Source organism: Bacillus sp. FSL K6-0042 (genome assembly GCF_038006685.1).
Lineage (GTDB): Bacteria > Bacillota > Bacilli > Bacillales > Bacillaceae_G > Bacillus_A > Bacillus_A pseudomycoides.
The window spans coordinates 1,614,801-1,730,143 of sequence record NZ_JBBOVS010000001.1; the positions used below are offsets into that span (position 1 = coordinate 1,614,801).

The following is a 115,343-nucleotide window of genomic DNA, read 5'->3' on the forward strand; positions in this document are numbered from 1 at the left end:
ACAAAATTTTATACTATTTTCTCATTTTTATTCGGATTAGGTTTTTACATTTTTATGCAGCGTGCTGAGAAAAAAACAACTCATCCCAAAACATTATTTATTCGTCGTCTCCTCATTTTATTATTATTCGGATTTATACATTACGTCCTTTTATGGGATGGAGATATTTTACATAGCTATGCAATCGCAGGATTTTTCTTATTGTTATTTTACAAAAGAGAGCCTAAGACTATCCTTATATGGGCTTTTATTTTACTAGGTATATTTCAATTCATGATGTTGTTAACTAGTATAGCAATTGCTTTTTTACCAATCGGAGAATTAAGAACTTCTCTACCTATTATTCCTTTAGAGAATTGGAGTTTTCAAGTACAAGAGCGCTTTACTGCTTTTTATTCTGAAGCAGTTGCATTAAACATTTCATTCCTTCCCGAAACAATTGGGTTATTCTTACTTGGCCTATACGCTGGTAAAAAAGATATTTTTCGTCGAACAAAAGAATTAGATCCAAAACTAAAAAAGTGGCAAATCATTATGTTCGTTTTAACATTACCTATTTGGTTCTTCATGATTCGCTACTTTGTGGCAAAACAACCATATGAACCAATCTACATGAGAGGTCTTACAATGTTTAGCGGGAAAACATTATTTATCTTTTACATTTTCACACTTATGCGCTTATTACAGAAGGAGCGTTGGCAGAAGCTATTACGTCCATTCCAATATGTAGGACGAATGGCACTAACAAATTACATTTCAAGCACAATCATTACATTGCTTGTGTTTGGTCTGTTTTTCAAAAATTATTTACCAGTACCATTATGGATCGGCCCAATATTTTGCATCGGCTTTTATACATTACAAATCTGTATTAGTCGCTGGTGGCTCTCTCATTATCAGTACGGTCCACTTGAATATATTTGGCGCCTTGGCACATATGGAAAAATGATGCCTCTAAAAAAGAAAGGCAAGGTCTCTTAATGAGAACCTTGCTTTTTGTTTATGCTTCTGTTACAGCACTTTGCATTGGAGCTTGCTCTTCTTTTGGTCTCGCTTTTCGCTGCGGAGCCATATTAAATACAATATTTAAAAGTACAGCTGACGCACTTCCAAGTACAATTCCGTTATCTGTTAAAATACGAATACTTTCTGGAAGCTGAGAGAATAACGTTGGAACGACTGTTACGCCAAGGCCAATTCCAACAGAGCATGCTACGATTAATAAATTTTCTTGTTTTGCAAAGTCTACACTACTTAACATTTTAATACCGTATGCCATAACCATCCCAAACATTGCTAGCATGGCACCACCAAGTACTGGCTTTGGAATAATCGTTGTGATAGCTGCAATTTTTGGAATAAAACCAAGAACGATTAACATACCACCGCACGTATAAATAATGACGCGATTTCGTACACCTGTTAATTGAACAAGACCTACGTTTTGCGAATAAGTCGTATATGGAAATGCATTAAAAATACCACCTAAGATCATCGCTAATCCTTCGGCACGATAACCCTTTGTTAGCTCTTTTTCACCAATCTTTTTGTTACATATATCGGATAAAGCGAAATACACGCCAGTTGCTTCCACAATCCCAACACAAGCAACGAGAATCATCGTAATAACCGGCGTTAACTCAAATGTTGGTGTGCCAAAGTAAAACGGTTGAATACCGTGAAACCACTCAGCTTCTCCAACAGCCTGCAAGCTCACCTTTCCCATAAATGCTGCAATAATCGTACCAAATAAAAGACCAAGTAATATAGAAATAGAACGGATAAAACCATCAAAGAAGCGGTACATAATTATAATAAATAGTAAAACACCAAATGCTAACGCTAAGTTTTCTAGACTTCCAAAATCCTTACTTCCAACTCCTCCAGCCATGTCATTAATAGCCGCTGGAACTAATGTAACTCCAATAACTGTAACAACAGAACCCGTTACTACAGGCGGGAACAGTTTCACAAGCTTTCCAAATAATTTTGCAAAAATAACAACGAACAATCCTGCTGCAATAATTGCTCCATATATCGAAGAAACACCGTACTGTTTACCGATGGCGATCATCGGTCCAACTGCTGTAAACGTACAACCAAGTACAACAGGAAGGCCAATTCCAAAAAATCGGTTCGATAAAGCTTGTAAAATTGTTGCGACACCACACATTAATAAATCGATGGATACTAAGTATGTTAATTCTCGTTGATTTAAGCCAAGTCCTCCGCCAACAATAAGTGGAACAATTATTGCTCCTGCATACATCGCAAGCATATGTTGCACGCCAAGGGATGCGATTTTAAATGGGTGTTGCTTCATGACTATTTCACCTCCGCAGTCTCATGCTGAACAAATGTAACAGTACCGTTATCAAGTGATGCAATTTCTGCAAGTGATTCTACACGAACACCGTTCTCACGTAGTTTCTTTCCTCCGTCTTGAAATGCTTTTTCAATAACAATTCCAATCCCAGCAATACTTGCACCGGCTTGCTCTACTAAACTCATTAAGCCTAAAGCAGCCTGACCGTTTGCTAAAAAGTCATCAATGATTAATACACGATCATTTTCATGGATATGATTTCTAGATAATGAAATCTCATTCGTTTCTTGTTTTGTAAATGAGTATACTTTTGCAACATACATATTATCTTGTAACGTTAACGATTTCCGCTTTCTTGCAAAAACCACTTTTACTCCAAGCTCTAAACCTGCCATAACCGCTGGTGCAATACCCGAAGACTCAATCGTCACGATTTTTGTAATATTATCTTCCTTAAAACGCTGTGCAAACTCTTTTCCTATTTTTTGCATAAGTACTGGATCAATTTGATGATTTAAAAAGGCATCTACCTTTAACACATCACCAGATAAAACCTTTCCTTCGTTTAAAATCTTTTCTTGTAATACTTTCATGTTTCTTCCCCCTCTTATGCAAATAAAAAACTCCAAAAGCAGCCACCACTCGTTACAAGTGAGAGACGTGCTTTTGGAGTTTCGCAAAAAAGAATGCTAAACCAGCAATATGTTCGTCCTCACTCATAGTCAAAGTATTTACGGTACTTCGGTAGAAACTTGCAGGCCATATCCCCGCGATTATATGAGTGTAGCTAACCTATTTATTTTATAGAAGGATTATAACGCACTTTTTTTACTTTGAAAAGCGTTCCTAGAAAAAAACACGTACAAATTTTTCAAAAACATCTTTTTCGTTCGAGTTTTGAAACCTCTTACATTTTGTATTCTTCTACTAGAGGCTCGTTAAAATAACTGGTCCATCCTTTGTAATTGCTATCGTGTGCTCGTATTGCGCTGCCAATTTTCCATCCATCGTCCGTGCAGTCCATCCATTTAAATCTACTTTTGAATATCGCATACCTACATTTACAATCGGTTCAATCGTTATTACCATTCCTTCTTGTAGTTCTGATCCTTGACCTGGCTTTCCAAAATGAAAAATTGCTGGTTCTTCATGGATTTCTTTACCAATTCCATGCCCTGTAAAATCCCTTGCGACAGAAAACCCTTCCGAAGCTACATAACTTTCAATCGCATATCCAATATCACCTACATGATTTCCGATTATCGCTTGCTCAATTCCTTTATATAAAGCATTTTCCGTTACTAGTAATAACTTTTCTGCTTCATTAGAAATATCCCCTATTTTATGAGTCCATGCAGAATCAGCAAGAGCACCATTTAAGTTCACTACCATGTCAATCGTAACAATATCACCTTCCTTTAATGGGTGAGTAGTCGGAAAACCATGACACATTTCATCATTCACAGATGCACATATTGCATATGGATAATCGTTATATCCTTTTTGTTCAGGTGTCGCACCATTCTTTTCTAAATACGTTTCAACAAATGTATTAATTTCCAATGTCGTGATACCTGGTTTTATTATTTTCGCAATTTCTTGATGACACGAAGCTAGTAAATTTCCCGATTCGCGCATCAAATTTATTTCTTTTTTCGTTTTTATTGTACTCATGAAATCTCCCCTCGATAAAAGCTTTCCAAATTCAATCATACACATCCTCCTCAACAATTTCAAAAGAGCATTCATTTCACATTTTTTTCACAAATTAACATTCCAAAACTTGTAAGAATCCGCGACTTTATAAGTTCTCATCATTGACATAGTTTTTATTGTATCAATGAACACTTTTTGAAAGCACATTCGGACGTGATAAAATTATCTAAATTTTTTGTATTATAAAAATGTAAGATTTCATTTATCCAAGGAGGGGTATCATGGGGGAACATAATTTACATCAGACAGAAACTGAAAACACTCAAAAAAGTTCGTTAAAAGGAACTTTAATCTCTGTTTTTTTTATTGGTTTTTTCATTATTTTCACGTGGTTTAGCGTCTATCAAATTTTTGTTAACCGGCTCTAATATATAGTTTTGAAAAGGGAGATGGAGATATGCACTTACATAAATACGAAAAAATTTGGCTCATTTTCGGCGTCGGCTCATTGTTCGTATTTTTGGCTGTTTTAGGGATTAGTGCTTTTTATATGGGTAACAAACCACCGAGTTGTTTAACAACAATTGACCCAGAAAAGGTTCAAGCAACCGCACCATTTGATCAACCCGGCGTTAAACAAGTTGGAAAAAATCATTATCAAGTGACGATTGTCTCACAAGCTTTTTCTTTCACACCAAATACAATTAAAGTACCAAAAGGGGCAAAAGTAGATTTTGTCGCTGCGACAAAAGATGTTGTACATGGTTTTGAAATCGCAGGGACAAATGTCAACATGATGATTGAACCTGGATATGTAAGTACCGCTTCACAAGTTTTCCAAAAATCTGGAGAATATTTAATTGTCTGTAATGAATATTGTGGTACTGGCCATCATATGATGAGCGCGAAAGTAGAGGTGACCGACAAATGATTGCACTGCAGGATAAAATAAGCAAACGAGATGCAAAATTAGCAATGGCTCATATTCACATCGCATTTATCGCCCTGTTTTTAGGTGGGTTATGCGGATTACTACAAGTTCTTGTCCGTTCAGGAAAATTCAATTTACCTGCTGGTATTGGTTATTATCAAGTGTTAACAACACACGGTGTTTTACTCGGGCTCGTCTTAACAACGTTCTTTATTATCGGTTTCTTATTTGCTTGTATGAGTAAAACAACTGGTGTCCTCTCAAAAGGTGCCCGACAAACAGGCTGGATTGGTTTTTGGTTTATGACAATTGGAACAACAATTACTGCAATTTTTATCCTACTCAATAAAGCTACTGTACTCTATACGTTCTATGCTCCATTAAAAGCACATCCTGGATTTTACATTGGCCTTACCCTTGTTATTGTTGGAAGTTGGTTCAGCGGATTTGCAATGTTTGCTCAGTATCGTACATGGAAAAAACATAACAAAGGAAAAATAGGTCCTCTGTTAAGCTTTATGGCTGTTGTGACAATGGCACTATGGCTTGTTGCAACACTTGGTGTAGCGGCAGCAGCACTTATTCAATTTATTCCATGGAGCCTAGGCTTTATTGATAAAATTGACGTCCTGGTCAGCCGAACACTATTTTGGTACTTCGGTCATCCGCTCGTTTATTTTTGGCTTCTTCCTGCCTATATGGCTTGGTATGTCATTATACCGAAAATTATTGGCGGTAAAATTTTCAGTGACTCGCTAGCTCGTTTGTCATTCATCTTATTTTTACTATTTTCTATGCCTGTAGGATTCCACCACCAATTAACAGAACCAGGTATTGACCCTGGGTGGAAATACTTACAAGTTGTCTTAACATTTATGGTTGTCATTCCATCTTTAATGACCGCCTTCTCTTTATTTGCAACCTTTGAACAGTTCGGGCGTTCAAAAGGAGCTACTGGACTATTCGGATGGCTTCGAATGCTCCCATGGGGAGATGCTAGATTTTTCGCTCCATTCGTCGGTATGTTAATGTTTATTCCAGCTGGTGCTGGTGGACTTGTCAATGCAAGTAACCAACTAAACCAGGTCGTTCATAATACTGTATGGATAACTGGGCATTTCCACTTAACATTAGCAACATCTGTTGTATTAACATTTTTCGGAATCGCCTATTGGTTAATTCCACATCTAACAGGACGCGTCATGACAAAGGAAATGAACCGGCTTGCCATGATTCAAACTTGCGTGTGGGCTATCGGTATGTTCTTTATGTCTGCTGGTATGCACTTTGCCGGGTTACTCGGAGCACCTCGGCGTTCTGCTTTTTCTACATATGGAAATTCACAGCAAGCACTTGAATGGATTCCATATCAAATTGCTCAAGCAGTCGGAGGAGCCATTTTATTTGTAGGAATTGTAATTGCTATCATTATTTACTTAGATCTTGTCTTCTTTGCCCCAAAAGGACAAACAGAGTTTCCAATCGGTGAAGTAGCCGATGCATCTGAACGTACACCGATGATTTTTGATAATTGGAAGCTTTGGATTGGTATTACAGCTCTACTCATTCTATTTGCTTATACTATTCCGTTTATCGATATGATTCAAAATGCTCCGCCCGGTTCAAAAGGGTTTAAATTATGGTAAGTGAAAAGCAGAGGGGATATCCCCTCTGCTTTATTTCGAGAATAGCTATTTAATCCTGCACCTGCAGGCTTAATAAGTATATTCCTTTATCTGTTTTAAAAATGTATTCTTCTCAGCTACAAGCATAATAACCATTTGGTTCTACTTGAACTAAATAAACTTCATCTGGCTCTTGTTTAAATTCATCTAATAAAAGTTCTAGTGAATATTGTTTTGGTGTAAGGCCATTTAATTCGTACCCTTCTGGAAACTTCCCAAACCAATATATTTCACTACTAGGGTATTGCCCCATGCCCATCAATCTAAAGTTTTAAATTATCCCCAAAACAAAAAAAATTGTACATTTTTACCTAGAGATGTCAATTCTCTCATTTTGGAGTATTTGTCTTTCTTAGCTTGATAGCAATGGGGTGTTTTTCTTTTTTAGCTTGATGGGCATGGGGTTCAGCCAAGATACGTGAAAAAACGAGTCATAAGCTGTATTATATTTCCATTATTAGTTTTTTAGCTAAAAATATCTACCTCACGATTAACAAAAAACCGATTACCTATACGCTAAGGAATCGACTCTTTTATGTTCTTGCTTTGCTATATAATTATTTACAATATAACCATTTAAAAATAGGTGCAATTAACACCTATTTTGTATTTATTTTAGCAATTAAATTAGCACCCCATTTGGTGAGCTTTTGATAATATCAGTTTATCACTAATTTGTCCTAACGGTTTCTTGGAGTTTTTCCATTACCCTTGATAAAGCTAAAATAGAAATTACTGTTTTAAATGACTTGAATCCTAACATAGAGCGAACTCTCCTTTTAATAAACCGGTGATCTTGTTCTACTATATTATTGAGATACATCACTACTATTTTCTTTTATTAATCATCATCTCTAGCATGATCTTATCCATATTCGATGAACCTTCATTTCCTAATCGGCAAAAGTTCTCAATTGTTTTATCAACATCTGCTTCGATAAATCCATCTGTAGCAGAGATACACATTCCTTGTGAGGCTAACAGTGCAGATTGTACAGCTGCACTTGAACAAGTTGCTACCTTCATCGCACATCCTGCTTTTGCTCCGTCACAAATCATCCCTGTCACATTTCCAAGTGTATTTTGGATTGCATACTTTATCTTTTCAATATCTCCACCTAATAAATACGTAATAGCAGCCGATGCACTTGCACCAGCAACTGTTACACCACAAAGTGCAGACAAACGTCCAAACTGATTTTTAATGTAAATCGCTAATAAATGACTTAACGTAACAGCACGAATTAGATCTTCTTCCGAAGCATTTAATTTCTCACCTGCGGCTACTACAGGCATCGTTACGGCAATCCCTTGATTACCACTTCCTGAGTTAGCCATTACTGGCATTGTCGAACCGGCCATACGTGCATCTGAACCAGCAGCTGCTAATGCCATCGCATGAGTTGTTAAATCATCTGATAAAATTCCTTTCAATACATTTTCCTTTAATGTTTTTCCAACTTGTAAGCCATATTCATTCGACAAACCATCTAATGCCACATTACGATTCAGTTCAATACTCTTTTTTACAAGTACCAATTCCTTTACATCTACAGTCGTAACAAATTCATATATTTCTGGAATTGTTAGTTCATCACGTTCTTCTTCAGAAGTGGCAAAGTGTGTATTTCCACATCCATTCTTATAAACAAGCTCCCCATTCGCTTCTACTAATGCGATAAATGTGTGATTATCCTGAATAATAGCCCTTGCATATCCCTCGTCTGTCGTAAACTTCACTTCAATGTATAGCTTTTTAGACGTATCTGCTAATTCTACAGACACTTTCCCCGCTTCTACTAAAGAGATTGCTTGTTCTTCATCTTCCTCTGAGATTCCAGCTAACACTTCTAAATCTTTTTTGCTATCTCCTGCTAACACCCCTAAAGCAGCAACAAAGTCAATTCCAGTAGCCTTCATTCCTGGTATACCAACCGCCATTGCATTTTTAATGACATTTATACTTGCAAGTACTTCAATTGACTGTACGTCGCCCTTCATATAATCTCTTGCAGTAGCTGCGGCTAACGCAATCGACACTGGCTCTGTACACCCTAAAGCAACGACTAATTCTTTCTCTAACACACGTAATATACTATTCTTGTTCACAAATTTCCCCCTATCTTTCAACTACCCATCATGTGAAATGATGAATAAGTTTTCGCAAAAATTAATTGTTTTCATCTTTAATCTTCTGTAAATAACGGTATATAGTTGGCTCAGATGTTTTTAAAATTTTCGCCACCTCACATACTCCACCTTTTAATAGAAATGTTCCTTGGTCATGTAAATCACGTACAACATTCATCTTTTCTTTCGCTGACAGCCTCTCCGGAGGCACGTCAAATGTTTCCATCGTTTGAATAATAATTGTAGATAGAACATCTTCCACTTTTCCATGCAATTGCTCAAATGCAAGTGTCTCTTCTTCCGCTTGTTTAGCTTCAAGATTAACCATCTCATCAGAAAATGATAAAAACTGATCCATCATCTCTTTTATCTTTGCATAATGTGCCACATCAGCATTTACACATAGAATCCCCACTAACTCTTTCTTATCATTCTTAATGAAAAAGCTAGAGGAGCGAAAGACCTTTCCATCCTTATTTACTGCTTTGTAATTAGCGATAAAATCACGCGTTAAATATGTTTTTTCTTGAAGTACCTTTAACATTAAGTTTGTAGGTGCGTCCCCGATCTTACGACCAGTTATATGCCCGTTCTCAATAGCAATGACAGAACTTTCCGGCCTTGATAAATCGTGCAATACGACTTCACAATTTCTTCCCATTACCTTCGAAAGAAATGTAACGAACGGATAGTATTGCTGTAATAATGTTTCGTTCTTCATCCTTCATTACTCCTATACTTCCTGTATTAAATTGTAATAATAAATTATCATGATAATTTATTATTACAATTTAATAGTATCACAATATGTAAGCGGTAACAAAAAATCTGAACCCTTTTAACATTTTTTTCTATCCCTAGATATTCGCATTGCAAGCAAGCCTTTAAGGGGTACGGAAACGATTCAAGGAATGAGGGGCATTCTGGAAAATAAATATAAAACAAAGGGGTTAATTTTAAAATTCAACGTTTATATCCAAATTTTATTTATAAAGGGGGCTCGCCACATCGCTATCAAGTTAAGAAACACATTCTTCCCCAAGAATCACATCATGCTCATATTTTTTAGGTCTTCTATGATTTACCTGTACAAATTTTGTATACTCCCTACGAAGCCAATTAGAAATGCGTTCTTTTTGTTGTTGTCTAAGATGTGACCATTTTTTATTTGTTTGACGAATCTGTCCATTCACTTTTATATGATTTTTCATAGACACGCCTCCTATTATTGGTTTGGAATAAAGTTTAATCAGAAATGTTTTATAAATCCTTATTTGATAAGAGACAAAAGTAATCCATTTTGAAAAAAGATTGATCAAAACGGATTACTACTTTGTGAAGCATTATACAATTTTTATAAAAAAGTTTGATTAAAACTCATTTAGAATTCTTTAATCGAAAAGGAATAAAACAATGTAACTTTTTTGCAAACGGTATTACTTTATTTAAAACAGTACAACTTTATTTAAAAGCTACAGTAGTTTCCTACTTCTAATCTGTCATTCCTACATAAACTAAGAATACCATCATAAGTATCATACCGATTACTAAGAGTGGTATATCATCTGTAGTACCTGACCTACGGTGTTTTACTACCCCTAAACAACACGCACCTATCAACCCTAAACATATCATGAATATCTTCATAGGTTTATACTCCTATTAATAGTTTCTTTTGTCGTCTGTAAAACTTTCTAATATCCATGTTCTTCTTCATATATTTGCACCAGAACCTTACTATCAATCTAAGATGAATTTATACCTAAAATTCATACAAAAAGAATCATATAAGTGTTTTTGCAAAATCAAAAGGAGCTATCTCCTCTGAGAATAACTCCTTTTGAAAGTCATCAAATTATTTTTTGGGATTTTGTTAGTTCTTTATTCCCGCGTGTTCAATAATGCGCTTCATCGCTTGAATTTGCCCCAAATGATTTGCTTCATGCATTAATGTAAGGCCGGCTAATTCTCCAAAAGTTTCAAAACCCATAAATGGTTTTTCCAGCGTTTCATTTAACTGTTCAGCAGGAATTTGTTGAAGACGAACTAATTGATCTTTCAACTCTATAATGAGTTTATCTACAGTAGGTACATCTCCCTTCCAATCAGCCGGCTTTGTACCGTTTCCAAATAATTCGATATAATTTGTAGAAAGATACGTCGTTTTATGTGGAAAGCCGAGCATAAACTGTTCAGTAACCGTTAATACATGGCCAATATGCCATTGGATCGTATTGTTAAAACCGTCTGGCTGTACATTTGTTATTTCCTTCGAAAATGATTCTACGTTTTTAATAAAATAACTTCTTGTCATCGCAAATTGTTTAAATATTAGTTTATTCATACTTTACGCCCCTTTCAAATCCCTCTCATACATTAGCGTATTAAAAATCTGGATAAATTAGAAGTAACATGAATTGAACTACCCCCACTTAGCTACGCTTGAAGTGTGGGATTCCTACGAACACCAGCGTAACCGCTAGTTATTTAGAAGGCTACCCCCGTAGTCCCTACGGTTGATATGAAATTCGTATGGTCTTTCAGTCTTTTTTTCAGTTTGACACTTGGTTTTCATGCCATAATTTTGATGTTTTTTCTTTTGGCGACTCTTGAATGTTATAAGCGAACGACAGCTAACAGACGAGTTCTATTTCAGGATATCCCCATTCTTCAATCCAAAATTCACTACCAAATTCTCCACCTAATGAAGAATTTTTTTTATATCCAATACCATAAATACCAGTTATAGCAACATGATTCTCTGCCCAACTTGTAGGAATATCTGTAGGAAAACAATCGTTTATTGGAATTCCCCCATTATGCTTCTTCATTAACCAAATATAAGATTCAGGTAGCTTATACCCTAATTCATTTTCTAGTTTAGAAATCATTTCATCTGTAGGATATTCAGAAATATATTCATCTCTTGCATATTCGCTGTCATCCCAAAAGTTATTAAAATCAAAATTATCAAAACAAACCACATCCATATCCCTCCCTAAATTCCAAAAAAAATGTACTTTTATATACGATAGAATCCATAAAAAATATAAATCACTACTAAGCAAATCGTTTCAAAACTATTTTATCTTGATGGACATAAAGTCACATACATCATTTTTAAAAATTCAAAGCGACTTCCATTTGTCTCTTGAATAAAAGTTCCAACTGCTTCAAAATCTGCTTTCTTATAAACATTAATTGCTCTTTGATTAAATGTTGCACTGATAACGTTATATACTTAGGTTGATCTTTTTTTTCACAAAAAACCAGACTTGCCTTTATAAATACCAAACCTAATCCATTTCCAGTCAGGTTTGGTTTCATTCCAAGTCCAATATCCACTGTATGTATATCTACTTTGTTAAAACTAAAAAATCCAACAAGCCTATTATTCTCACTAACAGCAAAAGTCATTTCTCCGCGTATTTTAGGATCTAAAAACTCCACTAAATCTTCTTGATCGGCTTCCATATCATAAAAAGAATACTTATCCTCATAGTGCCATTTAAACGCAATTTCTTCTGCTTGCTCTTGTGTCATCACTTCAAAAGTATAATTCACTTCTCTTCCTCCTTAAGCAACGCACATATACAGTAAAATGTTAATTTATAAAAAGGAGCTGCATTAAAGCAACTCCTTTTTATAACTCATAAATCTCTTTATATTTCGCTTCTAAATAATCCGCTAAATAATTTGCATTTAACCCTTCACCTGTTACATCCTCTAATATTTGTAATGGTTTTTTCGTTTTACCATATTGGTGAATATTTCTTGTTAACCATTCACGAATTGGTGTCACATTTCCTTCTTCTAGCAATGCATCGAAGTTTGGAATTTCCTCTAACATCTTATGTTTAAATTGCGCTGCATACATATAACCAAGTGCATAAGATGGAAAATATCCAAAAGATCCATCTGACCAATGTACATCTTGTAGCACACCCTGTGCATCCGTTTCTGGACGGATACCTAAATAACTCTCCATCTTGTCATTCCATGCTGCCGGCAAGTCTTTTACTTCTAATGTTCCATCAAATAATTCTTTCTCCAGTTCATAACGAACCATAACGTGAAGCGGATATGTAAGTTCATCTGCCTCAATACGTATAAAGGAAGGCTTTGATTCATTAATCGCATCATAGAATTCATTTACAGATACGTTTTCAAATTGCCCATCACTAAATTGTTTCAATGTATCATAATTTTTCTTCCAGAACGATTTATTACGTCCAATAAAGTTTTCAAAGAATAGCGATTGCGATTCATGAATTCCCATCGATGTACCACTGCACAGCGGTGTTCCTTCTAATTCTTCTGAAATATTTTGTTCATATACAGCATGTCCACATTCATGAATTGTTCCGAAAACTGCCATGCGGAAGTCATTCTCATCATAACGAGTTGTAATGCGAACATCCCCTCTATTTAATGTAATTTCAAAAGGATGTATCGTTTCATCAAGACGGCCAGCCTCGAAATTATAATTTAATTGCTTTAGTAACTCTAAAGTAAAATTCTTTTGTTGTTCTTTTGAAAAATGTTCAAATAAGACATTTGTTTTTAATTCTTTATTTGATTCACCAATATCTTTTACAAGTGGAACAATACGCTCACGTAGTTGTCCAAATACATGATCTAACACTTCTACTGTCATACCTGGCTCATACATATCTAAAAGCGTATTATACTTATAAGTTTCATAACCCCAATATGTAATAAATTTTTTCTTATATTCAACAATTTTTTCTAAGTATGGTCGGAACATTTCAAAATCAGATTTTTCACGTGCTTCTCCCCAAACACTTTCTGATTTTGCTTGCAATTTAACAAACTCTTCATACTCGGCCTGTGGAATTTTTTTATTTCGATCATACGCTTTGCGGCACTCTTCTACAATTTTCTTTGTTGTTTCGGAAATTTTATTATCTACTATTAGCTGTTCTAATTCTTTTAAATATCTTTCCATCTCATCAGAAGTTGATAATGAAAATACCTCTGATGAAAGCATTCCTATTACCTCAGAGCGTTGATCCACACCTTGTTTCGGTGCTCCTGTACGTAAATCCCAAAATATTAGGCTTAATGCTTCCCCATAATTATTTATCTTTTTCACGTGTGCTAAAAACTCTTTTTCTACTTCATATGTAGCGATTGTCATATTTTATTGCCTCCTTTTTCTACCTCACCTATATTTCGACATAAAGATATAAAGTCCTTTCCATATAGAAAGAAAAAGCTTAGCAAACGCTAAGCTTTTACAACACCTTACCTTCTACTGGAAGTACTTTCTTTACAGCCTCAATAACCTTTTCATTTTCATTCTCTGATAAGAATAACGAAATAGCACCTTTATCTTCGCTCGTACGAATTAAACGTCCAATTCCTTGACGAAGACGTAAAATCATATATGGTACATCTACATCCCAAAACGGATCATTAACATGCTTACGTTTCGCTTCAAACACAGGATCGTTTGGAGGGAATGGTAGCGACCAAATAATGACATGTGATAGTGAAGAACCCGGAATATCTAAACCTTCCCATAAATGGACAGCGCAAAGCACAGTCTCTTGTTCATTTTGGAAGCGGGAAACAAGCTGACTAATCTCTTGATCTCCTTCATATAAGAACGGAACAGACATTTGTTCTTTATTCACATATTCTTTGAACGCCGCAAGTTCTTGTGTTGTGCGGAATAATACAAGCGTACGCCCATTTGTTTTTTGAATGTTCTCAAGCGTATACTGACATTTTCGTTCCCATTCATTTTCCTGGTTATACGATGGTAAGTATACTTTCATTTGCTCTTCATAATCAAATGGAGAAGCTACTGAGAATGATAAATAATCTTTTACCCCTAAACTATTTGCTGTAAATGCGAATGAATCATTTTCAGATAATGTAGCAGAAGAGAAGATATACGGAATCTTTTTCGAGAATACTTTCTCCTGTAGTACTTCTTCTACCGCACGTGGCATAATAACTAACGTAAAGGCACCATCACCTTCTTCTCCCCATGTAATTACATTTTTCTCATGCATAAAGAGACGAAGTGAATGTTCCAGTACATCTAAATGCTCATCAACGATATTTAAATCATAAGTGTTTACTGTATGCATTTCACTTTCAAATACAAGAGCATCACCAACTTCAGCAATTTTTGCATAAAGTCGTTTCGCTTCTGTAATCACTTTTTCTGTTACTGTAATTTTTAAACGATCTGATCCAGCAATTTCTTTTTTACTTTCTCTTAATACATCAAAGAAACGCTCTGTTTGCCAAATTGTCTCTTCTACTAAATGAGCAAACTCTTCTCGAATATCATTTTGTAATAATCTTGTTAAGAGTTGCTCCATCATCGTTTGCTTTAATCGATACGTCAGTGCTTTTTGCGCTGCGTATTCCACAAGGTGTCCTTCATCAAAAACAACGCAACTGCTTTCTGGTAAAAGCGGCATTTGCCCTTCGCGTTTACGAGCATCATATGTCCAAATATGATCCATATAGAAATCTTGAGAGCAAATAATTAAATCTGCTGCTTTACGGTAATGTTCACGAGAGAGCGTTTGACCACAACGGTGACGAGAATCACATGTGAAGCAGTCTTGGAAATAATCCCAAGATACCTTTGACCATTCTTCGTCATTTAATAATGGAAACTCTTTTCGATCACCGTAATGCGTAAAGTTTTGCATTGTTCCATGATCAAACACAAACTGAGGTAATTCATAATATAGATCTTCAATTACTTCTGGAGCTCGTCCACTCATTACATCTTCAAGTTTACGTAAACATAAATAATTATCCATTGATTTCGCTAGACGTACATCAACAGATAACCCTAATGCTTCTGATAATTTCGCAATGTCCCCTTCTTCTTTCACAAGCTGCTCGATTAGCGTTTCGTCTGCACAAGCAATAATAGCTGGCTTTCCTGTATAACGCGCATAACAAATTGCATATAAAAGATACACAATCGTTTTTCCCGTTCCTACACCCGCCTCTGCGAACATAACTTTCTTCTCTTGAAACGCTCGTTCTAATTGGAATGCCATAAAAATTTGTTCATCGCGTTCTTCAAAACCTTTTTCTGGGAGGATATCGTAAAACACATCTCCAATCCACTCATTCAACTTATCATAAAAATTATCTTGTTTCCCTACTTCAAATGGTAATCTCTTCTCAGTAAACATCCTTAGCCTCCAACCAAAAAGTTTTTCTATAAAAAGATATAGCAACTGCTATATCTAAATAGCAGTTGCTTTCCCCTGTTGCAATACATAGAAATGAGCGAAAAAAATTTTCCTTTATATAAAGGAAAATTTTTCACTCTATTAATGACTTTAAGTAACGCTTATCAATCAATGTCTCGTATGATAATGCAGATAAATATTCTTCCTGTGCTTTCTGTATTTCATCTGCAACTACACCCTGAAGATTAATTTCTTTTCCAAGCTCATCATACGTACGATGAATGGCCTTTTGAATCATTGACAATTGGAAACCATCCATATTTATTCCTCCTTTTGCACATTACATAATAGCCAGTATATGCGCGTCAAAGAGGTTTTATACTATGAATTACGAGGTGGGCGTTTACCAAAGTACTGGTAATAGTCTGTACGAATAAAACCGTTAAATAGTTTACGCTTTTTCGATGCATCTTTTCCATAACATTTTTCAAACGCTTCATAGCTCGTTAATAAATACAGTGACCACGTATCTAATGGGCGGAATACTTCTCCCATTTCTTTATATAATTTTTCAACAAGCGCTTTTTCACTTAAACGTTCTCCGTATGGAGGATTCGTTACAACATAGCCATATTCCTCTTTTGTTGTAAAATCTTTTACTTGCATTTGTTTAAATGAAATTAAGTCACCCAGTCCAACTTCATCGGCATTCTCCTGTGCAACTCTTATCATACGGTGGTCGATATCTGATCCAATAATTTGCAATGGTTGATCATAATTCGCTAAATCTTCTACTTCTTGACGAGCCTCACGCCAATTTTCTTTCCCAATCCAACCCCATGCATCTGATGCAAACCCACGGTTAAAACCAGGAGCAATATTTTGACCAATTAAAGCTGCCTCAATCGGAATTGTTCCAGATCCACAAAACGGATCAACAAACGGACGATCTGGCTTCCAATTTGTAAGTTTAATTAGAGATGCCGCTAATGTTTCTTTCAAAGGCGCTTCCCCCTGGTCAACGCGGTATCCACGTTTATGAAGACCAACGCCACTCGCGTCAATTGTCAATGTTGCAATATCTTTTAGCATCGCAATCTCGATACGGAATAAAGGACCATCTTCTTCAAACCAAGTTGTACGTCTATATGTTGTCTTTAATTTCTCAACAACAGCCTTTTTCACAATACGTTGACAATCTGAAACACTAAATAATGTTGATTTTAGAGACTTCCCAATTACAGGGAACTCTCCATTTTCTGGAATGTAATCTCCCCAGTTCAATGCTTTTGTTTTTTCAAACAATTCATCGAATGTTGTTGCTTTAAATTCACCAACTTTAATTTTCACACGATCTGCAGTGCGTAACCATAAATTAGTGCGACAAATCGCTTTTGCATCCGCTTCAAACGTTACTTTTCCGTTTTCTACTTGGCATTCATAACCAAGATCGCGAACTTCTCTTGCAACTAAAGCTTCAATTCCCATTGCTGCTGTTGCAATTAAAGTAACTTTTCCCATTTGCATTCACCTCTTATGTATAATCAAACAATAATTAATAGCTTTTCCTTCTATTAATTATTAAATATTACGAAGTATTTTCTTATTTACCATTTTAACTCACAAGTTATAACTTCATACAAATAAAAAGCCCTCCTCTTACAAAGGAGAGCTGAGTCATTCCATAATTGGTTCATAACGTTCTGTAAGCCATGTTCTGTTCCTTTGTACTGCAAACGGCCCACGCCTCGTACTCCGGTGGTAATCATCTATCTACAGGTTACTCGAACCTGTCCTTTTCCATCGTTCATTTCCTTGGAAAAGATTCCCCTACCATTATTTGGGTTTCTCGCTCGTGGGGTTTACCTCGTTCCACTCCTATCATTTCTTCAAGGACTTCGTCACTGTGGCACTTTAAAGGTAGTCAAACCATATCCAAAAGGACTTAGGTTTTTTCCCTGCCGTTAAACCAGCCTCTCGGCCAGAATACCCTAGCTTATGAATTGGCTAGGCACGAACACTACAACCATCTCAGGTCGTGCGAGCATGGACTTTCCTCTACAACGTTGGCGTTGCAGCGATTACCCAAACGTTATGACAAACATTAGTATAGTGGAAACAAAAAGATTTTGCAATGCTTTTTTATATGTAAAATGCTTTAATCTTTTTCTATCCCTAGATTACTCGTATAACTTACTTCCAAATACAGCTTTTTCCAGATTAGATAAACGCTTTAAAATATCCGTGTTCGTATTGTTGTATACAGGTTGTGCAACCGGTGTTGGAGCTGGTTGTTGCGGTACTTGCACTGCCGCTACTTTTTGCTCTTCTAATTCACGTTTCAAACGAACATTTTGTTGCTGTAATTGCTCAAGTTCCTTATGAAATGCCTCATAATCCTTAATAATCATATCAAGAAACTTATCTACTTCTTCTTGTTGGTAACCTCTCATACCTGTTTTAAATTCTTTTTCCAAAATATCTTTCGCTGTTAATTTAATTTTATCCGAAATCATTTTCTTCACCTCAAATTTTTACCAAAACTTTCATTAACTAAATTTTTTCAGAAACAATGTCTTTTGTCAATCCTATATACATGAGCTATATTACATATTACTCTGCATTATTCCACTGTTCCTCTTCTATTATATCTTGTAAATCAGAAAAAAGAATGAAATAACTGTGATAATTTTCTATTTCACCTTTTTTCTTTGCTGCTTCCACAATATATTTGGGGCTTCCCGGCTTCTCTTCATCGTATACAGCCAACAAAGCTTCACTTTTTTCAATGAAAAATTGATTTTTCAACCGAAATTGCTCAGGACTTTCATATTTTCTTTTCGTAATACTATCAACATGGTCTGCTTGTGCGAGAATAGATTCATAATATTCTCGATTCCCTTCCTTCCAACTTTCTTCTTGTTCTAAAAAAGGGGTAAACACGGCAAGTTTTAAATCAGGATATTCTAACTGCATTTCAAAAACCACTTCAGCAGCCCATAGTTCTACACCTAATTGTCCACTTATAATGACCCACTCTAACCCCTCCTCTACAAAAGCAAGTAATTTACGACGTACTGCTTTTTTTATACAAGAAACACCCGGATGATCATTTTTAAAAATCCCAAGTTCAAATGGTTTATATCCTGTTACAGCTACAACTTTCATATCAACACTCCATTTTTTTCAAAAGAAAAGAACTAGCAATTTGCTAGTTCTAACATAACATTTACTTTTTAAACATTCCACCGACGTTTGGTCCTATATTTGGTCCTGGTCCGAATGGAGATACTTGCGGGCCATGGCCACAAGCTCCACCGAATCCGCCAACTCCAGGTCCACCGAATCCGCCAACTCCAGGTCCACCGAATCCGCCAACTCCAGGCCCGCCGAATCCGCCAACTCCAGGCCCGCCGAATCCGCCAACTCCAGGCCCGCCGAATCCGCCAACTCCAGGTCCGCCGAATCCGCCAACTCCAGGTCCGCCGAATCCGCCAACTCCAGGTCCGCCGAATCCGCCAACTCCAGGTCCGCCGAATCCTGGAGCAACAGGTTCTACAACATTCACATTTGAAACTGTTTGCGGGAAGAAATGTTGACTTTTAACTTGCTGATGATGAACATGTGTTGTATGAGTTGGGTGAATATGTGGGACCACCGTTGTGGAAAAAGTGTTCGTTACACATTGTTTTGTTGGATGAACGACAGGAGGTGTTGTGCAAATAGGTCCTACAGGTTTATGCCCTCCAAAACAAGGATGACAATGATACATAGTTTTTTCTCTCCTCTCTCATAAAAAAATCTGACTACACTTTACAATATGAGAAAGGAGTAAAAGCCGCTTGTTATATATACCCATTTGTTTAATGGAAATTTGTCTATATGACAGCTGTTTACATACCATGACTTGGACACACAACTATCATCCTTTAGCAAAAAAGCCTCCAACTTGTTTTACAATCCCAGTGACTTGATTCATCGCATTCATCATTTGGCCTGCTGTATTCATCATTTTATTCACATCATAGTTACCATCTGACGTCTTAAATTGAGATACGAAACTAGAAAATTGACTTGGCTGCTGTTGTTGCTTTTGTTTATTCATCGTTGGATATGGTTGAAAAGGCTGTTTCGGTGGGTAAAACATTGATGGCTGATTCATAAAGGATTGTGGTTGCTGCGGTACATAGGATTGTTGATTCATATGAGCCTGTGGTTGCTGCGGTACATAAGGTTGTTGATTCATATGAGCCTGTGGTTGCTGATTCATAAAAGATACCTCAAATGGCTGATAATAATCCATTTGATTTCCGTAATAAGGAGCGAATGGATACATATTATAACGTAAATATGTATCCTCATTATATTGATAAGCATTGGGTTGTATATATGCATTTGGCTGTGTATATGCATTTGGCTGCGAATAGGCATTCTGCTGTTGAAACATGTATTTCCCCCCTCTAACTAAGTTTCTACATATAGAATATGTACCTATAAAATAAAATGTGTAACCTTATAAATGTCTGTTTTTGTCGGAAGTTTAAATTTTTAAAAAAATAAGAAAGTAAGCCTTTTCATGTTATGATAATGAAGAAGAAGATTCTCATTGGGGAGGAATCAACATGATATTAGGGGATTTAAAACAAGCTTTCGCTCAAAAAAAGGGGTACTCTACAGAGGATATGAATGAGTTACTTGATTTTGCTAGACATCACTATTTAGAAGGAAAAATCTGCATCTCAGAATACCGAGTATTAATACGTGAATTAGAAATAAATGGGGCGAAACCCACACATACAACTGTAGAATCATAAAAACAAGAGGGTTTCCCCTCTTGTCACTTATATTGTTCTACTATATTCTGCAACGTATATAAAATCGCCTGATGTGTTTCATAAAACCGCTTACCTTTTCCCTTATTTACAAAACATTGCAGTGCATTATTTTGTAAATTCTCATACACTTGGTCAATTTGTTGCACATGTATATACTTAGGCTTTTCATGTTTTATCCATTGATAAGCTAATTCTTTCCACACTTCTAACTCCTGATCAACCATATCCACAAAAGGCTTCATATCTTGATAAAAATCAAACTCTTTCTCTTCTCTTTTTTTTATAATCGTTTCATCATTGTACTGTATTAATTTTATTGAAGACTGCATTAATTTTCCATAATCCAATTTATTTCCACCCTCTTATGCACTTACTATGACGTTTTGAAACGTTTGAAGCCAACTTCCTTTTTCTTCGTGATGTAATAATTTATCCTCCATATGTTGAATGTGCATTTCTGTTATTTCTCCTCGATTACATATATCTTCACGCTTATCTTTTAAAGAATGATTAACTCTAAGTGAAACATTCATTTCCAGCAAATCAAGAGCACTTAACATTTGATCCATTTTTTTCATTACATTTTCCTTCTGAACCATCGCCATTTATAAAACGCCTCCTTCTTTGCTTTTCCTTTGTCATGTTATTTCGACGGTTCACTTACCACTCCTGCACGACTGACAAAACTAGTTGATATTCGGCAAAGAAATCGGTTTGTATGAGTTTTATAGAAGTGGTAACAATACAAAAGGGAGGTGTTTACCATGGCTAAAAATAAAAATGAGAAGAAGAAAAAACAAAACACACAGCAAAATAAACCTGAAACTGGAAATCCGAAGCTAGATGGTCCGAACTTTCCTGCTACATAAAGTAAAACTTTAATCGGCGGGTCTATTTCTCTTACCTAGCTTCCTCAATTTTCCCTACATTTCAATTGGAATTATAATGCCCTATTGAAACTGTATAAAAACTTGAATCGATTTATGTAATCCATTCGTCCCGACTCCCTGTCAGAGAGCGGGACTTTTCTTATTATATCATGAAGTCATTGTTCCTTTTAAAAAAGCTATTCAATGAAGAAAAAAGATGTATTTGTTGTTGTTTTTGTAAAAACCATTCTGTAATATTAACTTCTTCTTTCAGTTCCTGAAAGAAAAACAATGCCTCAATATCCATTTTTTTATGGAACCAATCTTTCGTTACGTTATGGTGATGTAAAACAATTGAGAAAGCATCTCTTAACTGCGGTGTATCTTTTTCTTTTGGAATTATAAAGTACCGCTCGTAATCCATTCTTGATCCTGTAGGAAACGTTCGCAAGGAAAAATCGTAAAATAACGTTTCATATTTAGGATGAAATAATAACCAAGCTAATTTCTTTCCGAGTTCTATGCGTTTTTGTACTGTTTCAAATTGATAAACCGAAAAACCATATAGTTGCCCTTTTGTAGTCGGAAAAATTACAGCACTAAAATGAAAGAGCTCTTGAAATTTAAACAGTAAAGTTTGGAATACGTGCTTTTGAAAATATGGGTGTTCAATAATCGGTTTTTGAATCCTATTTTGTTCATTAATAATAAGTGCTGTAATAAGACGCGTGAGGTCTCTTTTATTCCAAAAATCATTCCATTCCTTCTCCATAAAAATAGATACGTTAAAAAACTGTAATAAGTGAAAAATTGGTTTATTCATTTTCTTACTGTACTCGTATAACAACAATTGTGGGTATGCATCTGAAAAAATAAGCCAATTTGCACTTTCATAAGTAAGGAACAGTTGCTTCCTCATTCTTTCAGATAAAATATTCGGATAATATTCCCCTGCTAAATCTGTCATATTCCACCCAGAATTTCTCGAAACCATACTCGCCAAAAATGACCACCGGATTTCTTTATTTCTCAAGTAATATTCTTGATAAGCCTGTGTGCGTGAAATATTATCTATATTTGCTAGAGCCGTCTGTTGTTTCATATACGCTATTAATTGCTTCTCTTCTATTGTACAAGAAAGTCCACTGCGCTCTCTATTTATTTTCTCATACTCATTCTGCATATGCATACAGGAATCACCACATCTCTCTTGAAAAAAATCGCATCTTTTTTGTTTTTTTTGATATAATCACCTTTGTAAGTAATTCTAGGTAAGTTGGAGTGGACAAACTATGACCATTCGTTATCCAAACGGAAAAAGGTATAATCAAGCGTTACAACCCCAAAAAACACAATCTAAAAAACATACTTATAGCAATAGAGGTATGTCTCTGGAAGAGGAACTAAATGAAACAAATCAATATTATTTAACCCATAATATTGCATGCGTACATAAAAAACCCACTCCTCTTCAAATTGTAAAAGTGGATTACCCCGCTCGAAGTGCTGCGGTTGTGAAAGAAGCTTATTTTAAACAGCCTTCTACAACAGACTACAACGGTGTATACAAGGGGAAATACATTGACTTCGAAGCGAAAGAAACAAAAAATAAAACAAGTTTTCCGCTGCAAAATTTCCATCTTCATCAAATTAAGCATATGGAACAAGTAATAGCTCATAACGGAATTGCATTTGTTATTATTAAATTTACACTTTATGACGAGTTTTATTTACTTGATGCAAAACATGTCGTTTCATTTTGGAATCGCCAAGATGCTGGTGGACGCAAATCGATTACGAAACAGGAAATCGAAGAGCACGGATACTTGTTATCATGCGGTTATCATCCTCGAATTGATTATATTCGTGTACTAGACATGGCTTATTTTTCGTGATAGAGTCAACAATAAGGCTCTTTTTTCGACTTTTGGGGAGAAAATGAAAGGTAGGAGAAAGTATAATGTCAGAAAATTATCGTTCTCGTACAGAACGAAAACATGCACAACATCAAAAACAAGAAACAAACAAACCGGAGAAACCAAAGAAAAAAGGTTCCTTTTTCAAGAAATTTTTAATTGGTTGCCTACTTCTTGGCATTGTTGGTCTTATAGCTGGAGTTTCCGCCTTTTTTGTAATGGTACAAGATGCTCCAAAGCTAAATAAAGCAAAACTTGTCAATCCGCTATCAACTAAATTTTATGATAAAGACAAGAATTTCTTTTATGAATATGGTGCCGAAAAGCGAACGAATATTACTTACGATCAAGTTCCGAAAGTAGTAGAAAGCGCATTCCTAGCGACAGAAGATGCTCGCTTCTATCAACATAACGGAATCGACGTTAAGCGTACTGGAAAGGCAATCCTTGAAAATGTCACAGGCGGTTTTGGTTCTCAAGGTGGTAGTACAATTACCCAACAGGTAATTAAAAACTATTTTCTAACGATGGAAAAAACATCAAAACGTAAAGTACAGGAATGGTATTTAGCTTATAAATTGGAGCAACAATATTCCAAACATGAAATTTTAGAAATGTACTTAAACAAAATCAACCTTGGTAATCGCTCCTACGGGGTTGCAACAGCAGCGAAAAACTATTATGGGAAAGACTTAAAAGATTTAAAATTACACGAAGCAGCGATGCTTGCTGGATTACCTCAAGGTCCAAACATTTATGATCCAACAAAGAAAGAAAATATCGATCGAGCAACAAAACGTCGTAACGTTGTATTAACGTTAATGAATCGACATGGCTTTATTTCAAAGCAAGAAATGGATGAAGCGATAAAAATCCCTGTAACAGAAGGACTTCTTCCATCTAAAGATGTAACCGAAATGCCTTATCAAGCCTTTTTAGACGCAGTCGTAAAAGAAATCGAAAAAGAAATGCCCGATGTAAATATTGGATCTGACGGATTACAGATTTATACGACAATTGATACAAAGGCACAAGAATACGCTGAACAATTACTAGATGGAGATATTATTAACTATCCAAACGATCGTTTCCAAGGTTCTTTCGTATTCATGGATACACAGTCTGGTGAAGTTCGTGCAATTGGTGCGGGCCGTAAAGAAAATAAAACGGCATTTAAAGGACATAATATGGCCGTTGATATGCAGCGCCAAGTAGGTTCGACTATGAAACCACTTTTTGACTATGGTCCTGCTATTGAATATATGCAATGGTCTACATACCATCAATTAAATGACTCAGAATATACGTATTCTAACGGAAAGAAAATCCGAAATGCTACAAACAGCTATAAAGGTGATGTATCTTTACGTGAGGCATTGAAAAAATCATTAAACATCCCTGCTTTAAAAACAGCACAAGCAGTTGGATTAGACAAATCACAAGCATTTGCTGAAGGACTTGGAATGACTTTCTCTAGAAAAGCAGTCGAAGCCGATGCGATTGGTAGTAATGAGGCTTCTCCATTACAAGTAGCTGGTGCATATGCCGCTTTTGGTAACGAAGGAAATTATAACAAGCCACATTTCGTAACAAAAGTTGTCTTTCCTGATGGAAAAGAAAAAAACTTGAAACCAAAAGAAATACGAGCAATGAAAGACTACACAGCATATATGATTACGGATGTTCTTCGTGATGTTGTAAAACCAGGTTCTGGTGGTACAGGTCCAACTGCTTATGTATCAGGAATTGATGTTGCTGGTAAAACAGGAACACAGAACTATGATGCAGATGCATTAAAAAAATATAACATTCCAGAAAGTGCCAACAGAGATAGCTGGTTTGCAGGTTATTCACCGCAATATACGATGTCAGTATGGACAGGATATGAAAAAGATTCTGAAGAAAACTATATTGCAGATAAATCACCTTCAGTCCGAATTGCACAGCAAATATTCAAAGAAATGATGAGTAAGTTTGCTACAGATACATCTCGCTTTGAACAACCTTCTTCTGTAGAACGTCTAAATGAAGAACTTTATGTAAAAGGTGCGAAAAAAGATACTGTTAAGCAAATCAAAGTAGATCCACCAACTGGTGTAACGCCATCTTATGATGCAGCATCTAATACGATTACATTAAGCTGGGCTGGTCCTTCAGACGCTGAAGCTTACTCTGCAAGCTATAAAGCAAACGACGGTTCTAGTGGTAGCCTATCCGTGAGCGGTACAAATGCTTCCCTTGGCGGTGTGAAGCCAGGTGTCACTTACAGCTTCTCAGTAGTAGCGAAAAAAGGAACGGGAACAAGTGATGCCGCTGGCGTATCCTTTACTGTTCCTGGCGAGAACGCAGAAGCTAAGAAGAAAACCGAAGAAGATGCTAAGAAAAAGGCTGAAGACGAAGCTAAAAAACAACAAGATGCACAGAAAAAAGCCGATGAGGAAGCTAAAAAACAACAAGATGCACAGAAAAAAGCCGATGAGGAAGCTAAAAAACAACAAGATGCACAGAAAAAAGCTGATGAGGAAGCCAAGAAAAAAGCTGATGAGGAAGCCAAGAAAAAAGCTGATGAGGAAGCCAAGAAAAAGGCTGATGAGGATGCTAAGAAAAAGGCTGATGAGGATGCTAAAAAACCAAAACCAGATCCAGATCCAAAACCAAAACCAGATCCAACACCAGAGGTTAATCCAGTACAATAATACAAAAAAGAAGTCACCTTTCTCTAACGAGATGGTGACTTCTTTTTTTGTATTATTTTTTTTGCATACAGCTTTTCTATTTCTACATACAACTGTGCCAATTGAATATAGGAATGATAGTGATGTGGTTGCTTTGTAATAAATGAATAACGTTCCATAAAGTTAATCGGTTTTATTTGTAGCTCATCAATCATGTTTTTAATATCCTTTAACCCTGACACTGGTTTTCCGTTTAACCAATATAAACTCGATAATAAATGAGCTGCAAAGTGAATCATTGGCCTTTTTGCTTCATTTCGCTTTCGATCCCGAAAAAATATCGAGATATCCTCTTTTTTGTCTTTCCATATATCTAATACAGCTGGAATTCCCATTTCTATTTCATTCCATGGCTCATATTGTTTTTCTATATCAAATAAGAAATAATGACTTTCTAGCAATTGCACAAACGATTCATCTGTATGATATATAATCTTGTCTATATCCCCTTCAAAAAAGGGATTACATCGAAACTCATCCGGTACTTGTACAACTTGTTCCATCTTTTTATTTCCCCTTTATTCGCTTCTTACCTTCACGACACACTTCTAGTAGCCGGCATTCTTCACATTGCGGCCGCTGTGCTTTGCAATGGTAACGTCCAAAGAAAATCATTCGGTGATGCGTAACTCCCCACTCTTCCATTGGCACTTTCTTCATTAATGTTTTCTCTACCTCTAGAACGGAATCTTTCCAACGGCAAATAGCCAAACGTTTACTTACACGTTCCACATGTGTATCAACAGCGATAGCTGGGATACCAAATGCTACAGAAACAACTACATTTGCAGTTTTTCTACCAACCCCTGGTAGTTTTGTTAGTTCATCCCGATCCTGTGGTACCTCTCCATTATAGTCTTCAAGCAACATTCGGCATAACTTTTGAATATTTTTCGCTTTGTTCCGGTACAATCCAATTGAACGAATATCTTGTTGCAACTCTTCTAAGGACACATTTAAATAATCTTCAGGTGTCTTATACTTTTGAAATAAACTTTTCGTTACTTTATTTACAAGGACATCTGTGCATTGTGCAGATAATGCAACTGCAATTACAAGTTCAAATGGATTGTCATGATTTAATTCACAATGTGCTTCTGGATACATTTCTGTCATTGTATCTAAACAATAACGAATTTGTGTCTTGTTTAACATACCTTTCCTCCTATATCACTGCTCTAACCAATTATAAAAGGGCACTTTCCCTGTATATTTTGTCTCTTGTTTTGTTACTTGCTGCGAGCGCTGTTGATTCGCTCTAAATTTCCGCCCTTGATCTTGCGCTTGATCAACTGTCTTAATTCCATTCTTTTTCCACTCAAAGAGAATACGATCAATATACCGAAAGTTAAGTTTCCCACTCATTACAGATTCTCGAAGAGCTGCTTGAATTAAATTTGGATGATGTTGATCCTGATCTTGCCACATCGCTAATGTTTCACATTCAAAAGGCGATAATGGTCTCCCAAATTCCTGTTCAAAAATTGTATATAAATTTACTTGAAGTTTCTTTTGTTCTTCTTTTTCTTCTTCTATTGTTTCATTCATTAAAAAATGCAAGATTTTTTCCCAAAGCGGTTGTAATGAATAACTTTCACACATCATCGCTTCAGATTTTTGACTACCTTCTAATGCTAAAAAGCCTTTTTGAATTAACGCTTGAATGATTTCCATACATTTCATTTCTGTTATTGTCATTCGTTCTGCAATCTCTGAAGGAGTTGGAAAAGAATTACCCGATTCTAGAAAAGTATGCACATGGAGTACAACCATAAATTCCATCTCATTTAAGCCTAATTTTTTATAATGCATCATAAGTAATTTTGGAATTGCGACGCTGCCTTGTTCAAACCATTGTAACATCATTTTTTTCTTCATGACCATACACCTCGCTTTCTAGTATAACACACCTATTATAATTTTCTTTTACCACAATTCGTCAAAAAACCTCCCTATAGATAGGGAGGTCATCTTCATTTGTTCAAAGTAACTTATGTGGTAAAAATGAAAGTAATTAGCTTTTTAAGCCTGTACTTTACTTCTCATAAACGTATTAATTCGCTCTAACGCTTTCTCTAATTGTTCAAGAGATGTCGCATAGGATAAACGAACATTGTTTGGTGCACCAAACCCTGTTCCTGGAACAAGAGCTACTTTCTCTTCTTCTAACAATGCTTTTGCCCACTCATCAACTGTTTCATATCCAGCTAACGCCACAGCCTCTTTTACGTTCGGGAATAAATAAAATGCACCTTGTGGTTTAATACAAGTGAAACCAGGAATTTGTATTAATTTATCATAAATAATGTTTAATCGTTCTTCGAATGCTTGACGCATCATTTCCACAGGCTCTTGCGACCCAGCATACGCAGCAATTGCGCCGTATTGAGCGATTGAAGTAGGGTTTGACGTACTATGACTTGCTAAATTCGTCATCGCTTTAATAAGCTGCTTATTTCCTGCTGCATAGCCAATACGCCATCCTGTCATGGAATGCGATTTAGATACACCATTAATAATAAGTGTTTGTTCTTTTAATGCATTAGAAAGCTGGGCAATTGAAGTATATTCCACGCCGCCATAAACCAATTTCTCATAAATCTCATCAGAAACAATTAAAATGTCGTGCTCTAAACATACTTCTCCAAGCTGCTGTAATTCTTCTTTGCTGTAAATCATCCCTGTCGGATTGCTCGGTGAATTTATAATAACAGCTTTCGTCTTCTCTGTAATTGCCTCACGTAGCTGCTCTGGCTTAATTTTGTACTGATTGTCTTCTAGTCCTTCCACATAAACTGGCTTACCACCAGCAAGCTTTACTTGTTCTGGATAACTTACCCAATAAGGAGTCGGAATGATAACTTCGTCCCCTTCGTCAAGTAGCACTTGAAATAGTGTATAAAGTGCATGTTTTGCTCCATTACATACAATAATCTCAGTTGGATCATACGCTAATCCTTGATCGCGAGTAAATTTCTTCGCAATTTCTTGTTTTAATGTTGCTAATCCACCAGTTGGTGTATATTTCGTATGTCCTTCTAACATTGCTTTATGTGCAGCATCCATAATATGCTCTGGCGTATTAAAATCAGGTTCTCCTGCTCCTAATCCAATTACATCATGGCCTTCAGCTTTCAATGCTTGTGCCTTTGCTGTAATTTCTAAAGTTGAAGACGGTGTTAAAGCAGCTACTCGCTTTGCTAATTTCATTTGTGGTTTCCCCCTGCATCTATTTTTCAATGCTGTAATATCCAGCATATTTCCCATCTTGAAATTCTAGATAATAATACGTATAACGACCTTCTTGATCAATATATGTAATTTCCCACAACGGAACATCGTTTTCAGCACCTAATTTTGCCTTTACCAATTCTTTGGGCTTGCGTTCCCCAGCCACAATTTGTAAAGCTTTCTTTTCAGAAATGCCCTCGTTCTTTTTACGTACTAGAACATTCCCTTTTTTCTCAGGTACCCAAACAATGATTTGTTCTCCTTTTTCATCTACACCTTGTACGACTGCATATGAAGATTTTCCGTTATAATAATCAACCGTTTTTACCTTCGTAAGCTTTGCTTTTTCTTTTGCAATTTCTACAACTTTTGACTCTTTCGGAATTTTCTTTTCCATTGTCGCATTATATACATGCACCCCATATAACCCGATGGCAACGATAACAATAATGATGGTAAAAATCCATTTTTTCATTGTATCACTACGTTCTGTATATCGTAAATACTGCTGTTTCTTTTTCGTTTTCGTCTAATGCCAATCCGAACATGAGGTCCTGCTCTTTTAAAGTGCGATTCAAACTATCAACAATTTTATATAAGTCAGACGAATATTTAATACGCGTCGTTGATAGCACTTCGATTTTCTTCTCCATGAAAACTCCTCCGTTACACAAAAATTTCTAATTATAGAAGAACGCAATACGGTTACAATAAGAGTACATTCTTTACAACCCCTGCTTCATCACCCATCTATTATAGCAGGACATGTTCAGCAAAAAAAGGTTTCAAATTGAAAACCGAAACATTTGTATACAAGAAGTAAGAAAAAATAAATTTCCTCCTACCCACATTTCATGCCTGAAGTACGTCGTACTTCAGGCATATTTTTTCACTTACTGTTATTCCTTTAGCTATTTACCGATAGTAATTCCACCTACCTCAAAGTTATCTAAAAAATAACAAAAGTGAGGTAGGATATACTACCCGTCAAAAAACGATTGGCGAAGACGAAGAATCAGTGAGAAATGAAGGAACCCTCAGTGATTACAGTTTCACTTTATCCGCTTTATTCTTCTAAGTGATCTAACAGTTCTTCTAACGACCCTTCATAAAGAGGAACATTTGGAATAGATTGCATAAATCTTTTTCCGTAGAAAGAGTTGGTTAAACGACGATCTAAAACAAACACCGTTCCAGTATCCGACATCGCACGAATTAATCGTCCAAACCCTTGCTTAAAACGAAGAATTGCTTGCGGAAGTGCCAGTTTCGTAAATACATCTTCTCCTTTATTTTTCAACCATTCACTTTTGGCTTCCATCATTGGCTGATGAGGCGGTGTAAATGGTAACCGAACAATAACAAGATAGCTTAATGCATCTCCAGGAATATCAATCCCTTCCCAAAAACTACTTGTTCCTAACAAAATTGCTTTGTCGAACTCTTGAAATTTCCGAACTAAACGACTTCGGCTACGATTATGAACACTTTGTGTTAGTAATACAAAGCCTTCTAATTCATCCGCTTGTTTTAAATTTGTATATGTTTCCTTTAGCATTTCATAGGATGTAAACAAAACGAGCATTCTCCCATTTGTAGCTTTAGCAATCTTCATAATATGATGTGATACTTCTCTTATATACACATCCTCGCTTACTTGCTTAATGAGAGGAACATCAGTAGAAACCATTAGCTTTACTTGTTCCTCATAATGAAACGGCGATGGAACTGTTAATGTGTCTGGTGCAAAGTCATATAATCCAAGTTGTTCCTGTATATAATCGAATGTATTATTAACAGTTAAAGTCGCAGAAGTAAAAATAACGCTTCGCTTTTTTGTTAAGAACTCATCCGCAAACCTCTCTCCTATATGGACAGGTTGTGCATATAACACAGTGGAATGAATGGTACCTTTCGTTTCCGTTTCCATCCATGTCACATACTCTGTTTTTTCTAATATAAGCAGCTGCAATGAGTCGACCATTTTACGCAATAATTCAATTAAATGCATAAACTCGCCTGTAACAACATGCATCTCCCATTCGATTTTACTTTGTAATAAGTCCGCTTGTTGCTCTAGCGCAGTAAGTATTTTTCTCAATTCGTATACGAAGCGATTTGTTAACTCAGCTATACTTCTCCATAGCTTTCCATCCTCTTGGTCCGCGTTATATCGATAAATAAGCGGCATATTATTTGCCCCTTGTTCTTGCTTTGTTTGCTGAAATATAAATGTACGTAACATTTGAAATAATTCATCAGCATCAAATTTAATTTCCTTCAACCTATGACTCACCATTCGAAAAGCTGAACGTGACGAATGATGAGATTTTTTCATCAATTCATATACCTTTGATAGCACATCGTCCGTTTCTAACGTACCAAAGCGTGATAAGATTAATTGAAAGTACATGCATGAAAACTGCTCTCCAAGTGTCCTAGTCGCTGTTTCTTCGATGTGATGAGCTTCATCAAAAATAATATGTTCACAAGATGCCAAAAGTGGATCTTCACTAACAAAATCTTGAAATAGTAAAGCGTGATTTGTAATAACAATATCTGCAAATAACGCTTTATTTTTTGCTCGTTGATAAAAGCAGCGACTAAACCAGTTGCTTTGCATGCCGCCCGGACTGTACGTATCACTACAAATGCGATCCCACAGTAACTTCCCGCCTTCTGGAATATTAAGCTCGTCACGATCACCAGTCTCCGTTTGCAATAACCATACTAATACTTTTGCTTTCGTAAGCGCAGCATCATAGTTCTTCTCTTCTTCTTGCAATGCATATTCAAATTTATGTAAGCAAAGATAATGTTTTCTTCCTTTTAAAAGAGCCACTTCGAATGGAAATGGTAATATACTTTGCAATAAAGGAATTTCATTTTCAATCATTTGTTGTTGCAGTTGTACCGTTTGCGTACTAATAACAACTGGCTCTTCTCTTCTCTTTGCAAAATAAATACTTGGAAGTAAATAAGCAAGTGTCTTCCCTGTACCTGTTCCTGCTTCGATTAATGAAAAGCGAGAATCTCTTAATGCTGTATATATTTCCTTCATCATTCGCTGCTGACTTTCTCTTTGTTCAAAATTTGGCATCTTTAGCTCAAGTTGTTCCATTGACTTATGTAAAAAAGCATCAAATTTAGATAAACAATCATCACCGATTTCTAATGAATAATTTCGTTTTCGAAGCGCAATATTTCGATATACTTCATATTCCTTTGCATCTTCTGTACCAAGCATCACTTTATTTAAAATATTTTCTGAAATGATATTCGCTATATTACTTTGGAATACATCGCTTAGCTCATATAAAGATTGTAATGTGACAAGCGGTAGTTTTTCTAATTGATTTAGAAATTGTAAAAATAATTCTGCTGTCACGAGAGCATCGCTATCTGCACGATGCGGTTGATCATGTTCCAATTCATGTTTTTTTGCTAAATCACGCAATTTATAGCTATCAGCTGTCGGCAATAAAATTTGTGCCAATTCAACCGTATCAATTTTTAGACAGTTTACTTCTCCATATCCAGCTTGTTTTAATTCTTCCTTCAAAAAATTCCAATCAAAGTGAACGTTATGTGCAACAAAATAAGCACCATGTAATAGTTCGGCTACCATCGGCGCTACATCGCAAAATAGCGGGGCTTGTTTCACGAGATTTTCATCAATCCCTGTTAATTCTGTAATAAATGGAGGAATCTCTCTCTTCGGGTTAACAAAAGACGAAAAGATTTCCAATATCTCTCCATCTTCTACTACAACAGCTGCAATTTGTGTAATTCTGTCCTTCCCATCTTTCCAGGAGTTCCCTGTCGTCTCTAAATCGACAACGACATAACGCTTACTCATATGTAACACCTCAATTTCTTACCCTTTCAAACAACAAAAATTCATATATTGTTACTATACCACGTTTTATATCATCTTAATGAAAAGATGGACAAAAAATAGAAGAGCCTGGTGTTGAAAAAAGGACTCTTTCTATTCATTCAAGTATATAGTTTCAAAAAAATCTTTAATCTTCTTTATTAATGAATAATTTTTCCGAACTGCTTTTTTACGTATATTTACATAAAGTAAGCTTCCATCTGCGGGATTTTTCATGCTATTATCCCCACTCACCTATTTGCCGCGCCTCTCTGAATCTTGAGGTAGATCTCTTACTGCCGTGATAGCAAGATAAAATGAAAAGCTATCCCATATGAGATAGCTTTTCATTTTATAAAATCGTACCTGCTTTTTCAGCACCTAACATTTCAACAATTTGATTGTTATCATCTAACACCGCAATTTTTGGTACTTGTTTATCTACATCTTCTGTCGCTACGAGACCGTAACAAATAATAATAACTTTATCTTCAGGTTGTACAAGCCTTGCAGCTGCACCATTTAAACAAACAACACCGCTGCCACGTTCCCCTTTAATTACATACGTCTCTAAGCGAGCTCCATTGTTATTATTTACAATTTGTACTTTTTCATTTTCTACAATCTCCACTGCATCCATTAAATCTTCATCAATTGTAATACTACCTACATAATTTAAATTTGCTTCTGTTACAGTCGCGCGATGTAACTTTGCTCTCATCATTGTGCGAAACATAGATGACTCCCCCTTATTCAACCGTTAATGTAATATTGTCAATTAAACGTGCATTATCAAACTTCACTGCAATTGCAAGAATAATACGCTCACCAATTGTTTCAACTTCCGTCAAAGTTGGGTACGCATATAGATCTGCATAATCGACGATACCTTGTGTATTTTCCTCAATATATTCTTTCACAAGACGTGTAATGATTTGCGGATTACGCTCTCCAGCTTCAATTCGTTTTTTCGCTATACATAAGCTTTGATATAAATGTGGTGCTTCCTCACGTTCTTTTTCTGATAAATATACATTACGAGAACTTCTTGCTAATCCGTCTTCTTCCCTAACGATATCAACAGGTACAATTGTGATTGGAATATTGAAATCACGTACAAATCCTTGGATAACAGCGACTTGCTGTGCATCTTTCATACCGAAGTAGGCACGCTTTGGCATTGTAATATTAAATAGTTTCATCAATACAGTCGCAACACCTGCAAAATGAATCGGTCTTTGCTTACCACATAATACGTCTGTACGCTTTATAACTTCAACCTTTGTTGTCTGTTCTGCAGGATACATTTCTTCTACGCTCGGATAAAATAAATAATCCACCCCGGCTTCTTTTGCTACTTTCTCATCTCTCTCGATATCCCGAGGATAGCGATCTAAATCTTCATTTGGTCCAAATTGTAATGGGTTTACAAATACGCTTAAAATAACAACTTCATTTTCTTCCCTTGCTTGACGTAATAAAGTTGCATGCCCTTCGTGTAAATATCCCATCGTTGGAACAAAACCGCTATCTTTACCACTTGCACGAATTTCACTAGCAATTTGCTGCATCTCTTGCACTGTTGTTACAATTTTCATCACTGTTTCCCTCCGTATAATGCTACACATTCTTCCTCTTTCATTGTGAATGAATGTTGTTCTTCCGGAAATTGTCCTGCTTTTACTTCAGCAACATATTGCGCGATTCCGCGTACAATTTCTTCTTGAACTGATGTATATTGTTTCACAAATTTTGGAACACGTTCCACTCCATACGAAATGAGATCATGATAAACAAGTACTTGACCATCTACTTTACTACCTGCACCAATACCTATTGTAGGAATCGTCAGCTGCTGTGATACAAGCTCTGCTAATTGCATTGGTACGCATTCTAAAACGATTGCCATTGCACCAGCCTCTTCACATTTCTTAGCATCTTCTAACAATTTCTTTGCACTTTCAGCATCTTTCCCTTGCACTTTATAGCCACCTAATACACCTACAGATTGAGGTGTTAAACCAAGATGGGATACAACAGGAATTCCTGCATTCGTTAAGAAGCGAATGATTGATACTACCTCATCCGCTCCTTCTACTTTCACTGCATGTGCTCCGCTCTCTTGCACGATGCGGCGCGCATTATGCATCGTTTCTTGCAAAGATACATGGTAAGACATAAACGGCATATCCGTTACAATAAAAGTTTCCTTTGCTCCGCGGCGCACTGCTTTCGTATGATGAATCATATCATCTACCGTTACTGGAATGGTTGAATCGTATCCAAGTACAACCATTCCAAGGGAATCCCCTACTAAAATCATATCGACTTCAGCTTCTTCTGAGAGCTTTGCAGATGGATAATCATACGCAGTAAGCATCGTAATCGGCTCACCTTTCTCTTTCATTTTTAAAAAATCTGTTGTCGTTTTCAAAAACTACTCCTCCTTTATTCAGGAGAGAGGAGATGGCCGAAATCATATAAAAAAACCATCTGACCAAAAAAGGGCAGATGGGTTGTGTTAGTCGGCAAAATTCATCCCTCTGTCCCAGTCCGTTGTTGGATCAAGGCAGAATCCAAATTATTTTTCTTCATTGCTTGAAATAATGGTGCAGTTCACTCAGATACTGCCCATATTCGAACTAATTATAGCAAACTAAGAAATAAAATTGCTACATTTTTTCGAAAAAATAATTTTCTATTTCTATTACGGTATGTGAAATTTCAATAATAACAACGAATATAACAGTAAACAATTCTTACTGTCATCCAATATACAAATAAAAAGAAGCTCCCAAGCAGGAACTTCTCTTTACTTAATTTCTATATCAGCAGAATGAATATGATGAAGTTGACCTTTATCATCTTCTAACATAAGTACACCATCCGCTGTAATTCCTTTTGCTACACCTGTAATCGTATCTTTCATCGTTCGGGCCGTAATTTCTTTTCCAATACTTATTGCATAACTTTCCCAAAGAAGTTTAATAACCGAAAAACCATTCTTTACATATTCTTGATATAACTTTTCCATTTGTAAAAAGATCTGTTGCATAAGCTCTGCTCGCACAATTGGTTTTTTTGATTCAATTGCTAAAGATGTTGCAATTTCTTTAATCTCATCTGCAAAATGTTCTTGCCCTTGGTTTGCATTAATTCCAATTCCCATAATAACAGCATTAATCTTATCTGGGTCAGCCTGCATCTCTGTTAAAATACCGACAGCTTTTTTTCCTTCAATTAAAATATCATTGGGCCATTTAATCCCCACATTCACACCTGTACATTTCTCAATTGCTTGCGCTACACTAACAGCTGCTAATAAAGTAAGCTGAGGGGCATGATGAACGGGAATAGCTGGACGTAAAATAATACTCATCCAAATCCCTGTCCCTTTTGGTGAGTGCCATTTTCTACTCAAACGGCCGCGTCCTGCTGTTTGCTCTTCCGCAACGACAATTGTTCCCTCCGCTGCCCCTTCATAAGCAAGTTTTGCTGCAATATGCTGCGTAGACTCTACAGATTCTTCAAAATAAACAGTTCTCCCTATAAATTCTGTCTGTAAGCCTAATTGAATTTCATTCGCTGTTACTTTATCTGGCTTACTAGCAATCCGATATCCTAGACGACGCACAGCTTCTAGTTCATATCCTTCGCTCCGAAGATCCTCCATATGTTTCCAAACAGCGGTTCTTGAGCAGCCAAGCTTGTCACTAATTGTTTGACCAGATACAAACTCGCCATCTGCTGCAGAAAAAATCTGCAGCAATTGTTTTCTTATAGTAGATTGCATCCTTGTAGCCACTCCCTTATTTTCTCTTTCTCATTTTCTAATCGTTCTTGTAAAATTTCTTCTTCGATTCTTTGCAACACTTCTGCCACCCATGGTCCTCGCGCTTTTTCTGTCCAACCTAACAAATCATTGCCGCTTACTTTCATTTCCTGACGATTATGAATGGATAATGAACCAAATAATGACTGTACCTGATTTACAGAAGATATATCATATTTTTGTATAATAGCTTGATATACTCTTTCCGCCATTAAAGCAGTATGTAAACCTGTCTTGTATAGAAAAACTGCATCCCAAGACTTTGTTTTTCTAGAGCGGATTGCTAATATAACAGCTACAATATCTTTTATTTTTTTGTTTGAAAATTTCCATTGACGTAAGAAAACTGCTGGATGTTCTTCACCAATACAATATAAGAAAAATGCCCACGCCTCGATATCGGTTTCAAAAGAATCCCAGTTATATTGCATAGCTTTTAAAATTCTTTCTTCTGACATTTGTAAATATGGTAAGTGCGTAACTAGTTTCGTCTCTACTAGTTGTTGAAGCCCATTTACACAATATTTACCCGTCAACAGCTTTTCAAACTCAACTGTAATTCTTTCAATCGCTATATGTTCCAGTAAATGCCCATACTCTTCAATCGCACGTTTCGTTTGTTCCTCTAAAAAGAATCCTAAAGTACTAACAAAGCGAATACCCCGCATCATACGTAGTGCATCTTCTTGAAAGCGATCCGCAGCATTCCCTACTGTTGCAATTTCTTGTTTACGAATTGCCTCTTGCCCTGCAAACAAATCAATGATGTTTCCTTCTTCATTCATCGCAATCGCATTCATAGTAAAATCTCGTCGTTTTAAATCTTCTTCTAATGAACGAACAAACTGAACACTACTTGGTCTGCGAAAATCTTCATAACCACTCTCCGTTCGAAATGTTGTCACTTCATACGGAACACCTTCTTGAACAACAATAACCGTACCGTGTTCAAGACCAACAGGGACATGTCTTGGGAATAAATGCATCACTTCTTCTGGAAGAGCTGATGTTGCGATATCAATATCACCAATTGGTCTATTGATAATAAAATCACGCACACTTCCTCCAACAAAATATGCTTCATGCCCATGTTGTTTCAATGTCTCAATAATTGCTCCAGCTTGTTTAAATCGTTTCATTTTTGTCATCCCTTAGTATGTCATAATAAATTGCCTCATATTGTGAAACAATATTTTCCGAACGAAATTGCTCATATACAGCTTCCATGGCGCGCTGTGCCATATTTTGATGGAAATCGTCGTTTTTAAGCAATTGTATCGCTTGCTTAGCTATACCTTTGATATCTCCAACTTCACATATATATCCCGTTTCACCATGTTGAATAACTTCTGGAATACCTCCAACACGCGTACCAATACATGGTACACCACACGCCATTGCTTCTAGTAAAACGAGGCCAAAGCTTTCTTTTTCTGATAAAAGCAACATTAAATCGCTCATTGCAAGAAGCTCAGCAACATTATCCTGTTTTCCTAAAAACAAAACATGTTCTTCAATATGTAAGCTTTTCACCAACTGTAAAATTGTACAAAATTCTGGTCCATCACCAACAAGTAATAATTTCGCTGCCACTTCTTTTACAATTTTAGCAAATGACTGGACAACATCTTGTACACGCTTGACCTTGCGAAAATTCGAAATATGAATTAATACCTTTTCATCTTCACGTATGCCATACTCTTTTTTTAGTTGGGACATATCTCTCTTAAAATAGACACGCTCATCAATAAAATTATATACAGTCTGAATTTCTTTATTTGGCTTTACAAGCTCATGTGTTTCTTGAATTAACGAGTGAGATACAGCTGTAACAACATCAGATTGCTCAATACCAAACCGTATTAAATTATTTAGAGAAGGATCTGAACCAAGTACAGTAATATCAGTTCCATGTAACGTCGTAACGATTTTAATATCGTCTCCAATCATTTGCTTCGCTAAGTATGCACAAATTGCATGTGGTATTGCATAGTGTACATGTAAAATATCCAAGTTTTCTCTCTGTGCAACCTCTGCCATTTTACTTGCTAATGCTAAATCGTAAGGTGGATATTGAAAGACAGAATATTGATTTACCGTTACTTCATGAAAATAAATGTTTGGATATACTTTATTTAATCGGAATGGAACTCCAGAGGTAATGAAGTGAATTTCATGACCTCGTTCAGCTAATTGTTTTCCTAATTCAGTTCCTACAACCCCAGAACCACCAATAGAAGGATAACATGTTATACCTATTTTCAATTTCATTTACATCCCCCTATTAAATCAGCATGTAATAAAACTGGCTTTTTACTCATAAATCCTTCAGCATACATAACTCCAACTTCTTTTCCAAACATTTTCTCACGAGCGATTACTGTTTCGACATACCCTTCTGTTAAAGGTGTCTTCACACCATCACTTCCTGCTGTAAATTGGCTTTCATAGGCTTCTAACGCGGCTATCTTTTCAGAAAGATGTTCGCTAATATCAATGCAGAAATTCGGTTTATGAAAACCATTAATCATATAATAATAAAAAGATTGTACGCGATGTGGTGACATTTCTGGCATATATTTACGAACACCTGCTGAAAACACAGCTTCTTCCACGAGTTTCGCACAATTCGCATGGTCTGGGTGGCGATCTTCATAGTATGGTGCAAAAATAAGCGTTGGCTTATATGTCCGAATAATTTTTACGATTTCTCTTATATATTCTTCTTTCATATACAGACCGCGGTCTGGCATTGCTAAATTGATTCGCTCTGTCACTCCCATGATACGAGCGGCTACTTGCGCTTCTTCTTTTCTTAGTTCAACCGTCCCATTTGAGGATAAATCGGCTTCTGTCAAATCACAAATGCCAACTTCATATCCTTGTTTTGTATATTTGGCAATAGTGCCAGCCATGCCGATTTCAACATCATCGGCATGAGCACCAAACGCTAATATATGTAATCCCCTCATAATTTGTTCCCTCATTTTCGTAACTTTCGGTAGTCTAAATCTCCTCGTTCTAATGCATGCATTAACATCTCAGCACTTGCCATATTCGTTGCAAGCGGAATCGCATACACATCACATAAACGAAGCAATGCATTTACATCTGGCTCATGTGGTTGTGCTGTTAGTGGGTCCCGAAAGAAAATCACCATGTCTAAATCGTTTTTTGCAATCATTGCACCAATTTCTTGATCGCCGCCAAGAGGACCAGATTGATATCTTGTGACTGTAAGTCCTGTCGCTTCCATAATGCGAAGGCCTGTTGTTCCCGTAGCAAAAAGTTCATGTTGTTCAAAAATTGGTTTATATGCGTATGCAAACGAAACTATATCATCTTTCTTTTTGTCATGTGCAATTAAGGCAATCTTCATCCGTCTTCCCCCCTTTAATCGATGATCTTCTCTAATCCATATACAAGATGGTCAAGATTCATTACTGTTTCAATAGATAATTTTACTCCAGACATAAATGATGCTCTGTTGAATGAATCATGACGAACTGTTAACATCTGTCCGTCTCCGCCAAACAATACTTCTTGATGCGCAATAAGCCCTGGTAAACGCACGCTATGAATATGAATACCATCTACATTTGCACCACGTGCTCCTTTTAATTGTTCTGTTTCATTTGGATGACCTTGTTGTTTTGGTTCACGATTTTGACGAATTAAATCTACCGTTTTTACAGCTGTACCTGATGGTGCATCTAATTTTTGATCATGATGTAGTTCAATCACTTCAACATCTTGGAAATATTTCGCTGCCATTTGAGAAAACTTCATCATAAGTATTGCACCAATTGCAAAGTTTGGAGCAATAATAGTACCTACCTGTTTTTCTTTCGCAGTGTCTGTTAAATGCTGAAGTTCTTCTTCTGTAAACCCTGTCGTACCAATAACAGAACGAAGACCATGTTCAACAGCGAGTGTAACGTGTTCTTTGCCGACTTCTGGTGTCGTTAAATCTAGCAATACATCCGCTTCTACTTCATTTAAACAAGTATGTAAATCCGCATAGATTGGTGCATGTAATGTAGGCATTCCAGGAAGATTTGAAATCATTTCACCACCATGCTTATAATCAACTGCTGCTACTAATTGAAAATGTGGTGTTCTTTCCATTAGAAGTACTGCTTCGTGTCCCATACGTCCTCTTGGTCCAGCAATAATCACTTTAATATCTTTCATTATTCTTTCTCTCCCTCTTCAATACGTGTCCAGCGATCTTTATCACGTGTATTAAATTTACCCATTACAATGTTATGTGCTGTTTCTAAATCAATATGTAAGCTATTTGCCATGCAGATCATAACAAATAATACATCTCCAAGTTCTTCTTCAATTGTTCGTTCTTTTTCAGTCGTTTTCTTCGGTTTCTCACCGTAATAGTGGTTCACTTCCCTTGCAAGTTCACCCATTTCTTCTGTCAAACGAGCCATCATTGCAAGCGGACTGAAATAACCTTCTTTAAATTGACTAATATATGCATCTACTTCTTTCTGCATATCTTTCATCGTTTTTTGTTCCATGTTGTTCACCTCTAATCCTTCCTCTTTCATGTTAGCCAATTCATGGCGATTTGACAAATATTATTCCTCTTTCGTCCCTATTTGCCACGTATTTTGGGATAGACTATAATAAAGTGAAACTTTCTTTTGCAAATGTTCTTCTTGCAAAAGATTAGTTGAACCAATCGGGCTCTTACGGTTGGTTAGTCTTTTCTTTTCTTCTCGCCTTCGCTTCCTACCAACCGTTGGAGCGGGGTAAAGTGAAACTTTCTTTTGCAAATGTTCTTCCTGTAAAAGGTTACCTCTTACCAATTACAATCATACAAGTGACTTACTATTCTTATCGTGTTTCTTCGTCATTAGCTATTTCAACGGAGCGAAGTAACAATTACATATTAGGGGGCTTGCTACATGAAAACCAACTTAAAGATTCGAAACATTATATTTATTTTGATTGGTTCCGCTATCTTTTCTTTTGGCATCGTAAATATTAATATTGAAAATCACTTAGCAGAAGGTGGCTTTACAGGAATTACGTTATTGCTTTATTTTCTCTTTTCGCTTGATCCATCTTATACAAACTTAATCTTAAACATCCCTCTCTTTTTTGTCGGTTGGAAATTACTCGGCCGAACAACTTTCTTATACACATTAATCGGAACGTTTAGCGTCTCCTTATTTCTATGGATTTTTCAGCGCTACGAATCATTAAATTTACATTTAAATTTGCAAAATGATATGACATTAGCAGCCCTGTTCGCTGGAGCATTTATTGGGATTGGTCTCGGAATTATATTCAAATACGGTGGAACAACTGGTGGCGTCGATATTATTGCTCGATTAGCTCATAAATATGTTGGCTGGAGCATGGGAAAAACAATGTTTATGTTTGACGCTATTGTCATTGTCATCTCCATTCTTACATATCTATCTTATCGCGAGGGCATGTATACGTTAGTTGCGGTCTTTATCGGAGCAAAGGTCATTGACTTTATGCAAGAAGGAGCATATGCAGCAAAAGGGGCAACCATTATTTCAGATAAAAACGACGAAATTGCTGCCAAGATTTTATCCGAGATGGAGCGCGGGGCAACCTTTTTAAAAGCAGTTGGCTCTTATACAAAGATTGAGCGAAACGTACTTTATTGTGTTGTGGCAAAAAATGAAATCGTAAAACTAAAGAATATTATTACTTCAGTAGATCCTCATGCATTTGTTGCAGTAAGTGATGTACATGATGTAGTTGGTGAAGGCTTTACATTAGACGAAAATAAAAATCCATTACATAATTAAACATGCTAGATTTCTAACATTACTACACTTTCCAAATACACAACTTAAAAAGCTATCGAACCCGATAGCTCTTTAAGTTGTAAACCACTATAAAGAAAACTTCTACTATATATACTTCCTTAATTTTTCTAAATCCTCATAAATCAAATCCAACAAGCCTCTATTATAAAAAATTGATGCTGGATGAAATGTCGGAAAAATATTATATATCTTCTCGGTCCATATAAAATCTGTACTTTGATTATTTTTTAGTCTTCGTACTGGCTGCTGCAATAATTGCCCATGAACATCAGTAATCTTTTTATCTGGTCCCACTAAACGCTTTAATGCAATATTTCCAAGTGTGACAATAACCGGTGCTTGCACATGTTCCATCTCATAATCTAACAAAGGAGCATGTACAAGTATTTCTCTCTGATTTGGGGTTCGATTATATTTCTTCTGAGCAACTTGCCCGCTCCGCTCTCTTTTCTCTCTCCATATATAAGGCCGGCTACGTACAGTGCTCGTAATATATACGTCTTCCCTTGTAAGGCCGATACGTTCTAAAAATCCCATTAACTCCTTACCTGCTCTTCCACTAAACGGAATGCCATTATGAATTTCTGTTTCTCCTGGCGCTTCTCCAACAAGCATTAGTTTCGGATTTTCAGGACCTTGTCCACATAAAAAACCTTCTAATGGATAGGGAGCACTAAGTTTTTTCACATGCAGTACTAATGAATCTGGATATTGCATTTCCATCACCTTCACTCATAATCACTTTACCTATGCTTCTTATTATTATAACTTGCTCTTTAAATTTCATTATGCTACTTTTTATCAATTTACAATAATAAACAAATTATAAAACAAAATTCATCGCTTCTCTCTGAAACTTAAGGCTTAAGTCTTACTGTCCACAAATAGCGGGATAAAGAAAAAGACTATCGAAATCGATAGTCTTTAATCATCGCTACGCTGCATCCCTGTATAAACTAATACTAGACGAAGCAATTCAAATACCGCTACTGCCGCCGCTGCAACATATGTTAAAGCTGCTGCATTTAATACTTTACGTGCTTGCCCATATTCGTCTGTTGATACAATTCCAAGTGCTTCAATTTGCTGCATTGCACGTTTGGAAGCATCAAACTCAACCGGCAATGTAACGAGCTGGAAAACTACACCTGCTGCCATTAAAATAATCCCTAGTAACAATAGCTTTGTCATCGATGCAAATATACCAATCATAATGAACACCCATGACATGTTCGATCCGAAGCTTGCAACTGGAACTAAAGAATGACGAAAACGCATAAACTTATAATCTTTCGCATCTTGAATCGCATGCCCTACTTCATGAGCTGCTACAGCTGTTCCAGCAACTGAATGACCATAATAGTTATCAGTTGACAAGCGAACCGTTTTGGCTGTTGGGTCATAGTGGTCTGACAAATGCCCTGGTGTTTCTTCCACAGCTATGTTATACAAACCATTTTCATCTAAAATTTTCCGAGCTACTTCCGCTCCTGTCATACCCGATGTTGAATACACCTGTGAATATTTGCTATAAGCACTGCGTACTTTTGACTGTGCATACAACGGTATGATCATAATGATCGCGAAATAAACTAAATAAAAAGCCATTATGAACCTCCATTGAAGTCGTAATTGTAGTACTATCCATTCTATTTTCTTCTTTATATATTGTCAATAAAGAAACCTTACAATCCTTGTCTATATTAGTGATCTTATCGATTTTTAGAATGTATCCCACTGGTACGCTTCGCTTTCTCTCCCTTATATTTTCTCCAACCAACGTACGTTAATGTAAAGAAAATAAGTCCACCTGTAATTGTCATAAACCATATGAGAGAAGAGTCCACTTCATCTTTCTTTGCTGTTTGAAATATTTTTTGTAAATCTCCTTTTATAATCCCTACTTGCATTTGTCCACTTTTATTTTTTAACATCACATTACGAAATTCATCCAAATACGATAAATGCGCATTTACACGCTGTGATTGATTTTCCGGCAATGCAATCATTAAACTTGGATAAATCACATCAAATTCATGCAAAAATGTATTTAATGATTGTTGGAATCGTTCATCATCTTCTGTTTGAAGTGCCTTTTCAACTTTAGCAAAAGCCCCCATAACACGTCCTTCTCGTTCTATCCAAAGCGGTTGATACTTAGATACTTCCGCATCTACCACCAATTGTAGTGCCAATACATCATCTATTTTTATTTGCTGATCTAAACTTTCTTCCCCAAGCGATCGCTGTGCCCTGTCATACGCTAAAGAGATTACCCGAAAATGCATGGGTGTTAGTTTATTTTCCTTTTCATTCTCCCGCAATACAAATTGTTCTGAAAAATGTTGCAATACTTGCGTTGCTTTCTTATATTCTTCTTGTTTTACAAGTTGCAAGGAATCATCTAATAGCCCCGTTAACTCATTCCATTTTTCAGCGTATATACGTACTGGAAACAATATAATCAGAAATGCTATCATTCCAATTAAGACTCTCTTCATTCCGGTCCCCCCTATAACTACTAGTACAAAATATGTTAAGGTGGACAAGAATAGAACAGAACGAAACCGAAAAATATTTTATGAATAAAGATTTTCCATTGAAGACTTCCGCTTTTTTAATAAATATCTATACATACAATAACAAAAAGCACTCCCACATAAAATCAATATTAAAATTACACATGCTGCATGCATAAAAAACTGTTCTGGTAGCATTAAAATAATAGGGTCTGTTTCACTATCAAATTGCCAATAATCATTGCTAAAAAGAAGTTTATGGAATAGTACAAAACTCTTTTCAAAATTAATTGCAATAGGCAACGTAAGCGCAATCGGAAATATAATGGTCAAAATTGCACCATGTAATAAAAACTTCATCTTTCGTTTACGCAATAAATACCCCCCGCCCAATAAAGCAATACTGAGCGCCATACACATCCCGTATTGAATCTTCACTAAAATATTTTTCACATCAACAAAATGAATTCTTCCACTTGTTGACATATCTAGTGTAGGCAATTGTAATGATTCATGATAAAAAGGAGAAAGGTATGTCATCAGTACATCATAGTTCTTCTTAATTTCTGATTCTGTCATATTTGCTAAATCTGATATATTTAAAAAATGTATATCTGCATAATATAACCATTTCCCATATACAACAATTGTAGTTGCAATAGCAAAAATAGAAAATGCTATACAGTATGAGACAATAGTAGTTATCAAACGATCGAATATTCTTACACCTATCTTATTTTTATTCATTTTCTTTCCCCAATCCCTCATCTAATTTCATAACGAAAACTGTTTTCGATTTTTTCTCAAACAACAATAGTATGTAATAGCTAATACAACAATACTTAGCCAAAATGTAAAGTAACCAATCTGTTCTACAAACAAATGCATAATACCATATCTCGGCATTTGCCAAAACAAATAGTCGATTACATCATTATGTAACGTCCATATACCTGCTACAATAAAATGCCACTTTTTTATACGGTAAAACGGGGCATATAATAAACCTTGTATAGCCATTGCAAAATGAGAAAGCACCAACATATAACTTATAAACTCAAGATTTCCCTTAACCATAAACATAATGCCATTTACAACAACAGCCCAAATACCATATTTCATTAAGGAAACGATTGCCAAAGCTTCTATTAGTCCCCAATTTTTATTACACAAAAAGGCTAGTAATACAAAAACAAAGAAGAAACTTGCAATAGGGCTATCAGGAACAAATGGCCAGAATATCAATGAAGTTTCCATCAATTGATCTCCATACCAAATAAAACCATATATTGTCCCTAAAATGTTAATGATGAACAAAAGTAGTAAAACCGAACGCTGTCTTAATAACGCATACACGTAGACCAATATGTATATACAACACCTTTCAAACAAAGTAACTTTTTTATTCTCTAAAACGCTATGCTTTTATTATAGCAAACTTTGTGTTACAAACAGAAAGGCTGACTACAAATTCGTAGTCAGCCTTCAATTATTTTTTATTATATTTCGTAATAAATTCTGAGAGCTTCTTCAACTCCTCATCTGTGCCCTTAAATACGCCTTTAGGCATCGCACCTTTTCCATCTTTCGCAATCTTTGCAATTTCTTCTGGTTTTAATGCTAAATTCTGCAGCGCTGGCGCCGCTGCACCACCTTGCAAGTTATCACCATGACATGTTAAACATGTATTTTTTTGCATCAATTTATAACCTTCATCATTTTTATCTACTGGTGTCGTTTTCACAATTGCACCTTGTTTTTTTGCAGCTTCCCAGTCATGATGTGCCACAGACTCCCATGTTAAAAAGATGATAGAAGCAATTGCTAAAAGCATGAATCCAGTTGCAACTGGACGTTTCAATGGACGTCTTTCAGGACCTCGATCGAGAAATGGCGCCAATAGTAATGCTCCAAATGCAATCCCTGGCATAATAAACGCGCCGATTACAGTAAATGAGCCTGATGCATATGAGTACTTTAAAAGCTGATACAGAAATAAGAAATACCAGTCTGGAAGTGGTATATATCCTGCATCTGTAGGATCCGCCATTCTCTCAAGTGGCGACGGATGCGCCACCGTTAAACATAAATAACCGATTAAAAAAACCGCACCAACCATCCATTCTTTCAACAAGAAGTTCGGCCAAAACGCTTCTGTTTTCCCTGGGTATTCAGAATAATCTTTCGGGATATTCGGTTTACGTGCTACAGGTACTCGTGAATCTCCCACAAACTTCATCCCTTTGCCGCGATGCATAATCTCCCTCCTTCAATTCAGTTTTTCTCCTATTCTTTCAAATTAGCAATCTCTTACTTATAGCGGACCAGAAATACCTTGTTTGCGAATCATGATGAAGTGGAAGGCCATTAAGCCTAGAAGTGCTGCTGGTAAGAAGAAGACGTGAATAGCAAAGAAGCGAGTTAATGTTTGAGCCCCGACAATTTCGGAGTGACCAGCAAGTAATGTTTTAATATAAGGGCCGATAAGCGGTGTTTGCTCCGCAATTTGAATCCCTACTTTTGTTGCAAATAACGCTTTCATATCCCATGGTAATAAATATCCGGTAAAACCAAGACCTAGCATAACAAAGAAAATAAGAACACCGACAATCCAATTTAATTCACGAGGTTTCTTATATGCACCTTGGAAGAAAACCCTAAGTGTATGTAAAAACATCATTACAATTACAAGGCTGGCACCCCAATGGTGCATGCCACGTACAATTTGTCCATACGCAACTTCATTTTGTAAATAATAAACCGATTCCCAAGCATTTTTAATATCTGGTACATAATACATTGTTAAAAACATTCCTGACAAAATTTGAATTACAGTAACAAAAAACGTAAGTCCTCCAAAGCAGTAGACGAATGCAGAAAAGTGATGTGCTGGATTTACATGTTCGGGTACTTCATGGTCGGCAATATCACGCCATATCGGTGTAATATCTAACCGTTCGTCCACCCAATCATAAATTTTATTTAACATCTATTTCGCACCCCCTCTTGGCTTTGCTTTTCCTAAATAAAGCGTTCCATCCTTCACTTTGGATTCATACACATCAAGTGGAGCAAGAGGCGGCGTTCCCTTTATGTTTATGCCATCTTTTGTGTAACGTCCCCCGTGACATGGGCAAAAAAATTGATTAGGATGCGACTTGTCTGAATTCCAGTTAACCGTACACCCTAAATGTTTACACACTGGAGAAAACGCTACAATGTCTCCGCTTTCATCTTTATGCACCCAAGCAGATTTTGGTTCTTCGGACTTGTACCATCCATCAACCTGCTTTACCTTAAAGTCAAAGCGTTTTGGTTCTGTTGTAATCTCTTTAACTTGCGCAACAGCAACCATCTCTCCCCCCGCTTCTTTCCTTAAAACTGGATCAAGTGCAAAGCGCGTCATTGGCATTAAAATTCCAGCTGCCATAAAACCTCCTACACCTGTAAGCGTGTAGTTTAAAAATTGTCTTCTTGACACACGATGTTCTTTCTCGCTCACGAAAATTTCCCCCCTCTATCAGAAATTGTCCCCTCGTGACAAAACAGTATAAAAAAATAAAAACTAGGACACTATCATGATATAATACCCACATGCGCAGGTCAATATCATACTACTCATAATCATAAGAACTATCTGCTTATTTTTTATTTTCCCACTTTTCTGTCAATAATTCCATTATATTTTTTACATGCGCATGAATTACTTCTCTTTTCGCTTGATCACTAAATTCCTCTAGCGATAAAGCAGGTAACCAAAACAAATGACCTGGTAACGTATCTACACCCTCTTTCCATGCAAAGTCACTTGTAACATAAGCAATATGTTTCAATCCTTGCTCCTGCAAATGACTTGTCCAATCTTGTAAACGCCCTTGCTCTTGCTTTTGCTGCTCCGTTAAGTACGTAAACGGCGGTAACAAAAACACTCTTCCTTTATATTCTCTTTCTAACTCCATGCTTAAAGTTTCAATAAATTCCCCTTGCGCTACAACACTCTTCATTTCTTTTGCTACTGAAATAGAAAGAAGGGGTATAATACCAGTATCCACATACTCTCTAGCTTGTTCAAATTGCTCCGCATCTTTTACAACCCATTTCATCATAATTCCCTCCTTTGCCCATTATCCCATTCTAAATGACAGAACTTTCACTTTATATCTATTAAACCATACTAAAACAGGTAAAAAAAGAAAAACTACCTATATTAGGTAGTTTTTCTTTAAATAGTTAGAAATTTGTCAAAATTAAATAAAATGAACATTCCTTACAGGCTTTTCAATTCCTCTGTTAACTTACAAAAAGCTTCCTTATCTTGATTGTCCAGCGCTTCATCAATTTGCTTTAAAAGTCGATCTCTTCGAAATGAAAATACACTCTCTTCTAAAAATCGTTCTGCAAGTAAACGATCTTTTTCATTTACTTCAATATGCTTTGGCAAGTACGGATTTTCTTCTAATACTGCTACATAATTTGCATTTTGGAACGATGATTTAAAATTAAGTTGAATATAAATATCCTCATCTCGATTTAAACGAATGTCATGAAATGATTTTTCTGCATCCGTCGTCATAACATTTTGTTTAAAGAAGTGAAACGGTGTATCTTTCACACAATTTGCTGACATCACTAAACCACGAGGGCAATATTTTGCATGTTCTACGAAGTGGACTTTGTGCATTAATTGATCATGACTCATTAAATAATTTAAAATCCATACACATTCACGCTGTTTCAGTTGATAATTGTTTAAAAACCATTTTACAAAATCCTTCTTCTCGTTTACAGAAACAGGGGTATTCATAGCGCTCAGTCCCTCCTCTGTCTTTCTCTTTTCTTATTTAGATTCAAGAAGCAGCATTCACTTTCCTTCCAACTTATGAAAAATCCTCTAAATTATATAGCAATTCTTCGATGTGAATTTGTGTTGGATCCAGTTGTAGTAAGCGTGTAAACACTTCTTTCGCTTCCTTTCGCAATCCTTCTTCTAATAGGAAATAACCGTACTCTTCCAAGAAATCCGAATGATTCTTAAAAGAAGTATATGCACTCTCATAGTGTTTTAATGCATCAGAATACATTTCTAATTGTTTTTTCGCAAATGCCAGATCCCAAAGTAATTGTGTATCTTGTTCTCCACTATCCATTGCATTTTCTACAACAACAATTAGTTCTTCATATTTCTCTTGTTCTTTTAAGATATATGCATATTTTAATATCGCACCTAAATGTCCTGGATCAATCTGTAATGCTTTTTGAAGCAATTCTTCTGCTTCTGCTAATTTCCCTATCTTCGCTGCAATATTTGCAAGTTCTGCATAAAGAGGCACAGATAATTCATCAATTTTAATTCCTTCATGAAGTGTTTCATAGCTTTCTTGAAGCATTCCTTCTTTTTCATAACATTTAGCCAAATACATATATAAGGATGCATATTCTGGGTCTAGTTCTTTTAATTCTTTCCAAGCTCCAATCGACCTTTGATACTCTTCACCTTGATAAAGTGTAAATGCATACCCAAATAAAGAATGAATATCTTTTTGTTCTTCTAATCCTTCTTCATAGTACGTAATCGCTTCTTCCCAGTTTCCAATTGCACTTAGCGTTTCAGCTAAGCGAAGAGCAATTACAACGCCTCCCATTACTTTGTGATCAGAAAGTAATGACTGATAATAAGCAATCGCTTTTTGCTCCTCACCTTTACTGCTATAAAGTTCTGCTAGTCCAAAAGTAATAACAGGCTCTTCTGGCATCATTTCTTTTGCTTTTAATAGTTTTTGCTCTGCAACATCATCGAAGCCCTGCATTTGAAATAGATCCGCAACAAGTAGTAAAGATTGAACATACAGTTCATCGTCTTCAGAGATATCATGAAGCACTTCAATTGCCTCATCTTCTTTATCTAAATCAATATATAATTCTGCTAAAAATATTGTAAACTCACTTTCTTCTGGATATAACAAACGTAAATCTTCTGTAATCGCTAACGCTTCATCAATAAATCCAAGCGTATGATAGTAGCGAGCAATATCATACTTCTCTTCATCTGTCCCTTGTTTTACCAATTCTTTTAATTGTGTTAATCCTTTTTCCGCTTCCCCATTTTCAATATAAGAAACAGCCTGTTCAAACTTTTGCATAAATGTCTCCTTTAATTCTTATAATATTCTCTTCTGTTCATTAATCATAAACAACAGTTGTCATGTAAGCAACTCAAAGGAGCAGAAAAGAATCTTCACAGAGATTCTAGCTGCTCAAAAAAATTCGGATAAGATATAGCGACTGCGTCACCGTTTTCCATTTGCACTTCTCCTTCTGCTATACAAGACGCAATTGCAAGCATCATGCCAATGCGATGGTCCCCATGACTATTAACAATATTCCCTTGTAACTTCTGATTCCCATTAATAATCATACCATCTGGTGTCGCTTCAATTTCCGCTCCCAGTTTTCGAAGCTCATCAACAACCGTATTGATGCGATTCGTTTCTTTTACTTTTAACTCCTCTGCATCTTTAATAATTGTTGTTCCTGTCGCCTGTGTCGCCAGTAAAGCAATAATAGGAATTTCATCAATTAACCTTGGAATAAGTGAACCGCCAATTTCAATTCCTTTCAGTTCAGAAGTTTCAATTGTAATATCTCCACATGGTTCAAACTCTTCATTTCGAACATTACGAATTGAAATAAGCGCTCCCATTTCTGATAACACATCCAGAATCCCTGTTCTTGTTGGATTTAAACCAACATTTTTCAATACAAGTTTACTATTTGGTACAATTGCACCCGCTACTAAGAAAAAGGCAGCTGAAGAGACATCACCTGGAACCTCTATTTCCATTCCTACAAGCGATTGCCCCCCTTGTAAAGAAACAGTTCGCCCTTCTACATTCACTTCACAACCAAATGCACGCAGCATTCTTTCCGTATGATCACGAGATTGTAACGGTTCTATTACTGATGTCACCCCTTCTCCTTGCAATCCTGCAAGTAAAATAGCTGATTTTACCTGCGCACTTGCTACAGGAGAATGATAGTGTATACCTTTTATGTTTCCTCCACGAATCGACAACGGCGTATATTGTCCATCTTCCCGACCTTCAATTTGTGCATCCATTTCACGAAGAGGGGCTGTAACACGTTTCATAGGACGTTTTCCAATAGATTCATCCCCAATTATAGTACAATGGAAAGGAGCATTCGCTAAAATACCGAGCATGAGACGAATAGTGGTTCCTGAGTTCCCTACATCTAGCACCTCTTTCGGTTCCTGTAATCCAGCTAATCCTTTTCCATATACAATGACATCGTTACCATCTTGCTCAATCATTACTCCTAATTTCCGAAAGCAAGCAATCGTACTTAAACAGTCTTCTCCTAATAAAAAATTTGAAATTTTTGTTGTTCCCTCTGCTATCGCTCCAAACATCACAGCGCGGTGTGAAATAGATTTATCTCCAGGCACAGCAATCGTTCCATTCAAACCATTTTTCCGCCTTATGAGTCTCCTCATTTTTATCACCCCTATTAAAAATAATATATACTTTTGTACACCTATATCATCTCTATATATCCATTTTGATTTTCCAACATATAAGTCGCGGCTATGAAAACAAAAGAAGATCCCCACTCATTTTCTCTCTTTGTTTTCACTTGGCATGGGACTGAAAAAAGCTCTAACCACTTCTATGCACGACCGGATCCTCTCTCCCTCCTAAAAAGAAATGTTTATGGCAGTTTTCCAATTTGTATGTATATATCTTTATTGTACTGCTTTCCTTCTTCATCGCGCAAATATGTATAATCTAAAAGAAAACGACTCCTATAATGGGAGCCGCGCTTTTTCTTAAGAATACGTTTTTTCTTTCTTCTTTTGCTCTTTCACAAGTTCCGTCAGCAATTCAATAATCTCATCATTCTCTTCTTTTAAACCAACAGTAATACGAATACCATCTGGCAAGCCAAACGCAGCACCTGAACGAACAATATACCCTTTTCTCATTAATCTTTCAAATGCTTCATTACCGGGAATCCCAAGCCTTAAGAAGATGAAATTTGTTTGTGATGGATAGTAAAAAACGTCGTACTCCTTACAGAACGTATAATATTGATTTAATCCTTCAGCATTTTGCTTCACGCACTCTTGTAAAAATTCTTGATCTTCTATCGCTGCCAAACCAACAGCTTGCGCAATAGCTGATGTATTAAATGGTAATCTTGCTACTTCTAATTGCTGTATGAGTTTTTCATTCCCTACAGCATAACCAATACGAAAAGCAGCTAAGCCATATGCTTTTGAAAATGTACGTAACACCATGAGATTTTCATACTCTTCAAGAAGTGGCAATGTTTGTGGATACTCTTTCGCTCCTGCATATTCATAGTATGCTTCATCCATAATTACGAGTGTTGACTTCGGAACCGCCTCTAAAAATGAAAGTAATTTTTGCTTTTCTACATATGTTCCTGTTGGATTGTTCGGATTACAAATCCATACGATTTGCGTTTGTTCATCAATTTGCTTTAGCATCGTGTCCAAGTCATGAATACCATCCTTAAGTGGCACTTCACGAACCTCTGCCCCTTCAATTACAGCATGGTGATAGTATTGTGAAAATGTTGGATTTGCCATCACAACATTTGTACCTTTTTCTAATAAAGCGCGACTAATCATTTGAATTACTTCATCCAGACCGCTACCAAATAAAAGTTGCTCTGGTTTCACATGAAGGTGTGCGGCTACTTTTTCACGAAGTTCAAAAGCTGCTCCATCTGGATATAAAGCATATTGTGTGCTTAATGAAGCTAAAGCTTCCGTTACACGTTTTGAACAGCCAAACGGGTTTTCATTAGATGCTAATTTTACAATTTTAGATAATCCATATTCTCTTTTTACTTCTTCAATGTTTTTGCCAGGTACATATGCTTTCAAAGTTAACAATTGCTCTTTTACTCTCATTTTGATTCCCCCTGTCATTTTACTAGATTAGACCGCAGTACAATCGCCTTTTCTGCATGTATACACTCTACTTCATGCTGCAACTTTTTTGTCGTGACTGTCATTATCACACGAATACACTTCTGCAAAGCATTCGGTACATCTATTTCTTTTACACACATCACCGGTAATAAGTAAAGCCTTCCAAGTCGCTGCCTGAAAACATGCATTTATGTCAGCTGTTGTAGAAATTAACACCGATACAATATCAGCCGGATAGATTCCATTGTCATTTGCTATTCTCTTCACTAAACGCTCTGTTGCAGTCAATATCTCCTCAGCTTCATTATGTTCGACTGTAATCGCGCCGCGAATTGCGCGAATCAAATAGATTCCTCATCTCTTTGAAATGCTTCTAATGTAGTATGAACAGTCTCATCTGAAATAGATACGACATTCACCACCCCATATTCCTGCATAAGTACCATACGAATTATTCCTGCGTTCGCTTTTTTATCCTGCTTCATCACTTGCACAAGACGTTCTATATTTAGATTCCTTGGCATAGGTGGATAACCATACTGAGAAAACCACCGCTTAATTTCCTTATAACCAAGGTCTACTTTATAAATTTGTTCACTTAAGAATATCGCGAATAACATACCAATTGCTACTCCATCACCATGAGTAATTTCCCCATATCCCATCTCTTTTTCAAGAGCATGTCCTAATGTATGTCCAAAATTCAAGTGAGCACGCACACCTTTTTCAGTTTCGTCTTGCGCTACAATATTTGCTTTTACAGGAATTGCTCGCTGTAATATATAAATTAATTTTTCATCCCGTATATCTTCTAATGTTTTCACTTCTCGCTTTAACCAATGATATAATTCAACATCACCGATAAAAGCATGTTTAATCGCTTCAGCAAATCCTGAACGCCACTCTTTTTCCGGTAATGAATTTAAAAATGGTGTATGATATAGAACTGCTTCTGGCTGATGAAACGCTCCGATCATATTTTTTCCTAGAGGGTGATTAATGGCAACTTTTCCACCAACTGCGCTGTCATGTGCCAGTAACGTTGTTGGAACTTGAATAAAGCGAATACCGCGCATAAATGTCGCCGCAACAAAACCCGCTAAATCACCGATCATTCCTCCTCCAAGTGCAACAACTAAAGAATGTCGATCCATCCCATTTTCAAGCGCTGACGTATGAGCCGCATAAAAGTTTTCAAATGATTTTTCTTTCTCTCCACTTGGAACAACAAATGAAAAAACATGTTTTTCTACTTGCAATGCATCCATAACTTCTTCTAAATGAAATGATGCGACAGATTCATCAGAAATGACCATTACATTAGAAACAGTCGGTTCCATATTTCGAACAAGCGCTGTCAAATGTGACAACGCATCTTTTCCTACATATACATCATACTCTTTAGACTGCGTCTGAATATGTATTTTCTCCATTAAAATTCCCTCGCATATTCATTATGTTTCTTAATATTTTCACGAATACAATCCATACGATCTGCTCCAAATTGTTCCACTAGAGCTACTGCTAGTTCCCATGCAACAACTGCTTCCGCCACAACACTAGCTGCTGGTACAGCACAACTATCAGAACGTTCAATGCTCGCTGAAAAAGATTCTTTCGTATCAATATCAACACTTTGAAGCGGCTTATATAGCGTTGGAATGGGTTTCATGACGCCGCGTACGACAACCGGCATACCTGTTGTCATGCCACCTTCTAATCCACCAGCATGATTTGTTCGTCTCGTATACCCTTTTTCTTGATCCCAAAGAATTTCATCGTGTACTTGACTTCCTGGCTTATGTGCCGCTTCAAATCCAATGCCAATTTCCACACCTTTAAAAGCATTTATACTCATTACTGCCGCTGCTAATTTCGCATCGAGTTTTCGGTCATAATGCACATAGCTCCCTACTCCAATTGGCATTCCCTCTACAATCACTTCAACAATTCCACCAATAGAATCTCCACTTGTTTTTGCATCATCAATTGCCTGCATCATCTTTTTAGATGCTTCCTCATCTAAACAACGAACCGGGGATGCTTCTGTAATTTCTTGTAGTTGTTCTATTGAGTCATATGTAAGCTTTTCTGCCTGCACACCGCCAATTTCAATTACATGTCCAGCAACCTTTACACCTAACTCTGCTAAAAGTCTTTTCGCAACAGCTCCTGCTGCAACTCGAACTGTTGTTTCACGTGCTGAAGAGCGTTCAAGTACATTTCTCATATCACGGTGTCCATATTTAATTGCACCATTTAAATCAGCATGACCAGGTCTCGGTCTTGTAATTTGTCTTTTCATTTCTTTTGCTTCTTGTTCAGTTAACGGATCTACTCCCATAATCTTTGTCCAATGGGTAAAATCTCGATTTTCGACAACGAGTGCAATTGGAGACCCAAGCGTAAGTCCATGTCTAACACCACTGACAATTTGTGCTTGATCTTTTTCAATCTGCATACGTCTGCCACGTCCGTAACCTTTCTGCCTTCTTGCTAATTCTTCATTTATATCATCTGCTACTAAAGATAACCCTGCTGGAATACCTTCCAAAATTGCCGTAAGCTGCGGACCGTGAGATTCACCCGCTGTGATGTATCGCATCGGATATTCCCCTTTTCTTGTAATTATTTTATCCACATTAATGATAGGATGAGGATCTGACCGCTTCTACGCATGAGCGGATGCTCTCTCCCACCTAAAAAGAAAGGTTTTATGTCTTGTTCAAAAGTTATTCTTCCTTCATAGAAGTTTTACTTTATGTATCAATATATCATACCGGGCCTTACTTCGTAACTATTTGAAACTAAAAAAGTGCAAGAAGAGTATTCACACTCTCCTTGCACTTTTCACTATTATCACAGTAATTAAAGCGTTTACAAATTATTTTAAAATAATTAGTAAATCCATTGATTCATTAATTTTGAGTAGTCTACTAATTCTTCTTCTTTAAAGAAAATACCAATCTCACGTTCTGCACTTTCTAGAGAATCAGAACCATGGATAATATTTTTCGCAACTGTTACACCAAAATCGCCACGAATTGTACCTAGTGCCGCTTCATGAGGTCTTGTTTTACCCATCATATTACGAGCAGTATCTACTACACCTTCCCCTTGCCATACCATTGCAAAAACAGGACCAGATGTAATGAAATCTACTAATTCACCAAAGAAAGGTTTTTCTGTGTGCTCAGCGTAATGTTTTCCTGCAATTTCTGGAGTAACTTGCATTAATTTCGCACCAACTAATTGAAAGCCCTTTTTCTCAAAACGAGCTACAATTTCCCCAATGAAGGCACGTTGTACGCCGTCTGGTTTTACCATTAGAAATGTTTTTTCCATAAAAAATCTCTCCACTTCTGAATTATGTATGTAATTGTATATCCCCACACACATATTAACACCCTTATCACAATTGTGCAATAGTTTTGAAATAGAGAGATTTTTTTATTTGTAAAAGAAAGTCATTAAAATTTTCGTTTTCCAATATACTTTGCAACATTTTGCAACGCATATTTTGCCTGTCCACGTGGCAAAGGTTTTATTACCTCTAATGCTTTATGTAAATAACGTTCACTAAATGCAAATGCCCGATCAATTGCTGGACTTGTTTTAATATCATGAATAATTTCTTTCATCTCACTTGCAGTTGTATTTTCATGTACGGATACAATTTTTGCACGAAGCTCTGGATCTTCCATTGCATACAAAGCTGGAAGTGTGACATTTCCTTGCAATAAATCTCCACCAGCAGGTTTTCCTAATTTTTCTTCTGTTGAAACGAAATCTAAAATATCATCAATAATTTGATACGACATTCCAACAAAATAACCATACCAAAACAAACGATTTACAGTATCACGACTTGCCCCAGAAGCAATGGCTCCCAACTGACAACTAGCCGCAATCAACAATGCTGTTTTTCTCTTAATTCGTCGTAAATACGTTCTTAAATTTTGATTATAATCATACTTATCCTTAATTTGTTCGATTTCACCCTTACACACTTCCAAAATTGTATACGACAATGCCTGGTGAGCTTCTGGAACTTCTAAATTCGTAATGCACTCTAGAGACTTTGCAAACAAATAATCTCCCGTATACATCGCAATACGATCTCCCCATTTTGCATTTACAGTTGCACTACTTCTTCGTAAGAGCGCTGCGTCAATTACATCATCATGAACAAGCGAAGCCATATGGATGAGCTCTAGAGCAACTGCAACATGTTTAATTGCATCTAACTTGTAGTCTCCGAATTTCCCCGCAAGTAGCACAAATACAGGACGAATTCGTTTACCACCAGCTTCGATAAGCTGTAATGCCGCATCTTCTATTAGTTGTTGCTCTGAGGCAACAACCTTTTTTAATTCTTTTTCTATTACATCAATATCCGATCGTAAAAAAGAGTACATAAGTTGTAACTTCATATTGTTCACCTTAACCTAAAAACGTCTTTTTTCTATTTTAATTTCGGTTTTAATCCTAAGTGCATAGCTGCTACACCAAAAGTAAATGGTTTCACTTGCACATGCTCAAGTCCTGCCGATTCAAACATCTTCGCTAATTCTTTCATCCCTGGGAATGTGCTAGCAGACTCCTGAAGCCATGAATATTCCTTATAGCTTTTTGCAAACATTTTGCCAAACAAAGGCATAATGTATTTGAAATACAAAATATACATCTGGCGAAAACCAATCATCGTTGGTTGAGATGTTTCTAAACAAATCACTTTCCCGCCTGGCTTTACTACTCGCGTCATTTCTTTTAATACGTGCATATAATCAGGAACATTACGAAGACCAAATCCGATTGTTACATAATCAAATGTACCATCTTCAAATGGAAGTTCCATCGCATTCCCATGCATAAGTTCCACATGCTTTAAATTTAAAGCTTCTACTTTCTCTTTTCCAACAGATAGCATATTTTCACTAAAGTCTAATCCATATACTTTCCCAGTCGTTCCAACAGCATCAGCAAGTGCAATTGTCCAATCAGCAGTTCCACAACACACATCTAACGCCTTGCTTCCAGGCTGTACATCCATAATTCGCATCGTTTCTTTTCGCCATGCTTTATGCCTTTGAAAACTTATAACTGAATTCATTACATCGTATTTATCAGAGATTTTTTCAAATACGTCATGTACTCTTTCTTCTTTTGATTGTTGCATGCGCTTACCCTTCTTCCAATATAAAATTGCTTATGTTTTCAATTTATCTTGTAATGCGGAAACTATCTCATCAATTTCTTTATGGCTTTGAAGAAATGATTTTTCTTGTTCATCCATTTTTTTCAACCACTCTGTAAAGACCGTTTCCACATTTCTGTCATCATCATTTGATAGAGTTGCTTGAACCGCTTGAAAAACAGGTGCAGTTTTTCTTTTAGCATGCAATTGATACTCTTTTTGAAGACGCTTATTCCCTAGCATATACGCTATAAACGGTTTCCAATGTGATAAATGAAAATGATCACATGTTTTTTGTAAAAGTGCCGATTCGATTGTCATAACACTTTTGACTACTTCATCAGCTGTTTCATATGCCCTCTGATATAACATAATTTTATGTTCATTAATTTCTTTAATCCCTTCGGCAAGTGCACGAATTAATACAATATCACAATTCATTGAAAGTAAATAATAATACAATCCACTATAGTAATCACCTGCAAGTACTGTAAGCTGACGACGCTTATGAAATCCACTTGCTTCTTCATCTGCTTTGTTTGATACTTTTTCATGTGTATCAAGAGCGATTTGTACAAGCATAATCGTTAAAACATAGTGATCAATTTGTTCTTTATGTAAATTTGCATTTTTTAAAGCAGCGTATAAAAGCACTACCTTTTCTTCATCAATAAATGGTTCTTCAATATAGTTTATAAAATAAGGATGGCGCAGTTTTGATAGCAACTGCTCCTTTATATCCGCATACCCTCCGTAGATGTCACACACAAAAAATCACCCTTGTTTTCTAATTCATAAAACCTATTATAACACATACATTCTATTTTCTATAACCAAAACTTGGGGAATCAAGATAAACCATACGTTAGATTTCTATTCATACAATACGCATAAAAAACAAAAACTCATTCACCTATAAGTTTATGGACAGCTATCAAAATATATGTAATTTTTTAAAGACTATATCTCTCACTCCATAAACACACATTAAAATGGAATTCTCATCTCTCCTTGCTCATTATAAGAATTTAGATTTCACAGGCAGTAATCCCCACCTAGTTTTGTTGGATACAGACAGTACTTCCTACAAACAACCGGAATCAAAAGTAAAATAATATAAATAAAAAAGAAAAGCAGTTTCCCGCTTTCCTTTACTTTGCCTTAATAAAAGACAAAATTTCGCTACGTGCCGCTGCATCATTTTCTAACACACCGCGCACTGCTGTAGTTACCGTTTTTGCACCAGGCTTTTTCACACCGCGCATTGTCATACACATATGCTCCGCTTCAACAACTACCATAACACCATGTGGTTCTAGCACTTCCATAATAGAATTAGCCACTGTTGACGTAATACGTTCTTGAAGTTGTGGACGACGTGCAATTGTATCTACAGTACGAGCTAATTTACTTAAACCTGTTACTTTTCCACCACGTGGAATATATGCAACATGAGCAACTCCGTAAAACGGAACAAGATGGTGCTCACACATCGAATAAAATGGAATATCTTTTACTAATACAAGCTCCTCGTGCTCTTCTCCAAACACTTTATGCAAATGCTCCTTTGGATCTTCATGCATACCTGAAAATACTTCTGCATACATTTTCGCAACACGTTTCGGTGTATCAAGTACTCCCTCACGATTTGGATCGTCTCCAATTGCCTCTAGAATAAGACGCACTGCTTGCTCGATTTGTTCTAAGTTAACTTTTGCCATCCGCTTAACCCTCCCGAAAAACCTAAAAGTGATACGAACACATTCTAGCATATTTATGATTTTAAAAGCAAAAAGAAGAGTTTCCAAAAAGGAAACTCTTCTTCCCTGTTAATATGTAAGGATTATTTAACCGCATCTTTTAACGCTTTACCAGGTTTGAATGCAGGTACTTTACTTGCAGCGATTTCAATTTCCTCACCAGTTTGTGGGTTGCGTCCTTTACGAGCCGCACGCTCACGAACTTCGAAGTTACCGAATCCGATCAATTGTACTTTATCACCTTGTTTTAAAGCTTCTAAGATAGAATCAAAAACAGCGTCAACTGCTTTTGTTGCGTCCTTTTTAGAAAGGGAACTTGCTTCTGCAACAGCATTGATTAAATCTGTCTTGTTCATGCCATTCACCTCCTCCCAAAGATAAGACTGTATAATGATCATAAAATGAGTCTTACTTTCATTTGTAGGCAATTTTTACAAATTCTATACTACAAAGATGTAGATAAATCATTATCAACGCCTATATTATACGATTCTCCTGTATAATTCAATATTTTTAAAGAAATTGTTACCTCGAAAATGTGAAAAAACGATGAAACTTGACAATATGCTACAAAATATTAGATAATGACTATTTCTTTTCTCCCCTCCGCCTATCTTCCTCACTTTTCTCTGAATCTTGAGACTGGAGTCTTACAGCCTGCAAATAGCGGGATAAAAAAGCAAAAACCCCCTGCTCGAGGGGGGGCCTTATAAAATAATGGCAATCAATCCGCCAGATCCTTCGTTAATAATTCTTTCTAGCGTTTCTTTTAATTTGTAACGAGCATTTTCAGGCATTAAAGATAATTTTGCTTGAATTCCTTCTCGAACAATCGAACTAAGCGAGCGTCCAAAGATATCAGAATTCCATATAGAAAGCGGATCATCCTCAAAATCTTGCATTAAGTAGCGGACAAGCTCTTCACTTTGCTTTTCAGTACCAATAATTGGCTCAAATGTAGATTCAACATCAACTTTAATCATATGAATAGACGGTGCAACTGCCTTTAATTTCACACCGAATCGCGATCCATGACGAATAATTTCTGGCTCATCTAGGCTCATATCAGCTAAGGCCGGCGCAGCTACGCCATATCCTGTTTGTTTGACCATTCTTAAAGCCTCTGAAACTTGATCATACTCCGTTTTTGCATGAGAAAAATCAAGCATAAGCTTTAATAAATGATCTTTCCCTCTAATTTCTACACCTACAACTTCTTTTAATATTTGATCGTACAATTCATCTGGTGCATATAAATCAATCTCTGCAACGCCCTGCCCCATATCAATCCCAGCTAAACTCGCTCGATCAATAAACTCATATTGACTAAATTGCCAAACAACACGATCTACATCACGAAGCCTTTTTATATCTTTAACTGTCTCTTGAACAGCTTCTTGATAACTTTGACGTAACCAATGTCCCTCATTTAATACCATAACCCAGCTTGGTAGATTCACATTCACTTCCAAAACAGGAAATTCAAATAAAGCTTCACGAAGTACATTGTAAACATCTGTTTCTCTTAAACTCTCCACACTCATTGCTAATACAGGAATATCATGCTCCTCTGATAAACTTTGACGTAACTGTTCTGTATCTGGATGATACGGCTGTACTGTATTAATAATCATGATAAACGGTTTACCCACTTCTTTTAATTCATTGATAACACGTTCTTCTGCTTCTATATAATCTCGTCTTGGAATTTCTCCAATCGTTCCATCAGTTGTAATGACAACCCCAATAGTAGAATGTTCTTGAATCACCTTACGCGTTCCAATTTCAGCAGCCTCATGAAACGGGATGGGTTCTTCATACCAAGGTGTATTAATCATGCGTGGGCCATTCTCATCTTCATATCCTTTCGCTCCAGGAACCGTATAACCAACACAATCTACTAATCGAATATTTACTTCAAGACCGTCATCAACATGGATGGAAACCGCTTGGTTTGGAACAAATTTCGGTTCTGTTGTCATAATCGTACGTCCAGCAGCACTTTGAGGTAATTCATCTTGTGCTCGCTGACGATCTGAATCATTTTCGATATTCGGAATAACAACAAGCTCCATAAATTTTTTAATAAACGTTGATTTTCCTGTTCGAACAGCTCCTACAACCCCTAAATAAATATCACCGCCTGTGCGCTCAGCAATATCTTTAAAAATATCGACCTTTTCCAAGTGATTCCCTCCCTCAAAATTTTTGGGAATAATCCAATTTGTATTCACATACAATATCCTTCACTGATGTCTCCTATCATATGAAATAACATAAAAATATTCTAGAAGTGTGGACAATATATCATATGATTTTGTCCTAAATTCATATGACTATTTAAAAAGAACTTTTTGTTTGCATCATAAGTTGTAATACATGAAAAAACCTTTCTTCTAGAACTTATTCGCTAGAAGAAAGGTTCATGACTTATCATTTAAAAAAAATTGGTTCTCCGTTTCTTACTGTATACGGTAAAGAGTATGCGGGCACAAATGGTGTATCTTTTAAAAGCATATTACGAATATCTTCCCCTTCTTTCAACTTTTCTCCGTTTTTTTGTAACATTTCATATAAATCCATTCGATAATCAACAAAAATCTCCCCTTTTTCATTAATTACAAGCGGTAATCCTTTTCCAGAATATGGGCTTGTCACTTGAGGCACATCTTTATATCCCATCTTTTTGAAATCTAGCTCATAAACACCATCTGCAATAACCTTTTTAAAAGGAGGATATTGATGTTCATCACGATACATTTGCAATTTCAACTTAACATCCCGAATTTGTTCTGCCATTCTTACATCGATTAATTTTACCGTTGGATTTGTTTCTACATCTACTAATACATATTGATATACACCACCACTTTCATATGCATTTCCAGGTGCTTCTTGTATATAACGTGGTGCAATTTTTTGAAAATCAATTGGATATTTTTGATAAATTGGTGTGCTCATATCACGCGTTTTAATTGGTAATAAACCATTATTTTGTTCCTTATATGTATTGACTGCCTTTTGTACAGCTTGCAGCTGATCTTCATAAGGGACAGCATTCTGTTTCATATTTTCTCTAGGATACATACATCCTGACAAAAGGCTTATACAACAAAATATTAAAATAATATAGTTTTTTTTCACAGACAATCCATCCTTTATTTTCTCGCTCACATCTATTAAATCTTGTTTATTCATTTCCACCTACCTCCCCACAATCTATTTGAAAACAAAGAGTGGCGATTATTCATTCTTATTGTTCGACTGGCCCACTAAATACAACGAGAAAAATAACAATCCCAGATACAACCATAAGTGTATAAGCAACCAGCGCTGTAATACCTTTCAAAATTTTATTCTTTATTTTATGCCTACTTAATAAAATAAAAGCTACTGCAATAAACATGAATCCCATTGCTCCTAAAGAAAACCACATTTTTATAAGTCCTTCAGACATATACACACCCCTTAATTATCAATCTATTTTTATACTATTTTAACAAATTAAAAATTTTAAACAAATAGAAAAATAATATAAGACCATTCTTTTTAGCTGGTAGAGAACATCCGGCCATACATAGAAGCGGTGAAGGCACTGAAAAAGTGTTTACTTTGAAAAAATAACACGAATTTTATCAATATGTTGAAAAGAAAAAGGAGTCCATTACCTGTATATAGTAGGTGATGAACTCCTTTTTCTTATGAAGTAGACTTTTTCAGTAGCCTAAGAAGCGGTTAGATCCTTTTTCTGCCCCATGCCAAGTGAAAACAGAAGGAGAAAGCGGGTGGAGACTTCCTTTTATTTTCACAGCTGAGACTTATATGTTGGAGAATATTTATGTATACGTACAAATTGAAAAAAACGGCAGAAAGCGTTTCTTTTCGGGCGGGAGAGAGCATCCGACCATGCATAGAAGCGGTCAGACCCTCTTCCTGTCCATGCCAAGTGAAAACAAATAGATAAAATGAGTGTAGGTCACCTTTCGTTCTTCATAATGGCGAATTATATATTGAAAAATCAAAATGTAAATAAAAAAACAAAAATAAAACCGAAGCGAATGTATCATCTTCGCTTCGGTTGACCAAATACGCCCACAAACAGCCCCAATCCCATTTCTTCATAGCTATCGTATGCAATCCTCGAACCCTTTGTTTCGCATGCTTTATTTTTTAAACATTTTACTTAACGAGCTAAAGTCTGTTGGCATATTATTATTAACAATCGCTTTTACAATTTGATCTTCTTGCTCTTTTGGTACCTCTCGCCCTGCCATTACTGCGACCTGATGGATTAATTGACGTAGTACTTTCTCATCGCGTAAATTTGCATTTTGTACAGATGATGCTAATTTAAAAATATCGTCTTTATTTACTTTCGCTTCTTTTTCAATATTATTGAAAATGTTATTATCCATTTTCTTCACCCTCTCTTCAAGTTACAATCCATCGTATGCAAAAAGAAATAAATGGTGAAAAAACCCAGAAAAACAAAAAGCTGTATACGTGCTTTTTTCACGCATACAGCTTTTATTTACAATAAATCAGGTATCGCTTCAACTTCATGTTTACGAACACGCCCCATCAATGACCCTACTGCATCTTTCACATTATTTCCATTGAATAGTACATCATATAACGCTGCCGTAATTGGCATTTCAACTTTCATTTTCTCAGCCATCTCATATGCAGCTTTCGTTGTTCGTACACCTTCAACTACCATACCCATACTATCTAATACTTCTTCTAATGAATATCCTTTTCCAAGCATATTTCCCGCACGCCAATTTCGGCTATGGACACTTGTACAAGTTACAATCAAGTCACCCATTCCCGTTAAACCAGCAAATGTTAATGGATTACCACCCATCTTTCTTCCTAAACGAGCGATTTCCGTTAAACCACGTGTCATAAGAGCTGCTTTTGCATTATCACCTAATCCAAGGCCATCCGTTATACCCGCGGCTAGTGCAATAATATTTTTTAATGCCCCACCGAGCTCTACTCCGACAATATCAGGATTCGTATATACTCGGAAATAACTATTCATAAACAAGTCTTGTACTTCTTCAGCTGATTCCATACGTTTAGCAGCTGAAGTAACAGTTGTCGCTTGACGAAGCCCTACCTCTTCCGCATGGCTTGGTCCTGATAGGACAACAACATCACGAATAAGATGCGCTGGAATTTCTTCTTCAATCATTTCTGAAATACGTTTTGAAGTTCCCGGTTCAATCCCTTTACTTGCATGAATCCAAGTAATTGGCTGTGAAACAATTTCTTTCATATTTTGCAATACTTCCCGGTACGCTTTCGTTGGCACGACTAAAAGTACTGTATCTACATCTACTAATGCCTCTTCTAAAGAAGAGTAGGCTACGATTGTGCTTGGCAATGTAATTCCTGGGAGATACCGGCTGTTCTCATGTTTCATATTGATTTCATCCATGAGCTCAGAACGATTTCCCCAAATACGTACATCATGACCATTGTCAGCTAATACCATCGCTAACGCTGTGCCCCAGCTACCTGCTCCTACTACTGTGATTTTTTTCATAAAATCACATCCTCTCCATTAGTCTCTTGCTCTAGAAATAATTCGGATTGGCGTTCCTACGAAGCCAAACGACTCACGCAAACGATTCTTTAAGAAGCGCTCATATGAAAAGTGCATTAATTCTGGATCATTTACAAATACAACAAACGTTGGTGGTTTCACCGCGACTTGCGTTGCGTAGAAGATTTTCAAACGTTGTCCATTATGCGTTGGTGTTGGATTCATTGCAACAGCATCCATAATCACGTCGTTTAATACGTTTGTTTGTACACGAATACTATGACTTTCATTAACTTCATTAATAACTGGTAATAATGTCTGTGTACGTTTTTTCGTTTTCGCAGATAAGAATACAATCGGTGCATAATCCAAGAATTGGAAGTGCGCGCGAATATTTTCTTCAAATGCCTTCATTGTCTTTTCATCTTTTTTTACTGCGTCCCACTTATTCACAACGATAATAACTGCTCGTCCTGAGTCATGTGCATAACCAGCAATTTTTTTATCTTGTTCAATAATTCCTTCTTCACCATCTAAAACGACTAAAACAACGTCAGATCGTTCAATCGCTCTCAATGCACGAAGTACACTATACTTTTCAGTACTCTCGTATACTTTCCCTTTTTTACGCATCCCCGCTGTATCAATAATAACGTAATCTTGACCATCTTTACTATATGGTGTATCAACAGCATCACGGGTCGTTCCTGCTACGTTACTTACAATTACACGCTCTTGACCAAGCAATGCATTTACAAGTGATGATTTCCCTACATTTGGACGCCCAATTAATGAGAAACGAATTGTTTCGTCATCATATGCCTCTTCTTCAATCTTAGGGAAATGCTTTGCTGCTTCATCTAATAAATCACCTAAACCTAATCCGTGTGTACCTGAAATTGGGAATGGCTCACCAAATCCTAATGCATAGAAATCATAAATATCATTACGCATCTCTGGATTATCAACCTTATTCACCGCTAGTACAACCGGCTTTTTAGAACGATATAAAATCTTTGCTACTTCTTCATCTGCAGCTGTTACACCATCACGGCCATTTGTCATAAAAATGATAACATCCGCTTCATCAATCGCAACTTCCGCTTGTTGACGAATTTGTGTCAAAAACGGCTCGTCTCCAATATCAATTCCACCTGTATCAATAATGTTAAATTCATGATTTAACCATTCTCCCGCACTATAAATACGATCTCGCGTTACGCCTGGGATATCTTCTACAATTGAAACTCTCTCTCCAACAATTCTATTGAAAATAGTAGATTTCCCTACGTTCGGGCGTCCTACTATTGCCACTACTGGTTTCGGCATATAATTTCATCCTTTCAACTTGCTTCTGTTTATTATGTAAAAAACCCTTCTTTGTGCAAGAAGGGATTTGCATTCCAGAATATTTCTCATCGTATCAAAACATCTCATATTATAACACACGTTACTAATGTTTCACAATAATATATACATTCTCTTGTAAGCGGTGTGCAATACCGTCTAAAATCGCTTCTAAATTATTTGCTACAAATTCCATTTCTTCTTTTGAGTCACAAGTAAATAAAGGTGCTCCCCCAGCAAACTTTTCTGGCGTCGTTGTAATTACAGCAAGAATATAGCTTTCTAACATCATTGTATATCTCCCCTTCCTTTTGGGGCCTCTGATGACATATGAACCGCACTTTCTAATGTTGGTACATTCCCTATTACTGCAATCGCTTTTTTTACATCTTGATCTTGCGGGAGTACAAATACCCCTACTCTTCCATCTTCTAAATCGCGCTTAGCTAAGGGGATTAACGCCGGGGTTCCAGAATCTCTAAATATGCCTAATGCAACCGATACATCATGCAAGATTGCTTGTCGTTGTCCAAGATTGGAGATTGTTACTCTTGCGTCAATAGACTTAGGCTTTAAAATAAAGCCCATTCCATACTTCATAATTTCTTCTTGCCTTGCGGGCAATCCAATATTCATAATATAAATATTATCAATATATAGTCCTGCTCCCTCAAAGTGGAGAGGAACATGCTCAATGTCTACAAGATCATGTAACCTTTTACCAGACATCAATATTTTGGCAATAAAGAATCCCGCTGTGCCAGCAACTACACCAGCTATCCACGAATGAAACCCTATATATGTAAATGTTGTCACAAATGCTGTTAACATCGCTAAATAGTTGCGACTTTCAAATACAAGAGCTATCCCCTCAATATATGTGTTTCCACGCGGTACAAGCTCATACCCATCTAATTGCTGCAGTGTATTCCTTTCCATATTTCGAACATCTCGAAATTGAGACGCAGCTAATGTTAAGAAAGTAATCGCTGAAAAATCCTTCTTCAAAATGGATGGAATAGCAATTGCTCCTAAAGCTGCTGCAATTAATCCCATAGCAATGTGAATGATTTTTCCATGTAAACGTGTCGGATACTGCCTCGTATCTGTACGAAGCATCAAAATTCGCGTTACTGTTCCAGCAATGACGCCACATAAAATGGCTGGTGTATATTCAGTCATGTATTACCCTTGCCTTTCTTTTACATGTTTTTTTCTAAATTGTCCTCTATACGCCGATAATTTTGCGATATAAGACATCATCATAACCAGTAGTGTAGAAACAGCAATGATATCAAAGAATGTCAAACCACCAAATTCGTATGGGAAATGAAGCCTGCGAAAAATAAATGTTACCAATATTTCTCCTTGTAGTGCTCCGGCATATAAAGAACATAGACGCAATAGACGATCTCGATGTAATAAAATTGATGCATATACAAGAGTACCGCTTAACATAAAAATTCTATCAATAACAATCCAAATCGGATCATACACCTCTAATAAATGAAAGCTTGTATATAGCATAGCAATGATAAGTGCCGACAATAAGGCATACATTTTTTTCCACACAGAATATAGAGCAATCCCCAAAAAGGAAATAATACCGAGTATAAGAGCGTTTATTGATACAGTGAAAGAAGCAATAGATACCGTTATCTGTGAACAAATAATAAATATTAATATAACAGCACTAACTTTCCAACGAATTTCATCTTTTTTCAAAAAAAACGTTGTAACAACCCAGCCCACCCACGCTAAAAAATAAAAATAACTTCCATCCATATTTTCTCCTCCTATCATTTCCATTATGGGAACTTTTTATAAAAACTAATCCTTTTCTTCTTTTTGCATAGTTTTTCTTATAACAGCAACACTTTCTATTAAGGAGGTGTAGATAACGATGGGAAAAGACCGCCAAGAAAAGAAATTAAAACAATCACGCCGCGTTGAATCGGATCGTGATCAATCATTGCAATATCCTGGTGCAACGAGTCTTGATACACCAGAGCAAGCTCGCAAGCAAAATCAGCATTAAACAAAATGAAAAAACAGCCGACATCGGCTGTTTTTTCATTTTCCCACAATTCATTATGTTATTAATCCATTCTCCAACGCTTTCTTTATTGCTTCTACACGATTAGAAACTTGGAGCTTAGTATATATATTAATAATGAGAGTACTTTTCCCAGCTCCATTCGGACCAAGAAAACATAGAATTTCACCTTCCCATACAGAAAATGAAATATTAGATAGTGCTTTAAAAGTTTCATAGCACTTCATTACTTTATCCACTTCAATAATCTTATTCATTTCATTCCATCTTCCCCTTTCCTCTTCATTGTACAAGGCGGGTACAAAAAAAAAATCAACCGAACGGTTGATTTTTTATTCTTATCTTATTCTGATTTATAAATAACCTGCAAAAAAACTTAAAAAACATTACCTATTGCTATAGCGCATCGTATCAATCCCACGTTGCGATAACCAATGATACGTATCACCCTTCACAATAAGCGGCACTCGCTGAAGCTCAGAGAGTGTTCTCGCTCCAAGAGCCGTCATTATAAATTGTAAATCTGTATGTAAAAGTTCTATTTCATCCATTAATTTCTGGGTACCATCATTCATCAATATACGTAAAAAATATCCGGCAAAAGCAGTCGCCTGTGCCCCCAGGGCAATCGCTTTTGCTATATCCAGTGCAGTTTGTATACCACCAGATGCAATAAGAGAGAGGTTTTTATTTGTAGAGGATGCTTCTATGATTGAAGCTGCCGTCTGAATGCCCCAATCGTTAAAATAAGAAAGCATTCGCTTCCTTCGCTCATTTTCAACTGCAGCAAAATTTGTGCCACCATAACCACCAACATCTACAGCCGTAACACCAACATTAGTTAGCTGCTGTACCGTTTCTTTACTCATACCAAAACCTACTTCTTTTACTATAACTGGAACCGGAGAACTTGTAACAATTTGTTCAATCCGCTCTAATACGCCTGTAAAATCCCGATCACCTTCTGGCATCGTTAGTTCTTGAATGACATTCAAATGAATTTGCAAAGCATTCGCTTCAACCATATCAACCGCTCGTTTTGCCTGTTCAACGCTCGCTTCACTACCCAAATTTGCAAAAACGATTCCATTTGGATTTACCTTTCGAACAATTCGATAAGAAGATGCTTCTGTTTCATCTTTTAACGCAGCCATTTGAGAACCAACAGCCATCGCAAGGTTGTGATGCTTAGCCACGTGTGCTAACTGTTCATTAATATGTAATGTGTGATCTCCACCACCACCAGTCATCGCATTGATAAAAATCGGCGAACTTAATGAAAGTTCGCCGATTTCCGTTTCAAATGTAATGCTTTCATAACTTGAATTTGGCAAGCTTTGATGGACAAAAGCAATGTCATGAAAGCCATGTATACGAGACTGTCCGGTGGAAAGAGCGTATTCAATATGTTCTAATTTTCGTTTTGCCCTTACCACTTGTACCCCTCTTTATTTCTTTAATTTTTTCAGTTGTTCACCAATAATATCACTAAATTGGAAAGTTGCAGACTCAGAAGTCGGCTCATATTGGCTATAATCTTCTGTTTCATTATTTTCTTCAACAGCTTCTTTTATACTTAAAGAAATGCGTTTTTCTGCTGCATGTACTTCAAGTACTTTCACTTTCACTTCTTGTCCCATTTCTAATACTTCATTTGGATTTTTTACGTGACGATTTGCAATTTGTGATACATGCACAAGTCCTTCTACACCTGGTAAAATTTCAACGAAAGCACCAAATGTAACAATTCGTTTCACTATACCTTCTCGAATATCACCCGCTTTAACTTCAGCAGAAACGTTTTCCCAAGGTCCTGGCTGAGCCGCTTTAATCGATAAAGAAATACGCTGCGTATCTGCATCAACCGATAATACTTTGACTTTTACACTTTGTCCTTGTGTTAACACATCAGAAGGCTGTTCAACGCGGTCATGAGAAATTTGTGAAATGTGTACTAAACCATCTACATCACCAACATTCACAAAAGCACCAAAGTCAGTTAATCGCTGAACTGTACCTTCCACAACGTCTCCTTCTTTTAAAGAAGAAATCGCTTCTTTTTTCTTTGATTCTAATTCTTGTTCTACAACTGCTTTATGTGAAAGAATAACACGATTTTTTTCACGATCTAATTCAACAATTTTCACCGCTAATGTTTTTCCTTTATAATCAGTAAAATCTTCTACATAATGCATTTCTACAAGTGAAGCTGGAATAAATCCACGGACACCAAGATCCACAACTAAACCACCATTCACAATATCTTTTACAGTAACATCAAAAACTTCACCTGAAGTGAATTTTTCTTGCAACTCTACCCATGCTTTTTCTGCATCAACAGCACGTTTCGATAATACAAGATCATCATCTTCTAATTTAATAACTTTTAATTCAAGATTTTGATCTAATTTTACAACATCGCTCGCTTTTTCAATATGAACGTTAGCTAATTCACTAATCGGAATAACGCCATCTGTTTTGTATCCAACATTTACAAGAACTTGTTTTTCTTCAACCTTTGTTACAGAACCTGTAACAACGTCACCCACTTGTAATGCTTTTGAATCCACAACTTCTTCATTCATTTTTTCTACCATGGAAATACCTCCCTACAGAATTGACAAAGCTTTTTTATGTATATACGAAATGAAAACAAATGTTTTCATTTGCATGTTATAAGAAATTTTTAGCATATACTCGCTTCCAATACATACAACAACCTATTTTTTGCTATACACTTCATAGAAGATATAGAAGCCTATATAAATAGTATACAGCAAAATCTCCTTGAATAAAGTATGTTTTAAAATATAATAGCGAATATATTCTGACAGTTCCTCTTCTTTTACTAACTTCTTACAAATTGACTTATTTGTCAAGGAAAGTGTTTCACTATTCTCTGTTATACTAATATTTTTAAAATAAAAAAAGAAAGAGGATTCCCTCTTTCTTTATTTTGCAAACGCTCCAGAAACAATATCCATAATTCTTTGGACAACTTCTTCAATTGATAAAGAAGTTGTGTCTAACTCCAATGCATCATCCGCTTTTTTTAACGGAGAAACTTCGCGCTCTGAATCTAATTTATCACGCTTGGCAATTTCTTTTTTCAATTGCTCCAAACTAGAAGCGAAGCCTTTCTTCGTATTTTCAAGGTGTCTACGCTCCGCTCTCTCTTGAACAGAAGCAAGCATAAAAATCTTCACTTCCGCATTAGGTAGCACATGCGTACCAATATCACGACCATCCATTACCACCCCGCCCTTTTCTGCTAGAGCTTGTTGGCGGCGCACCATCTCTTCGCGAACAAGACGATGCTTGGCAACAATTGATACGCGATTTGTTACATTCGGTGTACGAATCGCTTCAGATACATCCTTGCCGTTTAAGAAAACTAGTTGTGTATTTTCACCTTGCTGAAAATCAATATTCACATTTTTTAAAACTTCCATTAAACTTTCTTCATTTTCAATATCTACATTTTGTTCCAGCGCAGCGTATGTAAGCGTACGATACATTGCACCTGTGTCAATATAGACATAAGAAAGTTCTTTCGCAACAATCTTTGCAACTGTGCTTTTTCCAGCAGCTGCTGGACCATCTATCGCAATTGAAATTCGTTTATCCACTGTAACACCTCATTTTTTTCACTTATAAAACAAAATGAAAAGCAGGTACAAATCCCCTGCTTCTCTACACTTGTTTCATACCGATTAAATCCTCAATTATTGTAGCACAATCCTCACTAGAAGAAAATGAAAACTACTTATTGACTTGTAAAATATCAGTTATATTTTCACTTGTAACTCCTTCATAATAAACGATTTTTGATAAATATTTCACTGTGGATTCTTGCATGAAAAGCAATTGAATAATGCAGAGACAAATAAATTGAATCAATAATATACGAATTAAAGCTCCCTCAATTTTTTTCAAAGAAATATCCTCTTTTCATTTTTCTCACTCATTCTAACAACTCACAATAAAAAAATTAAGAATCCATTCCCTTTAATTATTTCCAATATAAAGTAGTCAACTTTATTTTCATTTCTAATACAAACTTTTATACATTTCCATTGTCGAATCTAGTAAAAACATGGTATGTTCTAAATGTATTTTTTGACTAGAAAGGGGTATAAGCATTGAAAAAAATCCTAGTTTTACACACAGGTGGAACAATCGCAATGGAGGAAGATAAAGAAACTGGGGTTGTACAACCAGGGGAACAAAATCCTCTTTTAAAATTCATTCCAAATTTAACGGATGATATTGATTTAATTGTTGAAGATGTCTTTCATCTTCCATCTCCTCATATGACTCCTAGCGAGATGTTACAATTACAAATCATCATTGACGAAAGAGTAAAACATGAAGATATCCATGGTGTTGTCATTACACATGGTACAGATACATTAGAGGAAACCGCATACTTTTTAGATTTAACTGTACAAGCGAACATTCCAATCGTTGTAACAGGTGCAATGCGCTCTAGCAATGAATTGGGTGCTGACGGCTTATATAACTTTTTATCAGCTGTAAAGGTTGCAAGTAGCAGCGAAGCGCTTGGAAAAGGTGTTCTTGTCGTGTTAAACGACGAAATTCACTGTGCAACAAATGTAACAAAAACACATACAAGTAATGTTGCAACATTCCAAAGCCCTCAATACGGACCAATCGGTATGGTGACAAAACGCGGCGTTGTCTTCCATCACGCTCTCGTCCATCATGAAACATACATGGTTGGGCAAATTTCTAAAAATGTTGTTGTGTTAAAGGCATACGCTGGTATGGATGATACATTATTAGCAGCAATTGAAAACCTACCGGTCGATGGGATTGTAATCGAAGCACTTGGTCAAGGTAATTTACCACCACGAACGCTTTCTAGTTTACAGCGCTTAATAATTAAAGGAATTCCAATTGTTCTCGTTTCCCGCTGCTTTAATGGAATTGTCCAAGACGTATATTCCTATGAGGGTGGAGGAAAACAATTAAAAGATATGGGAATTGTTTTCACATACGGTTTAAATGCCCAAAAAGCTCGTATTAAACTACTTGTTGCTTTAGAATGTACTCATTCTAAAGATAAAATCCAGCAAATGTTTATGCACAATTAAAAAATAAGCTGTCGAAAAATTCGACAGCTTATTTTTGTTCTCTTGATACAACTGTTTGTGTAATTGCTCCACCATGAAATCTTCCATTCTCAATAAAAATTTCATTCGCATTATTTCCAGCTGCAATAACACCCGCAATAAAGATATTCTCCACATTCGTTTCCATTGTTTCTTCTGTATACATTGGGCGCCCTGTTTCTTTATCAATTTCTACTCCTATTTTTGTTAAGAAACTATGATCTGGATGGTACCCCGTCATCGCAAACACAAAATCATTTTGAATCGTAAATGACTCTCCGTTACTTGTATACGTAAGTGTATGTTCGGTAATTTCTTTTACGTGAGCATGAAACTGAATTTGAATCGTGCCATTACGCACTAACGCTTCAAATTCAGGTAAAATCCACGGCTTAATACTCTGCGAATATTCTCCCCCGCGATATAACACCGTTACACGTGCTCCAGCTTTTACAAGTTCGAGCGCAGCATCTACACTTGAATTTTTCCCTCCTATTACAACTACATCTCGGTCAAAATAAGGATGTCCTTCTTTAAAATAATGAGATACTTTCTCCAATTTTTCTCCAGGAACGTTCATATAGTTTGGATTATCATAATATCCCGTTGCCACTACGATATATTTCGCAGCGTATGTTTCCGTATTCCCATCACGCTTCGTCGTACTTACTCTAAAGAAGTCCCCATCTTTTTGCACTTGTTCTACGCGTTCAAATGCATTTACTCGTACACCTTTACGCTTTACCACTTCACGATAATACGCAAGCGCTTGATTACGAACTGGCTTGCGGTTTTCTGTAATAAAAGCAACATCACCAATCTCTAACTTTTCACTAGAGGAAAAAAACGTTTGATGAGTCGGATAATGATAAATCGCATTCACAATATTTCCTTTTTCAATTACTAGTGGATTGATTCCCTGTTGCTGCAGTGAAATCGCTGCTGCTAATCCACACGGTCCGCCCCCGATTATAATAGCTGTTTCTTTTTGCATACTTGGTTCACTCCTAGTCTTCTGCCTCAATCTCTATTTATTACAAAACAAGAAAAAACCTACTTTCAGCAGTAGGCACCTATCTTTATTGTATTCATTTTTCATATATTTGTCATCTAAACGATACATACATTCGATAGACGTCCGCTAAAAATTGTCTAAATCGGATTCCTTGTTGTCCCAATACATTTTCTGGATCAATCTTTCTCTTCGGATCGAGTTTTTTATGAGATACAATATCTGTTTTAGGATTCAAATTGAATGTATGACATAAATAGGCATGGTACCATGTAAATCGCGTGTAAGAATCCCAAAAATTAATACTACCTCCGTAACACATTTCAACACCAATTGCCGCTTTGTTCGCATCATAACCAAACAAATCATTGTCTGTTGGTACATTATATCTTACATGATACGCTACCTCATCAATTGGGATAATTTCTAAAATGGTTGTATCATCTACAAAAGTATGCGCCGATGCTTTTGGTTGTATTTCGTTAAAGTAATCACGATTTCCTATCGCATTGCTGCCAGGATTCCCTGTATCATGACTTACAATAAACCTCACCTTCGAAAGGCGGATTCCTGGTCGTGAGCTTCCGTACCCAATATAATTTCGCTCTATAGGGAACATCACCATATTTATCAACTCCGCTCTAGAAAATTACCTTTCTTCCTTATATATGTATTCAACCTCGATATCTATATAGCACATTTCTTACGCAAAGAGAAAATCGAAAATATTTGAAGTAAATACCATAAATAGTAAAATACTTACAGCAGTTCCATAAAACCCATAAAACCAAACACGATCTTCTTTTGTATCTAAACCGAAAAATTTATTTACGGATTGTAACAAAGATGAACGTTTCACATGTTTTTTCCGTAAAACCTCTACCCGTTCCATAACATCTGTTGGCATCATAAATCTTTGGTCTGCTGTCATTTTCATTATTAATCTCTCCTTATCTTGTTTCCGTTTTGTTTATCTAAAGAGAGTATAGCACAAACGTTCCAATGGAACAAGTGTTCTTTTTTGTTTTTTTTGTAATCGAGCATCCATTTTTAACAATATTACACCTATTAATAGTAATTATTTAACCGAACCACTTTAAAAGTAATATTATAATTCCCCAGACGATAGCTATCACTGGCCCAACAATACATACTCCAAACATTGAACTCCACCCACCTTCACTTCGTTTAGAGGAGGGGGTCTTCTCGGTTAAAATGATAAAAAAACGTGGTTTCCTTGAAGGAAACCACGTTCTCTCTAAACTCTTTATTCTATTATACCCAGCCTCTAAAGCGGCTAGCTTCTGCCATTTTACGTACACCAACCATATAGGCTGCTAAACGCATGTTCACTTTACGAACTTGTGATGTTTCGTAAATAGAATCGAATGATCTTACCATTACTTTTTCTAAACGTTGTTCTACTTCTTCTTCTGACCAGTAGTAACCTTGGTTATTTTGTACCCATTCGAAGTAAGATACAGTAACACCACCAGCACTTGCTAATACATCAGGAACAAGTAAAATACCGCGTTCTGTTAAAATTTTAGTTGCTTCTAATGTAGTTGGACCATTTGCTGCTTCTACAACAATTTTTGCTTTAATATCCGCAGCATTCTCTTCTGTAATTTGGTTCTCGATTGCAGCTGGAACTAAAATATCACAATCAAGTTCTAATAGCTCTTTGTTTGAAATTGTATTGTTAAACAATTTCGTTACTGTTCCGAAGCTGTCACGACGATCTAGTAAGTAGTCGATATCCAATCCATTTGGATCATGTAGTGCACCGTAAGCATCAGAAATCGCAATTACTTTTGCACCGGCATCATGCATAAATTTAGCTAAGAAGCTACCAGCGTTCCCAAACCCTTGGACAACAACGCGAGCGCCTTTAATATCGATACCGCGTTTTTTCGCAGCTTCGCGAATACAGATTGTTACACCTTTTGCAGTTGCTGTTTCACGCCCGTGAGATCCACCTAATACAAGCGGTTTACCTGTAATAAATCCAGGTGAATTAAATTCATCGATGCGGCTATATTCATCCATCATCCATGCCATAATTTGTGAGTTTGTAAATACATCTGGAGCAGGAATATCTTTTGTTGGACCAACAATCTGGCTAATTGCTCGTACATATCCACGGCTTAATCTTTCTAATTCACGGAAAGACATTTCACGTGGATCACAAATGATACCACCTTTACCTCCACCATATGGTAAATCAACAATACCACATTTTAAACTCATCCAAATAGAAAGTGCTTTCACTTCGTTTTCTGTTACGTTTGGATGGAAGCGAATTCCACCTTTCGTTGGACCAACAGCATCATTGTGCTGTGCGCGATATCCTGTAAATATTTTAACAGTCCCGTCATCCATACGAACTGGAATTTTCACTGTCATCATACGAATTGGTTCTTTCAGTAATTCATATACCTCGTTTGGATAACCCAACTTTTCTAGGGCTTCGTTAATAACAATTTGAGTTGAATTCAACAATTCAAAATGTTGCTCCCTTTGTTGTGTTTGTGTTTGAGCTCCCTTTTCGGCTACCATAGTAAGTAAACCCCCTGTAATTTCACTTGTTTAGTAAACCTTCATTGCCTAGTATACACCGTTAAATTTGGAATGCAATAGAAAACGCTAACAAATGTATACAAACTATTCTTTATTGCAAGCGTTTTCACTATTATTATAGTCCTTTTATTGCTTTTAGAAAAGTAAAATACTTAAATATTTAAATGTTTTTTATATCACAATGTATTTTAGTCTCTCTAATATCGCGAAATACTAACAAAACCTCAAGCTATTTCTACTAGCTGAGGTTTTGTTTTAAGACAAAATACTTGTATATTTGCTGAATTGCTTGAGAATCCATTAATTCTTTTCCATATTCCATAATACGATAAATTGTTGCTGTAGAAGAATTACCGTATTCTGCTAAAATCGCAATAATATCTGCCTTTAATAATGGTGTTTCTTCTTCCATCCAAAGATAAAAACGCCCATCCCATGTGTAAAGTTTCCCTCCGGTTACACCGAGATTATACAAACGATTTGCCAACGTAATCACATCTTCAAACGTTGCAAATTCATACAATATATGTTCACTCTCATCTAGAGTTACTTGCATCTCAATAAACTCATCACGAAACTCATCTTCTGTATCGGTTTCGTGATTTTCTTTTGTGACAATTACAACCATTCCTTGTGCTTGTAAAGAAAAAACTTCAACCGCAATTGGACCATCCGCTTCAAATCCAAGTTCTTTATTTGCTTCTTGCATCATATCGCGAAATAACTGTTGCACTTTCGGAGCATTTTTCCATAAATCCTCCTTCGTCAATCCTCGTTCAGATAAATCGTCAAACGTTAGGAAAATTTTGATTTTATTATAATTTAAACGTTCCAGCCTCATCTTGTAACCTCCCTACGTAACCGTTGTATCTAATTTTTATTATATGAAATAGAAAATAGATGGTTCTTTTCGAACAACTATTCCGACGTATTTAACCATTTATCCCATTCTTTTTTTGTATCACCAATGAACACATTTTGAAGTCCGATCTTGTCTTCATCTGAAACAAACTCACTTGCAAATCCAACAAGCCCTATGCAGATCTTTGAATTCTGACTTTGCAACTTCTTAATCAAATTTAGTGCGCCTTTCAAATATCGCTCTTTTGAACATGATATAAACACATATTTGGGTGCAAATTGCTTAATAACTGTATGAATCTCATCTTCCTCTAGGCCTGTCCCAAAATATGTTGCTTGATAGCCTTTCAAACGTAAATATATTGTGAAAACAAAAAGGTTTAATGTATTCAATTCTCCTGGTGCGCATATAGCCAAAGCTTTTGGCAAAATAAAATTAGTATGCGTATTATGATAAATCATTCCAATGCGTGAACATAAAAATGAATCTATATACCGCTCTTGTACAGCTGTTATCTCATCATTTCTCCGCATAGTCTCCAATTTATCAATAATCTTAACAAATATATGAGTGATTACTTTTTCTGTTGTATAAATAACAAATGCCTCGTTTAATAATTCACGGGCATGCTTTTCATCAAATTTTAACAAATAATGAAGGATATCGTCTACTAAAAACACTTCTGTACTGTACGCTACTTCAACTAAATTGTGATTTTGCAATCGATTGCTTTCTAATAACTGGACTGCTTGACCAATTGTAAATCCTTCATTCACTTTATGCATTAACCATTTTAAAATTCTCACATGCTCTTCTGTATATAGGCGATGCCCAGCATCATTGCGCTTTGGAGCAATAATATGATATCGTCTCTCCCAAGCCCGCAGCGTACTTGGCTGAATTCCAAGCATATTCGAAACTGCTTTTATATTATATTTTCCTTTTAAAGTTGGCATGTTTTCCCACCTTTAAACCGAACATCTCTTATTTTTTTCCTTGCAACGTAATTAAGTGCGTTTGGGCTGGAGCTCGAAAACGTAGTGGTATCAATGTCGTTCCATACCCATTACTCACAAATAAAGTTGTATTCGGATACTTATATACGCCGCCTTTTAGATATCGTTTAAAATGAAATAGACGAATTTGTCCCCCATGGGTATGACCACTTAATACGAGGGAAATTTGTTCTTGTCCAGACATTTTGTTTACAATAACAGGGTTGTGACTAATAAGAATACGAAAGCCATTTTCTTGACAATCTGCTAGTGCCAAGTCTAAACGATCCCGTTCTAATCCAACATCATCCACCCCTAATAAGCAAAGCTTGTCGCCAGAATCTGATTCAAACAGCACTCTTGTATTATCTAAAATTTTCACACCATGTTCTAGTAATAACGCATCTAGTTCATGATAGTCAATTTCATAATCATTATTTCCCCATACAAAATATATAGGACCAATTTTACTTAATGTTTGAACATTAGCAGCAATTTGTGATAACGATACACCTTTCTCAGCTAAATCACCGCCAATAATAACAAAATCAGCTTTTCCTTTTACATTTTCAATTAAAGAAGGCGAAACAATTCTCCTATGAATATCTGAAATGAAAAATATTCTGACCTTTCCAAAGCTTTCCGGGAAATTTACAAATGATAAAGTGTGTTCTAGCAATGTATTACGCAATGCTTCTCTATACATCATAAAAAGACAAATAAAGCCAATACATATGAACGTGCCACCTAAAATCCACAACATATATTTTTCTCAACTTCCCTCTCAACAATATGTAATTTTATCAAGCTATATTGCAATAAAGATGGATAAAATCTCATCCGATACAAAAGACTTCATTCACCTTTTCAATCACTCATATAAAAATTATTTTACAGCTACTATTCCTTCTCCGTTTTCTTTTTGACAGGAATTTTCAATTCTTTTCCCACTTCTAACTGATTGTCTTGTAAATTGTTATAACTTTTAATGATTGTAGCCCCATCTTCATTGGGAAAATACTGTTTCCCAATACTTTCAAATGTCTCACCTTCTTTTACAATATGCGTTTCAAATTTTTCTGACTGCTTCTTTTTTCCTTCACCATGTTTATTTGAATCGAAAAAAATCACTTCAAACGCATTTGTTCCAGGGACATCATTCTCTTTTGCACTTTTTACTTCGATATACTTATCCGTATACCATAAAATACTAAGTGGTAACAAAATAAATAAAAATGTTAAAACTCGAACAAAAAAGTGGTTAATCTTAAATTTAGATTTTTTCTTTTCTTTATTTCTATGAACCTCACTTCGCGGCGGTAAACCTTCTTCTGTTTGTTCTTCTTCCAATTCTTCTTCAAAATCGGGAATTTGTTTCCTCATGCTGTTCACCACCACCTTTCATTTATTTTCTTAATTGAAGTCCCATTATAAAATCAACAAGAAAGTGTGCAAAAATTGTTATAAACAAATTTCCTGTCCATTGAAACACATATCCAAATACAAAACTAATTATACATACAAAGCAAAATAAGAATGGCTTCATCACATATCGAATATGTAAAACAGCAAAAATAAGGCTCGCAATTACAAGTCCGAAATGCGTCTGTAACACACCCCGAAATAAAAATTCTTCAGCAAATCCAATAACAAACGTAATAACTAATAATTGTATGACAGAAATCCCTTGGAACATCCGCTCATTAATTCCACCATCATCAAACCACGATTCTGGGAACACTTGCATTGCAATATAATCAAATAAGATGACACCACCCGCAACTCCACTGCCTATTATAAGGATGGAAACAGGTTCCCATTTCCACATATCATAAAATTCATCCCTATTTGGAAATAATATACAGGCTGATGCGCAGCCAACACCTATTATTATTAATTGTGTTATATAGAGGTTAAGCCGTATTTCTTTCGGACCTATGTCTTCAATACTACGCCTTTGAATGTTCATCATTCCTCCGTTCTCTCATACCAAAGAGCAATTGTAACTCTGCTTCCCAATTATAGTCGAAAATTGATTGTCTTGCTTGTCTTTTTTTATAATCTTCTTTGGAAATACCGCAGTAGTCACAGCAGTTTTTCACCTCAGCTTCCTTCTTATATCCAAATTGATGTAGCATTTGTTCCCGTCTACACCCTTTAAACTGGAGCCACGATTTCATATTTTCTAATTGCCTATATTTATTCCGAAGACGCCCGTCCACTTCTAACATCAATTTTTTCATTTTCTCATCTGACAAGGATTCCATAATGAGCTTCTTCTGTTGTATGATTTTCATCTTTTCTAAATGATAACGTACAAAACGCCAATGCTGCTCACTAAACCTTGCGGCATTATAACAAATTTCTTCCACATCTTGCATTGGCAATACTTTCGTTTGGAACATCTTCTCTTGTAGTAAGGAAAATAAAAATTGAATTTGCTGTTTATTTGGTAATTCATCCTCAATGATAGAAACTGGTAGATCATGATCCAATGGACTACAAAGTAGAATCGCAATACTCATCTCTCCATCTCTTCCCGCTCTACCGATTTCTTGTAAATAAGAAGCAATATTTGCTGGATAATGAAAATGAATAATATATCTTGTATTTGGCTTGTTTACCCCCATACCAAATGCACTTGTACATATAACAAGCTGCAGTTGATCATTCATAAATTGCTGCTGAATTAACATCCGCTCTTCATGTTCCATTCCACCATGATAAAATGCAACATCTGCTATACCTTTACTCCTTAAATATTCTGTCAGGCGCTCCGTCCAAGCCCTGCTAGAACAATAAATAATTCCTGGTCCTTGTAAATAAGTAACTTGCGTGAGAAGCGCTTCCTTTTTTTCTTCTATTGTTTGTACAAATTGTACTTCCATTGCAATATTTGGACGATCAATCGAATACACATGCTCTGCTACAGTCGTAAGTTTTAAACTTTTTATAATATCTTGTAATACTTCTTTTGTTGCAGTAGCTGTTAATGCTAATACCGGAGGATGTCCAATAGCCGCTATAACTTGATCTAATTTTTTATAGTCTGTTCTAAAATCGTAACCCCATTGCGAAATACAATGTGCTTCATCAACGACAAATAGCGAAATATGAATCTTTTTTAGTTCTCTTATTATTGCTTCAGTTTGCAGCATTTCAGGCGAGACAAAAACAAATTTATAAGAAGATAATCTTTTTATCGCTTCTTTTTTCTCAGTTAATGTACGGAAACTATTAAACGCAATCACACGATCCTTTACTATATATTTAAGCTGCGTTACCTGATCTTCCATTAAGGATAGTAATGGAGAAACAATCAGTACTGTTCCATCTTGCATAAGACCTGGAAGTTGATAGCACATTGATTTTCCTCTTCCAGTTGGAAGCATCGCCACAACATCTTTTCCTTGCAACAAATCCACAATAACCTCTTTCTGCCCTTGACGAAATTCGTTATAACCAAACCACTTATACAGATAATCCTCAAGTCTCATTTACACCCTCCATCTGCGCTAACACAAGACGAATTTCAAAATAAGAAACTGTTTCTCCTACCGCTTGCTTTAATACACGCAACTTACGTGTTTGTAATGTTTCAATAATGCGCTGCACATGCTTAATTTTATTTTTCCCCATGAACATTTCAATAGAAAAATCTCGTTCTCGTAATGCAATTTCAACAAAATGATCCTCTATTGTTGCAACCTTTAAATTTCTAATTGTTGCAATCTCCTCTAAAGAACGCCCTTGTCTCCAAAGCTGATATGTTTTCTTTGTTGATAAACTAAACAAATCTGCCCTTTCATTCGGATAAGAAATAATCTCTGTTAATAATGGAAAATCTTTTTCATTATCTCGAACAGATTGAATAAAGAAATGAATGGTACCCCAAAATAAAAGATATACACGAAATACATCTTGGTTTGTAATTTCTGCAAGTTGTTTTAATGTATATCCAATCCGTTCATATCCTGTTAGTCGATATGTAAAAATTGTTGCTTCTATTGGCAAGGTATCTTTCAACAGCATATGTATCTCTTTCCATAAACCTTCCGCAAGTTTACTTCTTGCATACGGTATCCCGGTGAGAAACCGCTTGACCCACATCATTACCTCTGTATCTTGTTGAATAGGAATAAATTTCGCATTCTGTTGTTGTAAGTTTGACACAGTTTGAATAATTAATGAAAGTCGTTTCCAAAAGATTTCACCAATATCACCATAGTGTAAACCATGTAAATACTGTGGAAAAGAAAGTGTTTTTTTCCAAGTTTCCAGTTGTTCCTTTCCAGCATCAGTTAAAATGTACGTATTTCCATGTACATTCTGAATCCATTCTTTATGCAATACATGTTCAATTTCCTGATCATAATCAGAACGTTGTAATGATTTGTATATTCCAAACAGAAAAGAAATGTGAAATATATTTCCGTCTTGTAGTGTTTGTGAAGAACGTTTTCCTTTTAAAAGGTGATAAATGGAAGAAACAGTTCGTTCACCATTTAATTGTTTTATACAATACAATACAGTATATTGTAACTGCATCACCGCTTCCACCTTTCAATTACATTTATCTTGCTATGCGCTGGCAGTAACAGCCTAATTGGTGAAGGCCTCCCATCAGCCGGAGGTGAAAAGCTTCCATTGATGGAAGCTTCACTTTATATTGTCTATTGTATCAAACTGTACAGCATTTAGGCATTTTGAAAATCTTGTGAAATAAATCAAAAATAAGTTGACACTCTAATTGATAAGCATTATCATTATAATTTTATGTTGAAAAGTTTGAAAAACCGTTTTACAATAAGGTTATAATTTTTATGGCGACTATTTTCACATACATATTATCAGGAGGGAAAGAAATATGGCAAAATATACAATTGTTGATAAAGACACTTGCATCGCATGTGGAGCTTGCGGAGCTGCTGCACCAGACATTTATGACTACGATGATGAAGGTATTGCATTTGTAACATTAGATGATAACCAAGGTATCGTTGAAATTCCAGATGTATTAATTGACGACATGATGGACGCATTTGAAGGTTGCCCAACTGACTCAATTAAAGTTGCTGACGAATCATTCGATGGCGACGCTTTAAAATTCGAATAGTCTTTTTTATTAACTTCAAAAGATCCCCCTCATTTTATGAGGGGGATCTTTTGTTATTGATCTAACTCACAAATAAAAAGACCATCAGCGGTACTCTCCCGCTGATGGTCAAAGTTTCTATGCATTTTTCATTTTTGCAAATACCCACACTTTCAAACGTGAGAACAGCGCTACAAATACAACTGTTACAACAATTCCCTTAATTAAATTAAATGGCAGAATTGCCGCTACAATAATTTGTCGCATACCACTACTAGACATAGCAGGCTGATTTAAAAACCAAGTGTAAGCTGGTAAAATGATGAAATAATTTAACACACTCATAATGATAGACATAGTAACCGTCCCTAACATTAACCCTGTTGTTAAACTTTTTACTGTACGATACTTTCGGAATAAGAAAGTTGCTGGTCCAATAAATAAACATCCCGCAATAAAGTTCGCTATTTCTCCAACTGGAACCCCCGTTAAACTTCCTTGAATTCCATAGTGAAGAATATTTTTTATTCCTTCTACAACTACACCTGCAATCGGACTAAAAATAATCGCTGCAATTAAAGCTGGCACATCACTAAAGTCAATTTTTAAAAACGGCGGAAGTCCTGGAAATGGAAAATCCAACATCATAAGCAAATACGCAATACTACTAAGCATCGCTACACTTACCATTTGTACTACACTGTTCTTTTGTTTCATCATTCTCTCTCCTTTTCCATCGATCATCTCATGGAAAGTGGAAAGGTTCCGCTATGCCTATTTATTCATGATACGAAAAAACCCTTTGCGTATAACACAAAGGGAGAATTTTTAGGCACATCAAACAGACGTTCAAATACCTATCTTTTTTGAACGCTTGAACCTCCATCTTCTCCCATCCAGACTATACTGTCGGCTTTGGAATCTCACCAAATCCTGCCTTAACGGCTCGCGGGCTTAGAACGAAAAACAACTGTTCATCACCGCCGGTCGGGATTTTCACCCTGCCCCGAAGATAGACCGATATTCTATTTTCTTCACCATTATACAACAACATCATACAGTTGTGAATAAAAATGTTTATAACTTACGAATAGTAAGCATCACTCTATATAAGATTCGTCTTATTAATACTCAATAAAAAAGCTATCGAATTATTTGACAACACAATCCATATTTTTTACAATCTGACTTTTTCCCGCGTAATTCCCTAGTCATTCATACAGAAAAGTGATAAGATGTTGAATTGTTAAGATAAGAGCATTTTCTTAATACGGAGGAAATGTCATGAAGAAAGAAAAAAGACACTCTATTCAAGAAACCATGAAAAAAAACTTAAGAAAAGAATACTTTTATTTAAAAAAGGAATTACTTTTCTACTGTCCAATTGATTTAGGCGCATTTTCAAGAGAAACATACTATGCTACTTTTGACAAAGAAGGAATTAGTGTATATCAGTATGATAAAACAACAGAAAGTAAACTAAAGCTATGCGAGCGTCATCTGTGGAAAAGTTGGGATAAAGTGAAAATTGATCACTATTTAACAACATCACAATTTGTTTTCCAAGGAAAGCGTAATTGGATTCTTTCTCTCTTCCATAAAGGAAAAGAAGCCCAAAAAATAATAGAAGAACATACTTCTTTACAAACAGAAGTTGTTTCCCGATCCTTTTTGAAAAAGCTCCCTGGTTTTCGTTCCAATACAACTTTAAACAAATACATTGGTAGCATCTGTTATACCGCACTTATTGCATTTTTATTAAAATGGATTATTCCATTCCAACAAGTACAAGTTGCCTTGTATGCTTTTTCTATCGGTTGTATGCTTCTTGGTCTACTTTGCTTTACAATTGGACTAATTGAACCAACCATTGTATTATTTCGAACGAACGAAAAAACAAGAGCAAAGGTCTTTTATTATTATAGCTATTTAGCCATTTCTGGATTTATATGTGTCTTTATTTTTTGGTAAAAAAAAGAGCTAGTCCTACTAGCCCTTTTTTTAATTCATATATAATTTTTGATTTGGATAAATTCGATCTTGTTGTAATGCATTTTTTACTTTTATCTCATGAACAGTCATGCCAAACCTACGGGCAATACTGACCAATGTATCCCCTTTTTGCACAATATACATCGATGATGAAACCACTTGATCCCTTTCTTCGTTTAAAACAAACAATGGATTCATTGCATTTCTTTTCCCAAATGTCCAAGCACCTTTATGAACTTCTAAGTGCAGATGTGCACCTCGTGATTCACCTGTGTTTCCCACTTCACCAATTACCTCACCTCTTGTAATATGATTCCCTTGAAATACATATCTCTTATTTAGATGGGCGTAAACGGCCTCATATTCTCCATGCTTAATAAACACTACATTTCCATAACTATTTGAAAAATAGGATTTTGTCACCGTTCCACCTCGGATAGCTGCAATCGGCGTTCCGGTTGGAGCAGCTATATCAATACCATAGTGTTTTCCATTTCTTGTTCCAAAATAGTCACTAATTCTTCCATCTACCGGCCATGTCCATCGCCCGTCCTCAGCATAAACATATAATTGAGAACTAAAAAACAATCCAAAGACAAGTATCCCGACTTTTAAGCCTTTCATATACATCCTCCGTTTTTTAATAACCGCCACACTTTCTCTATTGTGGTATATTACGGAAAAAAGTATACAAAAAAGAAAGTGAATTACTCCACTTCCTTTTTACGAAAAACAATTGCACTTCGTTTATATTCAACATCTTTCACCATAAGGCGAGCATTTATCACCCTAGCTATTGCGAATAAATAATCAGATAATCGATTGACATATCGTAATACAACTTCATTTATTTCCTCTTGCTTTCCTAATGATACAATATTGCGCTCAGCTCTTCGCGTTACCGTACGTGTAACATGGATCACCGCAGATGCTGGGCTCCCGCCAGGTAAAATAAAACACTCTAATGGTGGCGCTTCTTCTATGTAGTGATCAATTCGTCCTTCTAAATATATGACCATTTCTTCTGTTACTTTATAAGGTAATTTTTGCTGCACAATTGCTAAATCCCCACCGCAATCAAACAATTCATGCTGAATCTTTTCAAGCTCCTCATGTATGTCTTGAAAGCATTCTTCTTGAAGCATAGTCATCGCATATCCAATATGAGAATTCGCCTCATCAATTGTTCCATATGCTTCTACACGAATATGATCTTTATCAACTCGTCCACCTATAATACTCGTTTGTCCTTTATCTCCTGTTTTCGTATATAGTTTCAAATATTCTACACCTCTCTTTTAAATTTTTATTCATTACACGATCCATCAAATGTAAGTATACATTGAAAAAACGGCTTAAACCTTTCTTTTTTTGATGAGAGAGAGCATCCGACTATGCGTAGAAACGATCAGTACCCTTTAGCCCCATGCCATGTGAAAACAGAAGGAGAAAATGAGCGGAGACCTTCTTTTGTTTTCATAGCCGTGACTTATATGCCAGCAAATCAACATGGATTTATTCTTTCCTTAGTCTAAGCTTCTTGTCTTTCAATCAGCTTTCATAGAGAGACTACCATCTACAAATAGTACAATAAAACAAAAAGCTCTAATATTCTTCATTCCATTGAGAAAATATTATAAACTCAAAAAGAATAAAAAATACTAGAACTTCAGTATTCGCTCACAACAATATCACTTATATTGATTGACCTGGTAAATATACAGAGAATATTGTTCCTTCTCCAACGACACTTGATATAGAAATTTTACCATTATGCCCTTGTACAATATTTTTAGCAATTGCAAGCCCTAAACCAGTACCACCTGTTTTCCCACGTGTTCTTGCTTTATCAGCTTTATAAAAACGATCAAACAAGAACGGAATGTCTTCTTCAGGAATACCAGCACCTGAATCTTGCACTTCAAACATGAGTCCATTATTTTTCGTATCAATAATAAGCTCAACATGACCACCTGCATTTGTATGCCTGATTGCATTGTCAATTAAGTTCGTTAATACTTGCTCCATACGATCTGGATCAAACGAATGTTGCTCAATTGGATTACGGAAATCAACTGTTAACTGCACATTTTTTTCTTTTGCAATCCCTTGAAATTTGCGTCCAATCTTCTCAACAAATGGATGAATATCCACTTCAGATATATGCAATTCAACATGACCACTTTCCATACGCGCTAAATCTAAAAGCTCATTCACAAGGCGACCTAAACGAACTGACTCATCATAAATAATTTGTACAAATTCATTTATTTCTTCTTTTGTTTGAACAATATCATCCAAGATTGCCTCACTATACCCTTGGAGCATAACCATCGGTGTGCGCAATTCATGAGACACATTCGCAATAAAATCTTGACGCATTTTTTCAAGGCGACGTTCTTCTGTCATATCACGAAGCACCGCCACAGCACCGCGAATTTTTGTTTGATTATATAGCGGCGTCATAAGGACAACGTAGTTACCCTTTTGTAAATTAATTTCAATGACTTGCTGTTGCTCACTTTCTACTACAAGATGAAACAACTCAACAAGTTCCGGCGGTAAATCCCTACTTAATTCCAACTCTTTTTCTTCTTGCCAAACTTGTAAAAAATGCTCCGCCGGCGGATTGATAACAACAACCTCACACTCTTGATTCAGCGTTACAACCCCATCTGCCATACTGCTTAAGATACTAGAAAGTTGTTCTTTTTCTTGCTGTAGTGCATTAATATTAAACTTTAATTGTTTTCCCATTTGATTTAACGCCGTTGCTAGCTCTCCTATCTCGTCTTGCGAAACCATAGGTGCTTTCGTATCAAATTTCCCGCGCGCTACTTCAAAGGCCACTTCACGCATTTTACGAAGTGGAGCTGTAATTCGTGTCGATAAGAAAAATGCAAAGAACGTTGTTAAAATAATCGCAATTCCCGCTGATAAAAAAATAAAATCTGTCGCTTTTTCCATACCTTGTTTCGGAACTTGCAATGATTGATACACAAACACCGCACTATGATTTGATGATTGCAGCGGCTTGCCAACAATCATAATATCATTTTCAGAGTTTTTCTTCGTTTTGTCATCAGACACTTTTTTTATTTTTTCTTTATTTTCTTTTTTATCTATAAAAACAGCTGCTAAATCTTTATCCTTTTTCAGATCTTCTATTGTAAGATCCACCAATCCTTCTTGTTTCGGTGAAGAAGAAACTTCATGATCCCCTTTTACAATAATAATTCGTGAGAGTGGATCGGCAAACTTATACGCAATATTCTCAATCGTCTTTTCGTCTGCACCTTCTTCTATTAATTCTGAAACACTTGTCGCTACTTTTGTAAGCCTTGTTTCACTCATTTCAATATAGTAATTATCAAAAAACTGTGAAAGCAAAATGGCAACAAAGCCAAGAACAAATGAAACAAGAAGCAATATGGTCATCCATAGCTTTCCTACTACACTTCTCCAAAGCATCAGTCGTTCACAACCTCAAACTTATAACCAACACCCCATACAGTTACGATCATCTTCGCTGCATCAGCTGATTTTTTACTTAATTTTTCACGTAAACGCTTTACGTGCGTATCTACTGTACGCAGGTCTCCAAAGAATTCATATTGCCATACCTCTTTTAATAATTGCTCACGATCAAATACTTTATCAGGAGCCTTTGCTAAAAATAGTAACAATTCATATTCCTTTGGTGTTAAATTGACTTCATCACCATCAGCAGTAACGCGATGCGCATCGTTATCAATTGTTAAATGCGGGAATACAATAATATCTTTTGTTGTTGTATCTTGTGTAAAGAATGTTGTTGTCACAGAACGTCGCAAGACCGCTTTTACACGAAGAACTACTTCACGTGGACTAAACGGCTTTACAATATAATCATCCGAGCCAACTTCAAATCCTTGCACCCTGTTTACTTCTTCACCTTTAGCTGTCAGCATAATAATTGGTGTTGCTTTTTTCTCGCGAATCCCTTTACACACTTCAATTCCATCTTTTCCAGGCATCATGATATCCAATAAGATTAAATCATAGTCATTTTGCAATGCTTTTTCTAAGGCTGTATCACCATTGTCAGCCTCATCGATTGTATATTGTTCTCTTTCTAAATACATTTTTAATAAACGACGAATACGATCTTCATCATCCACAATTAAAATTCTTGGTTCATTTTCCATTGCTTCCCGCTGCCCGAAAAAAACATGACAACGGTTCACACCTACCTCTCTACAATATAATACTGTTTTTACTTTTATCTCATAATAGATAATTCTAAAGCGTCCGACTTCCACCTTAACAATTATACTTCACAAGAATAATAAAGTTTGTTCATTTCTTTTCCAAAAATATGTATTTTTTTTGAACAGGACATTTAGTCCTCACATCATTTTACAAAATCAACCTTTATTTTGCCATGTTTTTCTCAAAAAAGAAAAGAAATTGACAAAAATAAAATAGGAAAGTGACAACCACTTTCCTATTTTATTACGTTTAACTAAACGGTATGTCCCTCTAAAAAAGAGAAAAAACCTTACGCATATGAGTGTAAACCAGCAATAATTAAGTTTACAGCTATAAAGTTAAACATTATAATGGCAAATCCAATTACCGCAAGCCATGCCGACTTCTCACCATGCCAACCTTTAGATAGACGTAAATGTAAAACTGCAGCATAAAAGAGCCATGTAATGAGTGCCCATACCTCTTTTGGATCCCACCCCCAAAAGCGCGTCCATGCAATTTGTGCCCAAATCATCGCAAAAATTAACGCTCCTAACGTAAAGATTGGGAATCCAATTGCAATAGATCGATATCCAATTTCATCAAGTAAATCACTGTTAACGTTTTTTACTACTGGCTGAAGGGCCGCTGATACTCTTTTTCGTAAAATTAATCTTAATATAATATATAGTCCCGTTCCAATAAGCAGTGACCAAATTACTGTATTTAATTTCTTTGCATTTATTATAGCAGGCATTTCTGCAATAGGTTCAAGTTTTCCAGTTGTTATTAACTTCCCTTCATGGGGTCCAACTAGTGCAGGCAGATTATATTTCATCTCGACTTTTTGTTCATTTTTATCCACCCATTGAAACTTTGCTTCATATTTCGTTGCCGAATAAACTGTTGTTACCGCTATGAATCCGACAGCGCAAACGAGTGTAAACACAACTGTTTCTAACCAAAATGTCCGTTTCGTCCTTTTTGACTGATCTACATTTTTAAGCAAATATATGACACCTGTAATAAAACTAATTGCTAAAATAGCTTGTCCAGCTGCCGCCGTTGTTACATGAATATGTAGCCAATTACTTTTCAACGATGGAATAAGCGGTGAAATTTCTCTCGGAAACATACTTGCATATGCAATTAATAAAAGGGCTACTGGTAAAGCGAATAGTCCGACTATACTTACACGATACATGAAATACATAACAATAAAAGCACCAACAAGCATCATGCCGAAGAATGTACCAAACTCAAAGAAATTACTTACTGGTGCATGCCCTGAAGCGATCCACCTTGTTACAAAGTATACAGTTTGAGCGACAAATCCTAAAATCGTTATAGTTATACCTACATTCGCCCACTTCCGCCCTTTTTCTTTAATTGCTCCTCCAAAGAACAGTGTTGCAATTAAATATAAGATGAAAGCCGCAAATAGAAAATTACTACTTATTTGCACCATATATTCTCCCCGCCTTAACTATTTTTTTGATCATTCACTTTGTCATATGGCTGTGGAATTGTTGTTCCTTCAAGTACTTTCTCAATATCTTTCCGCAAACCAAACCAGTTTTTATTTGTATGGCCAGCAATCCACCATTCATCTTTAACACGTTGTATCCAGATACGACGATGATTCCAATACATCCCTTGAATCACACCAACCATGAAAATAAATCCTCCGATTCCAAGAATCCACAGTGTCAAATCTTTTCTTACAATAAGCCCTGTTGCATTTCGCATTTCTACTCCTGCAAAGGTCATTTTATATTGATTGTTTCCTTCAGGTTCTATGTTTTGTTGTATACCTACAAAACTCACTTCCCCTTCTGGCGTCTCTGGTGTAAACATTTTAAAAACAAAAGCTGGGTTATTTGGAATCTTTGTTTTTGTATTCGGCTGACCATTCTCATCAAAATAAAAATCAGGAAAATAACTTAATAATTTTATAGAATACCCATCTCCTAAATCGTATGTTTCTTTTGGATTTTCCAAGTTAACTTTAATGGGGTTCCATTTTTGCTGATTGTCTTTTTTCTGTAAAGAAAAAGACATACTACCAAATTCATTTTCTTTAAAATCTAGTTGATATAGAGCAAACTGATCAAATTTTAACGGTTCATTCACCTTAATTTTAGATTCCTTTACCTTTTCTAACTTTGGTTTTTGTCCAGCTAAATTTTCGCCTACAGCTTTATACAACACAGCATTCGTTTGGTAATTTTTAGCGATCATTTTGTCGCCTACACGCTCAATCGCATCATTAAATACTTTATCATCTTTGCTCTTGTCATAAACTTCTTTTATAAATTTCTCGTTCTTCAAATAATATTTCCCATCAGTTCCTGGGATCTCTTTTGTTTCCCCATCACGTAGCCACAGCGCTTCATCCACATACATACTTGGAAGAAAACGTAGCATTGCTCCGAATAGAAAAATGATAAGACCGATATGATTCACATATGGACCCCAGCGAGAGAATCTTCCTTTTTCCGCTAAAATATTTTCGCCTTCGACTCTTACATTGTAATTTTTTTTCTTTAAATTGGCTTGAATCTGTTCTAGATCCCCCTCTTTCGGAGAGCCTGTCCCATACAATCGTTGTCTCTTTAAAAAACTTGGGTGTCTTTTTACACCCTGCTTTTTTAAAGCTTTATAAAGCGGAATTACACGATCTAAACTACATATCACAAGTGACACACCAATCGACGCAATTAAAATTATATACCACCATGAGCTATATAATTTATTAAAACCCAATTGGTAATATAGTTGTCCAAGAAAACCATATTCCTGTTCATAATATTCACTTGGTGTAACACCTGGAGGTATATACATTTCTTGCGGAAATATGGTTCCAACTGCTGATGTTAATAGAGTGATAACAATGAGCCATATCCCCACCTTTACGGAAGAAAAAAAACTCCACACTTTATCTACTATCGTTCTCGTATGAGTAAGAGAGCGCCGGGCACTCCCCTCATATCGCATATCTAATAACCTCGTATCTTCCTTGTTTTCAAAAGGTTTCCCGCAAGCTTCACAAAAAATTGTGCCTATTGGATTTACATGTCCACATTCACACTTTATCTGTTCCAATATTCTCACCGCCTCTTGTTTCTATTTATCATTGTATCTTCCAAGTGTAAGTTACCGCAATACTCAGAATTTTCAAGAGAGGTACTAAGACGAAGCAAAGCACCTTCATCTATCAAACTCTTTTACTATTCGTTATGTAAAGGCTTTCTTTACTAAGGAGTAATTTTCTTTAAATATTCCTCCATTTGTTCCTTTGTTTGTGTACCAGTAATTTTCTCGATTACATTTCCTTCTTTATCAATTAAAAATGTTGTTGGCAGTGGACCAACGCCATATGTACCAATTATTTCTTGCCCTTTATCAATTGCAACAGGGAACTTTAATCCATATTGATTCACAAAATTTTTCACCGCAATATTCGTTTCATCTGCATCTAATGCGATGATTTCAACGCCTTTTTCTTTATATTTAGGATATAATTCATTCATATAAGGCATCTCTTTTTCACATGGTTTGCACCACGTTCCCCAAAAATTTAAAAATACACCTTTTCCTTTCAGGTCATTTAGCTCGATTTTTTTTCCTTCTAAATCTGAAACAACAAAGTTAGGTGCTTTTTTCCCGATTTGCATTTTTTCCTTATCAACAAAAAAACCTTGATAAAGTGTGAATCCTACTGCCACGCTTAAAATAAGCAAAATGAGAATGCGAAATAGTAAGCGATTCTTCTTCATACTCTCTCCCCTCTCTTTGATGAATTTATATGTAAAAAATTTCTGTAACTACTAACTTGTCCTTTACTTCAAGCATTTGTTTATTTTAATATATATGCCTCCATAATCACTCACCAAAACGATCGGTTCAACTAATCATCCATAGGGGATAAAATCCCCCCACGGATGGAAGTTTCACTTTACCACTTATCTCGGTTTTGTAGAAGCAAGCGCACGTAATTGTTTTACTTCATGAGGTGATAACTCTCTTGCATCACCAGGGCGTAGACTTCCTGCTTCTAAGAAAGCATAACGTTCACGTTTTAATTTCATTACTTTACAGCCAAGCGCTTCAAACATACGACGAACTTGACGATTACGTCCTTCATGGATCGTTAATTGTACAATAGCCATCTCTTTACGCTTATCCCAAGAAAGGATTTTCACACGTGCTGGTGCTGTCTTTCCATCTTCTAATACAACACCTTTTTCTAACATGCGAATTTTCTCTCCTGTTAATGGGCCTTTTACTTTTGCAACATATGTTTTCTCAACTTTATATTTTGGATGCATCAATATGTTTGCAAAATCACCATCGTTTGTCATAAGGAGTACGCCAGACGTATCATAGTCTAAACGACCAATTGGGAATAGGCGCTGTCTGATTTCAGGGAAAAAGTCTGTAACAACTTTTCTTCCTTTGTCATCTGATACGCTCGAAATTACGCCAGTTGGTTTATATAGTAAGAAATAAATTGGTTCTTCTTTTTCAAGAGGGATATTATTTACTTCTACTTTATCTTGAGGAGTTACCTTCGTCCCTAACTCAGTCACTACTTTACCGTTAACTTTAACTTTTCCTTGCTGAATAAGTTCTTCAGCTTTTCTTCTTGATGCAATTCCTGCTTGCGCAATCACTTTTTGTAATCGTTCCATTTCCACTATTCACCTCAAATTTATCTTACCTTCATTAGAAGGAGTTGGCAACCGCCAGAACATATAGCAGCCAGCCTAACATATCGTAAACAACATAGCTATGTTTCTAAACTTATAAAGGCCGAATTCGGTTTCAATTCTTTATTATTGTTTACCCTCATATAGTTGTTCACAACAAAAGTTCATTATTTTGTCAAAAATATCCCACAAAAAAACCACTATTAAGCCTACCCTTAATAGTGGTCGTATACGTATTATAAGCGAATTGACTCAAAAAATGAATACCGATTACTGAAACAATAAAGAAACAAACACAATAGAACAAATAATCCCAATTAAATCTGCAAACAACCCTACCTTTAAAGCATCACCCATTCTACGAATACCAACAGCTCCAAAGTACACTGTTAAAATATAAAACGTTGTATCTGTACTTCCTTGCATTGTAGAAGCGAGCCTACCAATAAATGAATCTGGTCCATATGTAGCAATTAAATCTGTAGTAATACTTAATCCTGCCGAACCAGAAATGGGGCGTATGAGCGCAAGTGGTACAATTTCTGCTGGCACGTGAATCATATCCAACATTGGCTTCATTACAGAAATCATGGCATCTAAAGCCCCAGATGCCCTGAAAATAGAAATGGATACGAGCATCCCCACCATAAATGGTAAAATAGAAATAGCAATTTGGATTCCTTCTTTCCCACCTTCTACAAATGATTCGTACGTTGGAACTTTTTTTATCGTGCCATATAATAGAATAAAACCAATCACACAAGGTATCACCCATAATGAAATTGTATTAACAATACTCACTTTTTCCGCCCCTTTCTACTCCGTCTGCGGTAAAAATAGCGGTCAATCCAAATAGCCCCAATCATCGATAGTACTTGTGCAATAAACGTGACACCAACAATTTCAGTCGGATTCGCCGATTCATACGTCATTCGGATTGAAATCACAGTAGTCGGTATCAATGTAATTGCGGATGTATTCAAAGCTAAAAATGTCACCATAGAACGACTTGCTGAATCCTTTCCTCCATTCAGTTCCTTAAGTTGTTCCATCGCTTTAATACCAAGTGGCGTCGCTGCATTTCCTAACCCAAAAAAGTTTGCCATCATATTTGACAAAATAAATCCCATCGAAGGATGATCCTTTGGTACTTCTGGAAACAATCTTTTTACAACTGGCATAAAAAATGAGACTAATTTCTTTAATAAGCCCGCTTCTTCAGCAATCTTCATTAACCCTAGCCAAAAGACTAAAACACTAATCAGCCCAATACAAATGGTTACTGCATCTTTTGACCCTTCAAAGACTGCTTTATTCACTTCCTCCATCGTTCCGTTTATCATCGCATATACAATCCCAATAACCGCCATCGCCACCCATACGAGGTTAACCATCTGTTCCAACACCTAACATATGAGAGAAGATTTCTATCACATCATTCCAATATACTCCAGTTGTAGCAACCAACTTTCGCTTACTATAAAACAAATTACGTTCCCCTACTTTTTCTTCATTAATATAAACTATTGTCTTACCGACTTTCTCTCCATCTACTAATTTTGCACTCCTATCAAGTTCAACCTTTAGCATAACCTGTTTCTTCTCATCTTTCGTTAGCGGTATAGCGAAATCATTTTTTATATAAACATGATTTGTATACTTCTTTTCCTGCAGGCCAGAGAGCGCTCCTTGCCCTAGAACCTTCGTTAACTCATATTGCTTAAACCCTTGATCAAACAAATACATATGGTCGTCCCAATCATTAGACGCATTAAGTGTCACTACAATTAAATCTAATCCATCTTTCGAAGCTGTTGTAACAAGTGTACGCCCTGCTTTTTTTGTAAATCCCGTCTTGCCTCCTGTTGCAAATTCATAATAAGAAGTTACAAGTTTATGCTTGTTTTTCCATGGATAATCCCACATTTTCGATTGATATGTTTTTGTTCCGAAAATTTTTCGAAACGTTTCATTTCCCATTGCATAACGTGTTAAAAGTGCCATATCATATGCAGACGAATAGTGCGTTCCATCCCCATCTAGACCATGTGGATTTGAAAAATGTGTATCTTTCATTCCTATTTGTTTCGCCTTTTCGTTCATCAAATAAACAAACCCCTCTATGCTTCCCCCAACATTTTCAGCAATTGCTTGTGCTGCATCATTACCGGAACGAAGCATTAAACCATAAACTAAATCCTCTAGCGGTACTTTTTTTCCAGGTTGTAAATAAATTGCCGACCCCTCTACTCGAACAGCCTTATCGCTAATAGGTACAGCTTCTTTCATTTTCCCTGATTCGGCAGCGAGTAAGGCAGTCATAATTTTCGTGATGCTAGCAATTTTTTGTGATTCATGTTCTAACTTTCCATATAACACACGTCCTGAATGTTCTTCCATCAATATGGCATTATGGGCGCTTACATCATTCATTTGTGCATATGTATGAATCGGTATAACACTTGCACACATTATAATAAGTGCAATGACAATCCAAGTTCGTCTCATATTTCCCCACGTCCTTTTGGCACTTTTTGTACAAGTGTATGCTTGGCCCCTTAAAATATGAACGAAATATTCTTTTCTATACCAGCAAAAAAGACGCACAAATATGCGTCTAATACGGTGTCCACTCAAGCTGTTTCGCACTTTCAAATCGCTTTTCCACATCGGACCAATTCACAACATTCCACCAATTTTTAATGTACTCATCTTTCCGATTTTGGTATTGCAAATAATATGCATGTTCCCATACATCAAGCACAAGTAACGGTATCGTATCCCACTGTGTGAATAATTGATGAAGGGTACTTTGTAAAATTTCTAATCTTCCCGAACGAGGTACCCACACAAGAATAGCCCAGCCAGATCCTTCTACCTTCGATGCAGCTTCTGTAAAATGCTTTTGAAAACGTAAAAAACCCCCAAAATCTTTCTCGATTTCTCGAGATAATGCACCTCTTGGACTTCCCCCTCCATCTTTTTTCATGTTATTCCAAAATATCGTGTGCAAATAATGACCTGAACCGTGAAAAGCCGCTTCTCTTTCCCAATGCTTGATTAAATCAAACTTATTTGTTTTCCTTGCTTCTTCCATCATTTTTTCTGCTTTATTCAGCCCTTCCACATAACTCCGATGATGTTTATCATGATGTAGCATCATAATCTCTCGAGAAATATATGGTTCCAGCGCATTATATGGATAGGGTAACGGAGGAAGCGTGTGACCCCCAATTGGAACAGATCGCTCAGTATACGTTCTTTCATATAACTCATATTGCTCATTTTCTTGCATAAATACTTCTTGTAAATGATTCTGAATGTGTTCCACATCATCACTTATCTCATACAGGAATTCAGCATCTGTTTCATACTCATTTTCTTTCATACGGTCTAATAGCATTTGAATTTTATAAGCAAGCATATGGACGTCATAAACTTCAGTTGCACGACTATCTAATACGTGAAGAACGCTTTCACACCAATTTTCTACTTCATGAAAATAATCCGTAAATACACCTTGCTGATTCATACGACACCTCCTCTATGCTATCCACTTTAACTATATTCAGCGCCCGCATCGTATATACCGTACAAAACAGCAAAAGAAGCTAGTCTTTCTCTAGCTTCTTTGAGTATTCTCTAATACTTATATAAAACATATACTAGAGCTATTTATCCCTACAATCAAAGACAGTAATTCCCTCATCTTATTATATACATTCATTTTAATTCCCCAACATATAAGTCGCGGCTATGAAAATAAAAAGGAACCCCTACTTACTTTCTCCTTTTGTTCTCACTTCGCATGGGGCTGAAAAAGGATCTAACCATTTCTATCCATGGCCGGATCCCCTCTCACACCTAAAGAAAATGGTTTTATTAATACTTGTGTAACATCTTTGTTTGATAGTCCGTTTCGTAATATTCCAGCTCCTCACGCATTGTTTGAAACTTCCCTTCTAATTCTTGCATTACTTTTTCAATTGAGCTAGGCGGTATTTGTTGAAAAGCAATGGAATTTTTCCCTGTATATGCCGAGCGACTATTTTCATACCACTGATCACTTTTTGGCGAAAAGAATTCAGCAATTACTTGATGATAGATCTTATATAATGTTCTCTCAGCAGCCGTTTTTCGAAATGGTTGACTACTCAATAAAACAAGGCACGCATCCAAGCCTTCTTCACAAAATACAAGGAGTCGTCTTAATGATGATAATAAACCTTCATAATAATGTTTATTCCCTTCTGGTGACTCTTCTAATAAAGAAGGTAATGTATGATAATTAACAAAATCAGTCATTAAAGTAATCACTTCTTCTAAAAATTCAGAAACTTGATGCGTTTGATTTTCAACCATTGAATTAGACATATCCTTTTCTCTCCTTTTCCATTTTACGCTATTTCTACCTTTTTATTTTTATGTAACTCAGCCATTATGTCTTGTACTTTTACCACTGTTTTATCATCAAAATATTTTTGAAAATCTTCTATCCTGTTAATATATACACGCTTTTGCCCACGAAATTCTTTATTTTTAATAAAACAAGCTAGAGCAACAATATCTCGTAAATATATATCTTGTTCTTCTATTTTAAAAACTGGATTTCCTTCAAACGGAGTAATTTCTTGTAAAACTTCTTCAAAATAACGGACATATAATACAGAAAATGTTTTTTCTTGTTCACCCAAAATATAAGTTACTTCGGATCGATTAAAGAAATCTTCTGATGTATTAGGTTGTGCTTTTTCTAGCTCATGGCCTGCGTAACCTACTATAACCATCCGCTTTCCCTCTCTTCCTTATTTCGTTCTATTTTAACTCGGTTTTCTGAATAAATAAAATTTTAATTTATTATTAATTCTTATCAAAAAATCTATAATATTTCTATATTTATATAAAAAATAGTTTTTATATCCTGCAATTTACCTTTTTATTTTTCATGAAGTTTGTCATAATAAGAATATTGTCTCAGTTTTCTTATGCAAGGAGAGTTGTATTTATGTCGTTTTCGTGGAAACGTTTCTTACAAATTGGAAAAATTATTTTCCCATTTGTTGTCTTGACCATTGTATTCTTTCAAGCTCGGAAAGAATTGTCAGGTATTTCATTTCGAGAAGCAATTGAAACAATTAAAAACATTCCGACTGGAGGAGTCTTTTTAGCTATTACGCTCGGTGCGTTTGCTGTTTCAACAATGTTCTTTTATGACTTTGTTATGCTTCGCTATTTAAAAGCAGATGTACCTGTTCAAAAGATTTTCCGTGTTTCTTGGATTGCTAACACCTTAAATGGATTTATCGGTTTTGGTGGACTTGTTGGAGCAGGTATACGGACAATGTTATATCGGCCCCACGTAAAAGAGAATGGTAAACTTATCAAAAGCATCGCTTGGATGACAACTGCTTTTATAAATGGATTATCCCTTCTCTCATTCCTCGGTCTTATAGGAATACTAGATACAAGTTTTATTTTACATGAAAAACCTTGGCTATGGCCTGTCCTCATCTTTTTTGCTCTTTTTGTACCGCTATATATTGGATTTTCCAAAATTAAAAATCGAAAAAAGCAATACATAGAAGGACAAGAAGAAACCAAAGAGAAGAACCCAACCGTTCTATATTCACTTGTTTCATTAGTGGAATGGCTTTCTGCCGGCATCGTCATGTATGTTATTTTAATATTATTTGGAATTGACATCGATTTCCGGAAATTTTTAGGGGTTTATGTTATTGCAGCATTAGCAGGGGTTGTTAGTCTTGTACCCGGTGGTCTTGGTTCCTTTGACCTTGTCTTTTTAACTGGATTAGGACAATACGGTATCGATACAGGCGTATTATTACCTGCCATGTTATTATACCGCCTCGTATACTATATTTTACCATTTTGTCTCGGGTTAATTTTTGCCGCTTTTGAAATGACCGGAGCTGCCCTAAAAAAGATTGAAGATAAACCATTTATTGCACCTGCCTTAGAAACAACAGGTGTCATTTGGACATTACAACGTGATTTTTTAGGAAAGCTAGGTCCATGGGCATCAGCTGCTTTAACAGTCTTTACCGGCCTAATGGTCATCTTATCGACCATTTTACCGACGAGTATAAATCGTTCTCACGCATTACACATTTTAGCTCCAAAACATCTTATTCAATTTTCTTTTAGCTTATCATTAACATTTGGAATTCTGCTCCTTATTCTATCAAGAGGTATTTATTATGGAACAAAACGTTCCTACTATATGACTATTGTTTCTTTAATTGGAGCAGCCATTTTTAATACACTGAAAGGAATCGATATTGAAGAAACCTTTATTTTACTAATCGTGCTAGCCGTATTATATATGCTTCGCAAAAGATTTGTACGTGAAAAAATGGAAATTTCGCTTTCCGATGTAGTAAAAGTATTTATATTTTCACTACTAACATTATACTTGTATAAAAACTTAGGCATCCTATTCGCAGGAGCAAAAGAAGCTTTCAAGCCAGATTTTGTCGTTCGTAATATTACACAAGTAAAGAGAAGTGCACTTGCAGCTGCTTTCTTTGTTCCAACCTTTTTACTCATCGGTTCTCTTATCGCGAATCGCTATCGTAGTGTATTCCCTGAGCAATCAGCAAACGATAAACGTCTGCAAAACTTCTTAGATGAATATGGCGGAAATGTACTAAGTCATTTAGGTTTTTTAGGAGATAAACAATTCTTCTTCAGTAGTGATGGAAAAGCACTTCTTTTATTTTCAACAACAGGAAAACGACTTGTTGTACTCGGCGATCCAATTGGGGATCCGTCTTCTTTTCGTAACGTACTGCAAGAATTTTTAGCTGAAGCGGATCGATTTGGATATATTTGCGTTTTCTATCAAATTGAAAGCAAATGGATGAGTTTATACCATGATTTTGGCTATAACTTCTTTAAACTTGGTGAAGAAGCTGTTGTTGATTTAAATACATTTACTATATCAGGGAAAAAGCGTGCTGGATTACGTGCAACTTTTAACCGTTTTGAACGTGAAGGTTATACCTTTTCCATTCATCAACCACCATTTTCAGACGAGTTATATGAAGAATTTAAAAATGTTTCAGACGCTTGGCTTGGGGGAAAAAAAGAAAAAGGCTTTTCTCTTGGATACTTTGATCGTGAGTATATAAGTCGCGCCCCTATTGCAACTTTATCTGATGCTGAGGGAAAAATCATTGCATTTACAACGTTTATGCCTGTTTACCAAACTGGTGAACTTTCTATCGATTTAATGCGTTATTATCCAGATGCACCTGGTGGGATTATGGATGCAATCTTTATTCATTTATTCCAATGGGCAAAAGAAAATAGTTATCATTCCTTTAACATCGGTATGGCCCCGCTCTCTAATGTTGGTTTATCCACACAGTCCTTTTGGTCTGAGCGCGTCGCTGCAGCAATTTTCAATAACGTTCGTTATACATATAGTTTTAGTGGTTTACGGCATTTTAAAGAAAAATATAAACCGGCGTGGAGTGGAAAATATTTAGCATTCCGGAAAAATCATTCCTTGCCAATTACAATGCTTGCCGTAACAAAATTAATAGGAAAACGAAAAAGCAGCTAGTATCACTAGCTGCTTTTTCGTTTCTGAACTTGGAGTATAAACTCTTTTTCATACTTTTTTCCGTTTATATAAAATGTTCCCCATATTTTATACGTCCCTTCCTCTGGGAATGTAATACGATATTGCAATTGCTCTTCTTCATTTACAGGGACTGCATATAAAAAATGTTCTCGTTTTTCATCGATTATATAAAGCGTCGCTTGTTCTCCAGTATTGGAATTAAATTTCACACTTTCTCCTTTTTTTATTTGCAGCTGAAATGTCAATGTAGCTGCTTCATTTGGATGTAGCGCTCCAAATAAAAGCGACATTTGGTAATCACCAATTTTTTTGGTGAGCACTGTATCTTCTATTAAATTCTTTTGTTTCTTCTCTTTTTCCTCTTCCCCAAAATTCTTCCTAGAAAAGAACTGTTCTGTTTTACCATGATCCTCATATAAGAAAATCGTATATGCTTTATCTTTCGTTTCGCCTGAGGATAGCTTATATGAACCATTTCCAGCAAATGCAGGAGTGATTCGCTGAATTCCCTTTAACTGCTCGTCCACGATAATAGCTCTAATACGATCATTAACTCCACGAATTTCGTTGTTATTTTTATTAAACAGTTGAAATGTAATATCTATTTTTTCATTTCCCTTTCTATTTTTTATATCCCATTTTACCTCTCGAATGTCCCCTGCTGTTTCTGTCGTTCCTTTATACTTCTGGATGTAAAATCCACCAGCCACAATAAATAGTAACGCAATTAGCCCAATGACAAGATTTTTCAAACAATCACCTGCCATACTTTTTTTATAAATTGTAACATAATTCTGACTATTACACCTATAAAAAGAACATCGCTACATCTTCTTTCTACATATGTCCAGTTTGATTTTCCAACATATAAGTAGTTGCTATGAAGAATAAAAGGTGACCGCTACTTATTTTCTCTCTTTGTTTTCACTTGGCATGGGGCAGGAAGAGGGTCTGACCGCTTCTATGCATGGTCGAATGCTCTCTCCTACCTAAAAAGAAAGGGTTTATATCGGTTTTTCAACTTGTTTTTATATATTTCTTTTTTACAAAAACCCGCTATGTAATAAAGTGAAACTTTAATCAGTGGGGGTTTTCTTCATCCCCCACTGATTATTAGCCTTCACCAATCGGGCTTTTACGGGCAGTTGATCCCCCACCCACCTTCCTTGTTTCTCTCTGAATCTTGAGGTGGGGGTCTTACTGCCCGTTAATGCGGGATAAATAACAAACTATTGAAAACGTTGTATTTTGTATATACTACAAATAAGAAAAAGATTTTAATTGGCAGGATTCCTAGTGTATAATGCAGATGATGTTAATTTATATCTATACATAACGAGGAGGATTTTTATGAGCGTTCATATTGAAGCAAAACAAGGTGAAATTGCTGAATCTATTTTACTACCTGGCGATCCACTACGTGCAAAATATATTGCAGAAACATTTTTAGAGGATGTAACTTGCTATAACAATGTACGTGGTATGTTAGGATTCACTGGAACTTATAAAGGAAAACGTGTCTCTGTTCAAGGGACAGGCATGGGTGTTCCTTCTATTTCTATTTATGTTAACGAATTAATCCAAAGCTATGGAGTGAAAAATTTAATTCGCGTAGGTACATGTGGAGCGATTCAAAAAGATGTAAAAGTACGTGACGTAATTATCGCAATGACGGCTTGCACAGACTCTAACATGAACCGTTTAACATTCCCTGGATTTGATTTTGCGCCAGCTGCGAACTTTGATCTTTTAAAGAAAGCATATGATGCAGGAACAGAAAAAGGACTACACATTCGTGTTGGTAATGTATTAACGGCAGATGTATTCTATCGTGAAAGCATGGACATGGTGAAAAAACTTGGTGAATACGGTGTATTAGCTGTAGAAATGGAAACAACTGCTCTTTATACATTAGCAGCGAAGTACGGTGTAAATGCATTATCTGTATTAACAGTAAGTGATCACATCTTTACTGGAGAAGAAACAACATCTGAAGAGCGTCAAACTACATTTAATGAAATGATTGAAATCGCTTTAGACGCGGCAATTCAATCATAATGTACAAAAGAACTTGTCATACGTCTGGCGAGTTCTTTTTTATTGTTTTCTAAATTAAATAATTACTTTATATGACTTTTTATAAAAAACAACTCCAGATAGAAAAAGATTTTCGGTCCCTACTTTCTTTTATCGTTTGTTATAATAAAGAAAATATTTATGCGAATATTCTTTTATGAGGTGAAGAAGTGAAAAAAAGAAGTATTGTCTTTAAACTATTTTTATTAACATCAACATTATTTACTGTTACCTTCCTCCTTTTTTTCATTGGGCAATCATTGTTTTTAGAAACATTTTATATTAATAAGAAGGTTCAAACTGTCCAAACTGCCTTTGAAAAGTTTTTATCAAGTTATGAAAAGAGTGGGGGAACATTTGAGGAAATAAGAAAGCTCAAACAAGAATTTCACGAAAAAACAAACGCTGACGTCGTTTTATTAGATCCAAATGGAATTATAAAAGATGAAAATAATTACTATATTGAGATTGTAGATAAATCAAATAAATCGTATTCCATTCCACTCAACAATATTTTAACAATCGATGAATATACGAAGTTTATGAATTTACAGTTAAAAAGTGATGATTTTATTCAGATAGAAGGAATTTTAAAAAAAGATGTAATTATACCTGTTACGATTACGACTCGTTATAATACATGGCAAAATGATAACATCATGTCTGACTTTAAATTATTCAATATTGATTGGACAAACGCTAAGAAAAATAGATATGCAAAAGACACAAGACTTGGCGACCATACATTTCAAGGGATTGTATCCAAAATACACCTTCCTTCCAAAAACGACCTTCGTCTTGCAAATAATTTAGAGACATTACGAGGAATTCAGCATTGGGAACTATCTGTAATGCTAGGTAAAACAAATTCAAATGAATTGACAACATTTACAATCGGAGAAGAGGAGAATGGAAAAAGTCAAATTTTTGTAAAGCCAGTTATCGAAAAAGGTGAAATTAAAGAATTTGCTTTTACGATGACCTCCTTACAGCCTGTTAATGAAGCAATGCTCGTTTTAAAAGATTATTACGTTTATGCCTTAATTGTCGTATTTCTCGTCATTATTTTATTATCCTTTTATTATTCAAAAATCATTGTTAAACCGCTTATTAAAATGAACCGCGTCACAAAAAAAATGGCTAATTTTGATTTCACCGAAAAGTTACCCGTTTCAGTAGATGACGAAATTGGCGGTTTATCTAGTAGTATTAATACATTATCAGTAAACTTAAAAGATCGAATAGATCGATTAAACGTTGCGAATACAAAATTACAGCAAGATATCGAACGAGAACGCCAATTAGAAAAAACTAGAAAAGAATTTATTTCTGGCGTATCTCATGAATTAAAAACACCACTGAGTGTTATTAGAAGCTTTGCAGAAGGTATTAAAGATGGCGTCAGCAAAGATAACACATACTATACGGATGTTATTTTAGAAGAAACAGAAAACATGAATCGACTCATCGTAGAAATGCTAGAATTAGCAAAACTAGAATCTGGCACGTATAAACTAGAAATGAATACTTTTTCACTTGGTGAACTTGTCCAACAAGTGTATACGAAGCTATTATTTAGTGTGGAAGAAAAACAATTACAAGTAGAAATCGATGCAAATCCCTCTATATATGTTGAAGCAAATCGCAATCGCATTGAGCAAGTTGTTGTGAATTTACTCAGCAATGCAATTCGCTATACACCTGATGGTAAAGAAATTCGTATTCGTGTCATAGAAAATGAAGAAAAAGTAAAAGTGGAAATTGAGAACACCGGTAATCCAATCCCAGAGAAAAGTTTACAAAAAATATGGGATCGCTTCTATCGTCTAGACGCTTCCCGTAGCCGCCATACTGGAGGAACTGGACTTGGTTTATCAATTGTAAAAAACATTTTGGAACTTCACCATGCCAAATATGGTGTATATAACACCAATGATAGTGTCGTCTTTTATTTTGATTTACAAAAAATAAAAGAAGTCAAATAATTTGTCTTAATTTCACGAGGAGTTCACATGAAATTCACACTCTCCCTTTATAGTAGTAAACAAGTTAATCCTTTCCTTTACACATATAAAAGAGGAGAGTGCGTGAAATGAAACAAGTAGGACAACCTATTCAAAACGAAAAACAATTAGAAAAAATCAAAAATATACTTTTACAATCTTCGAAACGCGATGGCTTATTATTCGTATTAGCTGTAAATTCCGGTCTAAAAGTAAGCGAGATTTTACAATTAAAAGTCGGTGATGTCATCGATGAAAACGAAAATGTTCGTCACTCCATTTTATTTTACAATGAAAAAGTAAAAAAACATAAATGGTTCGCTGTAAACGAAGACCTACAACAGGCCATCGAAGATTATGTGAGAGAACGTAAAACATGGGAACGAAATGAACCATTATTAAAATCTCAAAAAGGTACAAAATCTATTACAAGACAGCATGCATGGTATATTTTAAACAAAGCTGCAAAAGAAGTTGGTTTAGAAGGGATTAGCTCACATACACTTCGAAAAACTTGGGGATATTGTGCATATAAATCTGGTGTTGATATTGCATTTTTACAACACTTCTTTGATCATAGTACCCCATCAAAAACTTTAAAATATATTGGTATTGCATAAAAAACAACCATAGTTCTTATACATAAAAAAGGTTACCAGCTTTAAACTTGGTAACCTTTTTTATGTTTCATTTTCTCTTTTCTTGTTTCTCCTATTTTGTAGTGGTACTCTAGTAATAAGGGGGAGAAATTATGAACACACTAACAATTGAATTACCAAAAGAAACAGCAGAAAAACTCGGCTTATTAAAACAAGCGTATCAAAAGAAAACAGGTGCTACAATCTCAGAAAGCACTCTTGTTCAATCACTTATCTCAAGGGAGTTTATTCAAGAAATAACTCCATTTTATTTACAACAATATGTAAATAAAAAAGAACAGCGCTAAGCGCTGTTCTTTTTTATAAACCATACAACTTTAAGCTTTGTTTTAAATACACATTAAGCGTACCAATACTTCTTATATACACCAGGACCATCTATTTCAACTTTTAAACTTTTCGATGCGTTGACGCTCCAAAATGGATTTACTAATAAAGGCCTTCCGATCGCTATTAAGTCTGCACGTTGATTCCTTAATATTTCTTCAGCTTGTTTACCACTTTCAATTAAACCAACAGCTGTCGTCTTACTATTTACTTCATGACGAATTTTATCTACGAAAGGTACTTGATAGCCTGGATACACATTAGGTGCTTCTAACAAAGTCCCTTTGATTACACAATGTCCATTATCGGCGGGAAGTGGAAAATAAAATGTTAAGTTCTCAACTAAGTGAATTAGAATGCAGTGGTATCGTGAAAAGGAAAGAATATCCTCAATCCCTTCAAAAGTTGAATATTCTTTAACCGCAAAAGGAATGACACTAATGCCAATTTTAGCGGCAATGTGTAACTGAGGAATCGTGAATCGATAGGACGGCTCACTTTGAAACGACTGTTAGCAATCGTTTCAATATGTTTAACTTATTTATTCCACTATGTTAGCTTAATAAGAAAAGAAAAAACCTGCATATTTACCATAAAGTTTGATGCATTTTTTTAATAACAATCAAACTTTATTCAAAACCCACATCAGGCTATTTCCACATAAAAATCAAGTTTTTTATTTTATTTTATTTACGAAAAAAACGTTGACAATGATAATGATAACTATTATCATTTATTATGAAGCCAACAATTGATGAATCAACCAAACGCTCAGTAACATTGTTACCCCTCTTTTTCATATAGAAAAACACTGTACATTCCCCCTGTTTGTACAGTGTTTTTCTTTTTTTTGCGTTTATTCAAATAAATTGAGTTGTTCTGGTTTTGGTTCGCCGTATGTAATATGCATCATCTCCATGAGTTGTTTTGCATTATCAGCAGCATCCCCGCCTGAATTATTATTAAATAGTACATATATGTTTTTTGTCTTTTTCTGCAATGTATGTAATCGCTCTGTCCATTCTTCTAGCTCTTGTTTATTATAACGATATAAGCAGCGAACTGCTCGCCAATTTTCTCCTTTATCAAGCCATCCATGAATATTACGACCATGAAAGCGTATCAGTGCCATTTCAGGATGAGTTGCTTCTAATACAAGTGGAACAGAACCAATTCCAGCTTGTGGTTCATCACAAATCGTATGAATCCACTTTTCCTGTTCTAAAAATTGTAATGTCTTATCATGCATATTTGGATTAAACCATGTTTGATTTCGAAACTCTATGGCACACGGTAATCCTTCCATTTTTTCTTTTGTATAACGAAGTAAATCTACATTTTTCTTCTGACAATCAAACCAAGGTGGATATTGAAATAATATCGCCTTTAATTTATTTGCCTCTTGAAGTGGAATAATCGATTGTTTAAATATTTCAAACATCTCATCGAAATTGGAAAATGGAATCTCTCCCTGTATATGTCCCGTCATCCCTTGATACGCTTTAACAACAAATGAAAAATCTTTTGGTGTTTCTCCGGCCCATTTCATATAATTCCGAACTGGTTGCATCGCATAAAACGAACTATCTACTTCAACAATAGGAAAATACTCACTATATGTTCGCAATTTATTTCTATTTTCATAGGAATCCATATATAAAGAATCGTGATCTCCCCATCCTGTTAATCCAATAGAAATCACCCTTATCCCTCCTTATCCTATTTTTATCAATCAGTACACACCTAATTAACAAAGTTTCAATCTTCTTCAAGAGCATCCTTATAAAAATATGATATACTAGATGGAAGAATTTTTAAATTGAGGAGTTATTTATTTATGATTCAAGAGGATACTACTTTATCTCATGAAAATCAAATAAAAGAATTAGAAAAGAAAGTACAGTTTTATGAACAGTTGGTGAACCAATTACCACATCATTTTACATACGAAAATTCACAACTAGGTTTACAATTACATAAAAAAGGGACTTCTCATTACATTAATCGCATACCAAAAGAAGATATAGAATCAAACTTTGTACTAACTTGCGATTCCTTATTTCTATTTGAGCAACTTGAAAAACACTTTGTTCATATTTTTGATGCATTTTCGCATCATGTCACCTTTATTGACAATAAAGGCATCATTACATTATGCAATCAATCTGCAGCAGATGATTTGGGAATATCACGAAACGATATAATTGGTCAACCAATTCAAAAGCTATTAAACTTACCTGAAGAAAAAATTAAAGCTTTAGAAACATTAAGGAGCGGAAAAGAGATTTACAACGAAGAGGTGTTAGATACAAATTATGGTATTTCTGACAATCGAATTATCCGTGACTATAATGGAGAAATCTTCCGTGTGATTAGTGTCTTTCATTATTTAAATACCGAACGTGATGCCGAAAAACTTGCATTAGCGGGTCGAATTGCAGCTGGAATTGCACATGAAGTTCGTAATCCACTTACAACAGTACGCGGTTATTTACAATTTTTACAAGAAAGTGTTTCACCTTCTAATAAAGAGCTTTTTCAAAATTTACTCATTCCTGAATTAGATCGTGCCAATAGTATCATCACTAAATTTTTATCTATTTCAAAAGCACACGAATTTAAAAGAGAACCATTTCCCATTAATACTTTTTTACGTGAATATATCCAACAGCTACTAGCTAGTGAAGTATTTTTGCATAACATTTCTATTGAATATAATTTATCCTCCGATTTAGAAGACATATTAGTGAATATTGATCGACATGAGCTCGTTCAAGTTTTCCTAAACTTATTTCAAAATGCTGTGGATGCAAAAAGTGATAAATCTTTGTCCATTCAAATCACTAGTCATCGTTTGGATAATTTTGCTCGCATTACTTTCCAAGACAATGGAACTGGTATTCCTCCAGCGATTCAAGACTATATATTTGATCCATTCTTCTCTACAAAAGATGCAGGAACTGGACTCGGATTATCAGTAACAAGAAAAATCATTCAAAATCACAATGGAACTTTAAAAGTTTCTAGTAATGAAAATGGAACAACATTTATCATCTCAATTCCATTAGCACAAAAAGGGGCGGGCTTATAGCATATCCCTAAAAATAATCAGTGGGGATGAAGCCCCACTGATATAATTAAATAAATATATTGAAAATATACGATTTATAAACTTTCAGCACACGTCCTTAGTTCTCCGCCAATCCATTCCCCTAATCAATATGTATTATCTATTCCTTTTCCTCTTTCATGAGAAATGCCACAAAGCTTAATTCGTTCGATGTCTATTCCTGTTTCTTTTTTCACTTTTCTAACTGCTGTCTCTTCCTCCATTCCAAATCTAACACACATACACAGTAAGAAATAACTAGATGCTATTCATCTCATCTTAAATATTTGATTTCCTTCTTTACGTTTCTTTACTTCAAATTTACTCTAGCTTAACGCTTATTTTGTATGATAGATAAAGAAGACAATGATATGAAAGAGGGATGAAAATGAAAGTCTTATTGTCAATACGCTTTTGGATTTCCCTTATGTCATGTATATTTTTATGCTCAGCATTCTTTTTAACTTTAGAATATACTGCTACATCAAAAGCAGCAGAAAACAGCAATATAGCTCCATATGAGCTACTATATGCAAAACAAAATACAGTCCCTCTATCCTCTTCCTCATCTAAAGAAAAAAAAGTTATCAAAGGAATGATTATTACAGAAGCTGCTTCCCATCATGACCTGAATCAGATTGCTAAAAAAATTAAAGAACAATATAAAAATCAGAAAATCGATGAAATCACATTATCCATTCACAATAAAAATATTGGAAAATACGAAGAAGACCTACCTTATGAGCCAATTAGCAAAGGAACAATTTCCATTATTTACACTTCACAATCCCATTCCAACGTAATCATTCGCCTCAATGAACAGTAATACACTTGCTAAAAATTTTTTCACTTCATATAAAAAAGAGACGAATATAATCATTCGTCTCTTTTTATTTTTACAAAAATGGAATCCACTCTTTTACTTTATCAATCCATTCTTTTTGTTGTTCTCTTCTCTGTTTTTCTTCTTCTTGACGCTTTTTCTCTTCTTCTTTTCTTCTCTTTTCTTCTTCAATTGTCTTTAATTGTTTCGAATAGTCAGCTTCTGATATAAGCGATAATTGAAATGCTTTTTGACTAGGGTTTTCATCAGCTTTTTTCATAATATCTCGAAACATTGTCGTTGTAATTTGACTACCACCTGGCACATAATGCTCACTGTCTGTTTTATCATATCCTATCCAAATAGCCCCCACTAAATCCGGTGTATAGCCAACAAACCAAGAATCTTTCGCTCCGCTGCTTGGACCATCCACAAGCTGAGTGGTTCCCGTTTTTCCAGCAGTATCAATATTTTTCACCTTTGCTTTTTCACCCGTTCCTTTTTCAACAACACCCTTTAATAAGTACGTCATTTTTTGAGCAACTTTCTCACTCGTTACACGGGTTTCTTTTTTATACCATTTCCCAACTGTTTCTCCCTCAGCATTCTGTATTTCCCGGATTGCATGCCCTTCAACTTGTACACCATCGTTAGCAAAAGTAGCGTAAGCTTGAGCCATTACAAATGGAGAAGTTCCAGTATGCATTCCCCCTAAAGCAATAGGAAGAGTACGGTCTTCTGCTTGTAGTGGGATACCAAAACGCTCTAATGACTTCAAACCTTTTTCCAATCCAATTTGTTCTAACAACCAAACAGCTGGTACATTATAGGACTTAGCAATCGCTTCATACATTGTAACATCACCATGAAAAGCATGATCACTATTTTGGGGCGCATAATCTTTTATATTAAGCGGCTCATCTTTTAAAACATCATATACTTCATATCCTTGTTCTAATGCTGGTACATATACGGCAAAAGGCTTTAGGGTTGAACCAGGTTGCCTTTTTAATTGCGTTGCATGGTTAAATTGCAAAAATTGATACGTCCCCCTCCCGCCGACTAGTGCGGGTACACCACCAGTTTTCGGGTCCATCAAAACAACGCCCGTTTGCATAGGCTGATCAGCGTTACTCCCTTGGAAATAATTATCATTATTCACAACATCTTCTACTGCTTGTTGTTTTTTCGGATCAAGCTCTGTATAAATACGATATCCACCAGCTAAAATTTCATTTTGCGTCAATTCATATTTCTCCATTGCCTCACGTACAATATAATCCACATACTGCGAATATTTTCCTTTATACTTATCATCAACACCTCGTCGTAATGCAAGGCCTGTCTCTTGCTCTTTCTTGTATTGATTTTCTGTAATATACCCTTGCTCTTTCATTAGTGCTAAAACAACATTCCGTCTTTCAATTGACTTATTAAAATTTTTATATGGTGAATAGGTTGACGGTGCCTTAATTAATCCTGCTATTGTCGCAGCTTCTGCTATTGTTAAATCTTTTACTTCTTTATCGAAATATGATTTCGCTGCTTTTTTTATCCCCCAAGCTCCTTCACCAAAATAAATTTGATTCATATACATTTCAATAATTTCATCTTTTGTATACGTACGCTCTATCTTCTTCGTCAAAAAATACTCTTTAAACTTA

General features: G+C 35.8%; 120 protein-coding genes, 1 other RNA gene, 5 pseudogenes and 2 riboswitches (2 of these 128 cut by a window edge). Of the genes and pseudogenes, 19 read left to right on the plus strand and 107 right to left on the minus strand.

Features of this window, described 5'->3' with window-relative positions:
- Positions 1–981: the 3' portion of a DUF418 domain-containing protein gene (locus MHH45_RS08350; RefSeq protein WP_088094052.1), read on the plus strand. 183 nt of this gene lie to the left of the window's left edge; only the last 981 of its 1,164 coding nucleotides appear in the window; the start codon falls outside the window, past its left edge; the stop codon is at positions 979–981.
- Between the two features lie 19 nt (positions 982–1,000).
- Here MHH45_RS08350 and pbuX read toward each other — a convergent pair whose 3' ends face one another.
- From pbuX to MHH45_RS08365, 3 genes are all read right to left on the minus strand, one after another.
- Complete coding sequence (gene pbuX / locus MHH45_RS08355) at positions 1,001–2,323, minus strand: xanthine permease PbuX (RefSeq protein ID WP_088094051.1); 1,323 nt, start codon at positions 2,321–2,323, stop codon at positions 1,001–1,003.
- Positions 2,324–2,325: 2 nt separating this feature from the next.
- Positions 2,326–2,919, minus strand: coding sequence for a xanthine phosphoribosyltransferase (locus MHH45_RS08360; RefSeq protein ID WP_016114144.1), 594 nt, complete (start codon positions 2,917–2,919; stop codon positions 2,326–2,328).
- 106 nt (positions 2,920–3,025) lie between these two features.
- A riboswitch (purine riboswitch) is annotated at positions 3,026–3,127 on the minus strand.
- Positions 3,128–3,253: 126 nt separating this feature from the next.
- Entirely contained in the window at positions 3,254–4,000 is a 747-nt protein-coding gene (locus tag MHH45_RS08365) for a type I methionyl aminopeptidase (RefSeq protein ID WP_088094066.1), read from the minus strand.
- Between the two features lie 439 nt (positions 4,001–4,439).
- Here MHH45_RS08365 and MHH45_RS08375 point away from each other — a divergent pair, with 439 nt between their 5' ends.
- Both MHH45_RS08375 and MHH45_RS08380 read left to right on the plus strand, forming a co-directional pair.
- A complete protein-coding gene (locus MHH45_RS08375) occupies positions 4,440–4,913 on the plus strand; it encodes a cytochrome c oxidase subunit II (protein WP_016114141.1) in 474 nt (157 codons plus the stop codon).
- Positions 4,910–6,559, plus strand: coding sequence for a b(o/a)3-type cytochrome-c oxidase subunit 1 (locus MHH45_RS08380; protein WP_016114140.1), 1,650 nt, complete (start codon positions 4,910–4,912; stop codon positions 6,557–6,559). The genes MHH45_RS08375 and MHH45_RS08380 overlap by 4 nt, the downstream gene beginning before the upstream one ends.
- 112 nt (positions 6,560–6,671) lie before the next feature.
- On the opposite strand, the gene MHH45_RS08385 is transcribed toward MHH45_RS08380, so the two are convergent.
- The 18 genes and pseudogenes from MHH45_RS08385 to MHH45_RS08470 form a co-directional block, all read right to left on the minus strand.
- The gene (locus MHH45_RS08385; RefSeq protein ID WP_229161506.1) at positions 6,672–6,851 is read right to left on the minus strand and encodes a hypothetical protein; all 180 of its coding nucleotides are present in this window, start codon (positions 6,849–6,851) and stop codon (positions 6,672–6,674) included.
- A 417-nt stretch (positions 6,852–7,268) separates the two neighbouring features.
- Positions 7,269–7,424 (minus strand): annotated as a pseudogene (locus MHH45_RS08390) (DDE-type integrase/transposase/recombinase); the annotation flags it as partial.
- A 2-nt stretch (positions 7,425–7,426) separates the two neighbouring features.
- A complete protein-coding gene (locus MHH45_RS08395) occupies positions 7,427–8,707 on the minus strand; it encodes an L-cysteine desulfidase family protein (RefSeq protein WP_088094050.1) in 1,281 nt (426 codons plus the stop codon).
- A 61-nt stretch (positions 8,708–8,768) separates the two neighbouring features.
- Positions 8,769–9,449: a helix-turn-helix transcriptional regulator gene (locus MHH45_RS08400; protein ID WP_016114135.1), complete on the minus strand. Its 681-nt coding sequence runs from the start codon at positions 9,447–9,449 to the stop codon at positions 8,769–8,771.
- A gap of 298 nt (positions 9,450–9,747) precedes the next feature.
- A complete protein-coding gene (locus MHH45_RS08405) occupies positions 9,748–9,939 on the minus strand; it encodes a hypothetical protein (protein ID WP_016114134.1) in 192 nt (63 codons plus the stop codon).
- 280 nt (positions 9,940–10,219) lie between these two features.
- Positions 10,220–10,375: a hypothetical protein gene (locus MHH45_RS08410; RefSeq protein ID WP_016114133.1), complete on the minus strand. Its 156-nt coding sequence runs from the start codon at positions 10,373–10,375 to the stop codon at positions 10,220–10,222.
- 226 nt (positions 10,376–10,601) lie between these two features.
- Positions 10,602–11,072 carry a DinB family protein gene (locus MHH45_RS08415; RefSeq protein ID WP_088094049.1) on the minus strand — a complete coding sequence of 157 codons (471 nt, stop codon included), beginning with the start codon at positions 11,070–11,072 and terminating at the stop codon, positions 10,602–10,604.
- 289 nt (positions 11,073–11,361) lie between these two features.
- On the minus strand, positions 11,362–11,712 hold the full coding sequence (locus MHH45_RS08420) for an SMI1/KNR4 family protein (RefSeq protein ID WP_088094048.1): 351 nt from the start codon (positions 11,710–11,712) through the stop codon (positions 11,362–11,364).
- A gap of 101 nt (positions 11,713–11,813) precedes the next feature.
- Positions 11,814–12,292: pseudogene (locus tag MHH45_RS08425) on the minus strand (GNAT family N-acetyltransferase).
- Positions 12,293–12,371: 79 nt separating this feature from the next.
- Positions 12,372–13,889 (minus strand): carboxypeptidase M32, encoded by a 1,518-nt coding sequence (locus MHH45_RS08430; RefSeq protein ID WP_016114129.1) that lies wholly within the window; start codon positions 13,887–13,889, stop codon positions 12,372–12,374.
- Positions 13,890–13,986: 97 nt separating this feature from the next.
- On the minus strand, positions 13,987–15,924 hold the full coding sequence (locus MHH45_RS08435; protein WP_016114128.1) for an ATP-dependent DNA helicase: 1,938 nt from the start codon (positions 15,922–15,924) through the stop codon (positions 13,987–13,989).
- Between the two features lie 133 nt (positions 15,925–16,057).
- Positions 16,058–16,243, minus strand: coding sequence for a DUF3921 domain-containing protein (locus MHH45_RS08440; protein WP_003196411.1), 186 nt, complete (start codon positions 16,241–16,243; stop codon positions 16,058–16,060).
- A gap of 62 nt (positions 16,244–16,305) precedes the next feature.
- Positions 16,306–17,445 carry a THUMP domain-containing class I SAM-dependent RNA methyltransferase gene (locus MHH45_RS08445; RefSeq protein ID WP_016114127.1) on the minus strand — a complete coding sequence of 380 codons (1,140 nt, stop codon included), beginning with the start codon at positions 17,443–17,445 and terminating at the stop codon, positions 16,306–16,308.
- A 180-nt stretch (positions 17,446–17,625) separates the two neighbouring features.
- An RNA gene (rnpB, locus tag MHH45_RS08450) (RNase P RNA component class B) lies at positions 17,626–18,017 on the minus strand.
- Positions 18,018–18,104: 87 nt separating this feature from the next.
- Positions 18,105–18,440 (minus strand): cell division regulator GpsB, encoded by a 336-nt coding sequence (gene gpsB, locus MHH45_RS08455; RefSeq protein WP_016114126.1) that lies wholly within the window; start codon positions 18,438–18,440, stop codon positions 18,105–18,107.
- 97 nt (positions 18,441–18,537) lie between these two features.
- Positions 18,538–19,092, minus strand: coding sequence for a DUF1273 domain-containing protein (locus MHH45_RS08460; RefSeq protein WP_016114125.1), 555 nt, complete (start codon positions 19,090–19,092; stop codon positions 18,538–18,540).
- A gap of 61 nt (positions 19,093–19,153) precedes the next feature.
- A complete protein-coding gene (locus MHH45_RS08465; protein WP_340862258.1) occupies positions 19,154–19,696 on the minus strand; it encodes a CotD family spore coat protein in 543 nt (180 codons plus the stop codon).
- Between the two features lie 150 nt (positions 19,697–19,846).
- Positions 19,847–20,371, minus strand: coding sequence for a YppG family protein (locus MHH45_RS08470; protein ID WP_016114122.1), 525 nt, complete (start codon positions 20,369–20,371; stop codon positions 19,847–19,849).
- A 175-nt stretch (positions 20,372–20,546) separates the two neighbouring features.
- On the opposite strand from MHH45_RS08470, the gene MHH45_RS08475 reads away from it, so the two are divergent.
- Positions 20,547–20,738 carry a YppF family protein gene (locus tag MHH45_RS08475; RefSeq protein WP_006094322.1) on the plus strand — a complete coding sequence of 64 codons (192 nt, stop codon included), beginning with the start codon at positions 20,547–20,549 and terminating at the stop codon, positions 20,736–20,738.
- Positions 20,739–20,761: 23 nt separating this feature from the next.
- On the opposite strand, the gene MHH45_RS08480 is transcribed toward MHH45_RS08475, so the two are convergent.
- From MHH45_RS08480 to MHH45_RS08490, 3 genes are all read right to left on the minus strand, one after another.
- On the minus strand, positions 20,762–21,088 hold the full coding sequence (locus tag MHH45_RS08480) for a YppE family protein (RefSeq protein WP_375337749.1): 327 nt from the start codon (positions 21,086–21,088) through the stop codon (positions 20,762–20,764).
- A gap of 33 nt (positions 21,089–21,121) precedes the next feature.
- On the minus strand, positions 21,122–21,364 hold the full coding sequence (locus tag MHH45_RS08485) for a hypothetical protein (protein ID WP_003206610.1): 243 nt from the start codon (positions 21,362–21,364) through the stop codon (positions 21,122–21,124).
- 427 nt (positions 21,365–21,791) lie between these two features.
- Complete coding sequence (locus MHH45_RS08490) at positions 21,792–22,817, minus strand: DUF2515 domain-containing protein (RefSeq protein WP_016114119.1); 1,026 nt, start codon at positions 22,815–22,817, stop codon at positions 21,792–21,794.
- Positions 22,818–22,920: 103 nt separating this feature from the next.
- On the opposite strand from MHH45_RS08490, the gene recU reads away from it, so the two are divergent.
- Positions 22,921–23,523, plus strand: coding sequence for a Holliday junction resolvase RecU (gene recU / locus MHH45_RS08495; protein WP_016114118.1), 603 nt, complete (start codon positions 22,921–22,923; stop codon positions 23,521–23,523).
- Positions 23,524–23,588: 65 nt separating this feature from the next.
- Positions 23,589–26,240 (plus strand): PBP1A family penicillin-binding protein, encoded by a 2,652-nt coding sequence (locus MHH45_RS08500; protein WP_340862263.1) that lies wholly within the window; start codon positions 23,589–23,591, stop codon positions 26,238–26,240.
- A gap of 23 nt (positions 26,241–26,263) precedes the next feature.
- Here MHH45_RS08500 and MHH45_RS08505 read toward each other — a convergent pair whose 3' ends face one another.
- The 17 genes from MHH45_RS08505 to MHH45_RS08585 all read right to left on the minus strand — a co-directional run bounded on the left by MHH45_RS08505 (position 26,264) and on the right by MHH45_RS08585 (position 41,754).
- The gene (locus MHH45_RS08505; protein ID WP_088094045.1) at positions 26,264–26,782 is read right to left on the minus strand and encodes a YpoC family protein; all 519 of its coding nucleotides are present in this window, start codon (positions 26,780–26,782) and stop codon (positions 26,264–26,266) included.
- Between the two features lie 4 nt (positions 26,783–26,786).
- On the minus strand, positions 26,787–27,434 hold the full coding sequence (gene nth, locus MHH45_RS08510) for an endonuclease III (protein WP_088094044.1): 648 nt from the start codon (positions 27,432–27,434) through the stop codon (positions 26,787–26,789).
- A 15-nt stretch (positions 27,435–27,449) separates the two neighbouring features.
- The gene (dnaD, locus tag MHH45_RS08515) at positions 27,450–28,157 is read right to left on the minus strand and encodes a DNA replication protein DnaD (RefSeq protein WP_088094043.1); all 708 of its coding nucleotides are present in this window, start codon (positions 28,155–28,157) and stop codon (positions 27,450–27,452) included.
- A gap of 144 nt (positions 28,158–28,301) precedes the next feature.
- Positions 28,302–29,489, minus strand: a complete 1,188-nt coding sequence (aspB, locus tag MHH45_RS08520; RefSeq protein WP_003206480.1) for an aspartate transaminase AspB — start codon at positions 29,487–29,489, stop codon at positions 28,302–28,304.
- Between the two features lie 19 nt (positions 29,490–29,508).
- The gene (locus MHH45_RS08525; RefSeq protein ID WP_088094042.1) at positions 29,509–29,985 is read right to left on the minus strand and encodes a cell wall elongation regulator TseB-like domain-containing protein; all 477 of its coding nucleotides are present in this window, start codon (positions 29,983–29,985) and stop codon (positions 29,509–29,511) included.
- 7 nt (positions 29,986–29,992) lie between these two features.
- Positions 29,993–30,163: a YpmA family protein gene (locus MHH45_RS08530; protein ID WP_000412180.1), complete on the minus strand. Its 171-nt coding sequence runs from the start codon at positions 30,161–30,163 to the stop codon at positions 29,993–29,995.
- 413 nt (positions 30,164–30,576) lie between these two features.
- Positions 30,577–33,369: an ATP-dependent DNA helicase DinG gene (gene dinG / locus MHH45_RS08535; RefSeq protein WP_088094041.1), complete on the minus strand. Its 2,793-nt coding sequence runs from the start codon at positions 33,367–33,369 to the stop codon at positions 30,577–30,579.
- Between the two features lie 370 nt (positions 33,370–33,739).
- On the minus strand, positions 33,740–34,123 hold the full coding sequence (panD, locus tag MHH45_RS08540; protein ID WP_006094314.1) for an aspartate 1-decarboxylase: 384 nt from the start codon (positions 34,121–34,123) through the stop codon (positions 33,740–33,742).
- Positions 34,124–34,136: 13 nt separating this feature from the next.
- Positions 34,137–34,985: a pantoate--beta-alanine ligase gene (gene panC, locus MHH45_RS08545; RefSeq protein WP_088094040.1), complete on the minus strand. Its 849-nt coding sequence runs from the start codon at positions 34,983–34,985 to the stop codon at positions 34,137–34,139.
- The gene (panB, locus tag MHH45_RS08550) at positions 34,985–35,821 is read right to left on the minus strand and encodes a 3-methyl-2-oxobutanoate hydroxymethyltransferase (protein ID WP_003196375.1); all 837 of its coding nucleotides are present in this window, start codon (positions 35,819–35,821) and stop codon (positions 34,985–34,987) included. The genes panC and panB overlap by 1 nt, the downstream gene beginning before the upstream one ends.
- A gap of 378 nt (positions 35,822–36,199) precedes the next feature.
- Positions 36,200–37,180 carry a biotin--[acetyl-CoA-carboxylase] ligase gene (locus MHH45_RS08555; protein ID WP_016114113.1) on the minus strand — a complete coding sequence of 327 codons (981 nt, stop codon included), beginning with the start codon at positions 37,178–37,180 and terminating at the stop codon, positions 36,200–36,202.
- Positions 37,165–38,358, minus strand: coding sequence for a CCA tRNA nucleotidyltransferase (locus MHH45_RS08560; protein WP_088094039.1), 1,194 nt, complete (start codon positions 38,356–38,358; stop codon positions 37,165–37,167). The genes MHH45_RS08555 and MHH45_RS08560 overlap by 16 nt, the downstream gene beginning before the upstream one ends.
- Positions 38,345–39,490: an N-acetyl-alpha-D-glucosaminyl L-malate synthase BshA gene (bshA, locus tag MHH45_RS08565; RefSeq protein WP_016114111.1), complete on the minus strand. Its 1,146-nt coding sequence runs from the start codon at positions 39,488–39,490 to the stop codon at positions 38,345–38,347. The genes MHH45_RS08560 and bshA overlap by 14 nt, the downstream gene beginning before the upstream one ends.
- The gene (gene bshB1 / locus MHH45_RS08570; protein ID WP_016114110.1) at positions 39,487–40,191 is read right to left on the minus strand and encodes a bacillithiol biosynthesis deacetylase BshB1; all 705 of its coding nucleotides are present in this window, start codon (positions 40,189–40,191) and stop codon (positions 39,487–39,489) included. Before bshB1 ends, bshA begins: the two co-directional genes overlap by 4 nt.
- Before the next feature lie 11 nt (positions 40,192–40,202).
- Positions 40,203–40,598, minus strand: a complete 396-nt coding sequence (gene mgsA, locus MHH45_RS08575; protein WP_006094308.1) for a methylglyoxal synthase — start codon at positions 40,596–40,598, stop codon at positions 40,203–40,205.
- A gap of 14 nt (positions 40,599–40,612) precedes the next feature.
- On the minus strand, positions 40,613–41,413 hold the full coding sequence (gene dapB, locus MHH45_RS08580; RefSeq protein WP_003206495.1) for a 4-hydroxy-tetrahydrodipicolinate reductase: 801 nt from the start codon (positions 41,411–41,413) through the stop codon (positions 40,613–40,615).
- Complete coding sequence (locus MHH45_RS08585; RefSeq protein WP_088094065.1) at positions 41,413–41,754, minus strand: nucleotide pyrophosphohydrolase; 342 nt, start codon at positions 41,752–41,754, stop codon at positions 41,413–41,415. Before MHH45_RS08585 ends, dapB begins: the two co-directional genes overlap by 1 nt.
- A gap of 390 nt (positions 41,755–42,144) precedes the next feature.
- On the opposite strand from MHH45_RS08585, the gene MHH45_RS08590 reads away from it, so the two are divergent.
- A complete protein-coding gene (locus MHH45_RS08590; RefSeq protein WP_088094037.1) occupies positions 42,145–43,026 on the plus strand; it encodes a YitT family protein in 882 nt (293 codons plus the stop codon).
- Between the two features lie 105 nt (positions 43,027–43,131).
- Here MHH45_RS08590 and MHH45_RS08595 read toward each other — a convergent pair whose 3' ends face one another.
- The 31 genes and pseudogenes from MHH45_RS08595 to MHH45_RS08750 all read right to left on the minus strand — a co-directional run bounded on the left by MHH45_RS08595 (position 43,132) and on the right by MHH45_RS08750 (position 70,189).
- Positions 43,132–43,770: a uracil-DNA glycosylase gene (locus MHH45_RS08595; protein ID WP_016114107.1), complete on the minus strand. Its 639-nt coding sequence runs from the start codon at positions 43,768–43,770 to the stop codon at positions 43,132–43,134.
- 201 nt (positions 43,771–43,971) lie between these two features.
- A complete protein-coding gene (locus MHH45_RS08600; protein ID WP_016114106.1) occupies positions 43,972–44,655 on the minus strand; it encodes a zinc metallopeptidase in 684 nt (227 codons plus the stop codon).
- Positions 44,656–44,759: 104 nt separating this feature from the next.
- Positions 44,760–45,548 carry a sporulation protein YpjB gene (gene ypjB / locus MHH45_RS08605; protein WP_088094036.1) on the minus strand — a complete coding sequence of 263 codons (789 nt, stop codon included), beginning with the start codon at positions 45,546–45,548 and terminating at the stop codon, positions 44,760–44,762.
- A 78-nt stretch (positions 45,549–45,626) separates the two neighbouring features.
- On the minus strand, positions 45,627–46,313 hold the full coding sequence (gene lit / locus MHH45_RS08610; protein ID WP_016114104.1) for a lipoprotein intramolecular transacylase Lit: 687 nt from the start codon (positions 46,311–46,313) through the stop codon (positions 45,627–45,629).
- 27 nt (positions 46,314–46,340) lie between these two features.
- Positions 46,341–46,931, minus strand: coding sequence for a DUF1405 domain-containing protein (locus tag MHH45_RS08615; RefSeq protein WP_033671036.1), 591 nt, complete (start codon positions 46,929–46,931; stop codon positions 46,341–46,343).
- 124 nt (positions 46,932–47,055) lie between these two features.
- Complete coding sequence (qcrC, locus tag MHH45_RS08620) at positions 47,056–47,823, minus strand: menaquinol-cytochrome c reductase cytochrome b/c subunit (protein ID WP_016114102.1); 768 nt, start codon at positions 47,821–47,823, stop codon at positions 47,056–47,058.
- Positions 47,824–47,880: 57 nt separating this feature from the next.
- Complete coding sequence (gene qcrB / locus MHH45_RS08625) at positions 47,881–48,555, minus strand: menaquinol-cytochrome c reductase cytochrome b subunit (protein WP_000932700.1); 675 nt, start codon at positions 48,553–48,555, stop codon at positions 47,881–47,883.
- Positions 48,556–49,068 (minus strand): menaquinol-cytochrome c reductase iron-sulfur subunit, encoded by a 513-nt coding sequence (gene qcrA / locus MHH45_RS08630; RefSeq protein WP_003196349.1) that lies wholly within the window; start codon positions 49,066–49,068, stop codon positions 48,556–48,558. It lies immediately after the preceding gene.
- 139 nt (positions 49,069–49,207) lie between these two features.
- A complete protein-coding gene (locus MHH45_RS08635; protein ID WP_088094035.1) occupies positions 49,208–49,669 on the minus strand; it encodes a YpiF family protein in 462 nt (153 codons plus the stop codon).
- 164 nt (positions 49,670–49,833) lie between these two features.
- Positions 49,834–50,370 carry a ReoY family proteolytic degradation factor gene (locus tag MHH45_RS08640; RefSeq protein WP_003206504.1) on the minus strand — a complete coding sequence of 179 codons (537 nt, stop codon included), beginning with the start codon at positions 50,368–50,370 and terminating at the stop codon, positions 49,834–49,836.
- Between the two features lie 73 nt (positions 50,371–50,443).
- A complete protein-coding gene (locus MHH45_RS08645; protein ID WP_016114100.1) occupies positions 50,444–51,706 on the minus strand; it encodes a tetratricopeptide repeat protein in 1,263 nt (420 codons plus the stop codon).
- A 95-nt stretch (positions 51,707–51,801) separates the two neighbouring features.
- Positions 51,802–53,085, minus strand: coding sequence for a 3-phosphoshikimate 1-carboxyvinyltransferase (gene aroA, locus MHH45_RS08650; RefSeq protein WP_445290630.1), 1,284 nt, complete (start codon positions 53,083–53,085; stop codon positions 51,802–51,804).
- A gap of 327 nt (positions 53,086–53,412) precedes the next feature.
- A complete protein-coding gene (gene hisC, locus MHH45_RS08655) occupies positions 53,413–54,525 on the minus strand; it encodes a histidinol-phosphate transaminase (protein WP_088094033.1) in 1,113 nt (370 codons plus the stop codon).
- 14 nt (positions 54,526–54,539) lie between these two features.
- A pseudogene (gene aroH, locus MHH45_RS28045) lies at positions 54,540–54,891 on the minus strand (chorismate mutase).
- The gene (aroB, locus tag MHH45_RS08670; protein ID WP_016114096.1) at positions 54,888–55,979 is read right to left on the minus strand and encodes a 3-dehydroquinate synthase; all 1,092 of its coding nucleotides are present in this window, start codon (positions 55,977–55,979) and stop codon (positions 54,888–54,890) included. Before aroB ends, aroH begins: the two are co-directional and overlap by 4 nt.
- The gene (gene aroC / locus MHH45_RS08675) at positions 55,979–57,151 is read right to left on the minus strand and encodes a chorismate synthase (protein ID WP_016114095.1); all 1,173 of its coding nucleotides are present in this window, start codon (positions 57,149–57,151) and stop codon (positions 55,979–55,981) included. Before aroC ends, aroB begins: the two co-directional genes overlap by 1 nt.
- A 293-nt stretch (positions 57,152–57,444) precedes the next feature.
- Positions 57,445–57,891, minus strand: coding sequence for a nucleoside-diphosphate kinase (gene ndk / locus MHH45_RS08680; protein ID WP_003206516.1), 447 nt, complete (start codon positions 57,889–57,891; stop codon positions 57,445–57,447).
- Between the two features lie 125 nt (positions 57,892–58,016).
- Entirely contained in the window at positions 58,017–58,979 is a 963-nt protein-coding gene (gene hepT, locus MHH45_RS08685; protein ID WP_016114094.1) for a heptaprenyl diphosphate synthase component II, read from the minus strand.
- 32 nt (positions 58,980–59,011) lie between these two features.
- On the minus strand, positions 59,012–59,725 hold the full coding sequence (locus tag MHH45_RS08690; RefSeq protein WP_016114093.1) for a demethylmenaquinone methyltransferase: 714 nt from the start codon (positions 59,723–59,725) through the stop codon (positions 59,012–59,014).
- Positions 59,726–59,755: 30 nt separating this feature from the next.
- Positions 59,756–60,511 carry a heptaprenyl diphosphate synthase component 1 gene (locus MHH45_RS08695; protein WP_016114092.1) on the minus strand — a complete coding sequence of 252 codons (756 nt, stop codon included), beginning with the start codon at positions 60,509–60,511 and terminating at the stop codon, positions 59,756–59,758.
- A 383-nt stretch (positions 60,512–60,894) separates the two neighbouring features.
- On the minus strand, positions 60,895–61,464 hold the full coding sequence (gene folE / locus MHH45_RS08700) for a GTP cyclohydrolase I FolE (RefSeq protein WP_003206523.1): 570 nt from the start codon (positions 61,462–61,464) through the stop codon (positions 60,895–60,897).
- Positions 61,465–61,586: 122 nt separating this feature from the next.
- Positions 61,587–61,859: an HU family DNA-binding protein gene (locus MHH45_RS08705; protein ID WP_001043860.1), complete on the minus strand. Its 273-nt coding sequence runs from the start codon at positions 61,857–61,859 to the stop codon at positions 61,587–61,589.
- A 351-nt stretch (positions 61,860–62,210) separates the two neighbouring features.
- The gene (gene spoIVA, locus MHH45_RS08710; protein ID WP_016114091.1) at positions 62,211–63,689 is read right to left on the minus strand and encodes a stage IV sporulation protein A; all 1,479 of its coding nucleotides are present in this window, start codon (positions 63,687–63,689) and stop codon (positions 62,211–62,213) included.
- Between the two features lie 247 nt (positions 63,690–63,936).
- The gene (locus tag MHH45_RS08715; RefSeq protein ID WP_026008435.1) at positions 63,937–64,647 is read right to left on the minus strand and encodes a hypothetical protein; all 711 of its coding nucleotides are present in this window, start codon (positions 64,645–64,647) and stop codon (positions 63,937–63,939) included.
- 109 nt (positions 64,648–64,756) lie between these two features.
- Entirely contained in the window at positions 64,757–64,960 is a 204-nt protein-coding gene (locus tag MHH45_RS08720) for a DUF2768 domain-containing protein (protein ID WP_016114089.1), read from the minus strand.
- A 706-nt stretch (positions 64,961–65,666) separates the two neighbouring features.
- Positions 65,667–65,918, minus strand: a complete 252-nt coding sequence (locus MHH45_RS08725; protein WP_140386058.1) for a stage VI sporulation protein F — start codon at positions 65,916–65,918, stop codon at positions 65,667–65,669.
- A 116-nt stretch (positions 65,919–66,034) separates the two neighbouring features.
- Positions 66,035–67,057 (minus strand): NAD(P)H-dependent glycerol-3-phosphate dehydrogenase, encoded by a 1,023-nt coding sequence (locus tag MHH45_RS08730; RefSeq protein ID WP_016114088.1) that lies wholly within the window; start codon positions 67,055–67,057, stop codon positions 66,035–66,037.
- Positions 67,058–67,075: 18 nt separating this feature from the next.
- Positions 67,076–68,386 (minus strand): ribosome biogenesis GTPase Der, encoded by a 1,311-nt coding sequence (gene der, locus MHH45_RS08735; RefSeq protein ID WP_003206531.1) that lies wholly within the window; start codon positions 68,384–68,386, stop codon positions 67,076–67,078.
- 124 nt (positions 68,387–68,510) lie between these two features.
- Positions 68,511–68,696: a capping complex subunit for YIEGIA gene (locus MHH45_RS08740; RefSeq protein ID WP_016114087.1), complete on the minus strand. Its 186-nt coding sequence runs from the start codon at positions 68,694–68,696 to the stop codon at positions 68,511–68,513.
- Positions 68,693–69,586: a YIEGIA family protein gene (locus tag MHH45_RS08745; RefSeq protein ID WP_088094154.1), complete on the minus strand. Its 894-nt coding sequence runs from the start codon at positions 69,584–69,586 to the stop codon at positions 68,693–68,695. Before MHH45_RS08745 ends, MHH45_RS08740 begins: the two co-directional genes overlap by 4 nt.
- Positions 69,579–70,189 (minus strand): annotated as a pseudogene (locus MHH45_RS08750) (YphA family membrane protein). The gene MHH45_RS08745 and the pseudogene MHH45_RS08750 overlap by 8 nt, the downstream one beginning before the upstream one ends.
- A 118-nt stretch (positions 70,190–70,307) precedes the next feature.
- Here MHH45_RS08750 and MHH45_RS08755 point away from each other — a divergent pair.
- Positions 70,308–70,442, plus strand: coding sequence for a YpzI family protein (locus tag MHH45_RS08755; RefSeq protein ID WP_016114084.1), 135 nt, complete (start codon positions 70,308–70,310; stop codon positions 70,440–70,442).
- Between the two features lie 53 nt (positions 70,443–70,495).
- Here MHH45_RS08755 and MHH45_RS08760 read toward each other — a convergent pair whose 3' ends face one another.
- The 5 genes from MHH45_RS08760 to MHH45_RS08780 form a co-directional block, all read right to left on the minus strand.
- Complete coding sequence (locus MHH45_RS08760) at positions 70,496–70,717, minus strand: ATP-binding cassette domain-containing protein (protein ID WP_016114083.1); 222 nt, start codon at positions 70,715–70,717, stop codon at positions 70,496–70,498.
- Positions 70,718–70,846: 129 nt separating this feature from the next.
- The gene (fni, locus tag MHH45_RS08765) at positions 70,847–71,896 is read right to left on the minus strand and encodes a type 2 isopentenyl-diphosphate Delta-isomerase (protein WP_016114082.1); all 1,050 of its coding nucleotides are present in this window, start codon (positions 71,894–71,896) and stop codon (positions 70,847–70,849) included.
- 12 nt (positions 71,897–71,908) lie between these two features.
- On the minus strand, positions 71,909–73,057 hold the full coding sequence (gene rpsA / locus MHH45_RS08770) for a 30S ribosomal protein S1 (RefSeq protein ID WP_016114081.1): 1,149 nt from the start codon (positions 73,055–73,057) through the stop codon (positions 71,909–71,911).
- 354 nt (positions 73,058–73,411) lie between these two features.
- Positions 73,412–74,089, minus strand: a complete 678-nt coding sequence (gene cmk, locus MHH45_RS08775) for a (d)CMP kinase (protein ID WP_016114080.1) — start codon at positions 74,087–74,089, stop codon at positions 73,412–73,414.
- A 133-nt stretch (positions 74,090–74,222) separates the two neighbouring features.
- The gene (locus MHH45_RS08780; protein WP_003196311.1) at positions 74,223–74,396 is read right to left on the minus strand and encodes a DUF5359 family protein; all 174 of its coding nucleotides are present in this window, start codon (positions 74,394–74,396) and stop codon (positions 74,223–74,225) included.
- A gap of 206 nt (positions 74,397–74,602) precedes the next feature.
- On the opposite strand from MHH45_RS08780, the gene MHH45_RS08785 reads away from it, so the two are divergent.
- Entirely contained in the window at positions 74,603–75,577 is a 975-nt protein-coding gene (locus tag MHH45_RS08785) for an asparaginase (protein WP_077294433.1), read from the plus strand.
- Positions 75,578–75,605: 28 nt separating this feature from the next.
- Here MHH45_RS08785 and MHH45_RS08790 read toward each other — a convergent pair whose 3' ends face one another.
- The 11 genes from MHH45_RS08790 to MHH45_RS08840 form a co-directional block, all read right to left on the minus strand.
- Positions 75,606–76,589 carry a YpdA family putative bacillithiol disulfide reductase gene (locus tag MHH45_RS08790; RefSeq protein WP_088094153.1) on the minus strand — a complete coding sequence of 328 codons (984 nt, stop codon included), beginning with the start codon at positions 76,587–76,589 and terminating at the stop codon, positions 75,606–75,608.
- A gap of 112 nt (positions 76,590–76,701) precedes the next feature.
- Entirely contained in the window at positions 76,702–77,232 is a 531-nt protein-coding gene (locus MHH45_RS08795) for a peptidoglycan recognition protein family protein (protein ID WP_016114076.1), read from the minus strand.
- 78 nt (positions 77,233–77,310) lie between these two features.
- Positions 77,311–77,547 carry a DUF3961 domain-containing protein gene (locus MHH45_RS08800; protein ID WP_033671033.1) on the minus strand — a complete coding sequence of 79 codons (237 nt, stop codon included), beginning with the start codon at positions 77,545–77,547 and terminating at the stop codon, positions 77,311–77,313.
- Positions 77,548–77,882: 335 nt separating this feature from the next.
- A complete protein-coding gene (gene gudB / locus MHH45_RS08805; RefSeq protein WP_003196304.1) occupies positions 77,883–79,166 on the minus strand; it encodes an NAD-specific glutamate dehydrogenase in 1,284 nt (427 codons plus the stop codon).
- A 259-nt stretch (positions 79,167–79,425) separates the two neighbouring features.
- A complete protein-coding gene (locus tag MHH45_RS08810) occupies positions 79,426–80,028 on the minus strand; it encodes a genetic competence negative regulator (protein ID WP_006094247.1) in 603 nt (200 codons plus the stop codon).
- Positions 80,029–80,105: 77 nt separating this feature from the next.
- Entirely contained in the window at positions 80,106–81,005 is a 900-nt protein-coding gene (locus MHH45_RS08815; RefSeq protein WP_016132650.1) for a MerR family transcriptional regulator, read from the minus strand.
- A 28-nt stretch (positions 81,006–81,033) separates the two neighbouring features.
- Complete coding sequence (locus MHH45_RS08820) at positions 81,034–81,807, minus strand: metallophosphoesterase (protein ID WP_006094245.1); 774 nt, start codon at positions 81,805–81,807, stop codon at positions 81,034–81,036.
- Between the two features lie 137 nt (positions 81,808–81,944).
- Complete coding sequence (locus MHH45_RS08825) at positions 81,945–82,427, minus strand: LysM peptidoglycan-binding domain-containing protein (RefSeq protein WP_016114073.1); 483 nt, start codon at positions 82,425–82,427, stop codon at positions 81,945–81,947.
- A gap of 22 nt (positions 82,428–82,449) precedes the next feature.
- Complete coding sequence (locus MHH45_RS08830; RefSeq protein ID WP_016114072.1) at positions 82,450–83,013, minus strand: CPBP family intramembrane glutamic endopeptidase; 564 nt, start codon at positions 83,011–83,013, stop codon at positions 82,450–82,452.
- Positions 82,994–84,541 carry a RecQ family ATP-dependent DNA helicase gene (locus tag MHH45_RS08835; protein WP_016114071.1) on the minus strand — a complete coding sequence of 516 codons (1,548 nt, stop codon included), beginning with the start codon at positions 84,539–84,541 and terminating at the stop codon, positions 82,994–82,996. The genes MHH45_RS08830 and MHH45_RS08835 overlap by 20 nt, the downstream gene beginning before the upstream one ends.
- A complete protein-coding gene (locus MHH45_RS08840) occupies positions 84,531–85,592 on the minus strand; it encodes a helix-turn-helix domain-containing protein (RefSeq protein ID WP_088094152.1) in 1,062 nt (353 codons plus the stop codon). Before MHH45_RS08840 ends, MHH45_RS08835 begins: the two co-directional genes overlap by 11 nt.
- A gap of 319 nt (positions 85,593–85,911) precedes the next feature.
- Here MHH45_RS08840 and MHH45_RS08845 point away from each other — a divergent pair, with 319 nt between their 5' ends.
- Positions 85,912–86,160: a ferredoxin gene (locus tag MHH45_RS08845; protein ID WP_003206564.1), complete on the plus strand. Its 249-nt coding sequence runs from the start codon at positions 85,912–85,914 to the stop codon at positions 86,158–86,160.
- Between the two features lie 117 nt (positions 86,161–86,277).
- Here MHH45_RS08845 and MHH45_RS08850 read toward each other — a convergent pair whose 3' ends face one another.
- Positions 86,278–86,856 (minus strand): ECF transporter S component, encoded by a 579-nt coding sequence (locus tag MHH45_RS08850; protein ID WP_016114069.1) that lies wholly within the window; start codon positions 86,854–86,856, stop codon positions 86,278–86,280.
- A gap of 163 nt (positions 86,857–87,019) precedes the next feature.
- A riboswitch (FMN riboswitch) is annotated at positions 87,020–87,157 on the minus strand.
- 266 nt (positions 87,158–87,423) lie between these two features.
- Between MHH45_RS08850 and MHH45_RS08855 the strand changes: the two genes are divergently transcribed.
- Positions 87,424–88,110: a hypothetical protein gene (locus tag MHH45_RS08855; RefSeq protein ID WP_016114068.1), complete on the plus strand. Its 687-nt coding sequence runs from the start codon at positions 87,424–87,426 to the stop codon at positions 88,108–88,110.
- Positions 88,111–88,140: 30 nt separating this feature from the next.
- Here MHH45_RS08855 and MHH45_RS08860 read toward each other — a convergent pair whose 3' ends face one another.
- The 14 genes from MHH45_RS08860 to MHH45_RS08925 all read right to left on the minus strand — a co-directional run bounded on the left by MHH45_RS08860 (position 88,141) and on the right by MHH45_RS08925 (position 101,860).
- Positions 88,141–88,755, minus strand: coding sequence for a peptidoglycan DD-metalloendopeptidase family protein (locus MHH45_RS08860; protein ID WP_016114067.1), 615 nt, complete (start codon positions 88,753–88,755; stop codon positions 88,141–88,143).
- Positions 88,756–88,838: 83 nt separating this feature from the next.
- On the minus strand, positions 88,839–89,411 hold the full coding sequence (locus MHH45_RS08865; RefSeq protein ID WP_016114066.1) for a cob(I)yrinic acid a,c-diamide adenosyltransferase: 573 nt from the start codon (positions 89,409–89,411) through the stop codon (positions 88,839–88,841).
- 415 nt (positions 89,412–89,826) lie between these two features.
- Positions 89,827–91,602, minus strand: a complete 1,776-nt coding sequence (locus MHH45_RS08870; RefSeq protein WP_088094151.1) for an ATP-binding protein — start codon at positions 91,600–91,602, stop codon at positions 89,827–89,829.
- Entirely contained in the window at positions 91,602–92,318 is a 717-nt protein-coding gene (gene resD, locus MHH45_RS08875; RefSeq protein WP_026008430.1) for a DNA-binding response regulator ResD, read from the minus strand. The genes MHH45_RS08870 and resD overlap by 1 nt, the downstream gene beginning before the upstream one ends.
- Before the next feature lie 353 nt (positions 92,319–92,671).
- A complete protein-coding gene (ccsB, locus tag MHH45_RS08880; RefSeq protein ID WP_016132642.1) occupies positions 92,672–93,829 on the minus strand; it encodes a c-type cytochrome biogenesis protein CcsB in 1,158 nt (385 codons plus the stop codon).
- Positions 93,830–93,843: 14 nt separating this feature from the next.
- Positions 93,844–95,469: a cytochrome c biogenesis protein ResB gene (locus MHH45_RS08885; protein WP_033671058.1), complete on the minus strand. Its 1,626-nt coding sequence runs from the start codon at positions 95,467–95,469 to the stop codon at positions 93,844–93,846.
- A 149-nt stretch (positions 95,470–95,618) separates the two neighbouring features.
- Entirely contained in the window at positions 95,619–96,140 is a 522-nt protein-coding gene (gene resA / locus MHH45_RS08890) for a thiol-disulfide oxidoreductase ResA (protein ID WP_016114061.1), read from the minus strand.
- A 186-nt stretch (positions 96,141–96,326) separates the two neighbouring features.
- Complete coding sequence (gene rluB, locus MHH45_RS08895; RefSeq protein ID WP_016114060.1) at positions 96,327–97,055, minus strand: 23S rRNA pseudouridine(2605) synthase RluB; 729 nt, start codon at positions 97,053–97,055, stop codon at positions 96,327–96,329.
- A 288-nt stretch (positions 97,056–97,343) separates the two neighbouring features.
- On the minus strand, positions 97,344–97,874 hold the full coding sequence (gene spmB / locus MHH45_RS08900; protein WP_016114059.1) for a spore maturation protein SpmB: 531 nt from the start codon (positions 97,872–97,874) through the stop codon (positions 97,344–97,346).
- A complete protein-coding gene (gene spmA, locus MHH45_RS08905; RefSeq protein ID WP_016114058.1) occupies positions 97,871–98,467 on the minus strand; it encodes a spore maturation protein SpmA in 597 nt (198 codons plus the stop codon). Before spmA ends, spmB begins: the two co-directional genes overlap by 4 nt.
- Positions 98,460–99,581 carry a D-alanyl-D-alanine carboxypeptidase family protein gene (locus MHH45_RS08910; RefSeq protein WP_016114057.1) on the minus strand — a complete coding sequence of 374 codons (1,122 nt, stop codon included), beginning with the start codon at positions 99,579–99,581 and terminating at the stop codon, positions 98,460–98,462. The genes spmA and MHH45_RS08910 overlap by 8 nt, the downstream gene beginning before the upstream one ends.
- A gap of 109 nt (positions 99,582–99,690) precedes the next feature.
- Positions 99,691–100,605, minus strand: coding sequence for a superoxide dismutase (locus MHH45_RS08915; protein WP_003206588.1), 915 nt, complete (start codon positions 100,603–100,605; stop codon positions 99,691–99,693).
- Between the two features lie 350 nt (positions 100,606–100,955).
- The gene (locus tag MHH45_RS08920; protein ID WP_016114056.1) at positions 100,956–101,447 is read right to left on the minus strand and encodes a DUF3907 family protein; all 492 of its coding nucleotides are present in this window, start codon (positions 101,445–101,447) and stop codon (positions 100,956–100,958) included.
- Between the two features lie 23 nt (positions 101,448–101,470).
- Positions 101,471–101,860, minus strand: coding sequence for a hypothetical protein (locus tag MHH45_RS08925; protein ID WP_016114055.1), 390 nt, complete (start codon positions 101,858–101,860; stop codon positions 101,471–101,473).
- Positions 101,861–102,078: 218 nt separating this feature from the next.
- Between MHH45_RS08925 and mprF the strand changes: the two genes are divergently transcribed.
- Positions 102,079–104,661 (plus strand): bifunctional lysylphosphatidylglycerol flippase/synthetase MprF, encoded by a 2,583-nt coding sequence (gene mprF, locus MHH45_RS08930; RefSeq protein WP_016132639.1) that lies wholly within the window; start codon positions 102,079–102,081, stop codon positions 104,659–104,661.
- A 5-nt stretch (positions 104,662–104,666) separates the two neighbouring features.
- Here the strand turns inward: mprF and MHH45_RS08935 are convergent, their stop codons facing one another.
- Entirely contained in the window at positions 104,667–105,449 is a 783-nt protein-coding gene (locus tag MHH45_RS08935) for a hypothetical protein (protein WP_140386056.1), read from the minus strand.
- A 583-nt stretch (positions 105,450–106,032) separates the two neighbouring features.
- Between MHH45_RS08935 and deoD the strand changes: the two genes are divergently transcribed.
- The 4 genes from deoD to MHH45_RS08955 all read left to right on the plus strand — a co-directional run bounded on the left by deoD (position 106,033) and on the right by MHH45_RS08955 (position 109,707).
- Positions 106,033–106,740, plus strand: a complete 708-nt coding sequence (gene deoD, locus MHH45_RS08940; RefSeq protein WP_016114052.1) for a purine-nucleoside phosphorylase — start codon at positions 106,033–106,035, stop codon at positions 106,738–106,740.
- 188 nt (positions 106,741–106,928) lie between these two features.
- Positions 106,929–108,743, plus strand: a complete 1,815-nt coding sequence (locus tag MHH45_RS08945) for a sensor histidine kinase (RefSeq protein ID WP_016132638.1) — start codon at positions 106,929–106,931, stop codon at positions 108,741–108,743.
- A gap of 107 nt (positions 108,744–108,850) precedes the next feature.
- Positions 108,851–109,381 (plus strand): tyrosine-type recombinase/integrase, encoded by a 531-nt coding sequence (locus MHH45_RS08950; protein WP_016114050.1) that lies wholly within the window; start codon positions 108,851–108,853, stop codon positions 109,379–109,381.
- Between the two features lie 131 nt (positions 109,382–109,512).
- On the plus strand, positions 109,513–109,707 hold the full coding sequence (locus MHH45_RS08955; protein ID WP_088094149.1) for a DUF3924 family protein: 195 nt from the start codon (positions 109,513–109,515) through the stop codon (positions 109,705–109,707).
- A gap of 53 nt (positions 109,708–109,760) precedes the next feature.
- Here MHH45_RS08955 and MHH45_RS08960 read toward each other — a convergent pair whose 3' ends face one another.
- Positions 109,761–110,006: an oxidoreductase gene (locus MHH45_RS08960; protein ID WP_016114048.1), complete on the minus strand. Its 246-nt coding sequence runs from the start codon at positions 110,004–110,006 to the stop codon at positions 109,761–109,763.
- A 36-nt stretch (positions 110,007–110,042) separates the two neighbouring features.
- Here MHH45_RS08960 and MHH45_RS08965 point away from each other — a divergent pair.
- Positions 110,043–110,217, plus strand: a pseudogene (locus tag MHH45_RS08965) (winged helix-turn-helix transcriptional regulator).
- 386 nt (positions 110,218–110,603) lie between these two features.
- On the opposite strand, the gene MHH45_RS08970 reads toward MHH45_RS08965, so the two are convergent.
- Positions 110,604–111,449: a DUF72 domain-containing protein gene (locus MHH45_RS08970; protein ID WP_016114047.1), complete on the minus strand. Its 846-nt coding sequence runs from the start codon at positions 111,447–111,449 to the stop codon at positions 110,604–110,606.
- 135 nt (positions 111,450–111,584) lie between these two features.
- On the opposite strand from MHH45_RS08970, the gene MHH45_RS08975 reads away from it, so the two are divergent.
- Together MHH45_RS08975 and MHH45_RS08980 are read left to right on the plus strand one after the other, a co-directional pair.
- Entirely contained in the window at positions 111,585–112,838 is a 1,254-nt protein-coding gene (locus MHH45_RS08975; protein ID WP_016114046.1) for an ATP-binding protein, read from the plus strand.
- A gap of 406 nt (positions 112,839–113,244) precedes the next feature.
- On the plus strand, positions 113,245–113,682 hold the full coding sequence (locus MHH45_RS08980; protein ID WP_016114045.1) for a hypothetical protein: 438 nt from the start codon (positions 113,245–113,247) through the stop codon (positions 113,680–113,682).
- Positions 113,683–113,752: 70 nt separating this feature from the next.
- Here MHH45_RS08980 and MHH45_RS08985 read toward each other — a convergent pair whose 3' ends face one another.
- On the minus strand, positions 113,753–115,343 hold the 3' portion of the coding sequence (locus MHH45_RS08985) for a transglycosylase domain-containing protein (RefSeq protein ID WP_016114044.1). The gene runs 449 nt beyond the window's last position; only the last 1,591 of its 2,040 coding nucleotides appear in the window; the start codon falls outside the window, past its right edge — the gene reads right to left on this strand; it ends in the stop codon at positions 113,753–113,755.

Excerpts from the sequence above, each read along its gene's own strand:
- bshB1 (WP_016114110.1), bottom strand. The coding sequence starts at position 40,191 with ATGAGGGGATTACATATATTAGCGTTTGGTGCTCATGCCGATGATGTT.
- MHH45_RS08645 (WP_016114100.1), bottom strand. The coding sequence starts at position 51,706 with ATGCAAAAGTTTGAACAGGCTGTTTCTTATATTGAAAATGGGGAAGCG.
- MHH45_RS08745 (WP_088094154.1), bottom strand. The coding sequence starts at position 69,586 with ATGACTGAATATACACCAGCCATTTTATGTGGCGTCATTGCTGGAACA.
- MHH45_RS08635 (WP_088094035.1), bottom strand. The coding sequence starts at position 49,669 with ATGAAATGGGTTGTAAAAGATGCGGAGCAATTTGAACAAGCTAGAGAG.
- MHH45_RS08410 (WP_016114133.1), bottom strand. The coding sequence starts at position 10,375 with ATGAAGATATTCATGATATGTTTAGGGTTGATAGGTGCGTGTTGTTTA.
- MHH45_RS08850 (WP_016114069.1), bottom strand. The coding sequence starts at position 86,856 with ATGAAACAAAAGAACAGTGTAGTACAAATGGTAAGTGTAGCGATGCTT.
- MHH45_RS08360 (WP_016114144.1), bottom strand. The coding sequence starts at position 2,919 with ATGAAAGTATTACAAGAAAAGATTTTAAACGAAGGAAAGGTTTTATCT.
- MHH45_RS08760 (WP_016114083.1), bottom strand. The coding sequence starts at position 70,717 with ATGAATAAGATTATTGAAGTGGATAAAGTAATGAAGTGCTATGAAACT.
- MHH45_RS08640 (WP_003206504.1), bottom strand. The coding sequence starts at position 50,370 with ATGAATACCCCTGTTTCTGTAAACGAGAAGAAGGATTTTGTAAAATGG.
- MHH45_RS08835 (WP_016114071.1), bottom strand. The coding sequence starts at position 84,541 with ATGAGACTTGAGGATTATCTGTATAAGTGGTTTGGTTATAACGAATTT.
- MHH45_RS08560 (WP_088094039.1), bottom strand. The coding sequence starts at position 38,358 with ATGAAACGATTTAAACAAGCTGGAGCAATTATTGAGACATTGAAACAA.
- MHH45_RS08525 (WP_088094042.1), bottom strand. The coding sequence starts at position 29,985 with ATGAAAAAATGGATTTTTACCATCATTATTGTTATCGTTGCCATCGGG.
- lit (WP_016114104.1), bottom strand. The coding sequence starts at position 46,313 with ATGAATAAAAATAAGATAGGTGTAAGAATATTCGATCGTTTGATAACT.
- MHH45_RS08485 (WP_003206610.1), bottom strand. The coding sequence starts at position 21,364 with ATGGCGATGGTTCAGAAGGAAAATGTAATGAAAAAAATGGATCAAATG.
- folE (WP_003206523.1), bottom strand. The coding sequence starts at position 61,464 with ATGGCAAAAGTTAACTTAGAACAAATCGAGCAAGCAGTGCGTCTTATT.
- MHH45_RS08950 (WP_016114050.1), top strand. The coding sequence starts at position 108,851 with ATGAAACAAGTAGGACAACCTATTCAAAACGAAAAACAATTAGAAAAA.
- MHH45_RS08740 (WP_016114087.1), bottom strand. The coding sequence starts at position 68,696 with ATGATGTTAGAAAGCTATATTCTTGCTGTAATTACAACGACGCCAGAA.
- dinG (WP_088094041.1), bottom strand. The coding sequence starts at position 33,369 with ATGAGTAAGCGTTATGTCGTTGTCGATTTAGAGACGACAGGGAACTCC.
- MHH45_RS08975 (WP_016114046.1), top strand. The coding sequence starts at position 111,585 with ATGATTCAAGAGGATACTACTTTATCTCATGAAAATCAAATAAAAGAA.
- MHH45_RS08910 (WP_016114057.1), bottom strand. The coding sequence starts at position 99,581 with ATGAGACGAACTTGGATTGTCATTGCACTTATTATAATGTGTGCAAGT.
- MHH45_RS08925 (WP_016114055.1), bottom strand. The coding sequence starts at position 101,860 with ATGGTTATAGTAGGTTACGCAGGCCATGAGCTAGAAAAAGCACAACCT.
- MHH45_RS08590 (WP_088094037.1), top strand. The coding sequence starts at position 42,145 with ATGAAAACCAACTTAAAGATTCGAAACATTATATTTATTTTGATTGGT.
- MHH45_RS08440 (WP_003196411.1), bottom strand. The coding sequence starts at position 16,243 with ATGGATGGTTTCCAATTGTCAATGATTCAAAAGGCCATTCATCGTACG.
- resA (WP_016114061.1), bottom strand. The coding sequence starts at position 96,140 with ATGAAGAAGAATCGCTTACTATTTCGCATTCTCATTTTGCTTATTTTA.
- MHH45_RS08830 (WP_016114072.1), bottom strand. The coding sequence starts at position 83,013 with ATGAACATTCAAAGGCGTAGTATTGAAGACATAGGTCCGAAAGAAATA.
- aroC (WP_016114095.1), bottom strand. The coding sequence starts at position 57,151 with ATGCGATACATCACAGCGGGTGAATCTCACGGTCCGCAGCTTACGGCA.
- MHH45_RS08435 (WP_016114128.1), bottom strand. The coding sequence starts at position 15,924 with ATGTTTACTGAGAAGAGATTACCATTTGAAGTAGGGAAACAAGATAAT.
- MHH45_RS08365 (WP_088094066.1), bottom strand. The coding sequence starts at position 4,000 with ATGAGTACAATAAAAACGAAAAAAGAAATAAATTTGATGCGCGAATCG.
- aspB (WP_003206480.1), bottom strand. The coding sequence starts at position 29,489 with ATGAAATTAGCAAAGCGAGTAGCTGCTTTAACACCGTCTTCAACTTTA.
- rpsA (WP_016114081.1), bottom strand. The coding sequence starts at position 73,057 with ATGGTAGAAAAAATGAATGAAGAAGTTGTGGATTCAAAAGCATTACAA.
- MHH45_RS08475 (WP_006094322.1), top strand. The coding sequence starts at position 20,547 with ATGATATTAGGGGATTTAAAACAAGCTTTCGCTCAAAAAAAGGGGTAC.
- MHH45_RS08585 (WP_088094065.1), bottom strand. The coding sequence starts at position 41,754 with ATGGAACAAAAAACGATGAAAGATATGCAGAAAGAAGTAGATGCATAT.
- MHH45_RS08460 (WP_016114125.1), bottom strand. The coding sequence starts at position 19,092 with ATGAAAGTTGTAGCTGTAACAGGATATAAACCATTTGAACTTGGGATT.
- MHH45_RS08730 (WP_016114088.1), bottom strand. The coding sequence starts at position 67,057 with ATGAAAAAAATCACAGTAGTAGGAGCAGGTAGCTGGGGCACAGCGTTA.
- MHH45_RS08845 (WP_003206564.1), top strand. The coding sequence starts at position 85,912 with ATGGCAAAATATACAATTGTTGATAAAGACACTTGCATCGCATGTGGA.
- MHH45_RS08870 (WP_088094151.1), bottom strand. The coding sequence starts at position 91,602 with ATGCTTTGGAGAAGTGTAGTAGGAAAGCTATGGATGACCATATTGCTT.
- MHH45_RS08920 (WP_016114056.1), bottom strand. The coding sequence starts at position 101,447 with ATGTCTAATTCAATGGTTGAAAATCAAACGCATCAAGTTTCTGAATTT.
- mprF (WP_016132639.1), top strand. The coding sequence starts at position 102,079 with ATGTCGTTTTCGTGGAAACGTTTCTTACAAATTGGAAAAATTATTTTC.
- MHH45_RS08705 (WP_001043860.1), bottom strand. The coding sequence starts at position 61,859 with ATGAACAAGACAGATTTAATCAATGCTGTTGCAGAAGCAAGTTCCCTT.
- MHH45_RS08855 (WP_016114068.1), top strand. The coding sequence starts at position 87,424 with ATGAAGAAAGAAAAAAGACACTCTATTCAAGAAACCATGAAAAAAAAC.
- MHH45_RS08595 (WP_016114107.1), bottom strand. The coding sequence starts at position 43,770 with ATGGAAATGCAATATCCAGATTCATTAGTACTGCATGTGAAAAAACTT.
- bshA (WP_016114111.1), bottom strand. The coding sequence starts at position 39,490 with ATGAAATTGAAAATAGGTATAACATGTTATCCTTCTATTGGTGGTTCT.
- panC (WP_088094040.1), bottom strand. The coding sequence starts at position 34,985 with ATGAAAATTGTAACAACAGTGCAAGAGATGCAGCAAATTGCTAGTGAA.
- gudB (WP_003196304.1), bottom strand. The coding sequence starts at position 79,166 with ATGGTAGCCGAAAAGGGAGCTCAAACACAAACACAACAAAGGGAGCAA.
- MHH45_RS08915 (WP_003206588.1), bottom strand. The coding sequence starts at position 100,605 with ATGAATCAGCAAGGTGTATTTACGGATTATTTTCATGAAGTAGAAAAT.
- MHH45_RS08500 (WP_340862263.1), top strand. The coding sequence starts at position 23,589 with ATGTCAGAAAATTATCGTTCTCGTACAGAACGAAAACATGCACAACAT.
- gpsB (WP_016114126.1), bottom strand. The coding sequence starts at position 18,440 with ATGATTTCGGATAAAATTAAATTAACAGCGAAAGATATTTTGGAAAAA.
- MHH45_RS08430 (WP_016114129.1), bottom strand. The coding sequence starts at position 13,889 with ATGACAATCGCTACATATGAAGTAGAAAAAGAGTTTTTAGCACACGTG.
- MHH45_RS08815 (WP_016132650.1), bottom strand. The coding sequence starts at position 81,005 with ATGCCAACTTTAAAAGGAAAATATAATATAAAAGCAGTTTCGAATATG.
- nth (WP_088094044.1), bottom strand. The coding sequence starts at position 27,434 with ATGTTAAACAAGACACAAATTCGTTATTGTTTAGATACAATGACAGAA.
- MHH45_RS08465 (WP_340862258.1), bottom strand. The coding sequence starts at position 19,696 with ATGTATCATTGTCATCCTTGTTTTGGAGGGCATAAACCTGTAGGACCT.
- qcrC (WP_016114102.1), bottom strand. The coding sequence starts at position 47,823 with ATGCATCGCGGCAAAGGGATGAAGTTTGTGGGAGATTCACGAGTACCT.
- MHH45_RS08690 (WP_016114093.1), bottom strand. The coding sequence starts at position 59,725 with ATGCAACAATCAAAAGAAGAAAGAGTACATGACGTATTTGAAAAAATC.
- MHH45_RS08415 (WP_088094049.1), bottom strand. The coding sequence starts at position 11,072 with ATGAATAAACTAATATTTAAACAATTTGCGATGACAAGAAGTTATTTT.
- MHH45_RS08380 (WP_016114140.1), top strand. The coding sequence starts at position 4,910 with ATGATTGCACTGCAGGATAAAATAAGCAAACGAGATGCAAAATTAGCA.
- MHH45_RS08600 (WP_016114106.1), bottom strand. The coding sequence starts at position 44,655 with ATGGCTTTTTATTTAGTTTATTTCGCGATCATTATGATCATACCGTTG.
- MHH45_RS08490 (WP_016114119.1), bottom strand. The coding sequence starts at position 22,817 with ATGCATATGCAGAATGAGTATGAGAAAATAAATAGAGAGCGCAGTGGA.
- hepT (WP_016114094.1), bottom strand. The coding sequence starts at position 58,979 with ATGAAGTTACAACTTATGTACTCTTTTTTACGATCGGATATTGATGTA.
- MHH45_RS08555 (WP_016114113.1), bottom strand. The coding sequence starts at position 37,180 with ATGCAATCTACTATAAGAAAACAATTGCTGCAGATTTTTTCTGCAGCA.
- dnaD (WP_088094043.1), bottom strand. The coding sequence starts at position 28,157 with ATGAAGAAAAAAATGATGTTACAATGGTTTGAACAAGGCAGCGTCGCA.
- panD (WP_006094314.1), bottom strand. The coding sequence starts at position 34,123 with ATGTTTCGCACAATGATGAGAGCAAAGTTACATCGCGCGACTGTAACA.
- ndk (WP_003206516.1), bottom strand. The coding sequence starts at position 57,891 with ATGGAAAAAACATTTCTAATGGTAAAACCAGACGGCGTACAACGTGCC.
- aroB (WP_016114096.1), bottom strand. The coding sequence starts at position 55,979 with ATGGAGAAAATACATATTCAGACGCAGTCTAAAGAGTATGATGTATAT.
- MHH45_RS08795 (WP_016114076.1), bottom strand. The coding sequence starts at position 77,232 with ATGGTGATGTTCCCTATAGAGCGAAATTATATTGGGTACGGAAGCTCA.
- MHH45_RS08405 (WP_016114134.1), bottom strand. The coding sequence starts at position 9,939 with ATGAAAAATCATATAAAAGTGAATGGACAGATTCGTCAAACAAATAAA.
- MHH45_RS08530 (WP_000412180.1), bottom strand. The coding sequence starts at position 30,163 with ATGGAGAAGAAAATCGAAGTGCTATCAACGACGCGTATTAAATATTCG.
- ypjB (WP_088094036.1), bottom strand. The coding sequence starts at position 45,548 with ATGAAGAGAGTCTTAATTGGAATGATAGCATTTCTGATTATATTGTTT.
- MHH45_RS08470 (WP_016114122.1), bottom strand. The coding sequence starts at position 20,371 with ATGTTTCAACAGCAGAATGCCTATTCGCAGCCAAATGCATATACACAG.
- MHH45_RS08980 (WP_016114045.1), top strand. The coding sequence starts at position 113,245 with ATGAAAGTCTTATTGTCAATACGCTTTTGGATTTCCCTTATGTCATGT.
- MHH45_RS08840 (WP_088094152.1), bottom strand. The coding sequence starts at position 85,592 with ATGCAGTTACAATATACTGTATTGTATTGTATAAAACAATTAAATGGT.
- MHH45_RS08480 (WP_375337749.1), bottom strand. The coding sequence starts at position 21,088 with ATGCAGTCTTCAATAAAATTAATACAGTACAATGATGAAACGATTATA.
- ccsB (WP_016132642.1), bottom strand. The coding sequence starts at position 93,829 with ATGGTGCAAATAAGTAGTAATTTTCTATTTGCGGCTTTCATCTTATAT.
- pbuX (WP_088094051.1), bottom strand. The coding sequence starts at position 2,323 with ATGAAGCAACACCCATTTAAAATCGCATCCCTTGGCGTGCAACATATG.
- MHH45_RS08505 (WP_088094045.1), bottom strand. The coding sequence starts at position 26,782 with ATGGAACAAGTTGTACAAGTACCGGATGAGTTTCGATGTAATCCCTTT.
- mgsA (WP_006094308.1), bottom strand. The coding sequence starts at position 40,598 with ATGAAGATTGCCTTAATTGCACATGACAAAAAGAAAGATGATATAGTT.
- deoD (WP_016114052.1), top strand. The coding sequence starts at position 106,033 with ATGAGCGTTCATATTGAAGCAAAACAAGGTGAAATTGCTGAATCTATT.
- MHH45_RS08725 (WP_140386058.1), bottom strand. The coding sequence starts at position 65,918 with ATGGATAATAACATTTTCAATAATATTGAAAAAGAAGCGAAAGTAAAT.
- der (WP_003206531.1), bottom strand. The coding sequence starts at position 68,386 with ATGCCGAAACCAGTAGTGGCAATAGTAGGACGCCCGAACGTAGGGAAA.
- MHH45_RS08860 (WP_016114067.1), bottom strand. The coding sequence starts at position 88,755 with ATGAAAGGCTTAAAAGTCGGGATACTTGTCTTTGGATTGTTTTTTAGT.
- MHH45_RS08375 (WP_016114141.1), top strand. The coding sequence starts at position 4,440 with ATGCACTTACATAAATACGAAAAAATTTGGCTCATTTTCGGCGTCGGC.
- MHH45_RS08755 (WP_016114084.1), top strand. The coding sequence starts at position 70,308 with ATGGGAAAAGACCGCCAAGAAAAGAAATTAAAACAATCACGCCGCGTT.
- recU (WP_016114118.1), top strand. The coding sequence starts at position 22,921 with ATGACCATTCGTTATCCAAACGGAAAAAGGTATAATCAAGCGTTACAA.
- MHH45_RS08820 (WP_006094245.1), bottom strand. The coding sequence starts at position 81,807 with ATGTTGTGGATTTTAGGTGGCACGTTCATATGTATTGGCTTTATTTGT.
- MHH45_RS08790 (WP_088094153.1), bottom strand. The coding sequence starts at position 76,589 with ATGCAAAAAGAAACAGCTATTATAATCGGGGGCGGACCGTGTGGATTA.
- MHH45_RS08445 (WP_016114127.1), bottom strand. The coding sequence starts at position 17,445 with ATGGGAAAAGTTACTTTAATTGCAACAGCAGCAATGGGAATTGAAGCT.
- hisC (WP_088094033.1), bottom strand. The coding sequence starts at position 54,525 with ATGAGAGTAAAAGAGCAATTGTTAACTTTGAAAGCATATGTACCTGGC.
- resD (WP_026008430.1), bottom strand. The coding sequence starts at position 92,318 with ATGGAAAATGAACCAAGAATTTTAATTGTGGATGATGAAGATCGTATT.
- qcrB (WP_000932700.1), bottom strand. The coding sequence starts at position 48,555 with ATGTTAAATAAAATTTATGATTGGGTGGACGAACGGTTAGATATTACA.
- MHH45_RS08825 (WP_016114073.1), bottom strand. The coding sequence starts at position 82,427 with ATGAGGAAACAAATTCCCGATTTTGAAGAAGAATTGGAAGAAGAACAA.
- MHH45_RS08720 (WP_016114089.1), bottom strand. The coding sequence starts at position 64,960 with ATGTCTGAAGGACTTATAAAAATGTGGTTTTCTTTAGGAGCAATGGGA.
- rluB (WP_016114060.1), bottom strand. The coding sequence starts at position 97,055 with ATGGAACGATTACAAAAAGTGATTGCGCAAGCAGGAATTGCATCAAGA.
- MHH45_RS08385 (WP_229161506.1), bottom strand. The coding sequence starts at position 6,851 with ATGGGGCAATACCCTAGTAGTGAAATATATTGGTTTGGGAAGTTTCCA.
- dapB (WP_003206495.1), bottom strand. The coding sequence starts at position 41,413 with ATGAAAGATATTAAAGTGATTATTGCTGGACCAAGAGGACGTATGGGA.
- MHH45_RS08955 (WP_088094149.1), top strand. The coding sequence starts at position 109,513 with ATGAACACACTAACAATTGAATTACCAAAAGAAACAGCAGAAAAACTC.
- MHH45_RS08935 (WP_140386056.1), bottom strand. The coding sequence starts at position 105,449 with ATGGCAGGTGATTGTTTGAAAAATCTTGTCATTGGGCTAATTGCGTTA.
- MHH45_RS08810 (WP_006094247.1), bottom strand. The coding sequence starts at position 80,028 with ATGAGGCTGGAACGTTTAAATTATAATAAAATCAAAATTTTCCTAACG.
- spmA (WP_016114058.1), bottom strand. The coding sequence starts at position 98,467 with ATGGTTAACCTCGTATGGGTGGCGATGGCGGTTATTGGGATTGTATAT.
- MHH45_RS08400 (WP_016114135.1), bottom strand. The coding sequence starts at position 9,449 with ATGAAGAACGAAACATTATTACAGCAATACTATCCGTTCGTTACATTT.